The 98,850-nt window shown below is 52.1% G+C and carries 77 protein-coding genes and 3 pseudogenes; 36 read left to right on the forward strand and 44 right to left on the reverse strand.

Annotated elements, in window-relative coordinates:
• Window positions 1-271: pseudogene (locus FD744_RS25645) on the forward strand (IS4 family transposase); the annotation flags it as partial.
• Between the two features lie 36 nt (window positions 272-307).
• On the opposite strand, the gene FD744_RS19525 reads toward FD744_RS25645, so the two are convergent.
• Window positions 308-1,645 (reverse strand): CitMHS family transporter, encoded by a 1,338-nt coding sequence (locus FD744_RS19525; protein WP_160869085.1) that lies wholly within the window; start codon window positions 1,643-1,645, stop codon window positions 308-310.
• 77 nt (window positions 1,646-1,722) lie between these two features.
• A complete protein-coding gene (gene phbB / locus FD744_RS19530) occupies window positions 1,723-2,466 on the reverse strand; it encodes an acetoacetyl-CoA reductase (protein ID WP_160869033.1) in 744 nt (247 codons plus the stop codon).
• Window positions 2,467-2,765: 299 nt separating this feature from the next.
• Between phbB and FD744_RS19535 the strand changes: the two genes are divergently transcribed.
• Window positions 2,766-3,860: a lactonase family protein gene (locus FD744_RS19535; protein WP_160869034.1), complete on the forward strand. Its 1,095-nt coding sequence runs from the start codon at window positions 2,766-2,768 to the stop codon at window positions 3,858-3,860.
• 41 nt (window positions 3,861-3,901) lie between these two features.
• Here FD744_RS19535 and FD744_RS19540 read toward each other — a convergent pair whose 3' ends face one another.
• The 7 genes from FD744_RS19540 to FD744_RS19570 form a co-directional block, all read right to left on the reverse strand.
• Window positions 3,902-4,813 carry a LysR family transcriptional regulator gene (locus FD744_RS19540; protein WP_160869035.1) on the reverse strand — a complete coding sequence of 304 codons (912 nt, stop codon included), beginning with the start codon at window positions 4,811-4,813 and terminating at the stop codon, window positions 3,902-3,904.
• Window positions 4,814-4,825: 12 nt separating this feature from the next.
• Window positions 4,826-7,474, reverse strand: coding sequence for an aconitate hydratase (locus FD744_RS19545; protein ID WP_160869036.1), 2,649 nt, complete (start codon window positions 7,472-7,474; stop codon window positions 4,826-4,828).
• Window positions 7,475-7,600: 126 nt separating this feature from the next.
• Window positions 7,601-8,281 (reverse strand): transporter substrate-binding domain-containing protein, encoded by a 681-nt coding sequence (locus FD744_RS19550; RefSeq protein WP_160869037.1) that lies wholly within the window; start codon window positions 8,279-8,281, stop codon window positions 7,601-7,603.
• Window positions 8,265-9,647 (reverse strand): MFS transporter, encoded by a 1,383-nt coding sequence (locus FD744_RS19555; protein WP_160869038.1) that lies wholly within the window; start codon window positions 9,645-9,647, stop codon window positions 8,265-8,267. Before FD744_RS19555 ends, FD744_RS19550 begins: the two co-directional genes overlap by 17 nt.
• Before the next feature lie 11 nt (window positions 9,648-9,658).
• A complete protein-coding gene (locus FD744_RS19560; protein WP_160869039.1) occupies window positions 9,659-10,549 on the reverse strand; it encodes an amidohydrolase family protein in 891 nt (296 codons plus the stop codon).
• A gap of 19 nt (window positions 10,550-10,568) precedes the next feature.
• A complete protein-coding gene (locus FD744_RS19565; RefSeq protein ID WP_160869040.1) occupies window positions 10,569-11,222 on the reverse strand; it encodes an arylsulfatase in 654 nt (217 codons plus the stop codon).
• A gap of 54 nt (window positions 11,223-11,276) precedes the next feature.
• A complete protein-coding gene (locus FD744_RS19570) occupies window positions 11,277-12,347 on the reverse strand; it encodes an isocitrate/isopropylmalate dehydrogenase family protein (protein WP_160869041.1) in 1,071 nt (356 codons plus the stop codon).
• 325 nt (window positions 12,348-12,672) lie between these two features.
• Here FD744_RS19570 and otnK point away from each other — a divergent pair, with 325 nt between their 5' ends.
• The 4 genes from otnK (at window position 12,673) to FD744_RS19590 (ending at window position 16,692) form a co-directional block, all read left to right on the forward strand.
• Window positions 12,673-13,932 (forward strand): 3-oxo-tetronate kinase, encoded by a 1,260-nt coding sequence (gene otnK, locus FD744_RS19575; protein ID WP_160869042.1) that lies wholly within the window; start codon window positions 12,673-12,675, stop codon window positions 13,930-13,932.
• Window positions 13,925-14,563 carry an aldolase gene (locus FD744_RS19580; protein WP_160869043.1) on the forward strand — a complete coding sequence of 213 codons (639 nt, stop codon included), beginning with the start codon at window positions 13,925-13,927 and terminating at the stop codon, window positions 14,561-14,563. The genes otnK and FD744_RS19580 overlap by 8 nt, the downstream gene beginning before the upstream one ends.
• A 78-nt stretch (window positions 14,564-14,641) precedes the next feature.
• Window positions 14,642-15,943 (forward strand): SLC13 family permease, encoded by a 1,302-nt coding sequence (locus FD744_RS19585; RefSeq protein WP_160869044.1) that lies wholly within the window; start codon window positions 14,642-14,644, stop codon window positions 15,941-15,943.
• A gap of 2 nt (window positions 15,944-15,945) precedes the next feature.
• Entirely contained in the window at window positions 15,946-16,692 is a 747-nt protein-coding gene (locus tag FD744_RS19590) for a DeoR/GlpR family DNA-binding transcription regulator (protein ID WP_160869045.1), read from the forward strand.
• A gap of 114 nt (window positions 16,693-16,806) precedes the next feature.
• Here the strand turns inward: FD744_RS19590 and FD744_RS19595 are convergent.
• Together FD744_RS19595 and FD744_RS19600 are read right to left on the reverse strand one after the other, a co-directional pair.
• Window positions 16,807-17,310 (reverse strand): annotated as a pseudogene (locus FD744_RS19595) (efflux RND transporter permease subunit); the annotation flags it as partial.
• Between the two features lie 222 nt (window positions 17,311-17,532).
• Window positions 17,533-18,123, reverse strand: a complete 591-nt coding sequence (locus FD744_RS19600; protein ID WP_160869047.1) for a TetR/AcrR family transcriptional regulator — start codon at window positions 18,121-18,123, stop codon at window positions 17,533-17,535.
• Window positions 18,124-18,200: 77 nt separating this feature from the next.
• On the opposite strand from FD744_RS19600, the gene bdcA reads away from it, so the two are divergent.
• The gene (gene bdcA, locus FD744_RS19605; RefSeq protein WP_160869048.1) at window positions 18,201-18,914 is read left to right on the forward strand and encodes an SDR family oxidoreductase; all 714 of its coding nucleotides are present in this window, start codon (window positions 18,201-18,203) and stop codon (window positions 18,912-18,914) included.
• Between the two features lie 58 nt (window positions 18,915-18,972).
• On the opposite strand, the gene FD744_RS19610 is transcribed toward bdcA, so the two are convergent.
• Together FD744_RS19610 and FD744_RS19615 are read right to left on the reverse strand one after the other, a co-directional pair.
• Entirely contained in the window at window positions 18,973-20,544 is a 1,572-nt protein-coding gene (locus tag FD744_RS19610; RefSeq protein ID WP_160869049.1) for a sensor domain-containing diguanylate cyclase, read from the reverse strand.
• 422 nt (window positions 20,545-20,966) lie between these two features.
• Window positions 20,967-22,700, reverse strand: coding sequence for an ABC transporter ATP-binding protein (locus FD744_RS19615; protein ID WP_160869050.1), 1,734 nt, complete (start codon window positions 22,698-22,700; stop codon window positions 20,967-20,969).
• A gap of 231 nt (window positions 22,701-22,931) precedes the next feature.
• Here FD744_RS19615 and FD744_RS19620 point away from each other — a divergent pair, with 231 nt between their 5' ends.
• Complete coding sequence (locus tag FD744_RS19620; RefSeq protein WP_160869086.1) at window positions 22,932-23,354, forward strand: NUDIX domain-containing protein; 423 nt, start codon at window positions 22,932-22,934, stop codon at window positions 23,352-23,354.
• A 1,177-nt stretch (window positions 23,355-24,531) separates the two neighbouring features.
• Here the strand turns inward: FD744_RS19620 and FD744_RS19625 are convergent.
• The 3 genes from FD744_RS19625 to FD744_RS19635 form a co-directional block, all read right to left on the reverse strand.
• Entirely contained in the window at window positions 24,532-25,584 is a 1,053-nt protein-coding gene (locus FD744_RS19625; RefSeq protein WP_160869051.1) for a RepB family plasmid replication initiator protein, read from the reverse strand.
• Between the two features lie 941 nt (window positions 25,585-26,525).
• Complete coding sequence (locus tag FD744_RS19630) at window positions 26,526-27,461, reverse strand: ParB/RepB/Spo0J family partition protein (protein ID WP_160869087.1); 936 nt, start codon at window positions 27,459-27,461, stop codon at window positions 26,526-26,528.
• 35 nt (window positions 27,462-27,496) lie between these two features.
• Window positions 27,497-28,699, reverse strand: coding sequence for an AAA family ATPase (locus tag FD744_RS19635; RefSeq protein ID WP_160869052.1), 1,203 nt, complete (start codon window positions 28,697-28,699; stop codon window positions 27,497-27,499).
• Between the two features lie 2,232 nt (window positions 28,700-30,931).
• Here FD744_RS19635 and FD744_RS19640 point away from each other — a divergent pair.
• Complete coding sequence (locus tag FD744_RS19640; protein ID WP_160869053.1) at window positions 30,932-32,467, forward strand: FAD-dependent monooxygenase; 1,536 nt, start codon at window positions 30,932-30,934, stop codon at window positions 32,465-32,467.
• 158 nt (window positions 32,468-32,625) lie between these two features.
• Here the strand turns inward: FD744_RS19640 and FD744_RS19645 are convergent, their stop codons facing one another.
• The 3 genes and pseudogenes from FD744_RS19645 to FD744_RS19655 form a co-directional block, all read right to left on the reverse strand.
• The gene (locus tag FD744_RS19645) at window positions 32,626-33,336 is read right to left on the reverse strand and encodes a type 1 glutamine amidotransferase domain-containing protein (RefSeq protein WP_160869054.1); all 711 of its coding nucleotides are present in this window, start codon (window positions 33,334-33,336) and stop codon (window positions 32,626-32,628) included.
• A 254-nt stretch (window positions 33,337-33,590) separates the two neighbouring features.
• Window positions 33,591-35,866: pseudogene (locus FD744_RS19650) on the reverse strand (FepA family TonB-dependent siderophore receptor).
• Window positions 35,867-36,083: 217 nt separating this feature from the next.
• A complete protein-coding gene (locus FD744_RS19655; protein WP_160869055.1) occupies window positions 36,084-36,950 on the reverse strand; it encodes a LysR family transcriptional regulator in 867 nt (288 codons plus the stop codon).
• A 93-nt stretch (window positions 36,951-37,043) separates the two neighbouring features.
• Here FD744_RS19655 and FD744_RS19660 point away from each other — a divergent pair, with 93 nt between their 5' ends.
• From FD744_RS19660 to FD744_RS19705, 10 genes are all read left to right on the forward strand, one after another.
• Window positions 37,044-37,544, forward strand: a complete 501-nt coding sequence (locus tag FD744_RS19660) for a lactoylglutathione lyase family protein (protein WP_160869056.1) — start codon at window positions 37,044-37,046, stop codon at window positions 37,542-37,544.
• Entirely contained in the window at window positions 37,537-38,511 is a 975-nt protein-coding gene (locus tag FD744_RS19665; protein ID WP_160869057.1) for a zinc-binding dehydrogenase, read from the forward strand. The genes FD744_RS19660 and FD744_RS19665 overlap by 8 nt, the downstream gene beginning before the upstream one ends.
• Window positions 38,512-38,781: 270 nt before the next feature.
• Complete coding sequence (locus FD744_RS19670; protein WP_160869058.1) at window positions 38,782-39,525, forward strand: DeoR/GlpR family DNA-binding transcription regulator; 744 nt, start codon at window positions 38,782-38,784, stop codon at window positions 39,523-39,525.
• An 18-nt stretch (window positions 39,526-39,543) separates the two neighbouring features.
• A complete protein-coding gene (locus FD744_RS19675) occupies window positions 39,544-40,620 on the forward strand; it encodes an oxidoreductase (RefSeq protein ID WP_160869059.1) in 1,077 nt (358 codons plus the stop codon).
• Between the two features lie 347 nt (window positions 40,621-40,967).
• On the forward strand, window positions 40,968-41,171 hold the full coding sequence (locus tag FD744_RS19680; protein WP_034830833.1) for a type II toxin-antitoxin system VapB family antitoxin: 204 nt from the start codon (window positions 40,968-40,970) through the stop codon (window positions 41,169-41,171).
• On the forward strand, window positions 41,171-41,548 hold the full coding sequence (locus FD744_RS19685; protein WP_160869060.1) for a type II toxin-antitoxin system VapC family toxin: 378 nt from the start codon (window positions 41,171-41,173) through the stop codon (window positions 41,546-41,548). The genes FD744_RS19680 and FD744_RS19685 overlap by 1 nt, the downstream gene beginning before the upstream one ends.
• 192 nt (window positions 41,549-41,740) lie before the next feature.
• Window positions 41,741-41,941, forward strand: coding sequence for an Lrp/AsnC ligand binding domain-containing protein (locus FD744_RS19690; RefSeq protein ID WP_286158807.1), 201 nt, complete (start codon window positions 41,741-41,743; stop codon window positions 41,939-41,941).
• 795 nt (window positions 41,942-42,736) lie between these two features.
• Window positions 42,737-44,947 (forward strand): ferric-rhodotorulic acid/ferric-coprogen receptor FhuE, encoded by a 2,211-nt coding sequence (gene fhuE / locus FD744_RS19695; RefSeq protein WP_202403606.1) that lies wholly within the window; start codon window positions 42,737-42,739, stop codon window positions 44,945-44,947.
• A gap of 178 nt (window positions 44,948-45,125) precedes the next feature.
• Window positions 45,126-45,713, forward strand: a complete 588-nt coding sequence (locus FD744_RS19700; protein WP_237449429.1) for a pyridoxamine 5'-phosphate oxidase family protein — start codon at window positions 45,126-45,128, stop codon at window positions 45,711-45,713.
• A 261-nt stretch (window positions 45,714-45,974) separates the two neighbouring features.
• A complete protein-coding gene (locus tag FD744_RS19705) occupies window positions 45,975-47,426 on the forward strand; it encodes a sugar porter family MFS transporter (RefSeq protein ID WP_160869061.1) in 1,452 nt (483 codons plus the stop codon).
• Window positions 47,427-47,440: 14 nt separating this feature from the next.
• Here the strand turns inward: FD744_RS19705 and FD744_RS19710 are convergent, their stop codons facing one another.
• Window positions 47,441-47,611, reverse strand: a complete 171-nt coding sequence (locus FD744_RS19710; RefSeq protein ID WP_072017069.1) for a DUF2256 domain-containing protein — start codon at window positions 47,609-47,611, stop codon at window positions 47,441-47,443.
• Window positions 47,612-47,827: 216 nt separating this feature from the next.
• Between FD744_RS19710 and FD744_RS19715 the strand changes: the two genes are divergently transcribed.
• A complete protein-coding gene (locus FD744_RS19715; protein WP_160869062.1) occupies window positions 47,828-48,739 on the forward strand; it encodes a LysR family transcriptional regulator in 912 nt (303 codons plus the stop codon).
• A gap of 72 nt (window positions 48,740-48,811) precedes the next feature.
• Here FD744_RS19715 and FD744_RS19720 read toward each other — a convergent pair whose 3' ends face one another.
• Entirely contained in the window at window positions 48,812-50,008 is a 1,197-nt protein-coding gene (locus tag FD744_RS19720) for an MFS transporter (RefSeq protein ID WP_230599251.1), read from the reverse strand.
• A gap of 431 nt (window positions 50,009-50,439) precedes the next feature.
• On the opposite strand from FD744_RS19720, the gene FD744_RS19725 reads away from it, so the two are divergent.
• Window positions 50,440-51,531, forward strand: coding sequence for an NADH:flavin oxidoreductase/NADH oxidase (locus FD744_RS19725; protein WP_034830824.1), 1,092 nt, complete (start codon window positions 50,440-50,442; stop codon window positions 51,529-51,531).
• A gap of 174 nt (window positions 51,532-51,705) precedes the next feature.
• On the opposite strand, the gene FD744_RS19730 is transcribed toward FD744_RS19725, so the two are convergent.
• Window positions 51,706-53,178 (reverse strand): PLP-dependent aminotransferase family protein, encoded by a 1,473-nt coding sequence (locus FD744_RS19730; RefSeq protein ID WP_160869063.1) that lies wholly within the window; start codon window positions 53,176-53,178, stop codon window positions 51,706-51,708.
• Window positions 53,179-53,214: 36 nt separating this feature from the next.
• On the opposite strand from FD744_RS19730, the gene FD744_RS19735 reads away from it, so the two are divergent.
• Entirely contained in the window at window positions 53,215-53,985 is a 771-nt protein-coding gene (locus FD744_RS19735) for an arylamine N-acetyltransferase (RefSeq protein ID WP_160869064.1), read from the forward strand.
• A 241-nt stretch (window positions 53,986-54,226) separates the two neighbouring features.
• Here the strand turns inward: FD744_RS19735 and FD744_RS19740 are convergent, their stop codons facing one another.
• The 10 genes from FD744_RS19740 to FD744_RS19785 all read right to left on the reverse strand — a co-directional run bounded on the left by FD744_RS19740 (window position 54,227) and on the right by FD744_RS19785 (window position 67,062).
• On the reverse strand, window positions 54,227-55,342 hold the full coding sequence (locus tag FD744_RS19740) for a metallophosphoesterase (protein WP_160869091.1): 1,116 nt from the start codon (window positions 55,340-55,342) through the stop codon (window positions 54,227-54,229).
• A gap of 801 nt (window positions 55,343-56,143) precedes the next feature.
• Window positions 56,144-56,788, reverse strand: coding sequence for an Abi family protein (locus FD744_RS19745; protein WP_160869065.1), 645 nt, complete (start codon window positions 56,786-56,788; stop codon window positions 56,144-56,146).
• A gap of 403 nt (window positions 56,789-57,191) precedes the next feature.
• A complete protein-coding gene (locus FD744_RS19750; protein ID WP_160869066.1) occupies window positions 57,192-58,463 on the reverse strand; it encodes a Glu/Leu/Phe/Val dehydrogenase in 1,272 nt (423 codons plus the stop codon).
• Window positions 58,464-58,583: 120 nt separating this feature from the next.
• A complete protein-coding gene (locus FD744_RS19755) occupies window positions 58,584-59,204 on the reverse strand; it encodes a TetR/AcrR family transcriptional regulator (protein WP_080748146.1) in 621 nt (206 codons plus the stop codon).
• A 28-nt stretch (window positions 59,205-59,232) separates the two neighbouring features.
• Window positions 59,233-60,384, reverse strand: a complete 1,152-nt coding sequence (locus FD744_RS19760) for a pyridoxal phosphate-dependent aminotransferase (protein ID WP_160869067.1) — start codon at window positions 60,382-60,384, stop codon at window positions 59,233-59,235.
• A 19-nt stretch (window positions 60,385-60,403) separates the two neighbouring features.
• A complete protein-coding gene (locus FD744_RS19765; RefSeq protein ID WP_034823382.1) occupies window positions 60,404-61,213 on the reverse strand; it encodes an SDR family oxidoreductase in 810 nt (269 codons plus the stop codon).
• Between the two features lie 2 nt (window positions 61,214-61,215).
• Complete coding sequence (locus FD744_RS19770) at window positions 61,216-62,898, reverse strand: hydantoinase B/oxoprolinase family protein (protein WP_034823383.1); 1,683 nt, start codon at window positions 62,896-62,898, stop codon at window positions 61,216-61,218.
• Entirely contained in the window at window positions 62,898-64,985 is a 2,088-nt protein-coding gene (locus FD744_RS19775) for a hydantoinase/oxoprolinase family protein (protein ID WP_160869068.1), read from the reverse strand. The genes FD744_RS19770 and FD744_RS19775 overlap by 1 nt, the downstream gene beginning before the upstream one ends.
• Before the next feature lie 40 nt (window positions 64,986-65,025).
• The gene (locus FD744_RS19780) at window positions 65,026-66,366 is read right to left on the reverse strand and encodes an MFS transporter (protein ID WP_034823385.1); all 1,341 of its coding nucleotides are present in this window, start codon (window positions 66,364-66,366) and stop codon (window positions 65,026-65,028) included.
• A 63-nt stretch (window positions 66,367-66,429) separates the two neighbouring features.
• Window positions 66,430-67,062, reverse strand: coding sequence for an aldolase (locus tag FD744_RS19785; RefSeq protein ID WP_034823386.1), 633 nt, complete (start codon window positions 67,060-67,062; stop codon window positions 66,430-66,432).
• A gap of 617 nt (window positions 67,063-67,679) precedes the next feature.
• Between FD744_RS19785 and FD744_RS19790 the strand changes: the two genes are divergently transcribed.
• Genes FD744_RS19790 through FD744_RS19800 form a run of 3 tightly spaced genes read left to right on the forward strand, consistent with a single transcriptional unit; the run spans window position 67,680 to window position 70,828 of the window.
• Window positions 67,680-69,209 carry a Fic family protein gene (locus tag FD744_RS19790; protein ID WP_160869069.1) on the forward strand — a complete coding sequence of 510 codons (1,530 nt, stop codon included), beginning with the start codon at window positions 67,680-67,682 and terminating at the stop codon, window positions 69,207-69,209.
• 54 nt (window positions 69,210-69,263) lie between these two features.
• Window positions 69,264-70,259, forward strand: coding sequence for an XdhC family protein (locus FD744_RS19795; protein WP_160869070.1), 996 nt, complete (start codon window positions 69,264-69,266; stop codon window positions 70,257-70,259).
• Window positions 70,256-70,828, forward strand: coding sequence for an NTP transferase domain-containing protein (locus FD744_RS19800; RefSeq protein WP_052127438.1), 573 nt, complete (start codon window positions 70,256-70,258; stop codon window positions 70,826-70,828). Before FD744_RS19795 ends, FD744_RS19800 begins: the two co-directional genes overlap by 4 nt.
• Before the next feature lie 69 nt (window positions 70,829-70,897).
• On the opposite strand, the gene paoC is transcribed toward FD744_RS19800, so the two are convergent.
• From paoC to paoA, 3 genes are read right to left on the reverse strand one after another with little or no spacing between them, the layout of a single operon-like run.
• The gene (gene paoC / locus FD744_RS19805; protein WP_160869071.1) at window positions 70,898-73,096 is read right to left on the reverse strand and encodes an aldehyde oxidoreductase molybdenum-binding subunit PaoC; all 2,199 of its coding nucleotides are present in this window, start codon (window positions 73,094-73,096) and stop codon (window positions 70,898-70,900) included.
• Window positions 73,093-74,049 (reverse strand): xanthine dehydrogenase family protein subunit M, encoded by a 957-nt coding sequence (locus FD744_RS19810; protein WP_034823389.1) that lies wholly within the window; start codon window positions 74,047-74,049, stop codon window positions 73,093-73,095. Before FD744_RS19810 ends, paoC begins: the two co-directional genes overlap by 4 nt.
• Window positions 74,046-74,684: an aldehyde dehydrogenase iron-sulfur subunit PaoA gene (gene paoA / locus FD744_RS19815; protein WP_160869072.1), complete on the reverse strand. Its 639-nt coding sequence runs from the start codon at window positions 74,682-74,684 to the stop codon at window positions 74,046-74,048. The genes FD744_RS19810 and paoA overlap by 4 nt, the downstream gene beginning before the upstream one ends.
• A 265-nt stretch (window positions 74,685-74,949) precedes the next feature.
• Between paoA and FD744_RS19820 the strand changes: the two genes are divergently transcribed.
• On the forward strand, window positions 74,950-75,375 hold the full coding sequence (locus FD744_RS19820; RefSeq protein ID WP_160869073.1) for a DUF393 domain-containing protein: 426 nt from the start codon (window positions 74,950-74,952) through the stop codon (window positions 75,373-75,375).
• A 631-nt stretch (window positions 75,376-76,006) separates the two neighbouring features.
• Here the strand turns inward: FD744_RS19820 and FD744_RS19825 are convergent.
• From FD744_RS19825 to FD744_RS25925, 3 genes are all read right to left on the reverse strand, one after another.
• A complete protein-coding gene (locus FD744_RS19825) occupies window positions 76,007-77,236 on the reverse strand; it encodes an MFS transporter (RefSeq protein ID WP_160869074.1) in 1,230 nt (409 codons plus the stop codon).
• 97 nt (window positions 77,237-77,333) lie between these two features.
• Window positions 77,334-77,960 (reverse strand): YoaK family protein, encoded by a 627-nt coding sequence (locus FD744_RS19830; protein ID WP_306439666.1) that lies wholly within the window; start codon window positions 77,958-77,960, stop codon window positions 77,334-77,336.
• Entirely contained in the window at window positions 77,890-78,159 is a 270-nt protein-coding gene (locus FD744_RS25925) for a DUF1275 family protein (RefSeq protein WP_306439664.1), read from the reverse strand. The genes FD744_RS19830 and FD744_RS25925 overlap by 71 nt, the downstream gene beginning before the upstream one ends.
• 929 nt (window positions 78,160-79,088) lie before the next feature.
• Between FD744_RS25925 and FD744_RS19835 the strand changes: the two genes are divergently transcribed.
• The 3 genes from FD744_RS19835 (at window position 79,089) to FD744_RS19845 (ending at window position 81,371) form a co-directional block, all read left to right on the forward strand.
• Window positions 79,089-79,295: a hypothetical protein gene (locus FD744_RS19835; protein ID WP_160869075.1), complete on the forward strand. Its 207-nt coding sequence runs from the start codon at window positions 79,089-79,091 to the stop codon at window positions 79,293-79,295.
• A 3-nt stretch (window positions 79,296-79,298) separates the two neighbouring features.
• Window positions 79,299-79,565: a hypothetical protein gene (locus FD744_RS19840; RefSeq protein WP_160869076.1), complete on the forward strand. Its 267-nt coding sequence runs from the start codon at window positions 79,299-79,301 to the stop codon at window positions 79,563-79,565.
• A gap of 312 nt (window positions 79,566-79,877) precedes the next feature.
• A complete protein-coding gene (locus FD744_RS19845; RefSeq protein ID WP_160869077.1) occupies window positions 79,878-81,371 on the forward strand; it encodes an EAL domain-containing protein in 1,494 nt (497 codons plus the stop codon).
• A gap of 287 nt (window positions 81,372-81,658) precedes the next feature.
• Here FD744_RS19845 and FD744_RS19850 read toward each other — a convergent pair whose 3' ends face one another.
• The 3 genes from FD744_RS19850 to FD744_RS19860 form a co-directional block, all read right to left on the reverse strand.
• Complete coding sequence (locus FD744_RS19850) at window positions 81,659-82,204, reverse strand: glycosyltransferase family 9 protein (RefSeq protein WP_160869078.1); 546 nt, start codon at window positions 82,202-82,204, stop codon at window positions 81,659-81,661.
• 11 nt (window positions 82,205-82,215) lie between these two features.
• A complete protein-coding gene (locus FD744_RS19855; RefSeq protein WP_052127442.1) occupies window positions 82,216-82,728 on the reverse strand; it encodes a glycosyltransferase family 9 protein in 513 nt (170 codons plus the stop codon).
• 932 nt (window positions 82,729-83,660) lie between these two features.
• Window positions 83,661-84,419: a YdiY family protein gene (locus FD744_RS19860; RefSeq protein WP_160869079.1), complete on the reverse strand. Its 759-nt coding sequence runs from the start codon at window positions 84,417-84,419 to the stop codon at window positions 83,661-83,663.
• Window positions 84,420-85,406: 987 nt separating this feature from the next.
• On the opposite strand from FD744_RS19860, the gene FD744_RS19865 reads away from it, so the two are divergent.
• Window positions 85,407-86,579, forward strand: a complete 1,173-nt coding sequence (locus FD744_RS19865; protein ID WP_034823395.1) for a glycosyltransferase family 4 protein — start codon at window positions 85,407-85,409, stop codon at window positions 86,577-86,579.
• 212 nt (window positions 86,580-86,791) lie between these two features.
• Here the strand turns inward: FD744_RS19865 and FD744_RS19870 are convergent, their stop codons facing one another.
• Complete coding sequence (locus FD744_RS19870) at window positions 86,792-86,941, reverse strand: hypothetical protein (protein WP_160869080.1); 150 nt, start codon at window positions 86,939-86,941, stop codon at window positions 86,792-86,794.
• Between the two features lie 2,411 nt (window positions 86,942-89,352).
• Between FD744_RS19870 and FD744_RS19875 the strand changes: the two genes are divergently transcribed.
• A complete protein-coding gene (locus FD744_RS19875) occupies window positions 89,353-89,667 on the forward strand; it encodes a hypothetical protein (RefSeq protein WP_034823397.1) in 315 nt (104 codons plus the stop codon).
• 505 nt (window positions 89,668-90,172) lie between these two features.
• Entirely contained in the window at window positions 90,173-91,726 is a 1,554-nt protein-coding gene (locus FD744_RS19880) for a diguanylate cyclase (RefSeq protein ID WP_160869081.1), read from the forward strand.
• 1,478 nt (window positions 91,727-93,204) lie between these two features.
• Here FD744_RS19880 and FD744_RS19885 read toward each other — a convergent pair.
• The gene (locus tag FD744_RS19885) at window positions 93,205-94,986 is read right to left on the reverse strand and encodes a sensor domain-containing phosphodiesterase (protein ID WP_160869082.1); all 1,782 of its coding nucleotides are present in this window, start codon (window positions 94,984-94,986) and stop codon (window positions 93,205-93,207) included.
• 345 nt (window positions 94,987-95,331) lie between these two features.
• Here FD744_RS19885 and FD744_RS19890 point away from each other — a divergent pair, with 345 nt between their 5' ends.
• Window positions 95,332-96,789, forward strand: coding sequence for a methyl-accepting chemotaxis protein (locus FD744_RS19890; RefSeq protein ID WP_160869083.1), 1,458 nt, complete (start codon window positions 95,332-95,334; stop codon window positions 96,787-96,789).
• Here the strand turns inward: FD744_RS19890 and FD744_RS19895 are convergent.
• Window positions 96,786-96,992, reverse strand: a complete 207-nt coding sequence (locus FD744_RS19895) for a DUF3606 domain-containing protein (protein WP_160869084.1) — start codon at window positions 96,990-96,992, stop codon at window positions 96,786-96,788. The two genes, FD744_RS19890 and FD744_RS19895, sit on opposite strands and share 4 nt — an antisense overlap.
• A gap of 370 nt (window positions 96,993-97,362) precedes the next feature.
• On the opposite strand from FD744_RS19895, the gene FD744_RS25650 reads away from it, so the two are divergent.
• The 3 genes from FD744_RS25650 to FD744_RS19905 all read left to right on the forward strand — a co-directional run.
• The gene (locus tag FD744_RS25650; RefSeq protein ID WP_100702976.1) at window positions 97,363-97,602 is read left to right on the forward strand and encodes a transcriptional regulator; all 240 of its coding nucleotides are present in this window, start codon (window positions 97,363-97,365) and stop codon (window positions 97,600-97,602) included.
• 64 nt (window positions 97,603-97,666) lie between these two features.
• Entirely contained in the window at window positions 97,667-97,870 is a 204-nt protein-coding gene (locus FD744_RS19900) for a hypothetical protein (RefSeq protein ID WP_100702977.1), read from the forward strand.
• A gap of 169 nt (window positions 97,871-98,039) precedes the next feature.
• On the forward strand, window positions 98,040-98,850 hold an 811-nt coding region (locus FD744_RS19905; protein ID WP_373424438.1), incomplete at its 3' end, for a GAF domain-containing protein.

Consider the following 98,850-nt stretch of genomic DNA (forward strand, 5'->3'; position numbering starts at 1 on the left):
TAACCTTCTGAGGTTCATGATGGCGCAGATGGCGTACAGCCTGAAAGGCGTGGAACCTTATCAGATGAGTTTTAAGCAGTCCGCACTGTATCTGAGAAGTCATCTGAGCCTGCTACCGGGCATCTCACCGGGAAAAATACCGCGGATAATGGAAGAGATAATGGCGATGGCTCCAGGGCTGGTGCTGCCGGAAAGAAGAGTGCGGCATTACCCAAGGGCGGTAAAAAAGAGGCCACAACGTTATCCGTTGCGGCCTCCATTAAGATCTTAACTGACAAGCATTATCACTTAGTGAGCCTTTTTGATATTAACTGGCGGATGAATATATCGGGTACAGTCCGAGTAAAAGTCCCGATCCTAGGAAGATCATGCACAGCAGGAATGCCCACTTAAAGGTGTATTTCTGATGGTCGCTGAACTCAACACCTGCCAGGCCAACCAGCAAATAAGTTGAAGCCACAAGTGGACTCAAAAGATGCACGGGTTGTCCCACCAGTGAAGCTCTGCCAATTTCTGCTGCAGTAATACCATAAACCTTAGCCGCTTCTGCCAACACCGGCAGTACGCCGTAATAGAAGGCATCATTAGACATAAAGAACGTACCGGGCAAGCTAATCAGCGCTGTAATCGGAGCCAGATAAGGTCCCCACGCATCAGGTAATACGTCAAGCAATGTGCCTGACATCGCGGTTACCATTCCGGTGCCAGAAAGAATACCCGCGAAGATACCGGCAGCAAGGAAAATGGATGTCTGGTTAAGTGCTGCCGGTGCGTGCGCTGCGATGCGTTGGCGCTGTGCATCCAGATGCGGATAGTTAATTAGCAACGCGATGGCAAATGCGACCATAAACAGTACCGACAGGGGAAGAAGCTCCATCACCAGCGATGCCATTAAGACAATCGTTAGGACTGCATTCAGCCAGAACAGTTTTGGTCTGCGCAGTTCCTCATTCACATCATTAATGGCTGGCAGATAGCTCTCAGCATCCTCTTCCAGCACTGAGCCGTTACTATTCGTTTGAATACTGAGCTTACCCAAGCGGCGCCGCTCACGAATACCAATATACCAGGACAGCACCAGCACGCCGACAAGGCCGCACACCATCGTCGGAATTAGCGGGATAAACAATTCGCTGGATTCAACTTTCAAAGATGCCGACACACGTGCCAGCGGTCCGCCCCAGGGAAGAAGATTGGTTACACTGCCCGACAGGAACACTACACAGGTTAGCGCCAGCGGATCGAGGCGAATACGTTTGAACAGCGGCAACATCGCGGTGACGCAAATCATGTAGGTCGTTGAGCCATCACCGTCCAGCGAAACCATCGCCGCCAGCAGTGCAGTACACATAACGGCCTTTACGGGATCGCCATTAATAATTTTCAGGAAGAAGCGAATTATCGGATCAAATAAACCGGTATCAAACATGGTGCTGAAATAAAGAATGGCGAATATCACCATAATGGCCGTTGGGGCCACTTTCTTTAATCCCTCAATCATCATCTCGCCCATCTCACCACCAAAACCAGCAATGATGGCGAAGATAATCGGAATAATCGTTAATGCAACCAGTGCGGAAAGTCTTTTGGTCATAATCAGGATCATGAAGACCACGATCATGCCGTAACCCAGAAAAGAGAGCATAGAAGCCTCCAACGCATATATTGCTATATGCGTAATAAAAGTAGTTGTCATTATTAAAAAGTGTGGCTTAGATTTTATTAACTCATGTGCATTCCGCCATTTACGGAGAAGTTTGCCCCGGTGGCATAGCCTGCTTCATCTGACGCCAGCCAGGCACAAATCGAAGCGATTTCTTTTGGTGAGCCCAGGCGACGCACGGGAATTTCCTGCACAATTTTATCGATGACCTGCACAGGTGTGACCGTTTTCAGCTTGCTCGTCGCAAGATAGCCCGGGGAGACCGTGTTGACGGTGACGCCGCGCGCGGAAACCTCACGCGCCAGTGCTCGGGTAAAACCTCTCACTGCATATTTTGCGGTTGAGTAGTTTACCTGTCCAATCGTACCGACTTGAGCGTTTAAGGAGGATATATTAATTATCCTGCCCCACCCACGCGCCATCATTCCGTCAACGACCTGACGTGTAACGTTAAATAATGAGTTCATATTAATATCGATAACGGCTTTCCATTCTGGCGGCTGCATGTCACGAAATAAAACATTACGAGCCGTTCCTGAATTATTTATAAGCACGTCAACTTCGCCAACTTCAGCACGGATTTTTTCAAAAGCCTTAACGGTAGAATCCCAGTCTGCAACATTGCCTTCAGATGAAATAAAATCGAAACCTAATTTCTTATTATCATCAAGCCAGGTTTGTTTTCTTTTTGAGTCTGGCCCGCAACCAGCAATCACTTTAAAACCATCTTGAGCTAATCGACGACAGATTGCGGTTCCAAGACTGCCCATACCGGATGTGACATATGCGATACGTTGGGTCATACCCTTCTCCCAGATACATTTTTTTAACGGTTGTTTACTGCCTGTTAACAGTAAGCGGCGAGCAAGGAATTTCTGCAATGTAGGTTTGCTGGAAATGTGAGCGAGATCGTTCATTTTTTGCATTTGAAGTTAATTAAATGCACATTGCGCGCCCGAATTTATAATTGCACCTGTCTTGAATGGCCACTTCAATCCGCTCTAACCCATGTTATTACTGATGAATGGCTAAAAGTTGCGACGCAGATCACTTTGCCACGTTTGCACTTGTGTAATCATAAATGCAAATAACGGGGGTGTTGATGACAACTTTTGCATATGTTGGCTGCCGTACGTCAACCTGGCGCGGGGCTAGAGGTAAAGGTATTGAGGTGTTTCGCATCACAGATTCTGGTGTATGGCACCATCTGCAGCGCATTGAGTCTGTTCAGGAAAATCCTTCATGGTTAACGTTAGACTCAGAGCGTAAACGCTTGTATGCATTGCATGGGGATGGCGATCGAGTCGCGATTTATGATCGTGATGAGAATACTGGCTTGCTGACATTAATCAGCGATCAAACAACTGGACCTCGCCACCCCAATCCGGCACTTGACCCGAAGCGTCGAAACAATCCCGTCGGCAGTGCGCTGACACCAGACAATACCGTGTTGCTGATTGCGAATCATGAAGGCGGCAATATTGCAGCACTAACCATCGATCCTAATGGTCTGGACGCGCCATCACATCTGGCTTATGTGGAAGGTCGCCCGCAGGATGATGCTCCGTCACTTTCACGACCGCATGAAATTGTTTTTGCACCATCGAGCGCGTATTTTGCTGTTCCGATGCAGGGACGTCCCGCTGGTAATGGCATCGACATGGTGTGCCTTTATCACTGGAATGGCATCCAGTCTGAGCTATCTGACGAAGTACAACTGGCTGAGGGCAGCTGGCCTCGCCATGTTGATTTTCATCCCAGCGGGCAATGGCTGTATGGCGTTAGCGAACTCAGCAGCACTGTAAGCGTATTTGCCGTGGATTTGACGCAGGGCAAATTAACGCTAATTCAGAGCCTTTCTGCATTACCTGAAGGTTACACGATGCGCAGTGACGCGAGTGAAATTGAGGTTCACCCTTCCGGTCGTTTTCTCTATGCAGCTAATCGGGGTCATGACAGCATTGCAGTATTCGCGATAGATGCACAAAACGGCGCGCTTGAGCCAATTGGTTGGGTGCCTTGCGGTGGAAAAACGCCTCGTTTCACCACACTATCACCTGATGGCACGCAGTTTTATAGCGCCAACGAAGATTCAGATACCATCCAAGTCTTCAACGTGGATCTCAGCAGCGGTATGTTGATGAAAACCGACATTGTTATTGAAGCGGCCAGCCCGACCTGCATTTGCTTTGCCTGAAAAATAAACCTGTTAGCCTAGACTGACAGGTTCTAACGCTATTATTTGCCATCCTTAATCTCGCATCTTTCCACTGGCACAAGGCTTTTGAGCAAGGTCTTAACCGATGGGGAAGCATGTGCATAATTTTTGACCCCAACTAACAGCTCTCTGCTTGCCCAGGTTTCAGCCAGAGGGATGCTTCTGACCCCGTTAAGCAGGGCGGACGGAGAGATCTCATTGACCGGTAAAATGGCTATGCCAAGCTGGTGACTGACCAATTCCGCCATTGACACAAAACTACTGACGCGCAGCCCGATATTGAGTGTTTTTCCCAGCTTGCGTGCTTCCCTGTCAAGAATATGGCTGACCGCACTGTCACGATGCGGGCCAATAATTTTTTCATCAATGACATCTATAAGCTTCAGGGAAGTGCGATCTGCCAACGGGTGGGCTGGCGACACCATCACCGCAAGGTGATCGTGTTGCCATGGCCAGATTTCTATGCCTGACGATGTTGTCCAGCTGGAGAAAATCCCCACGTCAGCGCTGCCTTCCAGCACCCCCTGCACCACGCCTATGCCGATATGTTCTTCGATATCGATATCGGTTTGTGGGTAATTTCCCAAAAATTGCCCAACAGCCTGCGGCAGACAATGCATCAGCGCTGCTGAAATGGTGTAGATGCGAATATGGCCTCGTACACCTGCGGCATAATCACTCAACTCCTCTTCCATTTGTTCCAGATTGCGAAATACCTGACGGGCATGGTAGAGCAAGGAGTGGCCAGCGGGTGTCAGTTCAATGCCACGCGGCAGCCGCAACATCAACTGTGTGCCAACCTGCTGCTCCAGTTCGGCAATGCGTTTGCTCACCGCCGATACGGCAGTGTGCTTGCGGTGCGCTGCGCGCGTCAGGTTCTGCTCTTCAGCAACGGCCACAAAAATTGATAACGACACCAGATCGTAACGCATCGGACTATCCACTCATTGTTTCAATGTTTGCTGAATAACATACGGCAAAATACCACCGTGACGGAGATAACGTAGCTCCTGGTGTGAATCAATAACTGCTAAAAGGCTAATTTTCGCCAGCAGCTCACCATCGCGGTTGATATACAACCAGAGCGGGTTACAGCCAGGCTGCAGCGATTCTAATCCAGTGAAATTGAGTGTTTCACTGCCATCCATTTGAGGTAATCGTTCTGCTTCACCGGGTGCAAAGTGCAGCGGCAGAATCCCCATGCCGATGAGATTGGTGCGATGGATACGCTCAAAGCTTTTAGCCACCACAGCTTTCACGCCCATTAATGCCTGAGCTTTGGCTGCCCAGTCGCGGCTTGATCCGGCACCGTAACGCTCGCCAGCAAATACCACTAACGGTAAACTCTCTGCAAGCCAACTCTGAGCGGCTTCATAAGCTGGCAGGATATGTTGATGCCCTGCATCCCAGGCAAAACCACCGCCACCGCGCCGTTCTTCGGGTAACAGGCGATTAGCCAGTGCTTTGTTAGTGAAAGCACCACGCACCATTACTTCATGATTACTGCGACGTGTGGAGTAAAGATTCAGGTCCTGTGGATCTTCATTGCGGTCTAACAGCCATTTTCCCGCCAGGCTACTGGCGTGAATAGCACCGGCGGGTGAGATGTGGTCGGTCGTTACGTCATCACCAAACCACAGGAAGGGCCGCGCGTCGCGAAGCGTTAAAGGGTCTTTGGCGTCACGCGGCAACTTGTCCAGATATCCCGGACGGCGCAGATATGTTGAGGCGTCTTCCCACGGATAATGAACGCTGCCCGGTGCGGCAATTTGCTGCCAGTGGGGAGTGCCCTGCCAGATGATGTCACGACGCTTAACGTAAAAGTCGCGCTTCATAATTTTTTTGACCCAAAGCTGCACCTCTTCCCGGCCTGGCATTAAATCCCGCATATAAATCGGCCGCTGATCTTTATCATTGCCTAATGGGTCATAGAGCATGTCATGCGACATATGACCCGCCAGCGCCCAGGCGATTACCAGCGCGGGAGATGTCAGGTAGCCGTGGCCAAGACTAGGGTTAACACGGCGCGGGAAATTACGGTTGCCGGACAATACGCATACCGCCTGAAGCCCTTCATTCACCAGTTCTTCCATCGCCGGTTGGAGCGCACCTGAGCTACCAATACAGGTCATGCAGCCATATCCGGCAACATCATAGCCAACTTTTTCAAGTTCATTCAGCAGCCCGGACTCGCCGAGATAATCGGTCACCGCACGTGAACCCGGTGAAAATGATGTTTTGACCCAGGGCTTAGGTTTCAATCCATGACGGGCCGCATTACGTGCGAAGAGTGCCGCCTGTACCACTAACCAAGGATTGGCCGTCGTGGTGCAACTGGTTATGGCAGCAATGGCAATTGCCCCTTGATGGATAGGCTCGGGATACGCTTCATGCTTCCAGCTGCGTGATTGAGCTTCAACGGAAATACTTTGCCTAAAGCTCTCAGCAGCATAACTTAATGGGATCTGCTGATGCGGATTCACCGGCCCGGCCATACTTGGTTCAATGCTGCCAAGATCCAGCTCAATCAGCTGCGTGAAATGGGGTTGCGGCATTTCCGGGCTGCGCCACAAATGCTGTGCCTGCATATAGCCCTTAATCAGCGCCTGTTTCTCTTCACTTCTTCCGGTCATACAGACGTAGTCCACGCTGCACTGATCAAAGGGAAAAAACACCACGGTAGCGCCGTATTCCGGGGCCATATTGGCGATGGTGGCGCGAGACTCCAGTGGCAACAGATGCAGTGATGGCCCTGTAAATTCAACAAATTTTCCGACAACACCCTGTTCACGCAGCAGACGGGTTACGTGTAGTGCAAGATCGCTCTCACTAACGTCAGCAGACAGTTTTCCTGAGAGCGAGATACCGATTACTTCTGGAAAACGTAGCGTAACCGGTTCGCCTAGTAACGCGGCTTGACCTTCAAGTCCACCCACGCCCCAGCCAAGAATCCCGAGTGCGTTAATCATCGGCGTATGGCTGTCGGTGGCAATCATGTAATCCGCGTGCAGCAGCGGAATGGCTTCACGATCATCAACAGTTGCCACCTCTGCAATCGCTTCAAGGTTCATCAGATGAATGATGCCGGTTCCGGGAGGGATGACACGGAAATTATCCAGGCTTTGCTCTGCCCAACGAATGAAGCGATAGCGTTCCGCATTGCGGCGAAAATCAAATTGCAGGTTTTCTTCCAGTGCGCTGGATGATGCATAGCCCTCAACAATCACCGAGTGATCGATAGTCAGCACTGCCGGAATAAGCGGATTAATGGCGCGGGCATCGCCACCCAACTCTGCCGCCAGATCACGCATTGCGGCGAAGTCCGCTAATGCAGGCAAACAGGTTGTGTCATGGAACATCAGACGATCGGGATAAAAAGCCACTTCTTCATAAGCGGCTTCCCCGGACAGCATGCGGAGAAATCCATGCAGCGTTTCTGGTGAACGTAACGCGACGTTCTCCAGCAGGATGCGCAAGCTGTAAGGCATTTGCTGCAGCTGTTCCAGCGATAGCAAACGGCTTAAATCGATGAAGTGATATTTAGAGCCGTTTATAACTAACTCAGAGCGTTCCAGAGATAAGAGCAATGTCATACAAACCTTCCGTAACCGAATTTATTCTTATGTTCTTGAAGGGATAACGATGACAGGGCTAAAAGAGAATGAAAATTGAACGTTTGATAAGGAAGCGTTCTCAAAATGAGAACGATTCACGGGGGGCTACTGTTCGGCTAAATGACGTTCAATGATGTCTTGCACAGAGCCATCCTGCTGCCATCGCGTCAAAAGTTCAGTAATTTTTAGGTGTAAATCCGCTTTCTCATGCGGTACGCAAATAGCCTGATTGATTTGTCCAAAGTTATCTGGCAACACCCGGAAACCTCGATTTTCCCGTGCTGCACGCTCAAGTGGTTGTCGAATACCAGCCGCCATATCGCCTTCTCCGTTGAGAAACACATCAATCGCCGCCTGCGAAGAATCGAGTCGATTAAGCGTGGCGCGCTGCATTTCACGCGAAAGATGCAGGTCGTAAGCTGCTCCTTTGCCCACGTTAATAACGACACCTTCTCTATCCATTTGATTAACGCTTTGCCAGTTGCTGTCAGCCTTGACCAGTACCGTACCCTGAATCGTGATGTAAGGCTGCGTAAAACGCAGCACCTCTTCACGTTTTGGATCGACAGCCAGAAAAGCAATATCCCAGACGTCATGTTGTGCTGCATCAACCACTTTGCCTGCGGTCGGGTAAGTCACGAAATGGGCATCTGTATTCATTGCAGCGGCAATGCGATTGGCGATCTCTACCGTGATACCGCCCGCCGATCCATCGGGCAATACTTTTGCCAGAACAGCATTACCGAGATTGATAGCGAAACGTATTGGATTAGCGGTGGCTGGCATGCGGTTCCTCCGGGAAGCTGTCGTTGTTTTCCTGCTTGGGCTCGAAGTTCAGGCGCTGGATTTTACCGGCGACAAATAGATAACAGCAGAGATTCAGGAAGGCGCAAACGCCAACGAATATCAGCGCGCCGTTAAATGAACCGGTATCATGAATGATATACGCGATGATAATGGGCGTGAAAATGCCTGAAATATTGCCAATCATGTTGAACAACCCGCCGCTTAGACCGACCGCTTCCTTCGGCGAGAAGTCAGAGACTACACACCAACCCATTGCGCCAAAGCCTTTGCCGAAGAACGCCAGCGACATAATTGCTACCACAACCCATGCGGAATCAACGTAATTACAAACCACCATGCTCACGGCGAGTAGCATGCCAATCACGATTGGTGTTTTACGTGCAGCCGACAAACTGAATCCGCGAGCCAGCATTGCATCTGACAGCACCCCGCCAAGTAGCGCACCCGCACAGCCGCATAGTGCAGGGAGGGAAGCAACAAAACCGGCTTTAAGAATCGTCATGCCACGATCGTGTACCAGATAAACCGGGAACCAGGTGAGGAAGAAATACGAGAGCACGGTGAAGAAAAACTGTCCCATGTATACACCGAGCGCCAGGCGGCTGGTGAGCAACTTACGCGTATATCCTTTACCGCTTTTATCACCTTTTTTGCTGACCTTCATGTTAGTTAAGCCACCGCCGGACTGAATATATTCCAGCTCAACGTCATTCACTAACGGATGTACTTTTGGCGTATCCGCCAGCACGCGATGCATTATCAGTGAAACTAAAATGCCAAGACCACCCATAAACCAGAATACCGACTCCCAGCCGAAGGTATAAGAGAACCAGCCCATTAATGGCAGGAAAACGACAAGCGCAAAATATTGCGCGGCGGTAGTGAATCCGGAGGCTTTACCACGCTCTTTTGCCGGGAACCATGCGGCGAGAAAGCGGGAGTTTGCCGGAAGAGTCGGCGCTTCTATCAACCCCATCATAAAGATGAAGCCAAACATCATAATTCGCGTCACCCAGACGTTATCGAATGAGGTACTGAACCCGACAAGGAATACAAAAAAGGACCAGGTAAAAACGCCTGTTACCAGCACTTTTTTGGAACCAAAGCGATCGAGTAGCCAGCCGCCGGGATATTGCCCAAGAACATAAGCCCAGGTGAAGGTAGAAATAAGATAGCCCAGCGCTACAATATCCAGGCCGGCAGATTTCATCATATCAGTGCCAGCTATCGAGAAGGTGGCGCGATCGCCATGATTGAGTGCAATACTGAGAAACACCATCAGCAAAATCATATAGCGATAGTGAGTAGGTTTATTTTTTCGTGCAGTAGAGTTCAGCGTATCCATTATATTCGGCCTTATTTGGCATTCGACTCTGTAAATCGGTAAAGGTCAGCCGGATTCGACACAAACAATTTATGTCGTACCTGTTCGTTACTTGCCCAGTTAAATATTTGTGAAAGGATTAATGCATCATCTGGCATATTTTTATTCGCGCTAATTAAATTGGGATGCGGCCAGTCGCTGCCCCACAACACGCGTTCCGTTGCTTCATGTAAAAACGCCTTTATCACATTTGCCATATCAGAAACATCAGTGCGAGTTGACTGGTGATAGAGCGCTGAAAGTTTCACCCAACAACGCCCCTGATCGATTAATTCCCATGCCAGTCGCCATGTCTGATGATTTAGTGGCTCTGGCTGTGGCAGACGGAAAAAGTGATCAATGACCAGATTTCCAGGCACCTGCAACAGCAAGGAACGCAGTGCCCACAGCGTATCTGCAGTGGCGTGAACCTGAATATGCCAACCTCGTTCCGCTAGCCTGTGCGCTAGAGGAAGAAGCATTTCAGGGGTTGTCGCGCTCCCTGCTCCGAAATTAAAACGCACCCCCGTAACACCCGCGCTGCCAAGGCTGTTCAGCTCACTGTCGGTGACACAATCTGTCACCACAGCTTCACCACGCGTATTGCCACCGAATTGCGTCAAGGCGTCCACTAAACAGCGATTATCGGTACCGTATGAAGAAGGTTGCACAACAACATGCCTACTGAAACCGAGGTGATTTTTAAAATGGCGATAATCATTAACTGTGGCGTCAGGCAGATCACGTTTATCATCTGGCGCATAGGGGAATCGCCGATCAAATATATGATGGTGGCAGTCGCAGCTATGTGGCGGTAAATCGATGTCAGGCAGAGAAGAAATAGCGCTGTATTTCACCTCTTCTGTTAATTGATGGCTGTTCACGGCCTTGCCTTAATTTTGATTAACTCATCAAACGCTTTAATTTCGCCACAGCGGCCTGAGGACTACTTAATACCGGGCACGTCACTGCGGCCTGGGCACTTTCAAATGCCACTTCCATAGAGAAATGGGCCAGCACAATGGCATCGGCCTGCTGATTCTGACTCGCGGCTTCAATGATCAGTTTATTGTGCAGCGCTACGTCGCCTACGTTCAATGCATCACGCGCTCCTGCAACCACTATGGCAGTCATTTTTGCATTTGATTGTTTGGCAGAGGCGAGCTCACGAAATTCGACTTCCATCCCTGCTACGGCTGGGGCGAACGTGGCGAGCATAACTATGTCATCACCATGCTCTAATGCGGCTTCAAACATGGCTTCGTTCGGTTTTAAAACTGGAAGCGTGTGCTGCCTTGCGCAATCATCAATTGCGCTACCAAAGGCTGAACAGGTAAACAGCACTGCAGCTGCATCAATACTTATCGCGTACTCAACCAACGAGTGAATGCGCTTGTTCAGACGTGGGCTGACTTCAGTGACTTTCGCGCGATCGGTGCTTAGGGCATCATCCAGCAAGTTACTGATTTCAGCTTCCGGCCACTGTTTAGAAAAGGTGTCATTGATGGGTGCGACCGCCAGCGGCGTCGCGTGAATCATTACAATCCGTTGGCTCATCGTCTTCTCCGCGAAACCGAACCGCTGCACTTAGCAGCGGTTCGATATCAGCTATTACGCGCGAATAACCGCAGCAACTTTCTCTGCAAATGCTTTGGTACCGCAGTTGCCACCCAGATCAGGGGTGCGGGTTTCTGGGTTTTCCAATACTTCATCGACAGCCCGGTTAATCTCTTCAGAAGCCTTGAGGAATTTAGGCTGGTTATGCTTCTCCGCATACCATGCCAGCATCATTGCGGCAGAAAGGATCATCGAAACCGGGTTGGCTTTATCCTGATTCTGGATATCCGGTGCTGAACCATGCTGTGCTTGTGCGCAACAAAGGGTGTCGCTGGCCATAATGGAGCCTGCAAGACCCAGGCTACCTGACAATTCACTTGCCAGATCGCTGATGATGTCGCCATAGAAGTTGGTGGCGACCAGCACATCGAAACGCTCTGGGTTACGCACCAGGTGCGCAGTTGAAGCATCAACCAGCAGGTCATCCAGCTCGACTTCCGGGAAGTCTTTTGCCACATCACGCACGGCTTCGAGGAACAAGCCATCGGTCATATGGAAGCTGTTGGCTTTATGAATCGCTGTCACTTTCTTCTTACGTTGCATCGCCAGCTCGAAGGCTTTGCGCGCGATACGCTCTGAGCAGTGGCGGGTAATTTTACGTGTAGACAATGCCATATCCGGGCTTGGCATCACTTCACCCCAGCCGCGTGTCATGTTGCGGTCCGGGTAAAAGCCTTCGGTAGCTTCACGCATGATCACCAGATCCATTGACTTGCCCTCTTTCATGTTCGAGGTCAGGAATGGACGGGTACGGGCTGGACGCACGTTAGCGTAAAGGTCGAGGCCGATACGGAAGCCAGCAGACACGTTACGGCCACCTTTCTCAGGTGCCGGGTAATCAGCATGTGACTGCGTACCCAGAATTATGCCGTCATAGGTTTTCGCTTTGTCTAACGATTCCTGACGCAGGGTTGTTCCATGCAGCTCCAGGCTTTTGAAGCCCACATCTTCGTAATCAAACTCAAAACCCAGGCCGAAAGCTTTGTCGAGAGAAGTCAGCACGGTTACCGCTGCTGAGGTGATTTCAGGGCCGATACCGTCGCACGGCAAAACCAGAATACGCATATACACTCCAAATGATTTATCGGTTTCGATTGCATTTTTATACCAATAAATGCACTAGATGCAAGGTGATGGAGATCACATTTATCATACAAAAAAATCACATTCATATTTTATTGTTAATTATCAATGTACTACATGAAAATTAATTCATCAGGCCTTACATCATGCATCCAGCCATAGTCCCGGGAACTCATTTAAAAGAGCCTGATAAGTCGATTTTAGCCACTATTTGTGATCAACCCCACAATTTAACATTGATCGTATTTGCATTTATGTAATCACAAAAGCAGTATGTTTCGAATTCAAGAAAGCTAAGGAAACGATCATGACGAAGTTAGGCGTCATTGCCGATGACTTTACCGGCGCAACCGACATAGCCAGCTTTATGGTGAATGCAGGCTGGAAAGTGGTGATGTTTAATGGGGTGCCATCGCAGGCATTCGATGCAACAGATGTTGATGCAATCGTGATTGCATTGAAGAGCCGATCGATTCCACTAACTGATGCAGTCCATCAGTCACTTTCAGCGTCTGACTGGTTAAAATCGCAAGGGTGCCAGCGTCAGCTTTTCAAATACTGCTCAACTTTTGATTCGACTGAACAGGGCAATATCGGTCCGGTTACCGATGCGCTAATGAAAAACCTTAACACCGCAATGACGCTGATCTGTCCGGCGGTACCCGACAATCAGCGTACTATCATTCATGGGCATCTCTTCGTGAAAGGCGAACTGCTCAACGAGAGCGGTATGCAGCACCATCCTGTCACGCCAATGACTCAGTCTTCGTTGAAAAAACTAATGGAAATGCAGTCGACTGGATTTTGCGGCAATGTCTCATTCGACTGTGTGAAAAATCGTACAGATGAGATTGCAGCGCAGCTTGATGCGCTGGCGGCCAGTAAAGCGAAGTATGTGATTTTTGATGTATTAGACAATGCGGATTTACTCACCGTTGCGCGCGCGACGCAGCATTTCCCTCTAGTTACCGGTGCTGCTGGGTTGGGCTATGCAATCGCCGCGCTGGATACTAAACAGCTTACTTCAACAAAAAGCTCGATTGAGATTGCAGCCTCAGGTTCCAGCGTCGTTCTGTCTGGCAGTTGCTCTTCAATGACCAATCAGCAGGTTGATTTTTACCAACAGCTCGCCCCATCGCTGGCGCTGGATGTGGAAAAAATCATTCACGATCAGGGCTATTTGCACACTGTTTTTGATTGGGTTCAGGAATATAAAGATGCCACTCTGGCACCGCTGGTTTATGCCACACAGCCACCACAAATTATCGAAATCATTCAGAGAAACTATGGCGCAGCGCTGGTTAGCGAAAAGATTGAAAACTTCTTCGCTAATCTTGCGCGGCATTTAAGCAGTGCCGGATTCAATAAATTCATCGTGGCGGGTGGCGAAACCTCTGGCGCTGTCACGCAGGGACTGGATATCAACGGCATGGTGATTGGCGAAGCTGTTGCACCAGGCGTGCCGTGGACACAGGTTCTTGGTGAAGATAAATGGGTGATTCTCAAATCTGGAAACTTTGGTAATAGCGATTTCTTCCTCAAAGCACAGGAGTATTTCCATGAGTGAAGCACAGTTACGCCAGGATTTGGTGCGTTACGCCCGTTCAATGTATGAACGTGGTTACAGCAGCGGTGGCGCAGGCAACATCAGTTTAAAATTGCCGGATGGCAACGTGCTGGCGACGCCGACTAATTCAAGCTTCGGCGATCTCGATGCCGAAGAACTGAGTAAAGTCACCATGCAAGGTGAGCTACTATCGGGACAAAAAGCATCCAAAGAAGTGCTGATGCATCTGGCTATGTACCGCCAGCGTCCGCAGTGTGGAGCCATTGTTCACTTACATTCGCCATGGCTGACCGCGCTATCATGCATGCCCGGTTTGAATTATGAAAATGCTCTACCACCTATCACTCCTTACTATGTGATGCGCGTGGGCAAACTGCCAGTCGTTCCTTATATTCGGCCTGGTTCGCCGCTTATTGCTGATGAAGTAGAAAAGCTCGCGGTTAACCACAATTCTATTTTGCTGGCAAACCACGGACCGATTATTTCCGGCAAGAATATCCGTGAAGCAGTATTTAATGCCGAAGAATTAGAAGAAACGGCAAAGCTTTATTTCATGCTTAAACCTTTTGGCATGAATACATTGACATCAGAAAACGTCAACGAATTAGATTCACTATTTAATATGAAGTGATTTAAAAAAATACCTGGCCAATTTATTGGTCAGGGTAATCTGTATCTGAAAATCATAAAATTATAATCGGAACTAATTATGTCATTAATGCTGATCACCGGGATCGTCATGTTCATCGTACTGACCTGGTGTTTACTCAAAAATACGTTTCCTCCGGGAATTCTGTTTATCATCTTACCTACTGTTGCAGCTTTAGTCTGTGGCTTCGGTTTCAAAGAGCTGGGTGAATATGTCGCGCTTGGCCTGAAATCCGTGGTGGGCACTGCAACGTTGGTTGCTTTTAGCGCCATGTTCTTCACTCTGATGAAGGAAGCCGGTGTATTCGATGTTATTGTGCGATTTATTTTACGCTTCGTAACACCCTCCACATTTTCCGTATTGCTGGCAACGTTGGTGATTGCCTCAATCTGTAGCCTCGACGGCAATGCCTACGCCACTTTATTGGTTACTGTTCCAGCACTGCTGCCTATTTATGAAAAGATGAATATCAGTAAAAAGACGCTATTGCTGCTGGTAACAGTCGGTGTGGGCGTTACAGGTATCACGCCGTGGGGTGGTTCTCTCAATCGCGCTATCGCCGTGACGCATCTGGATATCCTTGAGGTTTACTATAAGCTGCTTCCCCTGCAAGGTGTCCTGTTTGTACTTGGCATTATCTTGTGTTGGTACATGGCTAGAGTGGAAAACCGCAGCGGTTCCGGCATTACGCCTGAAGCATTCCATATAATGCGTCAGGAAATGTTGAATCCTACACACAGTCCTAATCCGTGGTTATTAAAACTCAACTTTGCGTTAGTCATAGCCACCATCGTCATTCTGGTATCCGGTTGGGTAGCCGGTAATTTCTTGTTCATGATTGCATTTTCATTAGCAGTAATTATTAACTATCCTGATGCGAAAAAGGCGCAGCAAAAGATTAAAGAGTATGCCGTCACTATCTTCCCGGTCATTGTAATCTTTCTAACGATCGGCGTATTTGTTGGTATTTTGCAAAATACCGGAATTATTAAAGTATTGGTTAATGAACTTGCGGAAATATTTCCAACTAGCCTTGGGCCTTACTTGTATTTGATTTTGGCTGCATTCAGTGTACCTATCGTCATTCTGATTGGTTCTGATGCTTTCTATTTTGCCTTACTTCCTCTGGCCGTTGGATTGGGGCAAAGCTTCAACGTATCTCCACTGCATGTGACCATAGCCATGCTTATCACCGAGCAGATTGGCTTACTACTTAGCCCAGTAATCCCGGCTACGCATTTGGGACTTAGCCTGCTGGGCCTTCGAGTGGACGAACATGTTCGACACTCGATGATGAAGGTCTGGATCATGAGTGTATGTGCGTTACTGGCGGCAATCACGTTCAATATCATCCCAGTATAACTATGATCCCCGCTGAACGGCACCAACACATTATCGAAGCGCTTAGAGAGCAGTCTTTTCTTAGCATGGCAACATTGGCACAGATGCTTAGCGTATCAGAAATGACAATCCGTCGTGATGTGGCTGAATTGTCCTCCAGAGGAGCGTTACTGGCAGTTCGTGGCGGGGTCAAATCACTAGCAATCCCCACTTCTGGATCTATGAGAGAAATAGAAAATCGTCTATTGCTACGTGCAGCCCTAAGCTATCTGGAAGGATGCCGGGTTATATTCTTTGACAGCGGCGTAATCTGCCGGCAGCTAGCACACCTTATTCCCTGGTCATCTGGAATGACTGCAGTCACCAATGATTTCAATATCGCTCATGACATTATGCGCCATACGCAAGCACAACTGCTTTTCATCGGCGGGGAATTGAATCGTAATGACAGTAGTTGCCATAAAGTTCTGGCTCTTAACTCTCTGGAAAAGTTGAACTTTGAATTACTCTTTCTTTCTCCCGGTAGCTGGAATGAGAAAGGGATATGGCATCATGAAGAACATCGCCAGGCATGGTATTCCCAGCTAATGAGTATATCGCACCGTAAAGTAATTCTGGCAGAAAGTGGTAATTATGATCAAAGAGGGATGTTTAAACTGTATTCTTTAGCCGATGCGGACGTTGTTATTTCTAATAAGATTTCCATTGAGCGACTTCTTAACGGAAGCATCGATCCACTTAAACTCCATCCGGTTTCGCCAATAGTGTAATAGTTTGCTGAGCTATTCACCTTTAAAAGATAATTTAGTTGTCTTATAAAACACGTGGTTAATGTTTCTATTAAATGGTGAGCTTCCGTCGTTAGACGGAAGCTCACTCAGAGTTCATTGAAACTCAGGATATATTGTTCCTCTTCCCTCAACCTTAAAAGATTGTTTTAATTTTCCTGGAAAAAGGCTCCTTATAATTACGTAAAATAATGGGACAAAGAAGATGCCCAATAGGGTTGATGTCAGTGTTCCACCAAATACACCAGTACCAAGCGAGTTGCGTCCCCCGGCTCCAGCCCCTGAGCTCAGTACTAAAGGTAAGACGCCTAACATGAATGCCAGGGATGTCATTATTATCGGGCGCAAACGCATTCGTGCGGCTCTTAGCGTGGCATTGATCAGTGTCTCTCCCTGTTGTTCAAGCTCCCTAGCAAATTCAACGATTAAAATGCCATTTTTAACTGCCAGGCCAATTGTTGCCAGTAGTCCTACTTGAAAATAGACATCGTTCTCCAGTCCGCGCAATGAAGTGAATAACAATGCACCTAGAATACCAATTGGCACGGCCAACATAACGGATACGGGGATTGTCCAACTTTCATATAGTGCTAAAATGCACCCGATAAGTCGCTTAAGGCCATTTTCAACGCGCATCTTGATGCGTCTTGCGGCGGTTGAAAACGACTATTTCGTTATACATTTTATAGACCCTAAGTTACTCCTATCAGGAACCACTTTTTCTGGATGACGGGCTTTGCAGCTTTTACGCCAGCCGTCTTTGAACGCAGAAACACAGATGTTCATTTCTTAACTGCGTCAGCCACGACAGCAGTGACTGCTTTAAACCGGAAGTAATTGCGCCAGCATCTGGCCCGCCAGACGCGCTGTCTCCCGCAAACGCTCCACGCTGGCACCCTGCCGTGAGCGAGCCGACAAGCCCGACATGATCGTCACCATAAAATCCGTTATTCGCACGGCCTGTTCTGGATAGCGCTCGGCAATATAGGCATGAAACATCTTCTCGGCCGCTGTATGAAAACCGCAGGCAACCTCACGCGCGGAGAGATCGTCGCAATGAATACCTTCCAGCACCAGACATCCGGTGGCTTCTGGATCGGCAGCATAGCGACTTGCAGCTTCATCCAGTACCGCAGAGAGACACTCCGCCACCGGGCGATCGTGACGCAAAAGCGCTTTGAAACTGATAGCGCCATTTTGGGCATATCGATCAAGCACCAGCCGATAAAGCCCGAGTTTGCTGCCGAAGGCGGCATAAAAGCTGGGCGGATTGATGCCAAAGGCTTTGGTCAAATCCCCCACACTCACCCTGTCGTAACCACACGAGTGAAACAAATTCTGTGCAATGCATACCGCCTGTTCCGCATCAAACTTGCGTGGGCGGCCTGGCGTACGGATAGTTTTTGTAGTCATCACTACATATTCCTTTGACAACCTGACTGACTCAATAATATTGTAATGACCACTACAATACAATTGAGGATACTCTAATGGCGGTATTTACAAACAAATCGGTACTGGTGTTGGGCGGTAGTCGGGGCATTGGTGCGGCCATCGTGCGGCGTTTTGCCTCCGAGGGTGCTGCGGTAGTGTTCAGTTACGCCGGCTCGCGCGAAGTGGCAGAAAAACTGGCGGAAGACACAGGCAGTAAAGCGGTTCAGGCGGATAGCGCCGATCGCGATGCCGTGACTAAACTGGTACGCGAATCCGGGCCTCTGGATGTGCTGGTGGTGAATGCGGGCGTGGCAATTTTTGGTGATGCGTTAGAGCTGGAAAGCGATGCCATAGATCACTTATTCCGCATCAACATTCACGCACCTTATCACGCTGCGGTAGAAGCCGCCCGTCAGATGCCACAAGGCGGTCGCATTATCGTCATTGGTTCCGTCAACGGAGACCGGATGCCAATGCCAGGCGGCGCAGCCTATGCCGTCAGTAAATCGGCCCTGCAAGGATTAGCGCGCGGTCTGGCCCGTGACTTTGGACCACATGGTATTACGGTGAATGTCGTCCAGCCGGGTCCCGTCGACACCGATATGAATCCGGCAGACGGCCCGATGAAGGAGCTGATGCACAGTTTTATGGCCATTCAGCGTCACGGTAAACCTGAAGAAGTGGCCGGTATGGTTGCCTGGATTGCCGGTCCGGAAGCTTCATTCGTGACAGGCGCTATGCACACGATTGATGGCGGATTTGGCGCGTAAGATGTCATCGATGAATTGAGCCAGGTTGCCCCACTAAAACCTGGCTGCATTTGCTCTTTCAGCTGTGAGTGTTCAGATATGACTCATCGCTCTTCACCTGATTTCTGCCCGCCTGCTTAGCGGAATAGAGCGCCATATCGGCCTGCCTGATCAACAATTGAGCCGAGCGATTTTCTCTCTCAGTGTTCAGCGATGCACATCCCGCGCTCAGCGTCACCCGTTGGGAAGCTAACAGAGACGAGTCATGGATGATGTCCTGCTCACGTACAGCTTGCACAGCAGCAGCAGCCACCGCCATCGCATGTTCAATATCAGCACCGGGAAGTACGATGGCGAACTCTTCTCCGCCATATCGTGCCACCAAATCGGTACCGCGCAGAGAGATGGCGTTTATCGCCTGCGCCACACGCTTCAGGCATTCGTCCCCGGCCACATGGCCGTAAGTGTCGTTATAGCGTTTGAAATAATCGATATCGATCATCACCAGCGAAACCGGCTCGTTGTGCGTGTCAGCGGCCAGGATGCACTCCTCAAGGTAGCGATCAAATGCACGTCTGTTTGCCAGCCCCGTTAACGCATCCGCATGCGCCAGTCTGTTCAGTGCATGGTTGGCTACGCTCAGTTCATCACGAAGATTGGTCAGTTCAAGCTGGTAATGCAAGCTGTGCCGGGCCTGACGCAGGACGAATACGCCCATGGCAACGATGGCGGATAATAGTGCAAGACTCAGCAACACATCCTGTACGCGTCCTTTCATCCATTTAATGAACAGGCTATGCGTGTCATACCCTGCTGCAACCACCAGCGGGTAACGATCTGATCGTGCAAAACCAAAGATACGCGGTTTGCCATCAAGAGCCGAGGTCCACTGCCCGCTTCCACGATTTGTGGCCTGCAGCATCTGCTGAAACAGATGGCTGGAAGAGAGGTCTTTGCCGATAAAACTATCAGGCATCGGCCGTGCGTATAACACGGAACTGTCAGCCAGCATTAACACCAGTACGTCCTTAGGCCCCATCTCGTAATAAGCGTAAAAGTGCCGGAAATAGTCAACTTTCACCGTAGCCAGCAAAACGCCCTGAAACCCGCGCAGCGCATCGCTGATACGAAGTGAAACGGGGATCACCAGATCGGCGGTACTTCGGCTACGGATCACCGGACCGAGATGAATGCTGTTGCGCGGATTGTCGCGTTGAAACCTAAAGTATTCGCGATCGGAGTTATTGATGTCTGCCGGTATCTGCGATGCAGAGGTGGCTATCCACTTGCCCTGGGCGTCGTAATAGAAAAGACCGTGCAGCTGCGGCAATCGCCCCTGAAGCTCCCGCATGGTCTGGCTCAGATTGCGGCTATTGATACCGGTCACCAGCTGCGATTCAACGTCACGCTGCATTTCACGCATCGCGAGCTCAGTTTGCAAGAAGGTATCTTCTGCCTGCCGCGCCTGCGACAGCGCCAGATTGGTCGCCGTTTCTTCACTCTGCCTGACGGTGTCATTCCAGTCCTGCCGCAGTGTCCATATGCTGATGCCTAATACCGCAGCGATCAGCACAATGCCTGCGAACGTGATGCTTCTGATAAGGGAGTGATAAAGGAGCCCTGCTTGCTCGCGCGCGTTTTTTTGCTTCATCCTTCATCCCCATTATCTTTTTCCAGCATTCAGTTAAGCAGATAAAGAGAAATGCGAAAGCTTAGCTGACACAACCCGCCAAAACGGCTGAACTCCAGGATATTTCCTGCTGCTCAATGTTGATAACGTTCAGAAATGATTGCAAATAGATATCAGGAAGGATGACGGAGGACATTGCGTAAGAGCGTTTGAATAAAGATAGGTATTTCAGTGAATATTTTTAGAATGCCATAATTAAGTTTCTTAAAAAGAAACCATGATGAATCTGACCGGCTTAACAGGCCAGATTAAATCGATGACCGATTTAAGTATTTAATTCAGCGCACCATCATTATTCAACCCTCTGAAGAAAACATTTTGATGGCGCACCGGATTAACAGCATGAACTGGCGTCTCTCTCAAATCAGTTCCCGACGATTGCATTACGCCGATTCAGCAATGACCGATTTAAACTGAGCGTGCCACATATTATAAAACTTGCCCTGTTTACCCATCAACAGAGCAAAACTTCCGTTTTCGATCACTTTTCCCTCCGCCATGACCACGATTCTGTCGAACTCTTTGATATTTCCCAGACGGTGAGTCACGGCGATAACCGTCGTGTCGAGTGAAAGGATTTCTTTAAACAGGCGATGTTCAGTTTCTGGATCGAGCGAGGATGAAAACTCATCAAAGATGAACAGATTGGCTTTACGGTATAACGCACGCGCGATCGCCAGTCTTTGCCACTGCCCGATTGAAAGTTCATCACCGCCAAACTGTTTACCCAGTCGGGTCTGCTGCGGATGAGGAAACGCGACTTTACTGAGTAAATCGTCAACCTGAGTGGAATGCGCTTCTGTGTCATATTGACTCAGTGCGATATTCTCACCGACGGTAAATTCATACTTGCCGTAGTCCTGAAACACGGTTGCCACCTGCTGACGGTAACCGTCAATATCCAGACTTTGTAGTGGAACACCGGATACGCTGATATCACCCTGTTCATAGGCATACATCCGCAGCAGCATTTTAATCAGCGTGGTTTTACCACTTCCGTTATCCCCCAGAATAGCCACTTTCTCACCTGCCCTAATCTCAAGATCAATGCCGTCTATGGCTCTCTTGCTCCGGCCTTCATAACCAAAGCTAAGATGCTTAATACTGAGTGAGAACGGCGTGTTATCGGGGAGTAATTTTTGGCCGTTGGTAACGGGCTCAATCTCCTCGGTCATAAAGGAGTGGTAACTATGAAAAAAGCTGCCCATTGATGTCAGATTGGCACCGTAATTCGCAATTTCATCCAGATGCGATTTCATCATCACAATGGACTGAAACACCATCACTAACGCGCCCACCGCGATATCACTGCTGCGCAGATTGCTCAGGAAAAGATACACCCCGGCAAATAGCATCACCAGGCTAAGCAGCATGGCGGGAATGGGCGTTATCAGCGCCCTGACGCGTTGCTGGTGCATACGTTGATAGGTATTAAATGCTGACCCTGAGAACTTTTTTAGCAGATAACTACCCAGCCCATAGAGTCGAATTTCCTGTAAAAAGCTTTTATCCATACTGACACCATAGACGTAACGCATTGCAATTGCGTCCTTAGAGTTTTTGAATAACTCGTGCACGTATTTTTTCTGGATATGGATATTAATGATAATCATCGGTAATACGGACAAGGCGCAAATGGCCGCCCCAATCCCTGAATACGCAATCAGCACCAGTAGCAAGCTTCCAACCATCACGGTGGCTCTGAATGAGTAAATAATGCAAATGATGAAATTAAGCGGTCGGTATGCTGCTTCTTTTTTCAAATATTCCAACTGCTCGTAACGCTCCTTGTTGTCAAACAGGCTCAGAGTAAAAGATTCATTCATTCTCCGCATAATATTGGCGCTGAAATGGCTGGTTGAAATTTCCGTCACATCACCCTGAATGAGATTCACCAACGGGGTCATCAGTTGAATACCCAGCAAAGACAGACACCAGATAGCAACACTGAACATCAGTGCATGATCACTGATTTGAGGCGTATGGAGTGTGTTAATTATCTTTCCTGTCATGAAGACATTAAGCGCCGGTATCAGGCCCTGAAGAAGGACGATGGCGATAAGTGCAGTAATACGAAGCGGGCTGGATGCAAAGACGTACCTGATTGCCAATAACATTGACTGCCTCCCTTGTTGCAGTTGGAATGGGTCACGCGGGTCGAAACAATAATAGTTGAGAATGAAATTCATTTACACTAATCGCTCACATCTACTTTGCAGCGCGTAACGAGGAAATGCGAAAAGATTTATCAAACATGTAATTAATAACCATTCTCACTTGAGCTATACTCCTCCCTCCCTTCCGCCGAACTGGTGCGAAGGCGCAGTAACAAAGAATGGAGGATGAAGATGATCGCAGACAAGGTTATCCGCATTGCGGCGGCAATCATGATCAATGCGGAGGGGCGAGTACTTTTGGTTCGCAAGCGCGGTACCCGCTATTTCATGCAGCCCGGAGGGAAAATTGAGTCGACTGAACGGCCTGTGGCTGCATTGATTCGTGAACTCAAAGAGGAACTGCAAATCAATGTCACTGAGCAGGATACGCAATATGTCGGTCAGTTCACTGATACAGCCGCAAATGAGCCAGGACATACGCTTATCGCTGAAATATTCACTGTTCTTGCACCCACTACAACGATAATGCCAGCGGCTGAGATTGAAGAGATCGCCTGGCTCCATCCTTCCGAGAATGCTTCGCTGCCATTAGCCCCACTCACCAGCCAGCAGATAATCCCCCTCATATTGAACGCAGGCCAAAGCGCTCACTGAGTCTACCTATTGCCAGCCAGTCATGATGAGCAAGAGCAAACGTGAAATGAATGGGATCTTCACCTGATCAGGATCGCGTGGTGCGACTCGATCCTGTGGAACAACCACTATAGAGAGTAAACCACTCCTTCATACCCTGACGCGCTGCAATGATGACAATTATCCGTTCCTGTGCACTCGCGCTCATCACCTTTATGTTAGTAATTACTAACACCAGTATTAGCAAGCCTTGCGAGGTTAGTAATCACCAGGGGAGTAGATTAAACATAACCACTGTAGTGAGTAGTTACTCTCTATAGTGGTTGTTTCTACTCTCTATAGTGGATGTTTGATCCTCTGCCCTGCAAATCAACGATCTTGCGATCGATATGGGATCTTCAAGTTCTTCCGATATGTGCATTGCTTGGAATTTTACTCTCTATAGCGGTTAGCCAAAAAATCAAACATTAAAAATGAATACTATAAATCATATACTTAAGATAATTAAACGAAACCAAATAACCGCTATAGAGAGCAAGCTCACTCTCTATAGCGGTTATTGCAGGATGCGAAAATCCCGCAATAGCGTTCCTGTTGGCAGGATCTCAGGCTAAGCTGCTCATCAATGCCACCAGCAGTGCTATCCACTGTAGTGAGTAACTCCTCTCTATAGTGGATATACAGAGAAGGAAAAGCAGTTTTCGGCAATAAAAGTGAGTAAGTTAATGATAATAAAGCAATAATCATTGTGATTTAGGCGATATTGAACATAAATCACACTGTTATCTGAACAAATATTCCTCAATAATCATCAGATAACTCAATAAGATAGAAGTGATAACGTCACTTCCGTCGAATAACCACTATAGAGAGCACATACCTACTCTCTATAGTGGTTATTAAAACCTGGCGACGATCCTGGATCATTCCACGACGACTAAACACCAGCAGTCCCCTCTTCTATCACACTGAAAGCGGTCACATTGCGAGTTTTGGCTGAGAATGGTGCAAATTGTGAGCGACTTCCAGATAACCACTATAGAGAGTACAAGCCTACTCTCTATAGTGGTTACTGGGTCACAAATGTCTTGATAGCAGTGAATGTGGGAGGTGAACGACGTGGCTTGAAGCAGCAAATAACCGCTATAGAGAGCACTTACTCTCTATAGCGGTTATCAAATGGGGGTAATTCAGAAGACTACTTCACTTTACCTTTGCGAATTTCCTCGAGGATCTTCAGCTCCGCTTTTGACAGCATCACCATTTCACCCTGCGGTTCGCTCGATGCAGCAACATCATTAGTCTCGATGGGATCATCCAACTCCAGCTCATCTTCGAGAATATCCGGCAGCTTGAGTGGCAGCTCTGCAGGTTTGAGCTTAGGCCGGCGATAGTGAATGTGGAATACCACGGAGCTACCGCGTTTTAGCTCAGTGTAATCAAGGTAACCAATGTCTTTGAGCTGTTCCATCGCCCTGCGTACGGTCGCGTTTTGCGTGATGGGACGAGATGTCAGATTTAGACGCTGTCGCAGGCGCGCCATGGAGATTGGCGCCGGATTAGGAGGCAGGCTTTCGATAAAGGTATAAAGCGCCTGAGCGGACTCCTTACGAGCCAGAGCGTTAATGGCACGAAGCTGCAGCAAAACCTTGCGATCAAACTGATAAAGCTCGAACAGCTTGGGATCGGCCTGAAGCTCGACCGTATCCTTTTTGACACTGTATTTAGCGGATTGCACCAGATGCGTGACATAGAGTTCATCTTTGTCAGCAGTACCGAACTGGATGGTATTGGATGCAATGCGGATCAGCGAAGCTTCCAGTCGCTCCCTCAGCTTGGCTGAAGATCGAGAGGAAGGAATGCCACATAGTTTGACGAACTCGACGAAGGGTAAAACGACTTTGTCATTGGTGACGTTGTACTTTGCAAACGCGTGAATGATCCCGACCCAAGTCTTAAAATCATTGTCCATATCGAGTCGCTGGCCAATGATCCTGATCCTTTCATAACCTTCTGATTTAACGAGCGACAGTAACTTAAGTTCGTTCGTGACATCAGTAACGGCTGTCGTGTCGTTTTTACGGTTATTGGTCGATTTTAACGTAGGAACGAATAAGCCTAATCGCATTAAAGCAACCGGTTGAACAGTGTTATCTCTGTTGGGGGTAAGTACAACCAGTTCGCCAGTTCGTTTATCTGTTTCTGAAAAGGCTTCAACTATCTTGTTGTTTTTTAGCTCATTTTCCGACATTTTCGAGGATCCGGTTTATACACAGGGACATCGCGCGTTTACTCTCTATAGCGGATACTAGCACTCACTTCATCGGTTAGACTACTCTCTATAAAGGATAATTTACTCTCCATAGCGGTTAGTTTACTCTTTATAGCGGTTATCAATCTCTCCTCAGGGCTTGCGGCACAAGGCTTTAACCGTAGTGGGGATCTGTTAGGAACTTCTATGATCTTATAAGGATCTATTCTTGGATCGGGTCAGTGAATAATGGGGATAACCTTTTCTGGATAACCGCGGCTGATCTTCAGTCAATCACGCTGCAGAAATCATAGTTATGCACAGCAGAACCAGTTACACACAACTTTCATCAATGCCTGCTCACTACAGCGGTTATCAGTCACTCTCTTCATCGGTTGTTTCACTCATTTCATCGGTTATTTTCCTCTCCATAGCGGTTAGTTTACTCCTTATAGTGGTTATTAAAGCCCTTTCAGCCCAGTCATATCAAGGCCTACAGCGATCCGGGATCTTCTTTGATCTTAATGGGATCTCATTATGATCGAATAATTGGATCTACCCTGTGGATAATGGGGATAAAAATCAGCGTTAAATGAGACTGTTAAGCAGGTTTCAGCTGGAAGACGGTGATTTCGTTCAATTATGAATGTCGTTCCTGAGAAAAGATCCCTTTGTATAACTTGTTGGCCTGGATGAGCCCAGATTTTGGTATAAACACGATCATCAATCAGATGTTCGTAAATTCAGCCTGTACAGGGTTTTTGCCGCGTTGAGAGGATTGGGCTTACCAGATACGATAATTGAACTTAAATGGCTTAGAAGGCTGCTGAAGCGCTTAGAAGCACAGATTCAAACGAGCGTGGGTTACTGAAAAGTGAGAACAATAAAAAGGACGTGAAAATCACGTCCATTTTGGATTTGCGTTGTATGAAGGAGCCGGATCAAGACTTAGTAAGGATCGCCTTAATTGCAATATCGATCTCTTCCAGCGTATTGGCAGGCAAACGGTAGAATTCATACTGTACATGGCGCTTTTCTGCGTTAGTTTTGCGCTTAGCGTAAGCGGTACGATCTGAGAAATGGCCAAACTTCTCGGTGGTGACACTCTTGTTTTTCACCGGCTTAACCAGCTGCTTTTTAGCAGTGGTGAAAAACGACAGGATCCGGGTTTTCTGATCATCGGAGGCCAGTTTGTGCAGCGCCTGATCGTCATCCATTCGCGCTTTGACCTGAGCCACAACCTCTTTAACCGCCACACCCTCTGCTTTCGCTTCTTCTGCCACATCCAGCAGCAATTTGTAGTCCGGAATGCTGAGGTCGGAGACGACCGGTATTAACTCGATGAATTCAGCAGGAACCCACGCAGCCTGAAATGCACGCGTCACTTTGGCGTTTGAGATCCCTTCTGCTTTCGCAATCTCGGTCTTGTTCATGCCCTGCGCTTCCATCATCAGGAAACGTTGACCCAGTTCACGCAGATTGTGCTCTTTTGCTGTCTGAATATCCGCAGCCAGCTGGCGGGCATCACTGATATCAATGTCATCCTCGGTCACCAGAACTTCGAGGCCCGTTCCGGCGAAAAGACAAGCGGCACGACGACGAGAACCATCCATAATTTCAATGCGGCCATCCACCAGGCGGCCAATTGCCGGAAAGAACTGCTGCAACTCAATGGTGCGCGTAATGTCTTTTACTGATTCTTCAGTGAGCGCTGACTGGTCTCGCCCATTCACCTGCGCGTCAACAAAGGTTTTGCTTTCCACTTCACCGCTGGGAATGAGCTGGCGGCTGAAAGTCGCTGTGTTACCCGACTTCAGAGTGAATACGCGTGACTGATTGCCGCTGTTGATAAAACTCGACATCTGGGATTGGCCCATGGTGCGGCCAATTCTTTTGAGTGATTTGGGTTCGGTCACTTGGTACTCCTGATATATTCAATGCGGTCAAATACAGCGCGTGAAAAATTCTCGGCTTCCTGTTTCGCCTTTCTGAGTGCATCGGCACTGCCTGGATACGAAGTCGGATTTGCGCTGATCACCGTGTCAAATGACTCACCACATCGCTCAAAACCATCTAAACGGGGTAATACCGCATCCAGCATCGATTTTGTGAACACCTCACGTGCATAGCTATGAGACGTAATGTGGTCATGTTTGGTGGTCATCTTCGACATAAAGCCAATATTTGCTTTCAATCTTGGCTCTATCCCCTCGTTCTCAATGCGCTCAAGCATTTCCGGCAGTCGCGTCAGGTATTTCATCGTTGAGTGAAAATCAACCTGTGCTGGCGGTGTCGGCGTAAGCAGTAAGTCACTGGCGGCAATGGCATTGAGCATAAAGGCATCAAGATGTGGCCCGGTGTCGATGAAGATAAAATCGTAATCTTCAGCCAGACGATCAATGACGTTGCGACGAAGGACTTCCGATGGAGCGATGCCGGGTAGATTCTCAGCAACCAGTGCATCCCAGTCGCTGGCGACAAAACCATCATCGATCGAAGCGGGCATCACATCGACGCCTGGCATCACAGTGGGTTTCACAAACTGCTCACGCAGCTGCTGAGTGCTGACATCGTTCAGCATCGCCTGTGCAGCCGTTTCCAGCACCGAACCGACACTGTTGGTATGGCTGAGGAACATGGTGCTGGAGGCCTGCGGATCCAAATCAATCACCAGAATTCGCAGATCATTATGCAGCAAGCCTGGGTGAGCACGTAAACCGTGTGCCAGGGTAACGGTCGTGACAGTTTTGGACACGCCACCTTTGAGATTTACAACAAAAACGACGAAGGGATCTTTATGTTTGTCGCGATATTTGGGCACCTTACGATGCTTATAGATATCGACGACGTTTTGAATGCTCATTGCATATTGAGAAGTGCTGCCCGTCTGCTTTCTGCCGAATTCATAACCCGCCTCTTCCATCTCACTGATGGCGGCGGCAACCGCGTGTTTACTCAACAGCGGTAAGTTGGCGACGGCATTACGAGTAAAGGTATGGTAGTAGCCTTGCTGGTTAAATTCCTGACGCTGCTGCTCGATATGGCTGCTGAGTCCGTGCAGCATGCCATTCGCACGGTTGGCGATATCAAACACGTCACCGTAATCACGCTTCATAAGCACCTCAATAATAATGATTTGTTGTATTGTACTAAAAAAGCTTCCGCATGCCAGTTTTTAGGTAAAAATCAATAAAATTGGATTTTTTAATGATTGAGTGATTTTCGCCTTTATAAATATTCTTCAATTAAATCAATAGTTTATGTGGTTAAGGCTTTCACCCAACCAATCAATTCATGAAAGTCATGTTTCAATCAATTCCCCTACCCTATCGTACTTAGCACGATATTTAAACAAAAGGTGTTCAGCCGAGTTATTGAAAAAAACAGGGTTGATGGTCAAGCTGATTGATGAAATGGTTGGCCGGCGTTTTCATCGGCAAGATGAAGTTGACAATATGAGGCTGCACGAGCTTTGGTATAAAAATGGTTGTAGAGGCTACAGTGATTTTGCGTATTATCACCCACATGCGATTGTCATACAAAATACGCCTTCCCTTCCCTTCCCTTCCCTTCCTATAATTCATTTAAATAATGACATTTAACGCTGTTCATTAAAATTATGCGCTACAAGCTGTGACCGCACTTTTAAAAAAGTAGCTAATGTTGGTACGCAGTCATTTTCACTAATTTATTCACTCGCCAAACACTGAATGAATTTTAAAAACATTATAATTTCAAAGTACATCTACTACACATTTAGCTCACATCAATGATGTGAACTTCTTCTCCGCATCATGTTTTCAAACACGCTCCTCAGAATAATTCAGTGTATGAACGTTCTAACTCATGATCTGATTAATCCAAGTAACAATAAAAATTTATTGGGTTGTGGCGTTGTTTTTGCCACCATTGTGGTGACGTGTGTTTCAATGCACACCACACTACAACTTGTATAGATTAAAATCTGTTGATAAGACTCGAGGCTTTTATTATTCCAGTTCGCGTTGATTTTGCGGTGTACAAAATAATTTGCGCACAACATTACATAAGTATATCTAGCGCTCGATTTTCAGAATCAGAAATGTTCTGGTGGTTCAAACTGGGATTGCCTTACGGTTAACTTGAATAGGATTTGATTGAAGACTTTTATCAACCCTGACACCTGAATCTGAATCTGAATCTGAATCTGAGAAGTATAATGCACGTAATCTAATTGAGAGAAGAACTGTAATAGTGAAAATTTATCTAAGAATGTAGATAATTTTAGATATTTAGATGTTAACAATTAGCTCTCGAAACTTCTGCGCTGTATGTAGCATTGAGCACGTAAAAGATATCAATCTTAGATTAGGTTGAAGCCAAGGTAGTAACACACACTATGCAGGAAAATGTTTAAATTTGGCTAACTGCATGGTGATTTTCAGCCTGAAAAAAGTGGAATTATTTGTTATTATTCAACACTTTAAGTTTATTTTTCGGTGGTGTAATAATCATTGAATTGAAGGGTTTTTACTTCACTTTAGGTTATTAATGGTAATACTGCATTGTCCAGCGTCCAGCGTCCAGCGTCCAGCGTCCAGCGTCTTACTTTTGACAAATTCATCCGTTTTCAACGACCCAGACAATTCGACAAAATTTACCTATTTGACCAATTCTCATTGCAGCATTACGTGCCTATCATCCAACCAATGTGCAACTGACCCTTACATGTAGTTATCAGATGCCATTAATCACACCTACTGGTGATATAAACGAGGAGAAATCTGGAGAAGGCTTAAATGCTGGTTTTAGCATAAAAGTCGCATTGCGCGGAAAGTGGAGGATAACGAATTACCTACTGTCGCTTAGATGCATTTCGTTATCCTGGAGTTCTGCCTGGAACAGCTGCAAAGGGATGAACGACACGAAATGCGTTATGCAGAAATACCATCGTCATAACTCACTCGGGCATATAAAAATAGCGTCCAGACCATCCTAAGCGCCATCACTATCACTGCCTTCACCACCAATCAAAAATTCATGGTGATTTTCAGCCTGAAAATTTCAGAAAATTTCCTTTAATACACTACCTTATAGCGTTTTCAGGAAGGTGAAAAATCCACTTGAAAGGTGACAATGTCATTTCAAGCTTAAAGCATCAACACTCATGACAGCGAGCCCGGAAGGGCAGGGCGCCCCTCTAGTGCCGGTAAGAATGCTTTACTCAGTGCGTGCGGAAGACAGTGAGCAAAAGCACGCCCAGTTCAATCAAGCACAATTATACTTTGCATTGAGCTGTGTAAATCACACTAACCTTACGCGTTCACCATGGTGTTCCTGTTTAACTCACCCACAGTTGGATAGTCCTATGAACAATATCGATGTACTCATCGTTGGAGCAGGGCCCACTGGTTTGGTGCTGGCACTCTGGCTCACCCGACAAGACGTGTCAGTTCGAATCATCGACAAGAGTCAGGGACCGGGTGAGACATCACGAGCAATGGCCGTTCAGGCTCGCACGCTGGAGCTGTATCGCCAGTTGGATTTGGCTGAAGAGACTATCGAGGCAGGCTATAAAATGCCGGCAATGAATATGTGGGCGAAGGGAAAACCGAGGGCGCGCATTCCCCTGAAGAATGCCGGGAACGACATTTCTCCGTATCCGTTCGTGCTTGTCTTACCCCAGGACAGACATGAAAAACTGCTGGTCACCCGCCTGGAAACTGCAGGTGTTGTCGTCGAACGACAAATAGAATTCATGTCGTTCAGGGAAGAAGGCGAACAGATTGTTGCCACGATCAAAACACCTACAGGGCAAACAGAAACCTGCACTGCCACCTATCTTGCAGGCTGTGATGGTGCGCATTCCCCGGTGCGTCATCAGATTGGTAGTGACTTCGAAGGCGGTACTTACAACCATCTCTTTTACGTTGCAGATGTACTGGCCAGTGGAGTGACACCCGCCAATGAGGGACACATTGCCTTTGACAAGTCTGATTTTGTCCTGGTGATGCCCTATGGGCCGGAGCATCAATATCGTTTGATCGGCACTGTTGAAAGTGAGGAAGGGGATAAGCAGCAACACTCTTTTGACGATGTCAGTCAAAGGGCCATCAGCGGATTAGGGCTCAGTATCAAACAGGTAAATTGGTTTTCTACCTACCGTGTCCATCACAGGGTAACCAATCATTTTCGACATGGTCGTGCATTTCTGCTGGGGGATGCAGCACACGTCCATAGCCCGGCGGGAGGGCAGGGGATGAATACCGGCATTGCCGATGCGATAAACCTTGCGTGGAAATTGTCTGCGGTAATTAAAGCGCAGGCCCCTGAAACCTTGCTAGATAGTTATGAGGCGGAGCGAAAAGGCTTCGCTCACCAACTGGTAAAAACCACAGACCGGGTCTTCACTTTCATCACTGCCGCTGGCGGGTTTGCAGATTTCGTGCGTACACACATTGCACCGTCGATCGCCAGTCAGACCTATCGATATGAACGTGTACGCGAATACCTTTTCCGCGTCATCTCACAAACGACGATGAGCTATCCGGACAGTCCTTTAAGTGAGGGAAAAGCGGGAGAGGTCAGTGCGGGCGATCGCTTACCGTATATCGCTATGGGTGAGACAGACAATTATGCATCACTGAGAAAGATAGTCTGGCAATTACACATCTATGGTACAGCCACTGAAGAAGCCAGGAACTGGTGCGATCGCCATGGTGTGGAATGGCATGTCTTCCCCAAGCAGTATGCATTTGAGAAAAAAGGATTCAAACAGGATACCGCTTACCTGATTCGACCGGATGGCTATATCGGCTTGGTGGTCACTGAAAGACATGCGGAGCGTCTTTCCGCTTATGTCAGTCGTCTTGGAATACAGCGAGCTTTGTTGTTGAGGCATTGAAAGTCATCTCGCTCGTGTTACTGGCACATTCATCAGTTCATTGAGTGGCGTAGCAAGTTGCATCAACATGAGGGTGCCAACTTCGATTTGTGGGAAAAATCAGCCTATGGCGTTGGCACGGATTCAACACTGCGTCAGCCAGTTTCGGCAACAGTGTTTTAAAACGCAAGAGGAGTCGCTGCCAGCAACGCGTGACACAAAGCCTCGCCAACCGCGCTAGCAGATTGCGGGTTTTGACCGGTAATCAGCAGGCCGTCGGTCACCACATTGCACTGCCAGTTATCAGCGGGCTGGTGACGTGCACCTCGCGTTTTGAGCGCCGCTTCCAGCATAAAAGGCACTACATTTGCCATACCGACTTCCATTTCCTCGGTATAAGTGATGGCCGCCACGCGTTTGCCTTTTACCAGATACTGGCCGTTACACAGTTTTACATTGATCAGCGCTGCCGGGCCGTGGCAAACCGCCGCAACGGGTTTGCCGCTCTCATACATCTGGCGCGTCAGGTATTTCAGCACGGCATCATCGGGGAAATCCCACATCGTGCCGTGTCCGCCGACAAACAGGACCGCGCTATAATCCTCACTTTTGGCCGCCGCCAGCGGTAAGGTGTTATTCAGCCGCTGCTGAAAGCCCACGTCCTGCCAGTAGTACTGATTGATCGCATCATCTTCGATACCATAAACCGGTGGTTTTCCTCCTTTGACAGAGGCAAAGGTCGTTCGAATACCGGCTGATTCAAGCACATGTAAAGGGTGAGTCAATTCTGGCAGATAAAAGCCGGAGATTTCATGCCCGGCGACGATATCGCGAAAACTACTCAGTACCAGCAATACCGGTTTAACTGAGTGCGGCTGGACGCCATTCATAAAGGATCCTCAGAGTCTTATTCATTTTTTGCGTAGCGGATGCGCTGTGCCGGGAAATGTGCCAAACATCGCCTCGCCCAGAATAATTTGCGGCGTAAGATTGTGAAACGGTGATTTGCTTATAGCGGCAATAAGAATTCTTTATAACAGTGTGGTATGTAATGTTTGATCGCCGAAATATAATGTTTAAACACTTCCCGGAATATCAGACGCCTCGACATGAAAAAGAGCCTCCGCAGAGGCTCATAAATGTCTTAGAAGGAAGTAGTCACACCCGCATAATAAGCGCGGCCCGGTTCGTTATACGTTGAAGCGCCTTCGTTCTCGCGGTAGATCTGTTTATTCAGCAGATTGCTGATGCCAGCACTGAAGCGAAGGTTTTTGTTCATCTCATAATTTACGCCAACACCATAAATTGCATAGGCACCGACTTCCTTATCTGATAAGCCGCTCGCTTCTTTACGTATCTCTCAGCCGTGGTACGTGGATGCTGACGCCCATACATGGTCCAGCTCAGGGTGGTGGATAGGGCATCTGTCACCTGCCATTCCAGCCAGCTGTTCACGGTATATTTCGGAATCAACGATAAAGGGTTACCAGTCGATTTATATTTAGACGTGAACATGTAGGTAGCATTGGTGCGCCAGTTCAGCGTGTCTTCAATCAGCGGTAAGGTTAAGTTTCCTTCCAGACCCTGGGTCAACGCTTTACCCCCGTTTTGCCACTGATAGATATCATAGGTCGAGGAGTACCATGAACCTGCTACCGCAACGGATCCAAGAGAATCCGAGCCCGCGACAATTTTATTTTGATAGTCATTACGGAAGTAGGTCAGGCCTGCGCTGTAACCTGCATCATTCCATTGTAAACCAATCTCTTTATTTACACTGACTTCAGGTTTGAGATCGCCATTACACATCAAGTAGCAACCATTGCTGCCGCTTACGGAACATCCGTTACCACTGCTGGCGAGCAAATAACCTTCGGTTGATTGATGGAGATTCGGGGCTTTAAACACGCGAGCAATACCGGCTTTCAGTTTGATCGTGTCGGTTAAATCCTGCTGAATATTCAGGCTCGGGCTCCAGTTATGACCGAATTTATCGCTGTAATCGAAGCGCAGACCGGGGATCAACGTGGGTCCGTCGAAGGCATCAATCGTGTCTTCCAGATAGAGTGCACTCAGCTCCTGGTTGTTTTTGCTGCTGCGCTGCGCTGGGTCGCCGGAAACACCGTTAATATCAATGCCTGTCGCATCCGTTTCCTGCATCGCCGCCGGGTCGTTGAGCTGCTCTTTATTCCACTCACCCCCGATAGTTAAGGTATGGTCCACCAGCAAGTTGAAGGGAACGGTATATTCGTTGTTGATACGCCAGGTTTTATAGCGGCTGGTGTTGAAGGTATCGCTGTTGATCATCCCTTCTACTTTGCCGGTTGAACCTTCGGCCAGACGCGTATTATGCGTATCCTCATAGCTCAGCGTGAGTTTGGATTGTCCCCAATCCCAGATGCCATTGTGGATGAGGCTATAAGCCTGACGGTACATGCGGTTGGTTTCGCTGCCATATAAGGTCGGCACCAGCGTGCTGAGATTACTCAGGCTATATTGCGTATCCCCGGCGTAAATATTGCCCTGACGGCTGTAGGCATAATTGAAGTCGAGGTATTGTTGCTCGTTGATCTTCCAGTGTAACGATGTATTGATGTCACGATTTCGCACACCTTCGCGGCCAGCTGCGTATGAACCATTCTCGCTGGTATTGATATCGTAGGCATCGGCGGCCGTTTTATTGATATTGCCGTATACACGCATCGTCAGCACGTCATCAATCAGCGGGCCACTCAAACTAAAGTTCATGCGCTTGGTCGCGCCTTCATCTTTATCTTCAGGTTGATTGGTAAATAGAGAGAGTGAACCGTGCCAGTCATTGGTTGGGCGTTTGGTCACGATATTGACCACTCCTCCCATCGCGCCGGACCCGTAATGAGCTGCCGCCGGACCACGCAACACATCGATATGATCCACCATTTCAGCCGGAACCCAGTTGGTATCACCACGCGTATCGCGTTCTCCGGTGCGGCTGTAGCGTACAGCACTGCGCGAAGAAACAGGGACGCCATCAATCAGGATCAAGGTGTTTTCGGGGCCCATACCACGAATATCAATCTGGCGATTATTACCGCGGCTTCCTGTGGCACTGTTTCCAGTGAGATTAACGCCAGGCATTTTGCGAATAATATCGGAGAGATCATTGACCGGTGGATTGCACTCAAGATCCTGTTGAGTAATCAAGGATGCACCAGGTTGCTGCTTTAATACGTTCTCAGCTTTTGCATTGACGATCATATCCGTTTCATTCGTTGCGGGCTTCTCTGCCTTTTTCGCTGAAATAACTTTCGCTTTACCGCTATCATTATTATCCAGCGATAAGACGTCACTATTATCAGCCGCCAGCACATTTCCACTGTGAACGATAATTCCAATCAGAATTGAAAGAGTTGTTTTCCTTACACCAAAGACAAAAGACATATTGTTACACCAGTTTATTATTAGTTACATATCAAGTGAGGAGGAGAATAATTATCATAATCATTCTCAATATTGATGTTTTTGACACATTTAGACATGTCTGATGGTGCCTGTTTACATGTCTTGCCTCAGGTATTGCAAAAGAGGTTGCAAAGCGAGCAATCATGGAAAGATTGTGAAGGCGTGTGGCGGACGCTTTGTAGCATCCGCCACAAGATTAGAGGTGACGTTGTAGCCAGGCTAAGGCCAACTGGGCGCGGGCAGAGAGTGGCCATTCAGCCCGGTGCACTAACCAGATGGTGTCAACCAGCGCATCACCCTCAGCGGCAACCTCAATGGTTTCAGGGCGGGTAAACGCCAGTCGCGCATATCGTGGCAGAACCGCAAAACCGAGCCCGCGCGCGACCGGTTCCAGAATCAGGCCGATCTGATTACTGAATCCGCGTTGGGGGAGGTTACGAATGCCTGGGTTGCCCGGAAATAATCGACTTAATAATCGTGTCGCCATCGCCTGCCCATCGGGATGGTCGATATAACCCAGCTTTTCCAAATCGTTCCAGCCAGTCACTCGCGTATTAGCCGGTACGATCAGTTCCAGCGGTTCTTCAGCAAAAGGATGGGCCTCGAGCCGTTTATCATCCGGTTTGTGTGTGACCAGGCCCATTTCGTAACGGTTATGCAAAACCGCGTCGATCACTTCGCTATCCGGCGCAAAGCGGTGACGAACAGTGAGGTCGCGATGCTGTTCCTGTAACGACAACAGCAAGGGATAGAGCCGGAGTCCGATGCTGCCGGGCGAAATCACGCTCACTTCACCGCAGGTGGCTTCGGCATCACTCAGTCTCAGCATTAAGTGATGGTGAGCACGATCAATTTGCTGACAATAATCCAGCAGGGCGCTGCCAGCGGGCGTCAGTTCCAGGGGGCGCTTGCTCCTCAGTATCACCGGACCTAACTGCAGTTCCAGATGGCGAATATGCTGACTCACCGCCGCCTGGGTGATGCCTAATCGCTCAGCGCTGTCGGTAAAGCTCCCGAGTTCGGCCAGCGTGGCAAAAGATTTGAGCCATTGCGGGTTCATCATAATGAAATTTTATACTTCTCATAATTGATCGTCTGTTTTCATTATAACGACAGTTACGTAGCCTGTAGATCTTTTCATCTTATGAGATTGATCATGACAACTCCCTATCCGCGCACCTTTTCCCATATTGGCCTCTCGGTGACAGACCTTGATGCCGCCGTGAAGTTTTACACCGAAGTGATGGGCTGGTATCTGATCATGCCGCCTACGCAGATTGCAGAAGATGAATCCGCCATCGGTGTGATGTGCAGTGAAGTTTTCGGCAAGGGATGGGAGAAGTTTCGCATCGCCCACCTTTCCACAGGCGACCGCGTCGGTGTTGAAATCTTTGAATTCAAGGCGGCAGCAAAACCCGACAATAACTTTGAATACTGGAAAACCGGCGTATTCCATTTCTGCGTGCAGGATCCTGATGTGGAAGGTCTGGCGGAGAAGATTGTTGCAGCGGGTGGTAAGCAACGTATGCCGGTACGTGAGTATTTCCCTGGGGAAAAACCATATCGCATGGTCTATATGGAAGATCCATTCGGCAACATCATCGAAATTTACAGCCACAGTTACGAGCTGACCTATTCTGCAGGTGCGTATGTCTGAGCAGGAAATGACCCTTCCCGCCGACTGGCGAGGGTGGGTGTGGCAGGGTGGCGATAACCCGCTGGCACTGCAGGAACGCTACCTGAGTTTGTCACCGCTGCAACCGGGCGAAGTGCTGGTCAGGAATGCCGCGATAGGTTTGAATCCGGTTGACTGGAAAGTGCTCGACACCCAGAGGGATCGGGTGCCTGGCGTCGATGGTGCGGGCACGGTGGTCGCGGTTGGCTCCGATGTCGACCAGCACTGGTTGGGCAGGCGCGTTGCCTACCATCAGAATTTACAACGCAATGGCAGTTTCGCTGAGTATACCGTGCTGGCCGCGCAGGTTTTGCTGCCTATCCCGGATGGACTCGACTTCGCGACCGCCGCCGCTTTCCCTTGCCCGACACTTACCGCCTGGCAGGCAATTGAAAAGATCCCGGTTGAGCCTGGCGCGCCACTCTTGATTTCGGGAGCGGGTGGATCGGTCGGGCATTTTCTTGTGCAGCTGGCCTACGCACGTGGCTTTGAGGTCACGACGTTAAGCGGTGAACGTCACTGGTCACGTCTGCACGCGCTGGGTGCGAAGCGCTGCTACAGCGATGAGCAGCATGATGCTTCTGCCGTGAAGGAGCGCTACTTTGCTGTTATCGATGCTGTCAGCCCGGAAAAAGCAGCGCTTCTGGCGAATAACCTGATGGCGAATGGGCATCTGGTATGCATTCAGGGGCGGGTGAAAGAGTGGCCGAATCCGGCGTTTGGTCGTGCGTTGTCGTTGCATGAAGTGGCGCTCGGCGCGCTGCACCAGCATGGTAATGCACAGCAATGGCAAAGACTCACGCAGCAGGGAGAACAGATGCTGAGGCAGATTGCGCAGGGCACACTGCAAAGCGAGTTCTTGCTGCACTTCGCATGGGAACAGCTTCCGGCGCAACTGCTGGCTCTGCAGCATCGCAATTTCAGTGGTAAGCAGGTCATTCTGCTTTAGTTGAGAAAAGCGAAAGCACACTCGCTTGTCTGCACAATATCGATAGCCGGATTATGTCACTCGTAACACGGCTAATTGTTTTTAATCATTTCTCACAGCAGTGGAAGCCATTGCAGCATCCTAACATCCCCCCTGTCGGGTGCTATCTCGGCACCGTTCTTCAGTTCAGGTAATGCATTGCTTGTATCCACTCGCAGAAAGCGGTATTCACCGCACCCGTCATGCTGTATTCTGCTGCATATTGCAATATTTTGCGGTTTTGACATCGACATGCATAAAACAGCCAGACAAAAATTATTGATGGAATTGCTGCTTGAACAAGGGCAGGTGGGAATTGGGCAGCTTGTTGAAAGGTTGCAGGTTTCGGCGGATACCGTGCGTCGCGACCTGGCCGATCTGGAAAAACAGGGCCTGGCGCAGAAAAACCATGGGGGAGCCGTGGCGCTGGATTTGTCAGTGATGAATCGCCATCAGCGCAGCGCACTGATTCCCGACGTCAAAATCGAAATTGGCAGGCGAGTGGCGGAAAAAATACCGTCAGGCGCCACGCTGTTTCTGGATGCGGGCAGCACGGTACTGGCGGTCGCCACTCTGCTAAAAGGCCCTGCAACGGTCATCACCACGTCACTGGATATCGCCCATCACCTCAGTGATAAGCCGGATGTCGAACTCATTCTTTTGGGCGGCAAATGGGACAAGCAACAACGGCTGTTTTCCGGCAGCGCCACGCTATCTCTGCTTGAAAAGTATCGTGCCGACATCGCCATTCTGGGGGCCTGTGCGCTGCATGCCCGATTTGGACTGAGTGCCAGCCAGGAGGGGGATGCGGAAGTGAAGCGCGCCATGCTGGCGGCAAGCAGCGAACACTGGGTGGTGGCCGATCATATGAAGCTCAACCGTTGTGAACCCTATCTGGTCGCGCCGCTAACCGATATCCATCAACTTTTCCTTGATGCGCCCTGGAGCGAGTTTGACGTCACCGACGCTACACAGGTCAACATCACACATTCTTAATGGCAAGAGGAGTCAGAAATGAGTATTCAGAAAGAGATTCGCGTCGCCCTTATCGGCTACGGATTTGTCGGTAAAACATTTCATGCACCTTTAATTCAATCTGTTCCCGGTTTGAAGCTGCATGTTGTTTCGTCTGGCAGTGAGGAGAAGGTCAAAAAAGACCTGCCTGACGTCATCGTTCTCGACTCCCCGGAAGCGGCCATCCAGCATGCTGATATCGATTTGGTGGTGATCGCCTCGCCCAATGCGACTCATGCACCCCTGGCGAAGCTGGCATTGAATGCCGGTAAGCATGTGGTGGTGGATAAACCCTTTACGCTGGATCTGGCAGAGGCCAGAGAACTGGCGGCACTGGCCAGCGAGAAGACATTACTGCTCTCAGTATTTCAGAACCGCCGCTGGGATACCGATTACCTGGGGGTAAAAAAGGTCATCGATTCTGGCGCGATCGGTCAGGTCAAACATTTCGAGTCTCACATCGACCGATTCCGCCCGGAAGTGCGCGACCGCTGGAGAGAACACGATATTCCTGGTAGCGGCTTATGGTTCGACATTGGGCCTCATATCATCGATCAGGCTCTGCAACTTTTCGGACTGCCAGAAACCGTTTCTGGTGACATCGCCGTACTGCGTCATGGCGGTAAAAGCAATGACTGGGCGCACGTCACGCTTAGCTACCCTGAGCATAAAGTGATCCTGCATGCCAGCATGCTCGCCGCGGGTGGCGTGTCACGCTTTATCGTTCACGGAGATAAGGGCAGCGTGGTCAAACCCAAAGCCGACCAGCAGGAAGCGCAACTGATTGCTGGCATCGAACCGGGTTCCGCGACCTGGGGCGAAGATCAGGATGATTTGATGGTGTTTGACAGCAATCTGCAGGTCACGTCACTCAAAACGCCAAAAGGCGACCAGCGTCAGTACTATATCCAGGTGCGAGATGCGCTGGCGGGCAAGCAGGCTAATCCAGTTTCTCCCGCTCAGGCGATTGCCGTCATGGCGGTGATTGAAGCGGCAGTGCGCTCATCAGAGACGGGCACGGTGCAGAAACTCGCGCTGAGTGAAGCGGAAGCTGGTGCGTTTTATCAACTGAGTTAGCCGGTTGGTAGCGCTCAAGTTATCCGGGCGGGCGTTAATTTGCTGGCACAAGCGTGCCAGCGGATAAAAACGCCTCTGGCCAGATTTTAGTGCATGGAATTAATCATGCCGCGTCGGAATCTCACCCCTCCGTGCGCGGCGCGTTTGATGTCCTGAAACTTTTCGCGTGTTCTTACCCTAGGCATGAAGAGTGAAATTTGGTGACAAGAATGCACGTATAGCTACGGCCATGATTGCCTTCGAAGTTGCAACGCTCCATACCAGAGTCATCAACAAGGTGAGAAATTGACCTGATTCATATTTTGATGCATGATGACATCAGTTTTTGAATCATATGAGGTGGCGAGATGCGTACTACAGTGACAATTGATGATGTGCTATATGCTCAGGCTCTGGATATGGCCGATCCAGATATGGACAAGGCTGATATTTTCCGTGAAGCGATGAAAACGTTTGTTCGGGTACAAGCGGCAAAGCGCCTTGCTTCATTGGGTGGCGCAGCGCCTGAAATGGAAAGCATTCCCCGCCGTCGCGAGGAACCGTCTGCATAATGTCCATTCTAGTTGATACATCTGTCTGGGTAGATCATTTCAAAAACAGAAATGAAGAGTTAGTGCGGTTACTGAGCGGGGACCAGGTATTGATTCATCCAATGGTTATTGGAGAACTTGCCTGCGGCACTCCGCCAGCGCCCCGCGTGCGCACACTTCGTGACCTGATCTTGTTACCGCAATGCCACCAAGCCAGCATGAGTGAGGTGATGGCATTTATTGAAAATAAAATGCTGTACGGACACGGGTGTGGCCTGGTGGATATCACCTTGCTTGCATCTGCTCTCATTACCCCAGGAGCAATGCTCTGGACGCTCGATAAACGGCTCGTCAAGTTAGCCAATGACCTTAATGTAGGCTTTCAGCCTGTTCACTAACCTTAACTTCATCGTTAAGTTATCCCGCCCGCACAATCACAGCGAGATGAACCCGCCTTCACCGTCGCCAACATCATCATATCCAACACTAATCAAACGCGTTCCGATATTCACCGCTGCTAGTTTGGGGTTATTCAATGTCACATTGGTTGGCTGTTCCCCGGCCAAAGGGCGAGGAGCAGTCACCAAGAGATAGTGGATTGCTATAACGCTAGTGGCGGTTACGATTACCTACTCAAGATCATTGCACCCACCATATCGATGTTTCAAGACCTGATGGAGGACGATATCGGCATTGAAAAATTCGCCAGCCGTATCGTTCTCCGCCAGCCTTATCCGCAGCGTGGAGAGCCGCTTAACGTGATTGCCCATGGTGTTGCGAGCTGGAAGTAGGGATCGTCACCTTCGTTAAATCATCATTTCCCAACCTAGCGTTGAGGATGTCCAGCGCTGCTTTCTCAGCAATAAGCATTGTGCGCAGAAACTGAAAAACTATCACTGGCCAGTGTAGGTTCCTGCCTCTAAATCCCGAGGTCATCACGACATGTTTTATGTTGTTACATATCATATCGTTATGATTTCACTTCGAGGGGGTTTAGTGGGTTAGTTTTGCGGTTATTTAACAATCATGAAACTGTCGGTGTGGGCCTGGATTGAATCAGGGAATGAATCATTGGAGTGATTCAGTCAAATAAACGCCTTGAGGTCTGGGTTGTCCATTTAAAGTCTGGGAATTTAGATTAGTGCAAAAGCGAAAATAAATTCGTTATTAATTATTTCATAAACCCATCCTCAATAAATGTCTGTTGATTGGTTGCTAAGATGTTTCAATATTTGAGACAGCAAAGAAATTTAATAAGTTTCAACGCTAAGACCGATTTATTTTTACTATGTCCATCAGGGATTATCACCTCAGGTTATAAATTTATCGTTAGTTCTGTTTATTTTTCGTCATTACCGTAAATAACTTGATCGGTGAATTGTAATAATTATAATTCTCATTCGCCTTCTTGGGCGAGTGGGGAATCTGTTGCTGCGTACCACTTTCACGCTAAAACGCTTCCTACTAAATCAGTTTCGAAAATATGTTTTACAGGGAATTCTGTCTCTCATTTTGACGGAGTTGGGCGTTTGCGCATCTGAACACCCACCAGTCATCTCATTAATAAAAAATCTCAAAGGATGATAATGTCTCGTTCTTCACGTCAAGCCAGGCTATTAAAGGCAAATAATAATATCGGTGTGAGCCAAACGCTGCCGATGATCTCTTTACTGGCCTTGGTTATCGCGACTGCATTACACAGCCCGAAAGTTTCCGCTGCGGAGACCACCACTAAAGAGCAAACGCTGGAAGTCACGGCGGCAGCCGGTAGCATCAATAGCAGCCAGGACACGGACTACAACGTCCCGGTTACGCGCGCCGCCACTAAATTAGCGCTGACCGCGCGTGACACGCCGCAGTCTGTTTCTGTCATCACCAAACAGCGTATGCAGGATCAGAAGCTGGAGACGTTAACTGACGTCTTAACCAACACCACCGGCATCAGTCAGTTCAACTCTGGCGCTAACCGCAGCAATTTTTACTCACGCGGTTTTATGATCGATAACTACCAGATCGATGGCTTGCCAGCACTGATTGATAGCGCCTGGAATCTGGGTGATACCCTGTCAGATACCGCAGTTTATGACCGCGTTGAAGTGGTACGCGGTGCGACGGGTCTGATGACCGGCGCGGGCAGCCCGGCAGCGTCAGTGAACATGGTGCACAAGCAGGCAGACAGCAAAACGTTTCAGGGTAATCTGTCAGCCAGCTACGGCAGCTGGGATACCCAACGTTACGTTGCCGATCTTTCCGGTCCATTGACCGAGTCCGGCAATGTGCGCGGACGCGTGGTGGCGGGCTATCAGGATGGCGACAGCTGGCTGGATCACTACCATACGCAGAAGAAATTCCTGTATGGCACCGTCGCGGCCGATCTCACCGATTCCACCACGCTGACACTGGGGTATGATTACCAGGAAACCAACATACAAGGTGCGACCTGGGGCGGCTTGCCGACTTTCTATCTCGACGGCAGCAAAACCAACTACTCTCGCAGTACCAACCTCGCACCAGATTGGGCCTACAACAACAGCGATTCCAAAAAGGTGTTCGCCAGCCTGAAGCAGACGTTTAATAACGGCTGGGAGCTCAACCTGAGCGGCTCGCATACTGAAGCCACTATGGACAGTAAGTTGCTGTATATCGACGGTTACTTTGATAAATCGACCGGTATCGGCATTGGCCCCTATGAGGGCTATGACTTGTTAGGCGGCACCGGCTACAACACCGCAAAACGCAAAGAAGATACCGCAGACGCCTATGTCACCGGTCCGTATGAGCTGTTTGGTCGCCAGCATGAGTTAATGGCGGGTGTCACTTATATCCGCCAGCACGATCGCTACGTCAGTGCCTCCACCAGCTTCACCTCGGCAGACGTGGGTGACTTCAATGACTGGGGTAATTATCCAGAACCGGATTGGGACGACCAGGCGCTGTCACAGGATAATGTGATCCGTCAGAAATCCGCTTACTTAGCGACGCGCATTTCACTGGCCGATCCGCTGCATCTGATCCTTGGCGCGCGTTATACGCAATACAACGCCAACACGCTGACGCAGAATATGGAGAAGAACAACATCACGCCGTATGCAGGCCTGGTGTATGACATCAACGATACCTATTCCGCCTACGCCAGCTATACCTCTATTTTCAAACCGCAGACCTATCGTAATGCGCAGGGTGCTTATCTCTCTCCTGTCACCGGTAAAAGCTATGAAACCGGGATCAAAGGCGACTGGATGAACAGCCGCATCACCGCATCGCTGGCGGTGTTCCGTATCGAGCAGGATCACCTTGGCGCGACGGATTATGCGCTGGTGCCAGGCAGTACCGATTACGCTTACTACGAGCAGAAAGGCACGGTGAGTAAAGGTGTTGAATTCGAAATCAACGGTGCGGTGACCGATAACCTGCAGATGACCTTCGGTGCAACGCGCTATGTGGCGAAAGATGGCGAAGATGCCGCGCTGAACCCAACGCAGCCGCGTACTTCACTGAAACTGTTCACCAGCTATCGCCTGCCGATGCTGCAGGACCTGACTGTGGGCGGCGGCGTGAACTGGCAGACGCACACCTGGGATAACGTAGCGGGCCCAGGCGGAACCTCAACGCTGTATGCAGAGCAGGGCAGCTACGCGCTGGTGGATCTGTTCGGACGCTATCAGGTCACCAAACAGCTCTCTGTGCAGGCCAACCTGAACAACCTGTTCGACAAGACGTATAACATCGATGTTGGCAGAAACACCGTGTACGGCGAACCGCGTAACCTGTCTATCTCCGCGAACTACCGATTCTGATTTGGCTGAATTCTCCACGGAGAAAGGCCCTGTCATCATCTGATTGCTGGAACCTTCACGCCTTGTGTGCGGAGGTTCCAGCGTCACACCCTTCAGGTAAAGTTAATCCCGCAACACCTCAATGAATAATCACAAGTCTCTATACTTAACGTCATTCGTTACATTGAGGGCGTAATTTTTGACACCAGAATCTGAACATATTGATGCCATGGCCTGGCAGGAACTGAATGACGCAGCAAACGACCCTCACGCCGGGTTTCGTTATCTGAACGTCTGCACCATCAATACTGAATTAAAACCACAGGCTCGCATGATGGTGTTAAGGCGAACGGACAGTGCCCGGCGGCTTTTGGAGTTTCACACCGATATCCGCAGTGCAAAATGGCAGGAATTAGCCCTCAACCCCGCTGCAACGGTATTGGGATTTTGCTCGCAATCACGCCTGCAGTTACGTTTGCAGGGGGGGTTCAAACGATATGAACCGGCAAGCGCTCTCGCCGGGCAAACGTGGCAAGGGTTGCCAGTCTGGACGCGCAGGAGTTATTCAGGCGGGCCGCCGGGAGAAGAATGGTTGTTTCCGCACGATCAAACCCAGCATGCTGAAAGTGAGGAGAGCGGGGAAGGTGGTCAGCGCCATTTTGGTGTGTTGGTTTTTCAGGCTGAGTCGCTCGACTGGTTTCGCCTTGAGCGCGACAATAATCGCAGGGCGCGACTGACTTATTCCGCAACGGGAAGTCTGACTTCATCCACCTGGATTAACCCTTGAAGATTCTGCATCCTTCCATTCCCTCGTAATAACAGCCTCGCTTTATTATCTGTGCACCGCAAATAACAGGTTGTGGGCGATGTGGATGCTGGCGAGGGTTAACCCACGATATGAATTCGAAAATCAAAAAATGTCTTCTGTACAAACCTCTCAGACCCAACGCAATACCGTGACTCAGATCTCATTTTTCAAATCCTGACTATACTCATACCGTTCTTTACACAGTGTTAGCTGTGTTTTTAGCAACCCATGGAAGCTCAAATGCAAAATTCTTCTCCGCCCCCATCGGATGATGGCGGCTCGCTCAATTTAACCGTGCAGCAACGTCTGTTCTTTGTGGTGTTAGTCGCCACCATGGGCGCGCTGGCGTTCGGGTATGACACGGGTATCATTTCCGGGGCGCTGCCCTATATGACTTTACCGACCTCGCAGGGCGGACTTGACCTCACCCCCTTTACCGAAGGGCTGGTCACTTCTGCGCTCACATTCGGTTCAGCGTTTGGGGCCTTTGTTAGCGGGTTTGTCTCTGATCGCTTTGGCCGCCGAATCACGCTGCGCAGTCTGGCCGTGCTATTCGTTGCTGGTGCATTAGGCACCACCATCGCGCCGAATCTTGAGATCATGGTGGTGATGCGATTTATCCTCGGATTCGCCGTGGGGGGCGGATCCTCCACGGTTCCGGTGTTTATCGCTGAGATTGCGGGTCCGAAACATCGTGCGCCGCTGGTTAGCCGTAATGAGCTGATGATTGTGTCAGGCCAGTTGCTGGCTTACATCGTCAGTGCGGCGATGAGTCTGTTACTGCACGATCCGAGCATGTGGCGTTATATGTTGTCGCTGGCGATGATCCCGGGTGTGCTGCTGTTTATTGGCACCTTTTTTGTCCCGGCCTCACCGCACTGGATGGTGGCCGAAGGGCGCATAAACGAGGCGTTACGTATTCTGCGTAAATTGCGTGAGAATCCGCGCGAAATTAAAAAAGAGATGGCGGAGATGCGCCAGAACGCGCGCGAAGCCCGTCAGGGGCCGCCCGCTCGTGAACTGCTGAAAGAAAAATGGATAGTACGATTGCTGCTGCTGGGCTGTGGCATGGGGATCGTTGCACAATTCACCGGCGTGAATGCCTTTATGTATTACACACCCATCATTCTGAAAAGTACCGGTCTGGGAACCAGCGCGTCGATCGCAGCCACGATAGGCAACGGTGTGGTATCTGTGATCGCGACCTTTGCCGGCATCAAAGCGATCAGCCATTTTGGTCGCCGCCCAATGCTGATCACCGGGTTATCGGTGGTGATCGCCATGCAGCTGGCGCTGGGAGCGGTGCTGGTACTGATGCCGCACAGTTTAGTGCAAAGCTTGCTGGCGCTGGCCTGCATCCTGGTGTTTCTCTTCTTTATGCAGATGTGTATTTCGCCCGTGTATTGGCTGCTGATGTCTGAGCTGTATCCGATGAAAGTACGTGGCGTATTGACCGGTTCAGCCGTCGCTTTTCAGTGGATATGTAACGCCATCGTTGCGTTGGCTTTCCCGCCGTTGCTATCGCTGGTGGGAAATAATACATTCTTCATTTTTGCCGCCATCAACGTGGCATCGCTGGTGTTTGTCGCGGTGATGTTGCCGGAGACCCGTGGTAAATCGCTGGAAGAGATCGAATCGCACATGCGTGAACATTTTGGCGAGAGCACGACTGAAACGGCGGCTTCAGCGTAGTGGTTGAAATCGTATTATGACCCGCTGCCGACCGTGTGGCTCTTGGCTGCACGGCGGCAGCGTTCCGAGCAGTACTGCACTTCATCCCAGCAATTTTCCCACTTTTTACGCCAGGTCATCGGTTTATGACACTGCTTGCAGTAGCGGACGGGCAGGGATTTTTTGTTTCCTTTGAAGTCTTTCATATTGTGTTGCCTGCGACGAAGTGATTCAGCATCGACCAGTTAAATCAGTTCTCACTGCGTTTACCTTAATAGTGATTGTAGAACATGACCAATTTGCGCAATTAACTGGTATTCAAACCCTCCATTGAATACATTTATTCCACAATAAAAACCCGTCGCGTCTCTAACTATCTCTTTTCAAGGCGAAAGCCAGCCCATCATTCAGGAACTCATTCCATGCGTAAAACAGACCATCTTGGGGGGATAACGGCGTTCGTGGCGACGGCCCAGCACGGCAGTTTCACCGCTGCCGCCGAACGTCTGGGGCTCACCAAATCAGCTGTGGCTAAAAGTGTCGGCCGACTTGAGGCGCGACTTGGCGTTGAGCTGTTCCTGCGTTCGACCCGACGTCTTAGTCTGACACCGGATGGCGAACGATTCCTGGCGAGCAGTCAGAGCGCCATCGAGATTCTGGAGCAGGCAGAGGCTGAGCTGACATCGCATATTGCGGAACCTTCCGGACGGTTAAGGATAGATCTGCCTGCCGCGTTTGGCAGGCAGCGCATCCTACCTCATCTGCTGCGCACGCTCCGTCAGTATCCGGAACTCTCCATGACCGTGACGTTCAGTGAGCGATTTGTCGATCCGATAGAAGAGGGGGTTGACCTGGTGGTCCGTATTGGTGAACTGGCTGACAGTAGCGGGCTGATAGGACGGCGTCTGACAACCCAGAAGCTGGTTATTTGTGCCTCTCATGATTACCTGCAACGTTCTGGTGTGCCTGCTGAACCCGCTGATATGAGTCACCACCAATGTATCGTTGGCCTTCGTCGCAATGAACCGAAAATCTGGCTGCTGAAAAACAGCCTGGGGCAAGTCACGCGCTTTACGCCGCCGGCGACGCATGAATTTGCCGATGGTGATGCGATGCTGGCGGCTGTGCTCGCCGGGTGCGGATTGTCTCAGCTGCCGTTGTGGCTGGTCGGGAAATATCTTGCTAGTGGGGAACTGGTTGAAGTGCTGAGTGGACATGCAGGAGGGGAAATGCCGGTGAGTGCCTTATGGCCGAAAAGCCGTCAGCTGCTGCCTAAAATCCGCTTTATGGTGGATACGCTGGTTAAGGCAGCGGAAGAGGGATTGCTGGACTGAGTCAGCATGAGAGAAAACAATTTCGCCCCCGATCGGAGGCGAAATTTTGTCGACCTAATGGCAGCTTGTTACTTAACTTTGTCTAACTGAGCGTAAGGTTCCGGAACGGTGACCTGCATTGTCAGCACGCTGTTTTATGAAGATGCTGATAAACGCCAGCACGGCAAAAATGATGCTGCTCAATACCACCGAGCGTGTGCCAAACTCGGCAATAAACCAGCCGCCAGCCAGTGAACCAATGGTGATGCCGAGATTGGAAAACGACATGTAAAGACTGTTGGCAAATTCGGGTGCCCGGCTGGCTTCACGCATCAGCCATGTCTGGCTAATCACCAGCCCGGAGGAGTGGAATGCGCCCCAGAAAACAGTTAACAGGCACATGGCCAGTGAGGAGCTGCCGGTAATCCAGATCAGCACCAGTACCAGCGCGAATAACAGCGGATAGAGGTGGGTGGTTTTCACTACGTTTTTCTGCAGGAAAGTGCTGAACACGAAGTTACCAATGAAGCCGCATATGCCAAATACCAGCAACAATCCACTGATAGTGTTGTTGTTCAGATGCGTGATGCCAGCAAGGTAATCCGCCACGTAGCTAAAACTGGAGAACATCGCCGCAAAGATCATGGTCACGGTGATGATGGTCAGCCACAGCTTGCCGTTACGCAGCACGCTGAGTTGGCTGGCAAAGGAGACCTTTTCTTTTGCAGGCAGGGAAGGAACGAACAACAGAATGCCAAGAAACGCAATAAAGCAAGCCACCGCCGCAAACCAGAAGGCTGCAGCCAGCGAAACATGTTCAGCCAGCAGCGTATTCAGTGGTACGCCGAGCACCAGCCCGATCGCCACACCCGCAAAAATTTTAGCTGCCGCCCCCGCGCTTTTCTCTTTCGGAACGGACTGGGTGGCGACTACCAGCGCAACAGAGAAGAACACCGCATGCGTGAGCGCAGGCAAAATGCGGAAAATCAGCATGGTGTTGAAAACGTCGGTGGTGGCGTATATCAGGTTCGAAACCACAAACACCAGCAGGATTGCCAGCAGCACCGTTTTCTTGTTCAAACCCGAAAGCAGTAGCGTGATGAACGGTCCGGTGATGGCCACAATTACCGCATAGATGCTCACCAGATACCCGACCTGCGTTGCCGTGACGTGTAGCTGTGAGATGAGTTTGGGCAGTAAACCGATGATGCCAATTTCCGTGGTGATGACGCCAAAAACGGCAACGGACAGCGTCAGTAAAAGGAGTGAACCCTTGTTTTGCATTGTCATACCTATGTTCAGGTTGTTATTAAGCAGGTGAAGATCGCCGCGCAAAATATCCACTGTGAATATTCTTGAGGGGCGTTTAGGAAGGGGAATTCTTACGGAATTTCAAAAATGCGGAAATATCACTATGCGCGGAGAAGTGGAGACATAAATTCGTCAATAGGGAGCAGGTGAGGTTGGTTGCCGATAAGAGGCGATGGACGATTATGGAGCAACGTTGCGGGGGAATGGGCATCTGCCTCAGCAAAGTCCAGGAATAGTCACAACACGACTGAGTAATAAAGACCAAGTGTCTGGTCGCGGCCTCTATAGGTGTTAAGCCCGGCATCTCAGTGAGTTGGGCTATTCAACCCTGACGCTGTCCCGATGTCAGAACAGTGTTAAGTTAGGTGAAACCTCTGCAGCACTGCTGCTACCAACGTTAAGGGATAAAGATGAGTCAACTATTTAGTGTCGCAAAGATTGGAGAGCTTGAGCTGGAGAACCGCATCGTGATCGCCCCGATGTGCCAATACTCCGCCGATGCCGGATGCGCCAGCAGCTGGCACCGCATCCATTTAGGTTCACTGGCGCTTTCTGGCGCAGGATTGCTGATTCTGGAAGCCACCGCCGTTGAAGCGGCAGGCCGCATCTCGCCGGGAGATCTCGGGCTGTGGGATGACAAGACCGAAGCCGCGTTACACAGCGTGCTGTCTGACATTCGCGCCTGGTCACCCATCCGTCTGGGTATCCAGCTGGGCCACGCAGGGCGTAAAGCCTCATGCCGTGCGCCATGGCAGGGAGGGCATCAACTGCCGGAGAGTGAAGGTGGCTGGCAAACGGTGGCTCCTTCAGCGCTCAGCTTTGCAGAGCAGGATCATGCACCGACCGCATTGGATGAAGCGGGGCTGGCGCGCATCAAACAGGCATTTGTGGATAGCGCGCAGCGTGCGGTACGTCTGGGTATTGAGCTGATTGAAATCCACGCGGCACACGGTTATCTGCTGCACCAGTTCCTGTCACCGCTGAGCAATCAACGTCAGGACCAATACGGTGGTTCGCTGGAGAATCGTTTACGTTTCCCACTAAAGGTGTTTGCGGCGGTACGTGCTGCTGTGCCAGCTTCGATTCCGGTTGGCGTGCGTCTCTCTGCCAGCGATTGGGTTGAAGGCGGCTGGGATGTTGAGCAATCCATTGTGTTTAGCCAGCAACTGGAAGCCCAGGGCTGTGATTATGTGCATGTGTCGAGCGGTGGGCTATCGCCACAGCAATCCATCACTGTGGGGCCGGGTTATCAGTTGCCGTTCGCACGCGATATCCGCCAGCAGGTGAAAATTCCGGTTATCGGCGTGGGCTTGATTACCGATCCGCAGCAGGCAGAAGCGGTGGTGGAGCAGGGGGACGCGGATCTGGTCGCGCTGGGGCGTGCTGTGCTCTACAACCCGCACTGGCCATGGCAGGCTGCTGCCGCGTTGAATGCGCAGGTCAAGGTTCCGTCACAGTATTTGCGTTCTGAACCGCATGGTGTGAAGGGCACGTTGGTTTAATTTTAATTAGCCTGGCGGCTCTGCTGGAGTGACCCGATTTATAAAATGTTCTACAACCAGCCGACGATGCTGGAAGGACGATGTTTTAACTTTGGGGCACGCGTCGAGTTCTGATATGAACCGGGCCAGAAGGCCCGGTATTTATTTCTAATGCGCCATATAAAACTCAGGCCATCAATTCATCACAAATCGCCCAATCTGGTCCACGGCATTGAGCAGCTGTGCCGTCGGTTCGTTGGCACAATTTAACCGCAGGAAGTTCTGTAACTCCGCTCCCGGTGAAAACAGTGGTCCGGGGCTAACCCCAATGCCCAGCGCCAGCGCGCGACGATGCACTTCCAGCGCATTGATCGGATGCGGAAGTTCAACCCACAGCAAAAAACCGGCTTCCGGTGCAGTAACGCATGTGCCAAGCGGGAAACTCGCTTCAACCCGTGCGATGACGGCTCGCACACCTTTCTCAACGCGAACCTTCAAACGCCGCAGGTGCCGTTCGTAGTCCCCACTGGCCAGTACGTCGCTGGCGGCGGTTTCAAGTAACGGCGCGCCCGCCCAGTCGCCCGCCATGCGCGCCTGCAAAACCTGGGGGTGATAGCGGCCGGCGGCAATCCAGCCAATTCGCCAGCCCGGTGCGAGAGTCTTGGATAATGAACTGCAGTAAATCACATTGCCACGCTGATCAAAGGCCTTGCAGGCGGGAGGTCGCTGCCCATCGCCAGCCAGATCGCCATACACATCGTCCTCAATTAACGGGATGCCTGCACGTTCAAGCAATGCGACAAGCTCCTGCTTGCGCGCGACCGGCATACTGGCGCCAAGCGGGTTTTGCACGGTAGGCGAGGCCAGTACGGCAGCGGGTCGATGCCGATTAATGGCGTCAGCGAGCGGTGCCAGCAGCAATCCTTCAATGGGATCTGTGGGGATTTGCAGTGCCTTCAGGCCCAAATCCTTCAGCAGCAGGAGCGTGCCGAAGTAGGCGGGTTGCTCAATCGCGACGGCATCGCCAGGCTGACACACGGCGCGCAGTGCCAGACGCAGCGCCTGGGTCGCCCCAGCGGTAATAACAAGGTCGTCTGCGCTAAAGCGTGCGCCCCATTGCGCGGCACGTGTGGCTATCTTATTGCGCAGGTCGGCCCGGCCCGGTGGCAGGCTATAGCTTTGGCCATGCGCATCCAGACGGCGACCAGCCGATTGCAGTGCCCGCTGGAGTGTCTCCGTCGGCAACCAGTGGGGATCGGGCAGCGCAGCGCCGAGCGGTATCAAACGGCTTTCTGCACTACTGAACAGTGAACGCGCAACAGCTGACAAGGTCACGGGCACGGGGCCCGACAGCGCAGGCGGTATTTGCCGTTCGGTGTTTCGCGGAGTGACGAAGTAGCCTGAGCGCGGACGCGCAATAATCAATCCTTCCGCTTCCAGACAACGCAGGGCTTCCAGAGCGGTTGGCAGACTTACCTGTTCGCGTTCGGCCAGTTTGCGTGCGGAGATCATCCGATCGCCGGGTCGCAGCGCACCGGAGGCGAGGGTGTGTCGCAGACTCTCAGCAATGCGGCGGTAATGTGGGGACGATAATGGCAGGACGGACATGTCGATCTGTGCAGTCTGATTTTCGATAAATCTGACTATACAGACGATGATGAGTGCCATCTATAGTGTCGGGCATGAACCAGACAAGGAGGCACTATGCACAGCAATAACTTCGACCTTTCCCGCTATTTCCGCCGCATCAATTACACCGGCCCTGTAGCCGCCGATTCCGCCACGCTGCACGCCATTATGCGTCATCAACTTTTCTCCGTGCCGTTTGAGAATCTCGACGTTCAGGCAGGAAAAGTTGTTTCGCTGGTGCCTGAAGAGATCAGTGACAAGATTCTGCATCAGGGGCGAGGGGGCTACTGTTATGAGGTCAACGGGCTGTTCGCCATGGCGCTGGAAGCGTTAGGTATTCCCTACCGTTTTGTGGCAGCAAGGCCGATGTTCTATCCGGTGCGCCGTCCCAAAACCCACATGGCAATCATTGCTGAAGTTGATGGCCGCCAGTGGCTGTGCGATCTCGGGTTTGGTAGCTACGGCATCCGCGCACCCATAGCCTTAGATCAGCTCAATAACGATATTAAACAGGATTTCGATACGTTCAAACTCACCTGTGACGCGCATGGCGAGTATCTGCTGCAGGCGAAGGTAGAAGGGGAGTGGTGTAACCAATACGGCTTTGACCTGTCACCGCAAGAGTGGATTGACTTTGCCCCGGCGAATTATCTCAACTCGACCCATCCTGATGCGATTTTTGTGCAGAAACGACTCATTGTGCAGCATTGTCCGGAGGGACGGATGATCCTGCTAGGAGATATGTTGAAAACGGTGACGGCGAATGGCGTGGAAAAGCAGCAACTGGCGGAAGATGAAATTGATGCTGTGCTGCAAAGCCGCTTTGGGTTAGTTAGCCGTACATAGGAACGTCAAAAGAACGAGGCAGGAAATTTTGGGGGATGAATATCCTAATAAGCCAGAACCTTTGTGCGGCCTTAACTGAGCATATTTTGACGATGGTTATGGCTCCAACGAAATTTTTGATTTCCATATGATTAAACGTTTTTAGTCCTTGTTGGCTCAATACAAGCCATGAGCCTCACATAACAGGCTCATGGCTATGCACATTCTTCTCAAAGTTTTTTAGAAGATATGACTCAAGACTTCACTCTTTCCGCTGCAACGTAATCCGCGTCAGTTCCGAGGGACGTCCCAGTCGTATTGCCATGCCTGGCCAGAGCGCAGTGCCGTTATTCACATAGAGTTGCATGCCATCCACATCATAAAGTCCTGAGACAAAGCCCGCGTTGGGTTTCGCAAACAAGCGGTCAAAACCGACGATCAGTCCGCCGTGGGTGTGACCAGATAGCTGCAAATCGACTTTGTGCGTTGCGTTCTGGCGCGCATTGCGCGGTTGATGATCCATCAAGATTACCGGAGCGTCAGCAGGAACACCCTCCAGCGCCAGCTCAAGGTTAGGGCCAGTGGCATCTCTGCGGGAGGCTGAAACATCGGGCAGACCGGCGATCGCTAGCTCCGCGTTGCCGCGTTTAATGAGGGTATGGCTGTTGAGCAAAGGTTGCAGTCCTAACGCTGCAAGATGTTCGGTCCAGCGTTGCTGTTCAAAGAAATACTCATGGTTGCCAGTGATGGCATAAACGCCGTCCGGCGCATGTAACCCTCGCAGCGGCTCCACGTCATTTCTGCGATTTTCCAGGGTGCCATCTATGACATCGCCCGTTACCAGGATCAGGTCAGCATTCAGCGTCATGGCCTTTTTCACCATGGCGGTGGTCCATGCGGCGTTGAACACTTTGGTGATATGCAGGTCGGTGAGCTGAAGCAGCTGGTAGCCTTCAAACTCGCGCGGCAGATTATCGATTTTTATCGTCACCTCTTTTACGGCGGGGACGCGTATGGCCTGATGGACGCCCACAGCCGCCACTACCATGATTAAAAGCGCAGCGCCATATCGTATGCCTGGTGTCATCTGCAGCGGGTGCCGCAGCAGCAGGGAAATGAGTGTCACCACATCAATCAATATTTGAGTGAACGCGAGCAGTAGCACTGTGCCAAAGGCCCAGCTGAACAGGATGGTGACGGCTCGTGGCATTTCAGGTGAGAAAATGCCGCCCGGGGTAAATCGGCTAATTAATAGATATTGAGAAGCCAGTAAAACCACCAAAGATAGGATGATCTTCAACACTAACGGCATGGCTAATGGGAAAACGAATCGTGCGATAACATACCAACTCGGTATGCTAAAAATCAGATGAAACATCACTCTCTTCCCTGGTAGATAAGCGCTGAATCCGCGCAAAATTAAATTATGATGATGACGTTATGACTGTTTATAGCTTGAATTAAGTGGATAGAAAAGGTTTGTTTGGCCGCTATCCTGATACGACAGTTAGCGTTCGGCTTTGATTCATGCAGCTTGTTATTTTGAGAAATAATGATGCTAAATAGCGCTTGGCTTATCTGATGATAAATATTGCTTCACAAAATCCTTTAAAAACTCATTGGACTAAATCGCACTTCTCACTATTTCTTCCTGAATATTATCTCTGATATTGTCTTCTTCCAAAGCTTGTATAGTCCGCGTGGACGATTCGAACGGATGGCTTCCAGAGGTAAAATTGGAAATAACGTACAGCATCGATTTTCAGAACAAGCGACGTGGTGAATAAACCCCGACCCCGGCAGGCAGTGTCATTCAGACCTCTGGGGAAGAAACACCGGTGATGTTTATTCCTTCAGTAGGTGATTACGTAGAAATTGGTGGAAATCCAGAAGAGAACGAGGCGCTCAGTTCTTTCCGGGGAGTTGTGATCTCACGCTTTTTCCGTTATGACCGACAGTCAGAGTATGAAGTGTTCTGTCACGTCAATATTTTAGTGGAAGAGTCATTCCAGAATTTTGGTCATCTCGTTCAGGACTAGTTAACGCCTTACCCATCAGGATTCTGGTGATTGATGATCACCGTAAAATTCGTGAACCCTTAGCGATCTGGCTGCGTTGGCAACAGCTCAACGCGGTGACCGCCGATGATGCGGCATCAATGTGGTCCATGGTATGCCCTTCAGGCCTTCCGCCAGCTGATCCAGACCTCCATCATGCGATCCAACTCAGCCAGCCATTTCGCGAGTTCAGGCTCAATCCAGTTGATGATTTTTATCCCAGCGGCATGCTGTTCAGTCAATGGCGGCTTGAGCCAAAGAAGCGGCTCATGGTGAAAAATTCTATTACGTAGGTCACGTATCTGGTTGAGGGCGGCAGACACATTGTGTCGTTGACGTAAGGGTTTGGGGCAGCGAGCAAAAACCAGTCTTAGTTCTTTCCACAATACATCCTGGAATTGCGTATTAAACAGCGAACTCCAGAAACCAAATGTCAGCTCTGCTATTACCTTATCAGGAGTCCGCGACTCATGGCGACGGTTGAGTTTGGCAATGGCTTTGGCTATTTCATTATTTTGCCATTTAAAAATTGGATCGCTTTTCCATTCTTCCCACCAATCGGGTCTCATGTAGCGTGCACTAAGTCGCCTATGGATTCCGTTGCGTAGAGCAATCTCAAGAGTATTAAGAACAGGCATCATTGACTCAGCCAGTCGTAGATTGAACGCATAGTCCAATGCTGCACCTGCTAGGTCACCGCCGCGCGCGGTCTGATATCGGCCCAGGCGAGCGATTGAAAAATGTTTTTCCAGATCCTTCCAGTTCATGACATGTCCCTTTATTTTCCCTGAAGGATAGTTATAATCGTGTCGCAGCCCTGGCTCGCGTCCTCTCCCGGACATCATACCGGTGACGACACCAGGTTCGCTTTGGTCCTGTTTAACAGGACCACCTAACTCAGACAAAACCGCCATTTGGCGGTTTTGTTGTTTAGAATCGCTGATTAGAAATTTTTAATAGATTCCGAATTTTTCAGGGCATTGAGTCAGCCGATCTTTTGTTAACGAATAACCACCATCGATTATTAACAATATATAGGCAGTAGAAAACCGCCGAATAGTGAATTCGGCCGTCATCCATTGTCAGGATTCGTCCAAAATTCTGCGTTGAAGCCCTACAAAGCAGATGAAAAACACTTCCCCCCACGCTATTTAAAAGCTGAGACTGCCCTCACGGATACAATCCACGCTCCTTCCTTGCCGTCAAAATCCGCTCACAAGCCACGGCATAAGCCGCCGTTCGCAAACTTACTGCCAGCTGTTCCGATTTTTGCCAGATCGCGAGCAGCGCCTGCTCCATGATTTTGTCTAGTCGGGCGTTAATTTCATCTTCGCTCCAGAAGAAGCTGGAAAAATCCTGCACCCACTCGAAGTAACTGACGGTGACGCCACCGGCGTTGCAAATCACATCGGGCACCACCGTGATGTTGCGCTGGGTCAGGATGTCGTCCGCTTCGGGCAATGTCGGGCCGTTGGCACCTTCCAGCACCATACGGCACACCAGTTTTCGCGCGCGCTCTGCGGTAATTTGCCCTTCCAGCGCGGCGGGGATCAGGATATCGCATCCCTGTTCCCAAAAGGCCTCGTGGCTGATCGCCGTTGCGCCATGAAACCCGGCGATGCTGCCGTGCTGCTGTTGCCAGCGAATCAGTGCCGCCACATCAATGCCGGCTGAATGATGCAGCGTGGCGCTGTGATCCTGCACCGTGACGACCTTAGCACCAGACTGCGAAAACAGTTCGGCGGCCACGCTGCCGACATTACCGAAGCCCTGCACCGCCACGCGTGCGTTTTCCAGTTCCAGGCCGATCCGCTGCGCCGTGACTTTTCCGGTGACAAACACGCCGCGCCCCGTAGCCTTCACACGACCTAACGACCCGCCGAGATGAATCGGTTTGCCGGTCACCACACCGGTACTGGTCATGCCGACATTCATCGACCAGGTATCCATCATCCATGCCATCACCTGCGGATTGGTGCCGACGTCCGGTGCCGGAATATCCTGCTGCGGTCCAATGATGCTGCCAATCTCGCTGGTATAGCGGCGCGTCAGTCGCTCCAGTTCCTTTTTGGATAGCTCTCGCGGATCGACGCGGATACCGCCTTTCGCGCCACCAAACGGCAGATTGATCGCCGCACATTTCACCGTCATCCAGGCTGAAAGCGCCATCACTTCTTCCAGCGTGACGTCCGGGTGAAAACGCACGCCTCCTTTACCCGGCCCGCGCGATAGGTTGTGCTGCACGCGGTAGCCTTCGAAATGCCTGACGCTGCCATCATCCATCTCCAGCGGGATATCGACAATCAGTGCACGCTTAGGATGGCGCAGCGTATCCGCCCAGCGTGAAAGTTCGCCCAGATAGGGAAGGACGCGATCGACCTGCGCCAGATAGGTCGCCCAGGGAGAGTGTTTATCTTCTGATACATAGGAAAGCGCTGTCATCATTTCACCTTTTTGCACCGCGCAGGCGCTGCCACCTAAACTCAGGATGCAGAAAGCCCTCACAGTGGCTGTGATCATCAAAAGAAGAGGGAAAAGGCCGCTGAGTGGCGGCCCCGATATTTACTTAGTGCGGCAAGCTTCCACGCTGAATTCATTGGCGGTGGCGAAACCGCGCAGGCCGCCAATCAGCACTGACATCAACTGCGTACCCACCTGTTTTTCCGTCAAGCCAACGGTATCCAGCAGGTCAAAGATTTCACGGGGATCGAACAGGATGTTCCACAGGAAAATCGCTTTATCACCAATGTCCGGCAGATCCATTTCACCCATCGCTTCGCGTAACGCCGGACGCAGCGCATCCGCCTGTACTTTCAGGTAGTCCGCGCCTTCCCATAAACGTTCCAGGTAGCCACGGCGGTTACGCATCGGCACCATTGCGGCGCCGTTCTCACGCACCAGTTTGATCCAGTGCCGGCTGATGTTCTCCAGTTTCTGCAGGCCCGCGCAACTCTGGCTCAGACTGAAATCGAGCAAAAGCTGGCCCACTTCCTGACGATAGGCGTTCAGCACCTCTTCTACCGACGTAAACTGGCGATAGGCCGTAGCAACGGATACGCCGGCTTCGGCGGCAATCTCCGCCAGGCTTATCGGGTTTTCTGCATGCTCAAACAAGCGGGCTCCCGCCTGAATCAGGTTTTTGCGGTTTCTTTCGGTATCACTGCGCATCGGTCTTCCCGCCATGGTGGGTTTTCTTCCTGTGTTTTACGTCTCAGTTCAAACCAGCTAGCGCACGCTTAAGGCGGCGTACGCCTTCGACAATCGCCTCATTGCTGGCCGCGTAGGACAGGCGCAGGTGGCGCTCTCCCGCCGCACCAAACTCACTGCCTGGACGCACCGCAATGCCTTGTTCACGCAGCAGCGCGACCATATCGATTGCCGGGATCGGCAATGAATAGGAAGGGAAGCAGTAAAATGCACCCTCGGGTTCATTGAGCGACAGCTCCGGGATGGCGTACAGCCCTTCCATCATTAACTGGCGACGTTCACGGTAGACATCATACATACGTTTGACGTCATTTTTACACTGCGTGAGCGCTACCAGTGCCGCGCGCTGCACTGCACTGTTCACCGAGCCGTTGACGCTATTGTGGACGCGCGCGGCGGCAGCGATCATCTCAGCGGGTCCCGCCAGATAGCCCACGCGCCAGCCGGTCATGGCGTAGCTTTTTGAGAAGGTCTGGCAGTACAGCGTGCGGCCAGCGAAGGCGGGCACCTGCAATACTGAAGTGAAAGGGCGATCGGTGAACACCAGATCGCTGTAAGCTTCATCGGCAATCACCAGATTGTTGTGTTTACTGACCAGCTTACCCAGGGTTTCCATCTCTTCACGGCTGTGCACGATGCCGGTGGGGTTGCCTGGGTTACAGAACACAAACAGTTTGGCGCCCTCCAGCGCTTTATCCAGACGATCCAAATCCCAGTGCAAATCGCTGCGGCACGGCATAGGAATGCAGATACCACCCGCCATATTGACCAGGTCGGCATACAGCGAATAAGTCGGATCCGGGATGACGACGCGATCGCCCGGATTGACGATAGAGAGGATCGCGGCAGCCAGGCCGGCGGTACCGCCGTGAGTCACCAGCACTTCACCGTTTTTAACCGACATGCCGCTCCGCGCAGAGACGTCGTCGGCCAGCGCCTGGCACAATGTTTTATCGCCCAGCAGAGGGGCGTAATGGGTATAGCCCTGTTGCAGTGCTTCAACCGCCGCCTGGACAATACGCGGTGGGGTATCAAAATCGGGTTCGCCCATCGCCAGCGAGACCATGTCACTGCTGGAGGCAGGCTGCTGTACGCGCAGTGACGTGCGTTCGACACGCAGTACCGCTTCGGATGCTTTAAACAGTTTGGCAGACATTATTGACCTTCCTGGGGGATCAGTTGTGGTTGAAACGCTCGGCTTTGCACTCTGCGGGCGCATTTTTCCAGCGGCTGATCTCCAGATCGCCGGAAACGTCACGCAGGAAGGTCGGCGCGACAATCAGTTCTTCGATCACCGTGCGCATCGGCAGGCTGGCGCATAGCAGGATGGCGTCGGCGACATCCTCAGGCTGCACCATATGGTCACGAATGCTTTGCAGCGGCGGGTTGGCGCGGTTATCCATAATCGGCGTGTTCGTTTCCCCTGGCAGAATGCAGGTCGAGCGGATGCCGTCATTGCGGAAGGTGTTGTGCAGATAAGTCATGAAATTGCGCACGGCGGCTTTCGCGGCACCATAGGCTGCGCCACCCAGCAGATTTGGACGCAGCGCCGCCAGAGATGACACGGTGATGATGGTGCCGTTTTTACGTGCCAGCATGGAAGGCAGCAGCGCCTGCGTCAGCAGGAACACGGCTTTCATGTTGACGTCCTGCACCTGATCCCACTCTTCTTCCTCGATCCAGCGCGCGTTCAGGGTTTTGCTGGCGCTGCCGGCATTGTTGACCAGAATATCCACCTCGCCCAATTTACTCAGCGTCCAGGCAACCAGCGCATTCACCTCAGTCTTGCTGGCGATATCAGCGGCATAAGCCCAGGCTTCACCCCCTTGCTCACGCAGTTCCGCCACGACTTCATCCAGCACCGCTTTACGACGACCCACCAGCACCACGCGCGCGCCGCGCTGCACAAAACCTGCGGCAGCCGCTTTACCAATGCCGCTGCCGGCGCCGGTAATGATCACTACTTTTCCCGTTAACTGTTCCATGCTTAGCTCCTGTTCAGTGCTGCGACGTCCACGCCGTAATCACGCAGCGCTCCCGCCTCGGTGATGTAGCCTTCCTGTAAATCCCACAAAATAGCTTGGGGGTCACGTTCAGCGACCGGCATCTTGCCGCCGCCGCCTGGCATCTGGATGGTGACTTCATCGCCCGGCAGGACATCATGACGGCCAACCGGTTTGGCGAGGGATTCACCGTTGATGGCGATAAAATTAGGTGCCCCTGCCGATCCGCCCAGCACGCCCTCTGCCGCGTGTTTCTGGCGCGAATAGAACATGCTGTGCGAGAGCGGATATTGGCTGGTATTGCGAATCACCATGCGCTGTGCCACGCCGCCGCGATAACGTCCCGCACCGCCGGAATCCGGCACGATGGCTTTTTCGAGGAACAGCAGCGGCGTGGCGGATTCAATCAGTTCGACCGGGGTGGAAGACATATTGCCCGGGAAGCCAGTGACAATCCCGTCCGCTGCCGGTCGTGCGCCGGTGCCGCCGTTAACACACAGACTCTCGACAAAGCGGCGACCGTCATCGAACTGGCCTGCAAACACGTCACAGGTCACTGGCGCACTGCCCGAGTGGCCCATTACGCGATCTGGCATGATCTCTGACAGCGCGGTGAAGATCGCGGCGTGCGCCATATGACCAACGCGGTTGCGCATTTCAACCGCACAAGGCGGGCGCGCGTTGGCAATCGATCCTTCCGGTGCAGTCACGGTAATGGATTTAAAGCAGCCCTCATTATTAGGCAGATGCGGTTCCAGCAGGCACTTAAGCGGATAGACGCTGTAGGCGTAAGTGAAGGACATCGGGCAGTTGCTGCCAAACATCGATTCGGCCGAAGAACCGGCGTAATCGATGGTGATATTGCTGCCCTCGACAATCACCGCCACATTAAGGTGAATATCGCCTTCATAGTCGCCAATATCGACCGCCGCTTCGTAACGACCATCCGGCACCGCTTCGATGGCTTTGCGCATCGCGGATTCGGTCAGCGAATGGATTTTCTCTGCCAGCGGGGTGACGGATTCCAGTTTCAGGTCATCCATCAGGCCCAGCAAACCGTTAGCACCAATCTGGTTAGCGGCCAGCATTGCGTGCAGATCGCCTTCCACCTGGTCCGGTGCGCGAACGTTGGCTAGGAACAGATCCAGCAGTTGCTGATTGACCTGACCTTCCATCATCAGCTTGCTCGGTGGAATGAGGAACCCTTCCTCATACATGTCGCGCGAGGACCCCATATTCAGCGAGCCGCCGATATCCGACATATGTGCCGCTGCGCCGGTAAAGGCCACCAGTTTGCCGTCGCGGAACACCGGCGTGACCACCGTTACGTCGTTGAGATGACCGGTGCCGAGCCAGGGATCGTTAGTGATCAGGCTGTCACCCGGTTTCAGGGTGTCAGCCGGGAATTTCGCCAGCAAATGGCGCACGGTGGCGGGCAGGGTGCCGATAAACACTGGTACGCTGGCTTTCGGCTGTGCCAGGGAACTGCCGCTGGCATCCATCAGCAGGCAGGAGTAATCGCCCACTTCCCGGATAATGCTGGAGAACGCCATGTTGACCAGCGTGGCGGCCGCTTCTTCAGAAATACTCACCAGGCGATCCCAGGTAATTCGCAGGCTGATGGGATCCTCGAGAAATCGTAGGTTATCAGGGGTGGTTGTCGCCATCAGTTCAGCTCCATCAAAATATTGCCTTGTTCATCCAGCTGCGCAGAAGCACCCGGACCGACATAGATTGCACACTCTTTCTCCTGCAGCAGTGCCGGACCCTGCACTGCCACTCGCGTGACCAGCAAACTGCGCGGGATCACGCGGCATGGGCGGTAGCCCTGTTCACGGCCGAGATAAACCTGCAGGCTTTTTTCACGCGCGTCCGGTTCGGGATGACGCAGCTGATCGCTAGTGTTGAGTGTCGGAGGCGTGGTTTGTACGCGCCCCCGCCAGTTCACCACTTCTACACCTTGCCCCGGCAACGTGCGGCCAAAGCGCGCCAGATGGGCGGCTTCGAAGGTATCGATCAGCGCTTGTACATCGCCGTGGCTCAGGAAGGTGTCAGGCAACATCACGGTCAGTTCTGATCCCTGACCGACATAACGCACGCCGGCGAGCTTTTGCTGAATGGCGGTGGCAGGATCGGCATTTGCCGCGGCCAGCGTGGTCATCGCTTCATCGAATCCCTCGGCGAAGATCGCATTGATGGCAGCGACGTCAATGCCGGGTTGCAGGCGGCAACGATCGGCACGCACAAAATCAGCACTTGGCGGCGCGGTTAACAAACCGAAAGCGGAATAGACACCCGCGCCGTTCGGGAAATAGACCCGTTTGACACTGAGCTGTTTGGCCAGCGACCAGGCGTGACTCGGACCCGCGCCGCCAAATGCCAGCATGGTCATCTGTGACGGGCTGACATTTTTCTCAACCGAGTGGGTGCGCAGCGCTTCGGACATTTTGCTGTTGGCGACTTCGTGGATGCCCCATGCGGCCTCTTCAATTGTTAACCCCAGCGGTGCCGCGATGCGTTGGATCGCGGTGCGGGCTGCCTCCACATCGAGTCGCATCCGGCCACCGAGGAAGGCATCGGGATCCAGCAGGCCCAGAACCAGGTTGGCGTCAGTGACCGTTGGCAGCTCTCCGCCACGGCCATAGCAAGCCGGTCCCGGCCAGGCGCTGGCGCTCTCAGGACCAATCTCCAGCAGGCCAAGTGAATCGACGCGCGCGATGCTGCCGCCGCCTGCGCCGATTTCAATCATGTCGACTACCGGCAACTTGACCGGCAAACCGCTGCCTTTTAGCAAACGGTCGGCGCGACCCACTTCATAATCGGTGGTGATGGAAGGTTCGCCGTTACGCACTACGCAGGCTTTCGCGGTGGTGCCGCCCATATCAAAGGCCAGCACCTGATGTTCATCGTTCTTACGGGCAAACGCGGCAGTCGCCACAATCCCGCCTGCCGGGCCGGATTCGATGATGCGCGTGGGATAATCGGCCGCCACCTGCGGCGCCATCAAACCTCCGTTGGAGCCCATCACCAGCCAGTCACAGGCGAAACCGCCTTCGCGCAATTTTTGCTCAAGCCGCGCCATATAACGACGCGCCTTAGGTTGCACGAAGGCATTCATCGCCGTTAGCACGCCGCGATCGTATTCACGGATCTCACGGGACACCTTATGAGAGACCGAGATCGATACGCCCGGCAGTTCACGGCTGAGAATCGCCTCGATCTGATTTTCATGATCGGGCCAGGCGTAAGCGTGCATGCACAAAACCGCCACCGCTTCATAACCTTGTGAGCGCAGTTCAGCCGCCAGTTGCACCACTTCTCGCTCATCAAGCGGGGTGACCACTTCACCGCGTGCCGTGACGCGCTCATTGACTTCATAAGCCTGCGAGCGTGTCAGCAGTGGTTTCGCCGGTGCACCGTTCAGGTCATAGATGTCATAGCGATACTCACGTCCTAACACCAGCACATCGCGGAAGCCGCGTGTCACCACCAATGCGGTTTTGGCGCCGTGACGTTCCAGCAGTGCATTGATCGCCAGCGTGGTGCCGTGGGTAATGGTGCGAATGTCACTGGCGCTGAGTCCCGCCATCTCCACCAGTTGAGTCAGCCCGGTGTAAGCGCCCTCGGAAGGGTCTTCGGGCGTGGTCAGCGTTTTATGGCGAATCGCTTCGCCGGTGACGTCGTTTAACAGCACCAAATCGGTAAAGGTGCCACCAATATCAAACCCTATCCGCCAGGGTGACGCGTTTTTCATAGTGACCTCGAAATCCTGAGTGAGTACTTATATTCAGTGCTTATTCATCAGCCAGCGGCTTGCCGGCGGTCTCTTTCAGATACAGCGCGCTGATCAGCGTCAGTGCTGCGGTGAAAATCACCATGTAGCTTGGGATGCTGGCGATACCGGTCATGCCGATTATCCAGGTCATCAGCAGGGGTGCGGAACCGCCGAAGATCACCGTCGAGAGATTGAAGCCAATGCTGTAGGCGCTGTAACGCACGTTGGTCGGGAACATCTCTGCCAGCGTGGCCTGAATCACGCCCGCGTGTCCGGCGAAGGCGAAGGCCAGTAGAATGGATGCCATGCAGGCCAGCGGGAACATACCGAGCGTCAGTAACCAGAAGCACGGCCACGCCAGTACGGCCATGGCAATCGCGGAGGCAATCAACAGCGGTTTTCGGCCGAGGCGATCGGAAAGCCACGCCATCAGCGGGATGGCACCGACGATGGTTAACAGACCGCAGGCCGTCACCATCAGGCTCTGAATCTGCTGGAAGTGCATCACCTTATTGAGATAAGTCGGCATGTAGACAAACAGAATGTAATAACCTGGGCCGTTCACGGCTGGCAGGGTGATGGCCAGACCAATCGCTTTCAGATGGCGTTTTGAGGAGAGTACTTCGCGGATCGGGTTACGCACTACGCGCTTGCTGGCCTTCACCATCTGGAAATGCGGCGTATCTTCGATGCGGGTTCGGATGTAGACGCCAATCAGCGCCATTGGAATGGCCAGCAGGAACGGGATACGCCACATCCAGCTGTTCATGGCATCGACACCAAACACGTTGATTAAGCCGCTGATTAACAGGCTGCCGAACAGCAGCGCGATAAAGGAACCCATCACCAGCGGCGACATCACTACTGCACGACGATGGTCTTCCGCATACTCCGCCACAAAAGAACCGGCCCCGGACACTTCACCACCGGCGGAGAACCCCTGCACGATGCGCAGCAGGATCAGCAACGTGGGTGCGGCCCAGCCGATGCTTTCATAACTCGGCAACAGGCCTATCGCGGCGGTTGCCAGTGAAATCATCAGTAACAGGATCGCCAGCAGTTTTTGGCGTCCAATTTTGTCACCGAGGTAACCACAAATCACGCCACCAAACGGACGCACCACAAAGCTGACGGTGAAGCCGACATAGGTGAGCATCAATCCGGCATCGCTGGTGTTCATGTCACTGGCGGCAAACACCAGCACCAGTGAACTCACCAGCAAGCCGTAAATTCCGTAGTCATACCACTCTACAAACGAACCGACTCCGCCTGCGATTGACGCGCGGCGTACAACGTTGTTCTTCGTCTTTCCATCCTTCGGCAGTGCGTAATCCATTGTTGCGGCATGTGATTTCGTCATCTGTTTTGCCCTGAGTTAAGCGTGATTAATCCCCGGAAGGCCTTAAACGGTATTGGCCTGACTTTATTTATATTGACGGGTCACTTCCGCCGTCATTTCTGCTTCACGTCGGGCAACTTCGCGCACTTCCGCCAATACCGCCTCTGCGCGCCAGAAAGGAATGACAATGATGCCGTCGTCATCACCCACCACAATATCGCCTGCGGCACATACCACGCCGCCAATCGCCACCGGCTCACCGATCACGCCCGGACCATTTTTGAACGGGCCAGCAGGAGAAACGCCGCGACAGAAGGTCGGTAAACCGGTCGATTCAATCACTTTGCGGTCACGCACTGCACCATCAATCACCTGTGCGACGGCGCCCGCATGCTGAAATCGCTGGGTGAGTTGTTCACCCACCAGGGCGCGGTCAATGTGGCCCTGGCCATTGATCATCATCACATCGCCTGGCTGGATATAATCCAGTGAACGAATAACGGCAGCGTTATCGCCGGGCGTGACCAGCACAGGAAAAGCAAAGCCGACGAACGCGGTGTGGGTGGTGACCGGAACGATCCCGGCATCGCACATGTTCAGTCTTTCCATTGCATCACCAATATTGGCAACGGGAAAATCAGCGAATGCGGCAAGCCATTTTTTATCGGGACGGTTCCATGCTTCTGGAATACGGACGTAAGCTGTTTCAAGTGCCATGCCAACCACCTTTTAAGTGAAAAGTATTTATCAAGTGAGAATGTTTTATCACTTTTAAATTTGCGTTAGCAATACGCTTGTCAGGATGAAATGTGGTTTTTTAGCTGAGTTTTGGAAGCTTTCCATGAAGGGTTTCTAGCGTATTGCCATGAAGTTAATGACTATTTTCTGTTGGTTTCAATGGATAAAAAACAGCCTGAATTTATAAATTCATTTCTATATTATTTTCTTATGAATTTATTTTGACGTCACGCACAAAAATAGCGCGCCAATGGTTAAATATGACGATCGCATCACAATAATGGTGCATTGGATTATAATTTTTTAGCTATATCTCTCTTTAGAAGGGCTATTTCCCATTACTACATTACCGATTAACTGCACCGTTTAAGGGCAACCCTAACTGCGGTGAAAACAATTGACCGCCTACAGCTTATTCCTCGGCAGTTCGTCGAGTGGCTTTTCACACACGGCGTAAATTATCATTTTCAGCTTCCAGGGCGTTTTTGTTAGCATTTTAGCGTGCGTATTAGTCGAGTTGCCTCGCGCTGTTAGTGTTTTCGCGTTATAGTGCGGATAAATTACCGTTTTCAACTGAATGTTAAAGGAATCAGCCGATGCTGGTGGGATTTAAGGCGCTCTGCAAGCGCTATCACATTGAACTGGTTCAGCCGCTTCGCGTGGAATCGGCTATTGGCACGGTTCGCGCCACCCATGAGAACCAGGGACGCATCGAAAAGCGCTATCCTCCGAGCTATCAACCTGACGATAGCTTCTCAGGCCATTTTGCGTTTGGCCTCAAATATGAAGAGATCCATCTGGAGTTTTTTGCCCGGCTCTTCGCTGCCATCGGCCCTGAACCGATCGAAAGCTGGTGCCTGCGCGAGCCCTTTGGCCAATACGCACGCCGTACTGGCTTTCTCTATGAATGGCTAACAGGTAACACGCTCACCAACGTGCCCGATGTCGCTAACGGCGGGTATATTACGGCGATTTCCGCGAAGGACTATCTGACGCGCACCTCAGCGATCAAGAATAAACGCTGGCGTATCAATGATAACTTACCCGGCTCGCCTGACTTCTGCCCTGTGGTTCGCCGCACGCCTGAGATTGAGAATGCCATTGCCTTTGATGTCACGGCAGCACTGCATGAACTGGAAGATACTTTCGGCGCAGATATTCTGCTGCGAACCGCCAGCTGGCTGACCTTCAAGGAATCCCGTGCCAGCTTTTTAATTGAGAAAGAGGCGGAGCAGGCCGATCGTATTCAGCGTTTCGCCCATGTGATTGCGCAATATTGCGGCCAGATCGATGACCCGCTCAGTGATGAAAGCCTGCATATTCTGCAAAGAGGCATTCTCGGTCACGAGGCGTTGGGACTGGGGCTGCGTCGCTCGCCGGTGTTTGTCGGACAGGCCACGATGCGCGAAGATATCGTGCATTACGTGGCGCCGCAGTTTGAAGATTTGCCGCAGTTTATGCGCGGATTGCAGGAGTTTGAGCTCGCCACCCGTTGCGCCGAGCCTCTGGCCAGAGCGGGCGTGATTGCCTTCGGCTTTGTGTATATTCATCCGATGCGCGACGGGAATGGCCGTATTCACCGCTTCCTGATTAATGACTCATTAATCCGCGACGGCGCCATTCCTGAAAGCGTTATTCTGCCGGTCTCCGCCAGCATCACCAGCTCACTGGATTTCCGTGTTGGCTATGACCGCACGCTGGAAGTGTTCTCCAAACGCCTGATGCGCCGCTATGCGACCTCCTGCCATTTCGGTGAGATCGTGATGTATGACGGCGGTACACCCAGCAACTTCACCTTCTCCGACTACGAAGATGCGCGTTACGCCTGGCGCTACCCGGATTTAACTTCTCACGTGCTGTATACCGCTAAAGTGATTGAGCACACCGTGCGCGTGGAAATGGCCGATGAAGCCAGAGTGCTGACGATATTCCAGAAGGCACAGGAGCGGCTGAAGGAAGTGCTGGAGATGCCGGATCAGGATGCGAATCGGATAATCCGATCATTGAAAGAGAATGGCTGGCAGGTGTCAGGAAAGCTGAGGAAGGAGTATCCGCAGCTAGAGGATACGGCAAGAGCGGAGAAGATCGTTGAGGCGGTCAAGTCGGCGTTTGACGAGGGGAGTTAAGAACAGTTGGGTTGGACGCAATTCTGAACATAAACGCCCTTACAGGAGAACTGCATGCATCATATTGATGTGCAAGTGTTGAACGCAGCACTGGCATGGGCTGAGGAGCATCCGGTGTGGCTATGTACGGTGCTCAGGACCTTTGGCTCGTCCCCGCGCCCGCCAGGCGCAATGATGGTGATCAGAAGCGATGGTCGCTATTGCGGCTCGCTGTCGGGCGGGTGCGTGGAAGAAAGCTTTATCGCCCGAATTGGCGACGATATTTTTTCCTTTCCCAGCCAGATTGTGCGTTATGGAGACGGTGGCTTTGAGCCGGACCAGGCGCTGCCCTGCGGAGGCGCGCTGGACATCCTGGTGGAAAAGTTGATGCCGGGTAAAGCGTCGCTCGGCTACCTGCGCCAGATGATGTCAGCGTTGACGGGGCCGCATTCCGTGGTAAAAGCGCTGACAATACCCGAACCGTGCCGTTCGCTGCTACCTGGGGGGTATCTGAGCCGGACGCATACTCAGGTACAGGGCGCGAACATCGTGCTGACGTTGTGCGCCCCTCCCAGGGTGGTCATTGCGGGCCTCTCCAGCGTCGCACTCTACTGCGCTAACTTTGCTCAGGCTTTAGGGTTTGAAACACTGGTGTGTGAGCACCGCGAGGATGTACTGCTGAATCTGGCCGATCAACTTGATGACTCTGTGAAGTTAATCAAGCAGTTTCCCGCTAGCTATCTTGAACGTGAAGGGTGTCACTCAGGCACCGCGATTCTTTCCCTTACCCATGACCCTCGCATCGACGATCTCACGATGATGGAGGCTGTAAATCTGCCCGCTTTTTATATCGGCGCCATGGGATCGCAGAACAACAGTCTGAGGCGAAAAGAGCGGTTAGTCAGGATTGGCGAACTGAATCCCGAAGAAATTAACCGGATTCATGCCCCGATTGGGATGGATATTGGCAGCAAAACACCCGCGGAGATCGCGCTATCCATTATGGCCGATGTCGTTAGCCACAAAAATGGTTTGATGGGCTCACCGCAGGACAAGGAGGGCGCATCGTGAATATTGCCATTCTGGTCATGGCCGCTGGGTACAGCCGTCGTTTCAGACAACCCGGCCGGGGAAATAAACTCGCTGCGGTAATGCAGGGGAAGCCAGTGCTACAGCATACGCTGGAAAATGTACGGGCTACTGGTCTTGACTGCTATGTGGTGGCTCGGGCTGAAGACAGGCAACTGCATGCGTTGATGTCGGAGGAACGTATCGTGCGCTGTTCAAGTGAGGGGCTGGGGGAATCTATCGCGGCGGGCGTTAACGCCACAGCAGATTATGACGGATGGTTAATTACCCTCGCGGATATGCCTTTTATCCAGCCCTCCAGCTATCAAACAGTCAGTGAAGCGCTGCGCAACGCCCGATCGGTACGCGCACAAGTCGATGGCATACAGGGTCATCCCGTCGGTTTTCAGCAATCTTTTTACTCTCAGCTTTGCGCATTACAGGGAGACAAAGGGGCGAGGGAATTGTTGAACGCTGATGCTGTCACATTAGTTGACTTAACCGATCGCGGCTGCATCACGGATATTGATACTATTGAGGATATGACGCGGGCTAATCAGGCTGAAGGTTGATCTGGCTAAGAGACAGACCCGTTGCACGGACTTGCAGACCGCACAGCGGGTAAATTTATTTGGCGAGCGTTAAGCGGTCTGGGGTAAAGCTGCTAAGAGTTTATCCAGCGTAACCGGATAATCTCTGACCCTGACACCCGTCGCGTTGTAAATCGCGTTCACAATGGCTGCACCGACACCGCATAATCCCAGTTCACCCACGCCTTTGGCTTTCATCGGTGAAGAGACCGGATCGGTATCATCAAGGAAGATGACTTCCTGCTCGGGAACATCCGCATGAACGGGAACCTCGTAGTTTGCCATATCGTGATTCACAAACAATCCCAATCGGGTATCCACCGCCAGTTCTTCCATCAGCGCGCCACCTAATCCCATTGTCATCGCGCCAATGACCTGACTTCGCGCGGTTTTGGGATTGAGTATTCGACCTGCCGCACAGACGGCCAACATGCGGCGTACCCGCACTTCCCCTGTATAAACATCTACGGCCACCTCAGCAAAATGCCCGGCAAACGTGGATTGCTGATACTGCTGATCGAGGTCGCCAAACTCAATCGTGTCTTCTGCCGTCAGAGTGCCATTAGCCGCTGCCGCAGAAAGCGGGACGCTGCGATGACCTGAGCGAACTTCGCCCTCCACGAACTCGGCTTCATCAGGGTTGATGCCGAGTGCTGTTGCTACCTGTTCTCGAAGCTTGACGCAGGCGGCATAAACGCCTGCCGTCGACGTGTTCGCACCCCACTGACCACCGGACCCCGCTGAGACCGGGAAAGCGGAATCTCCCAGTTTCACTGCTACTTGTTCAAGGGGCACGCCCATCATTTCTGCCGCCGTCTGGGCGATGATGGTGTAGCTACCAGTGCCAATATCTGTCATGTCGGTTTCGACGGTGACGATGCCATGCGCATCCAGGTGCACCCGTGCGCCAGAAGGGGCGAGGAGATTGTTGCGGAATCCAGCGGCTACGCCTAAGCCCACCAGCCAGCGCCCGTCTCTTACCTGGGCAGGTAACGGATTACGCTTTTGCCAGCCGAATTTTTCTGAACCGGTGCGCAGACACTCAATCAGCTGGCGGCGCGAGAAGGGGCGTTTGGAATCAGCGGGATCAACCTGAGTATCATTCAGGATGCGGAATTCCACCGGATCGATGCCGGCTTTCTCCGCTATCTCATCCATCGCCATTTCCAGCGCCATTAAACCCGGCGCTTCACCCGGCGCGCGCATCGCATTGCCTTCCGGCAGATCAAGCGTTGCCAGACGCAGGCCGGTCAGACGGTTAGCGCCGGCATAGAGGAGTTCCGTCTGTTGCACGGCGGTCTCTGGCGTGCCGTTCGGCAAGTTACCCGACCAGCTAATATGCGAGATGCCCGTGATATGCCCGGATTTGTCTGTACCGATGCGAATATGCTGGTGCGTAGCGGGACGATGAGTGGTGTTATTAGGGATCATTGGCCGGGGGAGCATCACTTTCACCGGACGTTTCACAACGCGAGCACCCAACGCTGCCAGCAGGGCATCACTGCGCAGAAACAACTTCCCGCCAAAACCACCTCCAATATAAGGCGACAGCACCCGCACTTTTTCCAGCGGCAGGTTCAGCGTCTTCGCAAGATCGGATCGGCACCAGTTTATCATCTGGTTCGACGTCCACACCGTTACCTTGTCCTTGTCCCACATGGCCATAGAAGCATGCGGTTCCATGGCCATGTGACTCTGATCCGACGTGCTATAGGTTTCATCCAGCACAAACGCCGCTTCGCTCAGGGCACGATCCACATCCCCCACGGTTTTATCCGGCGTACTTTCCGGTGGCGTCGTCACGGTGGGTATTTCATGATCAAGGCTGTAAGCGCCTTCTTCTTGCTGATAGCTGACCTCCACCAGCTGGGCCGCCGCTCGCGCCTGTTCAAACGTTTCCGCGACAACCAATGCAACGGCCTGATGGTAATGTTCAATACGGTATTCAGCCAGCAACGTTGCCGTGTTCATCTCTCCCTTGCTGAGTTTGCCCGCATTTTTGGCGGTAACAACGCCTAACACGCCCGGTGCGCTTTCTGCGGCTTCGGTATTCAGTGAGGTCATTTTACCTTTGGCAATGGGGCTGCCCACCACATACCCATACGTGACGTCAGGCGCCTCATCATGCCATTCATAGGCGTAAGGCGCGCTGCCGGTTGTTTTTAATGGCCCATCGATGCGATCAAGCGGACGGCCAACGTATCTGAGCTGGTCGATGGGATTCAACCCGGCGGGTTTCTCAAATTTCATGCTTTTGCCCTCGATTCTGCCAGCACTGAAGCCAGAGTGCGCTTCGCCAGTACCAGCTTGAATTGGTTATCCGCCGTAGGTTGTGCACCCTCAAACAACTTATCGAAAACCGGCTGAGTACCATTGGGCAGTTCGCTGTCTGCCAACGCCCGTCGCCAGGGTTGATGCGCCACACCCCCGACGGCGATCCTTCCTGTGTGATCACGCTGTACGATGGCCGCTACGGAAACCAGTGCAAATGCATAAGAGGCGCGATCGCGAACCTTACGGTAGATATGCGTGCCTCCCACTGGCGGCGGCAGGACCACCGCAGTGATAAATTCGCCCGCATTAAGCACCGTCTCAAGATGAGGCGTCTGACCCGGCGCGCGGTAGAAATCATTAATAGGAATCGCGCGCTCGCTGCCATCCGGGCTGACCGTTTCGATAGTTGCATCCAGCAGACGCATTGCCACGGCCATGTCGCTGGGATGTGTTGCAAGACAATCTTGACTGGCGCCGATAACAGCAAGCTGGCGGCTGTAACCCCCAAGCGCCGCACAGCCGCTGCCGGGCAGACGCTTATTACAGGGCTGGTTGGTGTCATAGAAATAAGGACAGCGCGTGCGTTGAAGCAGGTTTCCTGCCGTCGTCGCCTGATTGCGTAACTGACCAGACGCACCTGCCAGTAACGCGCGTGAGAGCACCGCATAGCCCGTCCGCACACGCATGTCTGCGGCAAGGTCGGTATTTCGCACCAGTGCACCAATACGCAGTCCGCCTTCGTCGGTGGGTTCAATCTTATCCAGTGCCAAACCGTTCACATCAATGAGATGAGCGGGGGTTTCGATCTCCAGCTTCATCAGATCGAGCAAATTGGTGCCTCCGGCAATAAACCTGGCACCGGGATTTTGCAGCGCGCGCGTGGCGGCTTCCAGGGAAGAGGTGACTTTTTCATAGCTGAAGGCTTTCACGATGTCTGACCCTCCGCGTATTCATCAATGGCGGCGAGGATGTTGGCATAGGCCCCGCAGCGGCAGATATTGCCGCTCATGCGCTCGCGAATTTCATCTGCATGTCGTGTCGGCTGTGCCAGCAGGTCCAGAGAAACATGACTGGGTATGCCGTCTGCAATTTCCTTCAGAACCGCCACGGAAGAGCATATTTGTCCCGGCGTGCAGTATCCGCACTGATAGCCATCATGTTTGATGAAAGCAGCCTGAAGCGGGTGCAGATTGTCAGGCGTACCCAGGCCTTCAATGGTGGTGACCTCAACGTTTTGCTGCATTACCGCTAGTGTGAGGCACGCATTAATACGTCGCCCATCGACGATAACGGTACAGGCACCGCACTGACCGTGATCGCAGCCCTTTTTGGTTCCGGTGAGGTGCAGATGTTCGCGTAAAGCATCCAGCAGAGTGGTGCGGGTATCCAGATGGAGCGAACGTTCTTTACCATTCACTTTTAAACGTACCGGCATCATGGCGGGTGGCGGTGTGGTAGCTAGCGCGTGCAGACTTAATGTGGTCGCAACTGAAGCGCTATTGGCTGTTGCGGCGTTTTCTCGATCACGAACCTGCTGGTGGTTGACATCATGTGGGGTGCTCATACCCGGCCTCCAGTGACAAAATTAGGGTGCCTAAGGCACCTCAGTTTATAAGGTTTTTGTAAGCACTAAGCATAGACGTCAATTGGACATTGCGGGTGTGGCGGGCTATTTCTTCGCAGAAAGTAAGCGGAGCGAGAAATAAAACAATTTTTATATGACCGATTTTAGAAATATACCGTATCGCTTATAAATTTGATTTCCCCGCATTGCTTGACGTAGCACTAGAATGTGCCGTAATGATGATTTGATAAATTGGGAAATCGTTATGTCGTTGCCACCCTTTCTCAGAGCAGAGGAACAAGTCATCATATACGATGGTATTTGTAAGCTGTGTAACGCTTGGGTTATTTTTTTGCTCACCCATCGTATCGATCCGAAAATTCGCTTTGTCGCCATCCAAAGTGAGAAGGGGAAAATGTTACTAAGATACGCAGGTTTGCCTGATGAGAACATTCGAACAATTGCTCTGATTAATAAGAACCAACATTGGCTCAGGTCTCAGGCCATATGCAGGGTAATGGCATTTATGCCGTGGCCCTGGAAGGTGCTGTCTGCTATTCGATTTTTACCCAGTTTTATATCTGATTTCATTTATAATCGTATTGCACTCAACCGCTATCGGTTATTCGGTCATTACGATGATGTTCATGAGATAGAAGGGGATTATCCTGGCAGGTTTTTACAAGAGTGAGGTAATTGATGGTTAATGGCTAGTTCCCACCAAAAGGTCACTAATGACCCTAATCCCTAATGATATCAATCCATAATTAGGATTAACTGTCTATCTTCAAACAACGCATCACAGACAGAATCCATGCCCCATATAGGGTTAGGATACAGCCCCTGCGGGTGGGGTTAATGTATCAATTGAGATTTAATGCAGCGCGAATATTATAGCTGGAGCGACCAGCCCTGCTAACGTTAAGACGGTAGATGCGCTTATGAGTATCGCACCAGCCCTCGCTATTCAGGCGAATATGCACGCTGCAATAGAAATATTGAACACGAGTTTTGGTAATTTCACTTATGCGAAGACATCGCGAATTGTCGTATTGACACGACCCTTCGCAGTTCCTGTCTATTTTGAGAAGAAAGTTACAGTCATTTGAGTGTCTATAAGGTGCTTATCCGGATCATATAAGACAATCTGACCCGCACAGTTTATTGACAAAACATTGCGGATTTTAAAAACTGTCATCCTCTCCTAAACTTATGGCCGCCTAGCGAACAGGTGAGTCATTAAGATGCAGGAACTTTAGTGTTGACAGCCACTACGGTCAGTCCAAACCTGTAGCAGCAAGTCATGAACCGTTAAGACCGGGTCATAGATCCCCTCCTAACTGAGGTCTGCTCGTAGCAGCTTTAAGCAGCGTCAAGTGCTGTCCAACAAGCCAGATAATCAGCGCAAGCACGGCAATTGCGCCCATCACGGCAAACGCTGCTGAAAAGGAAAAGTGTGAAATCAGCGTGCCCATCATGGCCGGGCTCAGGGCAGCTCCGGCCCCCTGCATAAGCAGAATAAAGCTCTGGCCGGCATTGGTGTGCCCTTTACCGTCAAGCACCCTGACCACAAAACCCGGCACGGCAACCCCGAGAAGACCGGCCGCCATTCCGTCCAGTATCTGGATCGCGGGCATGAACGCGATCCCGTCACCGAAGGAGGCCACGGCAGCCCGCACAGGTAGGATACACAGGGCCGCGGTGATGAGAGAAAGGTAGCCCGTGCTCTGCGCACGGCGCGCGGCGTACAGCGCGGCGAAGATCATCACGGCCTGAGAAATAATCACGGTGGCGGCAGCGAACACGCCCGGATTTATCCACGCCTCCGGTGAAGCCGCCACCCGGACGCTCAGCATGGGCATTAGGGCCGCGTTACCCAGATGAAACAGCAGAACCGTGACGCCGCCGATGAGCAGTGCGGGCTCGCGAAGGAGCACAGACAGGCGCGGAAGGGCAGCGTTGCCGGCGTCCGCTTTCAGCCCGCGGGCAAGCCGGTTATTAATGTCGCACTCGCGGATCCCCATCACACAAGTCGTGGCCAGCAGGGCCATCACCGTCATCAGCACAAATACGGCACCGGTTCCCCAGTACCAGACAGAGGCGCCTGCCACCGCGGCCGCCGTCATGTTACCGGCATGGTTAAACGCTTCGTTTCTTCCCGTCTGATAACCAAATTTTTCGGGCCCCGTCAGGCCCAGCGTCATGGCGGTCATCAGGGGAGCAATGAACGCGGCCGCCATCCCGGTCATGACCTGAGAGACCACCGTCACGGTAGGTCCGGGAAAATACCAGAGCATGATCGTCGCCAGAATTACGGTCAGGGTGCCGGTGCTCAGCATCAGCCGTTTGTTTCTGACCGCGTCCGCCGCCATGCCCGCCGGTAAAGTGACAAGCAGGCTGGCCACGCCTGCTGACGTCATCACCCAGCCTATGGACTCCGGCTTCCAGTGATGCTCAGTCATAAAGATCCCAAGAAACGGCCCTAGGCCGTCCCTGACGTCTGCCATAAAAAAATTTATCAGGCAAAGAGCCTGAAGCGAGCGCAGTGACATAATTTCCCCGGAAAGGTAAGCAGGCAGACTTAAAGATGGCAGATAAAATGACGTTCAGCAGGTGCCGGCGCGATCGATCGCATTCCCTGACTGCTGCTCAATCGTCTGACGCAGCGGTCCGTGGATCCAGTGTGAGAAACGGCCAGGGGGGGTTATCTGCAAGTGACCGCAGTCTCTGAATGTGCCGGCCACTACCAGAAACGCCATCCGGTGCGATGCAGCGTGGGGTAATGCCACCGAGCGCAGTGAGGATGAGCAGGCCGGTCAGCCCAGCCATGGCGCTGAAGCCAAACCGGACGAAGAGTGAATAGCCGGCCAAGCATCCCGACAGAAATGAGACGATGGTCACGAGGTGCGTGCCGAGTAGCGCCCGGTGCGCGGGCGCGTCGGCCGCCTCGCGCCGGCTCACCGACGCCCGGAGCAAGGAGCCCAGCGCCATACCGGCATCGGTCAGGGTCCCGGTCACGTGCGTTGACATGACCCGCCCGCCGGAAAGCTGCATGGAGGTAGCGTTATGGAGGACCATCAGCAGCGCGAGCGTGAACAGCACCTCGCCGTTGTTGCGGACGCTGTACCAGCGGATTTCAACCAGCGAGGTGGCCAGCAGCAGCGCGCCCTCACACATCATTACCAGGCAGAATACCGTGCGCACGTTACGCCGCAGCCCAAAGGCCACGGCGAGGCGCGCCAGCGTGGCGCCCGTCACGAAGGCCAGAATCAGCATCGCCAAAAAAAAGCAGGCCTTGCAGGTCCCAGCGGCCCGCCTCAGCAGACAGCTGGGAGATATTACCCGTCATGTGAGAGGGGAAGAAGCCAAATGCGCCGAAGGCCATGGCGTTGAGGACGCCCGCCGTGGTGGCAAGCGTGAGGGCGAGCAGGCGATCCTCACCGTGAGTACGGTGTTTTTTTCTCCTGAGAAGCATATAGTCAGATCCAGATGATAAATGGACCTTAATTATGAGTAATCACGCGCAGTTATCAATCAGGCCATTACCGCGACCACTGCCATTTTTACCACCGGGCGCACGTTTCGCATACATACCGGCCGTCCTGTCTCTTTGTTGCCTTTACGGCCTAGACAACGGGCAGGAGCACGGCCTGCATCCAGACGCTGGCGAGCCCCGTCACCAGTTTAGTGAATGGCTCAGCTCCTCAGGAGCGCCGCAGTATGCGATGCTTGGGTCAACAAGATCCCATATCATAGCGTCTCCCGTACAGAAATCGCCAGCGCAGGTCATACTGAAGCGCTCTTTAATAAGCCCCACGGGCACCCATACGTAAGGTTTTTCACGCAGAAGCTTAGGCTCGGTACTGCCACACCTCAGGAAAAAGTCATGCCGGTATTCCTGCCGCCACTGCGGGTAATGACATTTTCTGAATTGTGAGCCCATTCAAGGTCGCGGGAATGTTCAACGGTGGGGATATTATAGCCCGTGCCGGATTGTTTTCTGCAAAGTGGGCAGTGACTGCGAAAGTATTTCAGAGTTCTGACATAAAGTATAAACGCCACTTCATCGCACATACAGGAGCCGCTAACTACCACTGGATTTCGCAAAAGCGTATTCCTCAATCCGTTTTCGGGCACACCGCTGTACCCGGACTGGCATGATCGTCCGCTTCCATAAGTCTGACATAAAATGTTTAGTGTCTGAGCAGTGGCGGCCGATATCCAATGAGGACTTATTTCAACTTAAGGAAGAAGATCATGGTCAGTACAGTAATCAATTACGGTATCACCGCGGACCTTTCAGTCAAACCGGAAAGAGACGGATATGATATCTCCCTGGCGGAAGAGGATGTCAGCCTGCTGAAGGCCAGTTAGGGTACTTTTACACCATCGCTGAGTCAGGAAATGATCGACAAAAACATGAATGACCTGCTCCAGCTGCATAACAGCATTATCAGTCAGAGCAGAAATCAGGTAAATGGCATCAGTAATGACGTGGATGAATACTTTCCATCGCTCCAGGCGGATTCATTCCTTGCCCGGGAAGAAATGTCCGGCCTTATTGCTGAAGCGCTGCAGTCGTATGATGGCTCAGGAAACGCCATCACGTAATCAATGGATCTGGCAGTCACGAAAGACATACTCAGTAAGCTCGTTGAGTCGTTCGTTCCGGAGGCCACTCAGGCGCAAAGCTTCAGCGAAGTTGATAAATTCATCTCCGCCAAAGTGTACGCACAGGATGATTTGCTGTGTGACATGATCAGCTGGTCGCTGGACATTGCCCGGCAGTACGGTAATCAGTCTGACCAGCAATATTTTCAGCAGCAGCTTGAGTTATCAGCGCCGGAACACATGACACACAGTAAGAAAGGGCTCAGATGATTTCAATCATAGCGAGATCTGATGACAGCACCGCGTGGCTATCAGCCCTGGCGCAGATGATAAGCAAAAAAGATGACAGTGACTTCTTCAGAGATATCAGCGCTGAGCATATTAATGACCTGAAAACCCGGGTTCATTCATTCAATGTTAAAATCAGTTAAATGCAGAGTCTGCGCAGTGATGTCCCTATTCAGTATCCGCTGAATGGCTGACCCAACACTGGTTATGTAATCACGCGCTCTGAAATTTAAGGGTAATATCAGCCTTTGAGGTTAACATAGCTGATTAACATCCGGCTATGGAGTCAACAGGATGGGAGCCAAACGTGATTTTCTCACGGTTATAGGGCCATACGAGCGCCTGACTGCAGCGGTCATCATGACTCTCGCGCTGCTGTTTGCGGGCGTCATGGCCGTATTGAGTCACTTCAGCAAAACGGAAGAGCAGGCCAGGAACGACAAAAATCAGCGGGCAAGCGACTATGTCGCCTCTCTTTACAGGGAAGCAGAAACCGTCAGCCGCGCCGCGGAGCCTTTTGAAGAAGGTGCCTGTACGAATGAAGTGCTCACGCGGCTGCGTCATATCGTGGCAGTGAATCCCCATATCCGCTCCGTAAATCTCTATCCGGAGAACGGTACGGGTTGCTCATCACTCGAAGGCCGACTGCCGGAAAGGAAAGTCTCCTATTCAGAAGGCCATGTCCCTTTTTACACGACAATGAAACAGGAGGACGGATACATTTATTACCTGGTTTATTTTAGATCGTCCGCCTCTTTAACCGGCGTAGCTGTTAATGGTTATTTTGTGCGGGACGCGCTTCGCTATATTTCCCCCGATGCTGCCTTCTATCCTCTGCAGGATTTCATGAAGCTGAGTCCTGCGGGTTATGCCTGGAAAAGTTCACAATATCCCTTTGTGCTGGTTTCATCTGACTCCATGAACATCGGCAGGCTTCTTCTTCACAGCCGCGCGGTTATTATTTTCATTCTTGGCGTCAGCCTGCTGGCGGGCTGGTTGACTTATGTCAGCACCGGTCTGATAAACACGCCGCGGTTTGCGTTGAAATACTATCTGTACAAAAAAAGCTTTTACCCGGTGTATCAGCCTGTTATCAGTACGCGAGACAGAAAGGTGGCGGGGCTGGAAATCCTCATGCGGTGCGGCAATAAAAAGGGGAATGAGGCCTCGCCGGCGCTTTTTATACCGCTTGCCGAACAGAGTGGAATGATTGGGGAGCTGACTTTGCAGCTGCTGGAGAAGGTGCGGGAGGACTTCGCTATGTTGTCAGAAAAAGGCCTCTATCTCGCCGTGAATATCACCTCCGAAATCGTCGAAAACCCCGAAACCCTTAGTGAATTACTGAAGTTTACCGAACATGCACAGCGCTATGGACTGGACGTGCTTGTTGAGATTACCGAACGTCAGAGCTTCAGCCTGACAGAACAGCTGTCCGAAAAATTCGCCCTGTTACGCAAAGCCGGCCTACATGTTGCCATAGACGATTTCGGAACGGGATACTCTAATCTCTCCAGCATCACGCAGCTGAATCCGGATTACCTGAAAATTGACAAGGATTTTACTGGCTACAGTATGGCAGGGGGGGTCAGGGAAGCAGTGCTGGAGAGCGTGCTGCATATTTCCGCAATCACGGCTATTCCCGTAATTGCGGAAGGCATTGAAACTCCCGCGCAATTCCAGTATTTGCGGGAACGAGGCGTATGGCTTTTTCAGGGATATCTGTTCTCTCGTCCCTGTGATGGCCGAAGCGTTTCAAATTATATTCGCGATTTTTACGTTCAATTTTAACCAGATGGGCATGTTGCAGGACACACCTGCAGAAACCTCCTGCACATTAACGGGTGGCACGGGATAATTTCCTTCAGGAGTCTCAAGCTGCCAGGCCCAACCGGCATGCTCTGACAACCTGCTGTCAGAATTGACGCCGTGATCTCTGGTAATGGTATCCGCCAGCCCTGTTGCTAAGTGAGCGCCTGCTGGTCAGATGAAGTGCTCTACTATTGCTACTCGCTACAGTTAGTATTAGCAGGACGGACAGCCCCACACAGGCGGTCCGGATTTATAATGGGCTGAGTTCAGGCACTGGCAGGCGAGGCAGAAATCCATGCACCGGTGCCTGGCTCACCAGACGAGTTGATAAGCGGATCGATCGCACGAATGACGTCTTCTGGGCTGATGTCATTCACGTGTTCACGGCTGCCCCGCAGAGTCTGATGAGGCACATGCCAGGGATGCCAGTGTGCCGGATCGCTGTTGCCATATAATGCCACGACCTGTAATCCGAGCGCGGCTGCAACATGTACGGCCCCCCCGTCGCTGCTCACCACTGCTGAACACAGGGAGAGCGCGGCTTTGAGTTCTTCCAGCGTGCGGGTAGGCACGGCCTCAAGTCCGTAGCCCGCCGCTAGTCCGGTGATGTATTCCGCCTTAATGTCGTCGCCCGGGTGCATGGGGTTCGAGCTTTCGCCGGGTGACCAGAATAGAAACATGCGGCATCTGTAGCGCTCAGCGATAAGGCGGGCAAGCGTGATAAAGTTACCGGCGGACCACTGCTGGCCCGGTTTTCGTGCGCTTATCTGCAGGGCGATAATTCGCTCATCCGGCGTAACGCCACAGGTCATCCTGAACTTCTTTACCAGATCAGGGCCGGGTAGACGCTGCTCTTCCCGGGGTTAAACCGGCGCAGCGGCGGTACGTCCGTTACGGCTGCAGCTAGCCTGAAAAGCATTTCAGCAACGTGCAGGGTGCCCTCAGCCCGGGACACAAGCCTGTCAATCAGCGGATGTGCTTCATCCCCGAATGCGATAACGCGCTTAGCGCCTATGCCGGCAGCCCACTTGACCGAATGCGAATCCCGGGACGATTTAGCGATAATCACCGCGTCATATTTTTCCTTTCTCAGCCTGAATATGGTTTTTATTCGTACGGCGGCAGCCATGATAACGCTGATCAGGTTTTTACAGTGTTTGGATTTGCTGTACTCATGCACCTTACGGATATGCGGATTATGGCTGAACACCGGCGATGCATAGCTGTTTGTCAGCACATCTGTGGTCGCTCCATGGATGGCGGACAGGTGCGCAATGAGCGGCGTGGCAAGTATGCTGTCGCCTATGTTGTCTCTGCAGATGACCAGTATCTTCACCTTAAATTACCTTTTTGAAATGATTAACGAAGGGTAAGAGTTCGGGTAATCATTTCCGTTCAGGGAGGCCTGAAGGTTTTTCACCGAATTTCATATTCAGTGCATTAGGCTTACAATTGACATAACTTCCGCTGTCGCGGATAAATTTTTTTCTCAGAACAATATTCCTGACACCGAGTTTTGCGTGAAGCATGAAGTCTGACCTTTTCTCTGAGACACTACGCAGTCGCCATAAGGCCGTATACGGTTAAAGCTGTTAAGACCAGAAATCATCCCGGCGTCAGAACGGTCTTACTGGCCATTATTTGAAGCTGCGCTGACGGGCGGATGACCAATGCGCATATACATGGTCGCCGGCGCGCTGTATGTCCGGCATTGAGCTACTGTTATTATCCGGACTTTTTTGGCTGAGGTCAGCCGACTGAGCGGAAGGTGGCCACCGCTGAAGCGCGTCTAAACTCCCTGCTTTCCGGGACGGTAGTGATGCTCTGGAAACAATCTGACATCGTTCATGTGACTGTGTGTCAGCCCCTGGAGTGGAAGGTTTTCGGCGGTGTCCCCGGAAGGCGGGCAAACGTACTGCATCATTCCCCCTGCTGAAGTTCACCTGGCCTCAGGGAGCAATCTTACTGTCTGAGGCCCGCCGAACGTCCATCATCAGGCAGGCCGCTGACTCCGCCTGCTGTCTGTATTACGCAGATGCTGAACGTCACCCTGACCTGCCTCCGGACCCGCCGCTAGGGCCATATCCCGTCGGAAAGTGGTACTGTTCAGCTTAACGCCACTAGCAGCAGAACCATTTTTCTCATCTTCATCTCCTCAGAAGCCATCAGCGTATCAGACAGGATGTCATGCAGAACGCGTGGTTTGATAAGGTATCTCCAGGGGGAGCGAAAATTGATGTCCCGGTTCCGGAATGCAACATCGCTGCATCAGGGAATGTTATAAACAATGGAAACCTGCGTTTTTGTGTCGGTTTTATCCGGCGCCGTGGAAGGCGGCATGGAATTGTGCGTGTAGTTATACGTCACTTTCAGGGCGAACCTTTTATTTAGGTCGACTCTCAGGCCGGTTTCGGAATTGAGAGTGGAATCCCTGGAAGCAAGCATTGAAACGCCCTGTATAAAATAAGCAGCGTCAGTGAGTTTGTAAGAATAGCTGAGGGCAGTATAGGCAAGCGCATTGGTCGTTTCGTTTCCGTCAGTGAACTCATCATGCCTGACGCCAGGGCCGACCTCAGCGCGCAGAGTATGAAGCGGCCCGCTGAATATCTGCCTGCCGTATCCGGCTACCGTGGTGTAGCGGCCTCGGTACCCGTTGAATCTGTCGCCTGACCACCCGCTCTGTCCGAAAAGGAAATTTTTGCCGTCCAGGTTATGCCGCAGGCGCAGGCCCGCCTGATATTTCTCGGAGGAGCGGGTGTCATCAGAGCTGTAGTTGTAGGCTTCTCCCCAGAGGCTGTAAGCGTTCGCCCTATCAAACCAGGTCAGCGTTGAATCAGCCGAAAGGGTGGACGTACGGGAATTACCTCCCTGATGGGCGTAGCTGCCCTGAACGTTACCTGCAAAATCACTTTCAGCCGTGGAAGGATCATCAGGAACGGTAAAAATGTCTACGCTGGCCGGGGCCCCCGCCGAAAAAAGGCTCAGGGCAAACAATGGCATGCCGCGCATTGAGGTCAATGCTTTCAATTCATCAGCTCACATGTAAAAAAATAAAGCTTATACGGACTGAAAATCTTTTCCTGCGGGAAGTCGCTAAGGCATCGTAAAAATCATTAAGGATTTCATAAAGATGGGAGGGGTTATTCACGCCATTGTGTGACCTCGGCCAGCAGCACGACCGGCACACAGACGCGGGTCAGTCCGTTACCCAGCGCAGCCACGAGTGCGGGGCTCAGGGATCCGACCGGCGGGATGGTGCCTGGAGCCCGTCATCTTCCGAATCGCGGCGCCATTACCTGACTTAGGATGCCACCCTGACTCAGAAACAAAGGTGATGGCAGCCAGCGCGACCATCTGCATCAGCCGGGTCACAGACAGGCTCTCCATCCAGCCTGCCATCCGTCAGAGAGATGAAGCGGATGAGGGTACGGGTGACTCAACTGCAGCGCATGCAGCCCGGCAGGAGCGCTGAAAAGCTGCATGGGAAAAATGGTATCCGTACAGAAGAGCGCATCAGTGCCCTGCGGGTGGAAACATCAATGGTTCAGGTGAGTAGCATCACCCTTTAATCCCTGAGTTGCTGCACCATTATTTCGCCTGTAAATAACTGGCCCACCCACTTCCGCGCGAAACACCTGTTCTGTCATCAGGCAACGCCACCCTCCCGGTGCGCGGCTATCACTTCCTCCCGAATACTACGTTCCGGCCCCTGCGTCGTGGCTGTATGCCTGAACTGTGTTACTCCAGAAACAAGTATCAGTACCAGAACTTTCTGAAAAATTCTGTTCCTAAGAAGTACCTTTCTGCGCGGTAGAGGCCCGGATCCCGTGTTAAACCTGGTTGTCCTGCAATCTGTATTGCCCGGGCATTTCTCTGAATGTTTCCTGAATGTGAAACCGCCGCTGGAAAATTATTGTCATCTGATCAAAAGTCTCATTTAGATATCTTTACGTTATAAGAAATTAATTTACGTTGCGTTCATCTTTTGCCGATTTGTATCACGCCGGGGGAAATATGAAAATCATCGTTGGGGGTACGGGTTACCCTGAAAAAAGAAACATCCTGACTGACGGTTTACATGACTATCTGGACTACCGACTCAGGAATGTCTGGACCTGGGCCAACGCTGTCAGACAGAGGTTACTGCGCCGCAACAAACTGTTTATCTTTCGTCCATTTCCCTTTTTCTCCTTAGATGACGCCGACATCATTCATCTGTTCAATGAAGTCGCAACCGGTGCGGGCAGCTGGGTGGCAACCTTTGAAACCGAACTGCCCCGTGTCCTTCCGATCAGGGGGATTGATAAATTCACCAATCCCGAACTGTCCCGGGAGCTCAGGCATGTCAGCTCACCGGGCTGCAGGGGTATCATCGCTATATCCGAAGCTACCCGGCAAATCCAGTTGCAGTTACTTGAGCACTTTCCGGCTGAGCGGTCGGCTATCCTTCCTAAACTGCACGTCCTGCATCCCCCTCAGCCGGTTCTGCAGGAGAGGATCGCAAAGACGGTGGGAGGCCCGCTGACCTTTACCTTTGTGGGAAATGAGTTTTACCGGAAGGGAGGCGCTGAAGTCGTGCTTGCTTTCAGTCAGCTGCTCAGGGAAGGCGCGCTCAGCGCGAACGATGTGCGTGTCAATATCGTGGGCGACACGAGCAGGACGCACAACGTGGCGCACGGAAATTTTCAGGACGACGCGACGTTTCGGGGAAGCATCGAAAAAGCGCTCCGCGAAACGCCGGTCTTCCAGCCATTCACCTCTCTGGCCAACAACGCGGTACTGCAGCTTATCCGGTCTACTGACGTCGGGCTGCTGCCCACGTGGCAGGACACCTACGGTTTTTCCGTCCTTGAAATGCAGGCGTGCGCCTGTCCGGTGATCACCACAAACATCCGGGCGCTACCGGAGATTAATCCGGACGAAGCGGGCTGGATGATACGCTGCCCGCTGAATGGATCGTTCGAATTGAGCGTAAAGTCTGAGGAAGAGAAACAACGGCTGCGCATAAGCATGGTAGAACAGCTTAAAAGGATAATTATGGATATCATGAAAAACAGGGCCCAGCTTGAGAGTAAGTCAGCAGGTTCATTAAGGCGCATACGCGCAGAGCACGATCCCCGTCTTTTTCAGCAGCGGCTGAACGCGGTGTACAGGGGAGAAAAAATGCCGGAACCTGCCAGAAAATGAAGCATGTACGCGGATGGATCCTGGCATTCATTCTGGTCGCGACAGCCCTGACGCTGATACCCCATGGCATCCAGGTCGTCAGGGAGCACGTAAAACCCTGGGTGCAGTACTGCCGTGACCCTTTCACTGCCAGACATGCTGTCATCCGATGTGCGGATATTGAGCCCTGATGTCCCCGGACTGAGCAGCATGGAAGCCTCCTCAGAAAGAATTTAGATGACTGGCAGCGGCATGGCCAGCATCCAGAAGCTGGTCAGCCCGGTCACCAGCGAGGTGAGCAGCAGCGATCGCGCCGGCGGCAGAAAGCCACCCCAGCGACATCGATTCGCCGGATGATGCGGGCGCCGGAGGTACCCGCCCATGCGGCGATTCTTTCACGCCGGTAATTAATGTAAACCATAGCAGTAAAAAAGCCCGCACAGCGAGTGAGCTGAAGCGCGGGCAATCTTTGGGGGTAACTATCGAACCCTCTGGTTTGTTACCATAATGCACTTTCCAGCAACAAAAGTTGCAATCTGAGCCGCCTGGACGAAGAAAATAAACCGCTTCCGAAAATGGAGCGGGCGTTCAACTGCAGTTTGTGATGTACAACATCACATCACTCATATTGAAGGGATATGGAACGCTATTAGAAAAAACTGAGTTCGTTATATAATCTGAATTTAGTGTAATGGTATGATTTTTAGCATTAAGAATTAACCACGTATGTAAGTGTTAACTCTGGGATCTTATTGTAAATATCAGAAATCCTTAAGACAGTAAGTCCCGATTATACCTGAATACAGATGTGACAGTTTTGGGGGCAAAAAAAAGCCCGGGCAAGTGAGTCCGGGCGGCATAATTAAATGTCTGATATAGCAATAGAATGTTGGTAATTCCAAGGAGAACCGGAACGGTTTTATGATAGAGGTGGTTCCTGAATAGTCCAGTCGTTAGTCATAAAAAAACCCGCGCAGAGGCGGGTAAAAAATTCGTTCAACTGGAAATTCTCTTTTCGTACGCATAACGCTTGCTGTGTGTATATGAATACATCGCTATTATAGCAACATAAACTTGAGCGTTTTGAAAAGTTCCATGATAAGAATTTACTGAATGGATTAGCCGATTTGGTGCGGTTTCAGAAGTGATAGTTTCGTAATTAAAAAAGCCCGGCACTGATGGCGTCCGGGCTGCACATAGGGTGCCAATCATGATCAATCGGAGTATGCCGTTAATACAGAGAAGTAGAAGCGACATTTTGATATTAGGATGAGCCCGTAAAAATTCCAGCGAAGCGGTACAATCAGTAACGCAAATCTTTAGGTCAGTCAACTCACAAACAAACGCGCTGATATCGCGGTTGCTGAATTTTAAGGGCGCATTGTCTGCAGATCCAGAGGGATGACTGCGTCAGCAGTATTCGCACAATATCTTTAAACAATACAACGCCGCACAGCCCGGCAAGCTTCTCGCTATTAAGCGTCGGAACAAATCAGGTTAGCGCTCGTACATGAGATGAACCGCACGTTCAGGAAGGCCTGCAGGCGGTTAATATTTGCTGGGACAGCCGCGTCACCTTTCAGCCATGACCGTCGTACCGTCTGTACGATAGCTCTGAAGCAGTCGACGACTCTGTATGTTGAAAATACCACAATTCTCAGCAACAAGGTGGGTTGTCATTTGCCGGTCGACAAATTCCTGATTGATTCAAGCCGATTAACTGTGTCATTAAAGAAAAAATCCCAACAAAAAGTTGCCACGACAGGATCATCATCAGGTAGCCTGACTCGGACAGGTCAGTAGCTCTTTGTGGCCAGTGCACATAATTATAGCTATCATGAAAGCTGCAGGTTCTGCTACCTATCAAGCCTGACAGCCATGAATTAGTTAAAATATTCTTTCTCAAATATATTCATCGGGTCACATATTCTGAATGTCACAGCCACTTTTAGGGGGGAGTATGATATCAGATTGAATAACTCAATTTGCTATTGATCCCGCTGAGAGGCCTTACTGTACCTAGAAGATTTAGTCTGACCCTGTTAGTCTAAATAAGTTTTTTGCACTCCGTATGTGATTAAATTAGAAAATTGCGACCGGGAAGTGAAAAAAGTCCGTTTTACGCTAAAATTAATTTCCCGTTACTGGAAATTCAGGTCACATCAGACAGCTATGAACTATAATGACGTTCTTCCATGCGAAATGGTAGGGAAATATTTCTCTGGTAGTTTTTCATCTTATAAGAAACTCATGACGCAGGTTATCTCTGTTGAACGTAACGGTGGAGGTTTCCTTGTTACACACACTTTCAACGGCCGCATCAGGAAAACCGCCTTGTCTGTATTCAGGCTTCGCTTTCCTTTTATTTCTTAACCGTTTTTACTCACGTGCTGGCATGGATATTCGATTTACATGACAGCTGGCTCTGATAAGCGTGCGCTGAAGGCATCCTGTCAGCGTACGAAATCTCACTTTACCGAAAAGAGAAACTGCTGGGTATCCTGACATCAGAGAATATTGCGAACTCTCACCGGACAGTTCAGCATTACCGTATCGCTGACATAATACGGAGTCGATTTTAGGTCAGATAAATCCTTTATCCGGTTGCTGGATCATTAAAGTGTCCCGTGGGGAGGTAATGTCATCATCAGCGCATGAGGCAGCATGCCTTGCGATCCGCGGTTTACTGGAATGACCACATCTGGCCTTGAAAGGATCTATTGGGGAATTTTAATTTATACAGTTTCTTTAACCTATACTTATCGTTAATTCCGGGATTCAGATGAGGGTACAGATGAACAGTTTACTTACGGTTGAATATGAAGTTCAGATAAAAAGACTGGCTTGTCTGCATCAATCAGGAGAGGAATATCAAATCATCAAATCTGATATAAATGCAGCACTAATGCATCTGAGCGGAGAGATTGGTCTAGATCCCGGAGACCGGGTTGCGACATGGAGTGAGCTGCACACCTCTCTTAAGCGGTCTCTTTTGATCTCTGCTGACCCGCACTGGATTAATGTCATCCGGTTTGCCCTTTCAAGGATAAAATCCTACAAGCAAAATGCTCTTGTATCCCGTTCGGGTAAAAGAACGGCTCATACTTGATGGCTATTCAGGCGCTTCATAAGCTTAGTGGCTATCGCGCTTATTAGCATTAGATAGACCCCCGAAGATCCCTACTTTAGTCTAAGGTCCCGTTTGCGCGGGCTGTTTTTCTGTGTGGTCAGTGAAAACTTTCTCTCAGAAAGACGCGCGCCAAAGCCGGTGAGCGGGGTTCAACTCTTGAGTTGGAGTGGAGGTGTGACAGCAATGTTGCATAACGTTCGGCCTGAAGACCAGTCAGTAATATCTCATTGATTTGAGCCCCTGACAAATTCCTGCAAATTAAGATAACCGGGCTTTTGATCAGGTCGGTTACCTTGCAGACATGAAATCAGCCCGTTTCAGAGATGGCTTCCGGAAGCCAGCTTCTTCCATATGAGGCAGTGTATATCGTACAGGTCATGCTATCTAACACTCTAAACGGCAGCCTTTTACTGGTGTACTTGCGGCTTCAATCAGGCGGTTTATCGTTATATTGTAAAAATACTTCCTGCGAACTTTGGTCGCTATGCTTCCTGGTAAATTACGTCTCCGTACGTTGCTCATATTACTTTCCGTCGGCGGAGTGATACTGACCGCCTGCCTGCTGCTCGGAGCGCTGCTGATTTTTCAGAAGGGCAACATTGAGGACAGCCTGCTTGAGAGTAATATCGCCTATGCGCGCAAGCTCGCCGACACCACCGATCGTTATCTGAGCACGGCGCAGCGTGAGCTCGCCTGGAGCGCCGGGCAGATTAAGGGGCTTAACGATCCGGGACGCCTTCGGGACGAGACCGATCGCTTGCGGCTGCAGTCGGGCTTTTTTAATACTGTAGTGGTGGTTAACCGCGACGCCGTTATCGCCGCGACCTCGCCGGAAAGCCTTAGCCTCATCGGCATAAAGCTGCATTCCGACGCCAGCAGACAGGCCATCACCACGCAGAAGCCGTTTATCTCATCGCCCTTTACCTCTGCTACAGGTAACTACGTGATCTTCCTGTCGCAGCCTCTGTTTACACCGGACGGAAGTTATCTGGGCTACATAGGCGGCACTATCTACCTCAAAAAGCAGAGCATGCTGAGCGACATTCTCAGCCTGCATTTTTACGCCCGCGGATCCAGCGTTACCGTCGTCAGCAATGACGGCCTCATTATATTCAGTCACGACCCGGCTCGAGTGGGAAGAAGAATGGCGTTAAACTCAGCGTTGCAAAAGCGACTGGCCACAACGGATAGCGGGCGGTTCAGCACGGAAGTTGACGGGCAGAAGTTCCTGACGGGCTACGCCAGCCTGCATAATACCGACTGGAACATTTTCATTGCAGGAACCTCTGAAACGGTCCGGGATATCCTGGTGCGAACCGCAAAAAATGCGCTGTGGTTCCTTTTGGGGATCACTGTCCTGGCGGTCGCTCTGGTGACCCTGGTGGCCGGGCGTATTGCCTCTCCGCTGGAGAAGCTGGCCGGTATGGTGCGGAATGAAGGCAGTGAAGCGTCGTTCGATTCGGTACCGGCCTGGTATTATGAAGCCGACAGCCTGAAGGAAGCTGTACAGTATCACCGTCACGCGGTGGCGGCTCGCATGGCTGCGCTCAGCGACGAGGCCATGAGCGATCCACTAACCGGGCTCTGCAACCGCCGTGGCTTTACGCTGCTGGCAGACAGGAACCGTGATGACGCAACTCAGTGCGTCATAGCCATTGACATCGACCACTTTAAAAAAATCAACGACTGGTACGGCCATGAAGCGGGTGATGCGGTACTGGTAAGCCTTGCCGGCCTGCTGCGGCAGACCTGCCGCGCGGGTGACGTGGTCAGCCGTTTTGGCGGAGAAGAGTTTATTGTCCTGCTGCCCCGGACGTCTGTGGAAGATGCGGCCCGGATGGCGGAGCGCATCCGCGAACTGGTGAGCACCACAACGTTCCCGTACGTGGGAGCCATGACGGTCTCTGCCGGAGTGGCCGCGCAGGCAGACAGTGCCGGAGACAGGGGTACGATGCTTCGCCGGGCGGATGAAGCACTCTATCAGGCTAAGAGCGAAGGGCGTAACGCGGTAATTGTAGCAAGTCCCGGGAGTGTCTGACGTCGTGAAGAGCAGGGATCATGAGGACTCTTCTTTTTTGGCAGCATTTCTGCCGCTGGGGGCCCGCGATGAAGGTCCAGAGCAGTGTAACATTTTTTGTGAGGGGCCCCCCTCTGGACTGTTGTTGTTTGCTGCAAAGCAACCGGAAATAGTGTGAGGAGTGACTCTGTTCTTTAACTGCATTGCTGCAATCAGCGCCATACATCAACAGAAAGAGCCTGTGCGGTTATAATCTGCATCTCTATGACCTGATTCACCGGATAAGCAACAGCAATGTAAAAGGTTATGATAAAACTGGCTCCGAAGCATTTTCGTCTTCTTTCCCTGATGCAGGAAAGAGAATCGGTACCGGCAGACATAATGCCTGCCGTAATGGCGACGCTGGTAAGACTGCGCCTGGCCGAATTTTTTTGCGGCGAAGAATGGCGAAGGGTCAGTGAGCGCTACCGCCTGACGGCGAGGGGAGAAAGGGTTCTCATGGCGTATGATGCTAGGATTAAGCGGGACCAGCAACGCAGCAAATGTCAGGGAAGCAGCAGGCGGTGCGAGAAAAAACTGAGTCTGACATAAAGAAATTTGGCAGCAATTAAGCCAGTTTACGTCAGCAGGGCGTACTTTGTTCCGGACTGCACACATTCTCCCACGTAAATAACTTTTTTTATAAAAATCGTTTTTCTTTTCATTTTTCCTGAGCAGAATAAGTCATTATCTCTGAACCCCTAGAGAGCCGTGTGCTACCACGCTTATTGCAGCAGTGTTTTTTCTGCATTGATTTAAAGCCTATACGCTCCAGCTGATATGTAGCAGGATATTCATCTGAGTCGCCCCCACAAATGACAGTCAGTAAAGTCTGCAGATAAGGGGGCATAAGGCTTGACTAAGGATTCACACGAACTAAGCTTCTCCTGATTCTAATAACAATTGCAGTATGAAATCCGCATTGCTATGCCGCGCCCATCAGCGCGGTTTTTTTTATGCTAATAATCACCTTCCTGACTGTTAATACTCTAATCGTCAGGAGTGAAACAAATCATTAACTGTTTTTTTCATCTGTGTTACCGTCATCCCGCGATGATCCTTGTCGCGAATTTCTTTGCTTTTTTCCGCCCGACATACCTGGTCAGGTTGCGGGACTTTTTTATCATCTCCCTAAGTCAGTGCCCCTTTTTTTGCTTTTGCTGCCTGTTAACGGCGTAGCAAGTTGAGCCTGGACTTCAGTAGCCCGCAGAATCTGATCCAGCTCCCCTTGAAGCTGTTACTTGCTGTTATGTTGACGCGTTGCGCCATCAATGGCCATCTCAGCACGGTTGCCTGCATCAGCGCTTACCGGCTTAATACCGGCAACCGTATCATTGCCGAGTTTTAGGCGCCTGAAGAGGCATTGCGCAGCATGCACAGCCAGGGCATGTTGATGAGGTCATTGTGCATTCCCAGGCAGCCTTCCGTCAGCAGGCTAGCTCATTCCTGCGCGGCCGGTGTCAGCACTGACCACGCAGCTTCCAGCCCAGCCACTCGTCGAGTTCCGCTTCCGGCAGCGGCCGGGAATAGAAGAAGCCCTGCGCCTGGTCGCAGCCGTACTGCGTAAGTGCGGTAACCGTTTCTGCATCCTCCACCCCCTCTGCCAGCACCGTGTAGTCCAGCTCCTTCAGCATCGCGATGATACTGCGCGCGATGATGCGCGATGCGGTGTCTGACGATATTTCGCTGATGAGCGTGCGGTCCAGTTTGATGACGTCCAGCGGCATGCGCCGCAGGTAGCTGATATTGCTGTAGCCGGTGCCGAAGTCGTCCAGCGAAATGCCAAAGCCCCTGAGCTTCAGCATCTCCAGCCCCTGCATTGCCGCCGGGCTTTCAATAATGCGCTCGGTCTCCAGGCACTCCATGCCCAGCAGCGAAGTGGGCAGCTTTGCCCTGATCATTTTTGCTTCCAGCGCGTCGGCAAAACCCTCACGCGAAAAGTCCCTGCAACTGACATTGATGGTCACCGGGAGCTGGATGCAGCTATTGCGCAGGCGGGCAAGGCGCGCGATCGCGCGATCGGTTACCCAGGCTGTCAGCGTGCTGAGCAGCTCAGTCTGCTCAGCCAGCGGCACAAACAGCGCGGGAGAGAGTTCGCCGCGCTGAGGGTGACGCCAGCGCGCCAGCACCTCCAGGCCCACAGGGCGGCCGCTCTGCAGGCAGATTTTGGGCTGGTAGGCGAGCCACAGGCCTTTGTCTTCCTGCAGCGCAGCGGCCAGATCGTTCATCAGGGTAAAGTCCTGGGTGTGGCGGGCATCGGATGCCGGGCTGAAGCGCATCGCGGGAACGCCGCGCCCGATGGCCTCGTGCAGGGCACTGACCGCGCGGCGCAGCACCTCCTGCGCCGTAATGCTGCCCGTGGTAAAGGCCACCTCGCCGGTGTGGGTGCTGAGCGCCACGGCGATGCCGTCGCCCAGGTCGGCGCTGATCCCCTCCAGTCGTCCTGCCACCCAGTCCGCGGTGAGCCGGCTGTCGTCACGCGTCAGCACGGCAAAGCGGCCGGTGGCAACGGTGTAGAGCAGCTCGCCAGTGGCAGGACGCAGCCGCAGCGGCAGCAGCGTGGCGACGTCCTTCAGCAGGCTCTCCACCGGGCCCATGCCCATCGAGCGCGCGAGTTCATAGGCGCGCGGCATGTCGATGCAGTCAATCAGCACCAGCCGGCGCGGCGTATTGTCCCCCGCCACTGCGAGATATTGCAGGTCGCGGATAAGGCGCTGGCGGTTAGGCAGGGCAGTGACCGGGTCAGCAAACCCGGCGGAGTGCCAGGCCTCCAGAAACGACATCACCAGAGCGGCCAGCAGCTTCAGGGTGGTAACCTGCTCAGCGCCAAACGGGTGCGGCGCGGTGTCCGTGACGCACAGCGTGCCGAGCACGATCCCCTCGCGGTTTTTGAGCGGCACGCCGGCATAGAAGCGGATGTAGGGCGAGCCGGTGATGAGCGGGTGGGTCACAAAGCGGGCGTCCAGCCAGGTGTCGGGCACCACCACCGCGCAGTCGCTGTCTACCGCGTGGCGGCAGAGGGAGTCCTCGCGCGAGGACTGCGTCAGGCCAAAGTTGTGGGCGGCCTGCACGTGCTGGTGCTCGTCGTCCAGCACGGAAATAAAGCTGCCGGGGATGCCGAGCGCCTGGCTCGCCAGCCGGACAAACTTGCGCAGCACGTCGTCGCGGCTGTCGTCGGGACTGCGCAGCGCCTTCAGCGCCCGCGCGCGGCGATCGTCGTCGCCGGTAAGATTCATCAGCATGGGTTCCTCCGCCCCGGCCTGGTTCCGGTGCGAAATCAAAAAGAAAAAGTGTACGGTTATAAACCGGTATAAAAGACGATTACTGCGAAAGGGAAAAGCAATGACAATTTTCTTATGGCGCTCACTATAGGCGCTATCTGGTCTGATGTCAGGTTTATTTTCTTTAGCGAATTAATTGCTGCAGCACGATTCTTTTATTTTATCGTCGTGATGTGTCCTTTTTTAATTATTCCTGCCAGACTCTCTTCAAATAAATGTAGTGCGCGACTTAATCACGCACGCAATTAATATAAACGATAATGCTTCTTATTATTTTAAAATAATAACAACACCGGGGAAAACCTCATGCAGCTACTCAGACACTTTACCATCCGCCGCGTCGTGCTGTGGATGATGATCCTCTCCCTGGCCGTGGTGGCGCTGGCCGGCAGCTACGGCGCCTTGACGCTGCGCGAAATGTACCGCCACGCCGACCGCGCCGACGCGCTGACGCAGCAGCTGACCTTTCTGACCCGCGCCGGCCTCGTCATGCAGGACGGGACGGCGGCCGAGAAGGCGGCCCTGCTGAACGACGCGCCGACTGAGGCAGCGTGGGACAGTTATCGGGCGGCGCTGAGCGCGCCGGACCGCTATCCGGCCGCCGCCCGCGAGCGTCTCGGCAGCCTGACGCAGCAGCTGGCCGCCGACGACGCGCCGGTGATGGCCGAGCGCCACCGGCTGGAGGTGATCCTCATCAGCGCGCTGCTGGCCGCCGCCGCCCTGCTGGCGTTCTGCGACCGCTATCTGCTGGTGCACCTCGTGCGCCCGGTGGCGAAAATCCGCGCGCACCTGAAGACCATCGCAGGGGGCGACCTTACCCGCGAGCCGGAAGACCTGGGCCGCAACTGCGTCGGGCAGCTGGTGCCGTTGATCAGGGAGATGCAGCACAGCCTGCTGGACGCGGTGGCGGCCATACGCGACAACGCGGTGATCCTGCACCGCGAGGCCGGTGAGATTGCCGCCGGCAACGCCGACCTGTCCGACCGGACCGCCACCCAGGCCGCCGCGCTGGAGCAGACCGCGGCCAGCATGGAGGAAATCACCGCCACCGTTGCCCACAACGCGGAAAACGCCCGCGAGGCGCGCGAGCTGGCGGGGCGCACCGCCGGCACCACCCAGCGGGGCGCGGAGCTGGTGCAGACCGTGGTGGACGCCATGGGCGGCATCGCGGAGGGCTCAGAAAAAATCCGCCAGTTCACCGCCACCATCAACGGCATTGCCTTCCAGACCAACATTCTGGCGCTCAACGCCGCCGTTGAGGCCGCCCGCGCCGGCGAGCAGGGACGCGGCTTTGCCGTCGTGGCCACTGAAGTGCGCGCGCTGGCGCAGCGCAGCGCGGCCGCCTCAAAGGAAATTGAGGGCCTGATTGCCGACACCGTGGCGCGGGTCAGCGACGGCCGCCGGGCCGCCGGCAGCGCCGGTGACACCATGAGCGAGGTGCTGCACGGCGTCGTCGGGGTCAACGCGCTGATTGGCCAGATAGCGCTGGCCTCGGTAGAGCAGAGCAAAGGCATAGCGCAGGTCACGCTGGCGGTCGCGGAGCTTGACCGTGTCACGCAGCAGAACGCCACCCTGGTGCAGGAAGTTACCGCCACAGCGGGCAATCTGAGCGGGCAGACGACCGAGCTGGGCGGCGCCATTACCCGGTTTACGCTGCCGGCAAAAGAGGGCTACACGGCTGCCGCAGCGTCCGCCCCGCCGGTCAGCTCACGACGGGCTACCCCGCCACCCAAAGGCGACTGGGTGGCCTTCGGGCATCATTAATACGTCGTACGCGGCGGGGGATTTTTCTCCAGCCACGCCCGCACGCGGTCGGCTTCCGGGCCCGCCTCGCGCACGGCCCGGGTCAGACGCTCCTGGGTTGTGCGCAGCTCCAGCGTCCAGAACGTAATCTGCCACTGCTCCCGGACGTCTATGCGGCTCAGGTCGGCGGGCACCCGGCGCTGAATATAATCACGGTTTTTCATCAGGTTATCCTTTTTATCGGTACAGGGTGTGGCGGCGCGATAAATATGGCCACCGGTAAGCCCTGCCTATCCTGGCGAATAATTATCCGGAAAATACCGGAATAATCCCTGTGTCAGGATTTCGTTAAAAAAGGAGAGCATTCCTGGGCCGGCGCGGAAAATTAAACGCTGGCGTGAAATAAATAAGGCGAAACGGCACGGTGATTTATTTATTCCCGGGGAGTCGCTCATCAGTAAATACCGCGGCGCGCGCATTGCAACGAGGCTTGAAAGTTTAGATAATGTAATGGTTTTTTATCATCCGCTGCACCCGCCGCGCTATTGTCGCCCGCCGGTCCGTTCCGGCCCGCACCTCTGAAGGGAGTATCCTCTGGGAAATCAGCTTTTATACCGGCCCGTCGCGGTCGGTTCCGACGTCCGCGAGCTCCGCCTGGCCGCCGGCCTGTCGCAGGAGGCCGCCGCCGAGCGGTTTGAGCTCAGCCTGCGCGTCTGGCAGATGAAGGAGGCGGCGAAAAATCCCGCCCCCCTGAGCCAGGGAGAGTACGAACTCCTGCTGCTGCTCGCCGGGCGTCACCCGCACTATGCCCTTGTGCCGCAAGCGAAAAAGTAGCAGGCTCTGTCCGCTGACGGCCCGCTGAAGTTCAGCCGGGCACGGCCGATAAGAGGATAAGGACATGAGCGGTAAATACTACTACGCGGCGCGGCGCGGACGCCCCGCGATTGAAGAGGTACACTGCGCGGGCTGCGGCGAGCTGGCTGAGGCCGGCGGGGGCCGCTTTCTCGGCACGTTTTATTCCCTCAGGCACGCGCTTCAGTCCGCGCGCCTGCGGCACCCCGACTGCGTTATCTGCCTGCGCTGCGCCTCCCTGCAGCGCTGAACGCGGCCAGGAATGGTCCTGAAATGACGTTTTCGTGATGCCCGCACAGCAGGGCGTCACTGTATCCCTGACCCCGCCCGCGGGGGGTCAGCTGACGGGCCTTTCTTCCGGCGGCGGGGCGGCAGGTATTTCTGCGGCCCCGTCTGATTGAACGTGTCCCCTTTTTGCTGTGTCATGCCGGCCACAGCTCTTATCACCTGGGGGAACGACCCTGAAACGCCCGACATCAGACCACGAGGCCGCCCGCCTTGCGGCGCTGGCACCCTATCAGCAGGCGGATGCGCTGCCGGAAAACGCGCTGGACCGCCTCACCACGCTCGCCGCGCGCCTTTTTCGCGTGCCCACCGCCTTCGTCTCGCTGATTGACGACCAGCGCCAGTTGTTCTCGTCCCGCTACGGTCTGAACATCACCGGCACCGCCCGCAGCGTCGCCTTCTGCGACCACACGCTGGCGCAGGGGGAGATCCTCTGCGTCCCGGATACCCTGGACGATCCGCGCTTTCGCGACAGCCCGCTGGTGCACGGCTACCCGCACATCCGCTTTTACGCGGGGATCCCGCTGACTACCCCGGACGGGCACCATATCGGCACCGTGTGCCTGACCGACACGCAGCCGCGCCCGCCGCTCACGGACGATGACCGCCAGCACCTGGCGGACATTGCTGTGCTGGTGATGGACCGGATGGAGGTTCACCGGCTGGAACTGCTGCGCCACGCCAGCCAGCAGCGGCTGGAGTCCATTTCGGCCACCTCCCCGGACGCCATCATCTGCACCGACCTGCGCCGGGGCATCACCTTCTGGAACCCGGCCGCCACCGCGATGTTCGGTTACGGTCCGGAGGAGATGGCGGGTCAGTACGTGGCCGGGCTTATTCCCGAGCGCTGCCAGACCGACTACCGCAACGAGCTGGATCGCCTGACGGCCGACGAGGCGGCGATTTCGCAGCCACGCACGCTGCAGATATGGGGGCTCAGGCGCG

It is taken from the genome of Pantoea sp. Taur, from assembly GCF_009830025.1.
Taxonomy (GTDB): domain Bacteria; phylum Pseudomonadota; class Gammaproteobacteria; order Enterobacterales; family Enterobacteriaceae; genus Pantoea; species Pantoea communis.

Bases quoted from the DNA above. Each gene is read 5' to 3' on its own strand.
- FD744_RS19825 (WP_160869074.1), bottom strand. From the start codon at position 77,236: ATGTCACTGCGCTCGCTTCAGGCTCTTTGCCTGATAAATTTTTTTATG.
- FD744_RS19745 (WP_160869065.1), bottom strand. From the start codon at position 56,788: ATGAACTGGAAGGATCTGGAAAAACATTTTTCAATCGCTCGCCTGGGC.
- FD744_RS19850 (WP_160869078.1), bottom strand. From the start codon at position 82,204: ATGACCTGTGGCGTTACGCCGGATGAGCGAATTATCGCCCTGCAGATA.
- FD744_RS19540 (WP_160869035.1), bottom strand. From the start codon at position 4,813: ATGCGTTACGATCTGGTGTCGTTATCAATTTTTGTGGCCGTTGCTGAA.
- FD744_RS19635 (WP_160869052.1), bottom strand. From the start codon at position 28,699: ATGAAGCGTGATTACGGTGACGTGTTTGATATCGCCAACCGTGCGAAT.
- FD744_RS19640 (WP_160869053.1), top strand. From the start codon at position 30,932: ATGAACAATATCGATGTACTCATCGTTGGAGCAGGGCCCACTGGTTTG.
- paoC (WP_160869071.1), bottom strand. From the start codon at position 73,096: ATGAAATTTGAGAAACCCGCCGGGTTGAATCCCATCGACCAGCTCAGA.
- FD744_RS19765 (WP_034823382.1), bottom strand. From the start codon at position 61,213: ATGGAACAGTTAACGGGAAAAGTAGTGATCATTACCGGCGCCGGCAGC.
- FD744_RS19875 (WP_034823397.1), top strand. From the start codon at position 89,353: ATGAACAGTTTACTTACGGTTGAATATGAAGTTCAGATAAAAAGACTG.
- FD744_RS19545 (WP_160869036.1), bottom strand. From the start codon at position 7,474: ATGACATTGCTCTTATCTCTGGAACGCTCTGAGTTAGTTATAAACGGC.
- FD744_RS19900 (WP_100702977.1), top strand. From the start codon at position 97,667: ATGAGCGGTAAATACTACTACGCGGCGCGGCGCGGACGCCCCGCGATT.
- FD744_RS19750 (WP_160869066.1), bottom strand. From the start codon at position 58,463: ATGACAGCGCTTTCCTATGTATCAGAAGATAAACACTCTCCCTGGGCG.
- FD744_RS19665 (WP_160869057.1), top strand. From the start codon at position 37,537: ATGTCTGAGCAGGAAATGACCCTTCCCGCCGACTGGCGAGGGTGGGTG.
- FD744_RS19865 (WP_034823395.1), top strand. From the start codon at position 85,407: ATGAAAATCATCGTTGGGGGTACGGGTTACCCTGAAAAAAGAAACATC.
- phbB (WP_160869033.1), bottom strand. From the start codon at position 2,466: ATGACCCAACGTATCGCATATGTCACATCCGGTATGGGCAGTCTTGGA.
- FD744_RS19895 (WP_160869084.1), bottom strand. From the start codon at position 96,992: ATGAAAAACCGTGATTATATTCAGCGCCGGGTGCCCGCCGACCTGAGC.
- bdcA (WP_160869048.1), top strand. From the start codon at position 18,201: ATGGCGGTATTTACAAACAAATCGGTACTGGTGTTGGGCGGTAGTCGG.
- FD744_RS19845 (WP_160869077.1), top strand. From the start codon at position 79,878: ATGGGAGCCAAACGTGATTTTCTCACGGTTATAGGGCCATACGAGCGC.
- FD744_RS25925 (WP_306439664.1), bottom strand. From the start codon at position 78,159: ATGCTTCTCAGGAGAAAAAAACACCGTACTCACGGTGAGGATCGCCTG.
- FD744_RS19675 (WP_160869059.1), top strand. From the start codon at position 39,544: ATGAGTATTCAGAAAGAGATTCGCGTCGCCCTTATCGGCTACGGATTT.
- FD744_RS19625 (WP_160869051.1), bottom strand. From the start codon at position 25,584: ATGTCGGAAAATGAGCTAAAAAACAACAAGATAGTTGAAGCCTTTTCA.
- FD744_RS19730 (WP_160869063.1), bottom strand. From the start codon at position 53,178: ATGGCACTCATCATCGTCTGTATAGTCAGATTTATCGAAAATCAGACT.
- FD744_RS19760 (WP_160869067.1), bottom strand. From the start codon at position 60,384: ATGTCTGCCAAACTGTTTAAAGCATCCGAAGCGGTACTGCGTGTCGAA.
- FD744_RS19840 (WP_160869076.1), top strand. From the start codon at position 79,299: ATGGATCTGGCAGTCACGAAAGACATACTCAGTAAGCTCGTTGAGTCG.
- FD744_RS19780 (WP_034823385.1), bottom strand. From the start codon at position 66,366: ATGACGAAATCACATGCCGCAACAATGGATTACGCACTGCCGAAGGAT.
- FD744_RS19785 (WP_034823386.1), bottom strand. From the start codon at position 67,062: ATGGCACTTGAAACAGCTTACGTCCGTATTCCAGAAGCATGGAACCGT.
- FD744_RS19590 (WP_160869045.1), top strand. From the start codon at position 15,946: ATGATCCCCGCTGAACGGCACCAACACATTATCGAAGCGCTTAGAGAG.
- FD744_RS19550 (WP_160869037.1), bottom strand. From the start codon at position 8,281: ATGCCAGCCACCGCTAATCCAATACGTTTCGCTATCAATCTCGGTAAT.
- FD744_RS19790 (WP_160869069.1), top strand. From the start codon at position 67,680: ATGCTGGTGGGATTTAAGGCGCTCTGCAAGCGCTATCACATTGAACTG.
- FD744_RS19555 (WP_160869038.1), bottom strand. From the start codon at position 9,647: ATGGATACGCTGAACTCTACTGCACGAAAAAATAAACCTACTCACTAT.
- FD744_RS19705 (WP_160869061.1), top strand. From the start codon at position 45,975: ATGCAAAATTCTTCTCCGCCCCCATCGGATGATGGCGGCTCGCTCAAT.
- FD744_RS19885 (WP_160869082.1), bottom strand. From the start codon at position 94,986: ATGCTGATGAATCTTACCGGCGACGACGATCGCCGCGCGCGGGCGCTG.
- otnK (WP_160869042.1), top strand. From the start codon at position 12,673: ATGACGAAGTTAGGCGTCATTGCCGATGACTTTACCGGCGCAACCGAC.
- FD744_RS19720 (WP_230599251.1), bottom strand. From the start codon at position 50,008: ATGACAATGCAAAACAAGGGTTCACTCCTTTTACTGACGCTGTCCGTT.
- FD744_RS19775 (WP_160869068.1), bottom strand. From the start codon at position 64,985: ATGAAAAACGCGTCACCCTGGCGGATAGGGTTTGATATTGGTGGCACC.
- FD744_RS19685 (WP_160869060.1), top strand. From the start codon at position 41,171: ATGTCCATTCTAGTTGATACATCTGTCTGGGTAGATCATTTCAAAAAC.
- FD744_RS19580 (WP_160869043.1), top strand. From the start codon at position 13,925: ATGAGTGAAGCACAGTTACGCCAGGATTTGGTGCGTTACGCCCGTTCA.
- FD744_RS19680 (WP_034830833.1), top strand. From the start codon at position 40,968: ATGCGTACTACAGTGACAATTGATGATGTGCTATATGCTCAGGCTCTG.
- FD744_RS19870 (WP_160869080.1), bottom strand. From the start codon at position 86,941: ATGGGCGGGTACCTCCGGCGCCCGCATCATCCGGCGAATCGATGTCGC.
- FD744_RS19820 (WP_160869073.1), top strand. From the start codon at position 74,950: ATGTCGTTGCCACCCTTTCTCAGAGCAGAGGAACAAGTCATCATATAC.
- fhuE (WP_202403606.1), top strand. From the start codon at position 42,737: ATGTCTCGTTCTTCACGTCAAGCCAGGCTATTAAAGGCAAATAATAAT.
- FD744_RS19710 (WP_072017069.1), bottom strand. From the start codon at position 47,611: ATGAAAGACTTCAAAGGAAACAAAAAATCCCTGCCCGTCCGCTACTGC.
- FD744_RS19835 (WP_160869075.1), top strand. From the start codon at position 79,089: ATGATCGACAAAAACATGAATGACCTGCTCCAGCTGCATAACAGCATT.
- FD744_RS19740 (WP_160869091.1), bottom strand. From the start codon at position 55,342: ATGTTTCATCTGATTTTTAGCATACCGAGTTGGTATGTTATCGCACGA.
- FD744_RS19620 (WP_160869086.1), top strand. From the start codon at position 22,932: ATGATCGCAGACAAGGTTATCCGCATTGCGGCGGCAATCATGATCAAT.
- FD744_RS19645 (WP_160869054.1), bottom strand. From the start codon at position 33,336: ATGAATGGCGTCCAGCCGCACTCAGTTAAACCGGTATTGCTGGTACTG.
- FD744_RS19725 (WP_034830824.1), top strand. From the start codon at position 50,440: ATGAGTCAACTATTTAGTGTCGCAAAGATTGGAGAGCTTGAGCTGGAG.
- FD744_RS19565 (WP_160869040.1), bottom strand. From the start codon at position 11,222: ATGAGCCAACGGATTGTAATGATTCACGCGACGCCGCTGGCGGTCGCA.
- FD744_RS19570 (WP_160869041.1), bottom strand. From the start codon at position 12,347: ATGCGTATTCTGGTTTTGCCGTGCGACGGTATCGGCCCTGAAATCACC.
- FD744_RS19610 (WP_160869049.1), bottom strand. From the start codon at position 20,544: ATGAAGCAAAAAAACGCGCGCGAGCAAGCAGGGCTCCTTTATCACTCC.
- FD744_RS19670 (WP_160869058.1), top strand. From the start codon at position 38,782: ATGCATAAAACAGCCAGACAAAAATTATTGATGGAATTGCTGCTTGAA.
- FD744_RS19630 (WP_160869087.1), bottom strand. From the start codon at position 27,461: ATGGGCCAATCCCAGATGTCGAGTTTTATCAACAGCGGCAATCAGTCA.
- FD744_RS19770 (WP_034823383.1), bottom strand. From the start codon at position 62,898: ATGGCGACAACCACCCCTGATAACCTACGATTTCTCGAGGATCCCATC.
- FD744_RS19535 (WP_160869034.1), top strand. From the start codon at position 2,766: ATGACAACTTTTGCATATGTTGGCTGCCGTACGTCAACCTGGCGCGGG.
- FD744_RS19655 (WP_160869055.1), bottom strand. From the start codon at position 36,950: ATGATGAACCCGCAATGGCTCAAATCTTTTGCCACGCTGGCCGAACTC.
- FD744_RS19735 (WP_160869064.1), top strand. From the start codon at position 53,215: ATGCACAGCAATAACTTCGACCTTTCCCGCTATTTCCGCCGCATCAAT.
- FD744_RS19615 (WP_160869050.1), bottom strand. From the start codon at position 22,700: ATGTTATTGGCAATCAGGTACGTCTTTGCATCCAGCCCGCTTCGTATT.
- FD744_RS19830 (WP_306439666.1), bottom strand. From the start codon at position 77,960: ATGCTGATTCTGGCCTTCGTGACGGGCGCCACGCTGGCGCGCCTCGCC.
- FD744_RS19660 (WP_160869056.1), top strand. From the start codon at position 37,044: ATGACAACTCCCTATCCGCGCACCTTTTCCCATATTGGCCTCTCGGTG.
- FD744_RS19890 (WP_160869083.1), top strand. From the start codon at position 95,332: ATGCAGCTACTCAGACACTTTACCATCCGCCGCGTCGTGCTGTGGATG.
- paoA (WP_160869072.1), bottom strand. From the start codon at position 74,684: ATGAGCACCCCACATGATGTCAACCACCAGCAGGTTCGTGATCGAGAA.
- FD744_RS19795 (WP_160869070.1), top strand. From the start codon at position 69,264: ATGCATCATATTGATGTGCAAGTGTTGAACGCAGCACTGGCATGGGCT.
- FD744_RS19880 (WP_160869081.1), top strand. From the start codon at position 90,173: ATGCTTCCTGGTAAATTACGTCTCCGTACGTTGCTCATATTACTTTCC.
- FD744_RS19755 (WP_080748146.1), bottom strand. From the start codon at position 59,204: ATGGCGGGAAGACCGATGCGCAGTGATACCGAAAGAAACCGCAAAAAC.
- FD744_RS19600 (WP_160869047.1), bottom strand. From the start codon at position 18,123: ATGACTACAAAAACTATCCGTACGCCAGGCCGCCCACGCAAGTTTGAT.
- FD744_RS19715 (WP_160869062.1), top strand. From the start codon at position 47,828: ATGCGTAAAACAGACCATCTTGGGGGGATAACGGCGTTCGTGGCGACG.
- FD744_RS19585 (WP_160869044.1), top strand. From the start codon at position 14,642: ATGTCATTAATGCTGATCACCGGGATCGTCATGTTCATCGTACTGACC.
- FD744_RS19525 (WP_160869085.1), bottom strand. From the start codon at position 1,645: ATGCTCTCTTTTCTGGGTTACGGCATGATCGTGGTCTTCATGATCCTG.